Source organism: Streptomyces sp. NPDC059866 (genome assembly GCF_042731325.1).
Lineage (GTDB): Bacteria > Actinomycetota > Actinomycetes > Streptomycetales > Streptomycetaceae > Streptomyces > Streptomyces flavusporus.
Window position 1 is genome coordinate 1 of record NZ_JBHWJT010000031.1, and the last position, 90,305, is coordinate 90,305.

At 69.0% G+C, this 90,305-nt stretch carries 77 protein-coding genes and 10 pseudogenes; 46 read left to right on the top strand and 41 right to left on the bottom strand.

Translation table 11 applies throughout. The annotated features are described in order from the left end of the window. Positions 1-477: 477 nt before the first annotated feature. The 4 genes and pseudogenes from ACFV7R_RS36040 to ACFV7R_RS36055 all read right to left on the bottom strand — a co-directional run bounded on the left by ACFV7R_RS36040 (position 478) and on the right by ACFV7R_RS36055 (position 4,659). On the bottom strand, positions 478-657 hold the full coding sequence (locus tag ACFV7R_RS36040) for a hypothetical protein (RefSeq protein WP_385271409.1): 180 nt from the start codon (positions 655-657) through the stop codon (positions 478-480). Between the two features lie 43 nt (positions 658-700). Then, positions 701-2,023, bottom strand: coding sequence for a Na+/H+ antiporter NhaA (gene nhaA / locus ACFV7R_RS36045; protein ID WP_385271412.1), 1,323 nt, complete (start codon positions 2,021-2,023; stop codon positions 701-703). A 733-nt stretch (positions 2,024-2,756) separates the two neighbouring features. Then, a pseudogene (locus ACFV7R_RS36050) lies at positions 2,757-2,942 on the bottom strand (CorA family divalent cation transporter); the annotation flags it as partial. Positions 2,943-3,258: 316 nt separating this feature from the next. Further along, entirely contained in the window at positions 3,259-4,659 is a 1,401-nt protein-coding gene (locus ACFV7R_RS36055) for a hypothetical protein (RefSeq protein WP_385271415.1), read from the bottom strand. A gap of 313 nt (positions 4,660-4,972) precedes the next feature. Here ACFV7R_RS36055 and ACFV7R_RS36060 point away from each other — a divergent pair, with 313 nt between their 5' ends. Continuing rightward, entirely contained in the window at positions 4,973-6,832 is a 1,860-nt protein-coding gene (locus ACFV7R_RS36060; RefSeq protein ID WP_385271418.1) for a TerD family protein, read from the top strand. Between the two features lie 338 nt (positions 6,833-7,170). On the opposite strand, the pseudogene ACFV7R_RS36065 reads toward ACFV7R_RS36060, so the two are convergent. Then, positions 7,171-7,299 (bottom strand): annotated as a pseudogene (locus tag ACFV7R_RS36065) (serine hydrolase); the annotation flags it as partial. 40 nt (positions 7,300-7,339) lie between these two features. Further along, entirely contained in the window at positions 7,340-7,711 is a 372-nt protein-coding gene (locus ACFV7R_RS36070) for a winged helix-turn-helix transcriptional regulator (RefSeq protein WP_385271421.1), read from the bottom strand. A 91-nt stretch (positions 7,712-7,802) separates the two neighbouring features. Between ACFV7R_RS36070 and ACFV7R_RS36075 the strand changes: the two genes are divergently transcribed. Beyond that, entirely contained in the window at positions 7,803-8,642 is an 840-nt protein-coding gene (locus ACFV7R_RS36075; RefSeq protein ID WP_385271424.1) for an SDR family oxidoreductase, read from the top strand. A 153-nt stretch (positions 8,643-8,795) separates the two neighbouring features. Here ACFV7R_RS36075 and ACFV7R_RS36080 read toward each other — a convergent pair whose 3' ends face one another. The 9 genes and pseudogenes from ACFV7R_RS36080 to ACFV7R_RS36120 all read right to left on the bottom strand — a co-directional run. Then, positions 8,796-9,293, bottom strand: a complete 498-nt coding sequence (locus ACFV7R_RS36080) for an IclR family transcriptional regulator C-terminal domain-containing protein (protein WP_385271427.1) — start codon at positions 9,291-9,293, stop codon at positions 8,796-8,798. After that, the gene (locus ACFV7R_RS36085) at positions 9,230-9,772 is read right to left on the bottom strand and encodes a class I SAM-dependent methyltransferase (protein ID WP_385271430.1); all 543 of its coding nucleotides are present in this window, start codon (positions 9,770-9,772) and stop codon (positions 9,230-9,232) included. Before ACFV7R_RS36085 ends, ACFV7R_RS36080 begins: the two co-directional genes overlap by 64 nt. Before the next feature lie 75 nt (positions 9,773-9,847). Continuing rightward, the gene (locus ACFV7R_RS36090; RefSeq protein ID WP_385271433.1) at positions 9,848-10,738 is read right to left on the bottom strand and encodes an anchored repeat-type ABC transporter permease subunit; all 891 of its coding nucleotides are present in this window, start codon (positions 10,736-10,738) and stop codon (positions 9,848-9,850) included. Next, positions 10,735-11,481 (bottom strand): anchored repeat-type ABC transporter ATP-binding subunit, encoded by a 747-nt coding sequence (locus ACFV7R_RS36095; protein WP_385271436.1) that lies wholly within the window; start codon positions 11,479-11,481, stop codon positions 10,735-10,737. The genes ACFV7R_RS36090 and ACFV7R_RS36095 overlap by 4 nt, the downstream gene beginning before the upstream one ends. Further along, entirely contained in the window at positions 11,478-13,028 is a 1,551-nt protein-coding gene (locus tag ACFV7R_RS36100; protein WP_385271438.1) for a TIGR03773 family transporter-associated surface protein, read from the bottom strand. The genes ACFV7R_RS36095 and ACFV7R_RS36100 overlap by 4 nt, the downstream gene beginning before the upstream one ends. Further along, positions 13,028-14,572 carry an anchored repeat ABC transporter, substrate-binding protein gene (locus ACFV7R_RS36105; protein WP_385271441.1) on the bottom strand — a complete coding sequence of 515 codons (1,545 nt, stop codon included), beginning with the start codon at positions 14,570-14,572 and terminating at the stop codon, positions 13,028-13,030. The genes ACFV7R_RS36100 and ACFV7R_RS36105 overlap by 1 nt, the downstream gene beginning before the upstream one ends. Positions 14,573-14,658: 86 nt before the next feature. Further along, positions 14,659-16,338: a choice-of-anchor M domain-containing protein gene (locus ACFV7R_RS36110; protein ID WP_385271633.1), complete on the bottom strand. Its 1,680-nt coding sequence runs from the start codon at positions 16,336-16,338 to the stop codon at positions 14,659-14,661. After that, complete coding sequence (locus ACFV7R_RS36115; protein ID WP_385271444.1) at positions 16,338-16,985, bottom strand: choice-of-anchor M domain-containing protein; 648 nt, start codon at positions 16,983-16,985, stop codon at positions 16,338-16,340. The genes ACFV7R_RS36110 and ACFV7R_RS36115 overlap by 1 nt, the downstream gene beginning before the upstream one ends. Positions 16,986-17,123: 138 nt before the next feature. Next, positions 17,124-17,441 (bottom strand): annotated as a pseudogene (locus ACFV7R_RS36120) (ArsR/SmtB family transcription factor); the annotation flags it as partial. Positions 17,442-18,093: 652 nt separating this feature from the next. Here ACFV7R_RS36120 and ACFV7R_RS36125 point away from each other — a divergent pair. From ACFV7R_RS36125 to ACFV7R_RS36150, 6 genes are all read left to right on the top strand, one after another. Next, complete coding sequence (locus ACFV7R_RS36125; protein WP_385271447.1) at positions 18,094-19,074, top strand: PstS family phosphate ABC transporter substrate-binding protein; 981 nt, start codon at positions 18,094-18,096, stop codon at positions 19,072-19,074. Beyond that, on the top strand, positions 19,071-20,018 hold the full coding sequence (pstC, locus tag ACFV7R_RS36130) for a phosphate ABC transporter permease subunit PstC (RefSeq protein ID WP_385271450.1): 948 nt from the start codon (positions 19,071-19,073) through the stop codon (positions 20,016-20,018). The genes ACFV7R_RS36125 and pstC overlap by 4 nt, the downstream gene beginning before the upstream one ends. Further along, entirely contained in the window at positions 20,015-20,920 is a 906-nt protein-coding gene (pstA, locus tag ACFV7R_RS36135) for a phosphate ABC transporter permease PstA (protein ID WP_385271453.1), read from the top strand. Before pstC ends, pstA begins: the two co-directional genes overlap by 4 nt. 5 nt (positions 20,921-20,925) lie before the next feature. After that, positions 20,926-21,831 carry a phosphate ABC transporter ATP-binding protein PstB gene (pstB, locus tag ACFV7R_RS36140; protein WP_385271456.1) on the top strand — a complete coding sequence of 302 codons (906 nt, stop codon included), beginning with the start codon at positions 20,926-20,928 and terminating at the stop codon, positions 21,829-21,831. Between the two features lie 58 nt (positions 21,832-21,889). Then, positions 21,890-22,681, top strand: a complete 792-nt coding sequence (locus ACFV7R_RS36145; RefSeq protein ID WP_385271459.1) for a winged-helix domain-containing protein — start codon at positions 21,890-21,892, stop codon at positions 22,679-22,681. A 132-nt stretch (positions 22,682-22,813) separates the two neighbouring features. Beyond that, positions 22,814-23,005 (top strand): hypothetical protein, encoded by a 192-nt coding sequence (locus ACFV7R_RS36150; protein WP_385271462.1) that lies wholly within the window; start codon positions 22,814-22,816, stop codon positions 23,003-23,005. A 30-nt stretch (positions 23,006-23,035) separates the two neighbouring features. Here the strand turns inward: ACFV7R_RS36150 and ACFV7R_RS36155 are convergent, their stop codons facing one another. Then, entirely contained in the window at positions 23,036-23,719 is a 684-nt protein-coding gene (locus ACFV7R_RS36155) for a low molecular weight phosphatase family protein (protein ID WP_385271464.1), read from the bottom strand. A 166-nt stretch (positions 23,720-23,885) separates the two neighbouring features. On the opposite strand from ACFV7R_RS36155, the gene ACFV7R_RS36160 reads away from it, so the two are divergent. Continuing rightward, positions 23,886-24,269: an ArsR/SmtB family transcription factor gene (locus tag ACFV7R_RS36160; RefSeq protein ID WP_385271467.1), complete on the top strand. Its 384-nt coding sequence runs from the start codon at positions 23,886-23,888 to the stop codon at positions 24,267-24,269. A gap of 18 nt (positions 24,270-24,287) precedes the next feature. Here ACFV7R_RS36160 and ACFV7R_RS36165 read toward each other — a convergent pair whose 3' ends face one another. The 4 genes from ACFV7R_RS36165 to ACFV7R_RS36180 form a co-directional block, all read right to left on the bottom strand. Continuing rightward, positions 24,288-25,721, bottom strand: coding sequence for an FAD-dependent oxidoreductase (locus ACFV7R_RS36165; protein ID WP_385271470.1), 1,434 nt, complete (start codon positions 25,719-25,721; stop codon positions 24,288-24,290). Positions 25,722-25,791: 70 nt separating this feature from the next. Further along, positions 25,792-26,118 (bottom strand): thioredoxin, encoded by a 327-nt coding sequence (gene trxA, locus ACFV7R_RS36170; RefSeq protein WP_385271473.1) that lies wholly within the window; start codon positions 26,116-26,118, stop codon positions 25,792-25,794. 23 nt (positions 26,119-26,141) lie between these two features. Further along, the gene (gene trxB / locus ACFV7R_RS36175; RefSeq protein ID WP_385271476.1) at positions 26,142-27,128 is read right to left on the bottom strand and encodes a thioredoxin-disulfide reductase; all 987 of its coding nucleotides are present in this window, start codon (positions 27,126-27,128) and stop codon (positions 26,142-26,144) included. Then, positions 27,125-27,547 (bottom strand): arsenate reductase ArsC, encoded by a 423-nt coding sequence (locus tag ACFV7R_RS36180; RefSeq protein WP_385271479.1) that lies wholly within the window; start codon positions 27,545-27,547, stop codon positions 27,125-27,127. Before ACFV7R_RS36180 ends, trxB begins: the two co-directional genes overlap by 4 nt. A gap of 116 nt (positions 27,548-27,663) precedes the next feature. Between ACFV7R_RS36180 and ACFV7R_RS36185 the strand changes: the two genes are divergently transcribed. The 3 genes from ACFV7R_RS36185 to ACFV7R_RS36195 are packed head-to-tail and all read left to right on the top strand — an operon-like array spanning position 27,664 to position 29,836. Beyond that, the gene (locus ACFV7R_RS36185; protein WP_385271482.1) at positions 27,664-27,972 is read left to right on the top strand and encodes an ArsR/SmtB family transcription factor; all 309 of its coding nucleotides are present in this window, start codon (positions 27,664-27,666) and stop codon (positions 27,970-27,972) included. Further along, entirely contained in the window at positions 27,969-28,772 is an 804-nt protein-coding gene (locus ACFV7R_RS36190) for an aquaporin (protein ID WP_385271485.1), read from the top strand. The genes ACFV7R_RS36185 and ACFV7R_RS36190 overlap by 4 nt, the downstream gene beginning before the upstream one ends. Then, complete coding sequence (locus tag ACFV7R_RS36195) at positions 28,769-29,836, top strand: ArsO family NAD(P)H-dependent flavin-containing monooxygenase (RefSeq protein WP_385271488.1); 1,068 nt, start codon at positions 28,769-28,771, stop codon at positions 29,834-29,836. The genes ACFV7R_RS36190 and ACFV7R_RS36195 overlap by 4 nt, the downstream gene beginning before the upstream one ends. A 17-nt stretch (positions 29,837-29,853) precedes the next feature. On the opposite strand, the gene pstS is transcribed toward ACFV7R_RS36195, so the two are convergent. Then, positions 29,854-30,915 carry a phosphate ABC transporter substrate-binding protein PstS gene (gene pstS / locus ACFV7R_RS36200; RefSeq protein WP_385271492.1) on the bottom strand — a complete coding sequence of 354 codons (1,062 nt, stop codon included), beginning with the start codon at positions 30,913-30,915 and terminating at the stop codon, positions 29,854-29,856. A 663-nt stretch (positions 30,916-31,578) separates the two neighbouring features. Between pstS and ACFV7R_RS36205 the strand changes: the two genes are divergently transcribed. Together ACFV7R_RS36205 and ACFV7R_RS36210 are read left to right on the top strand one after the other, a co-directional pair. Further along, positions 31,579-32,424 (top strand): hypothetical protein, encoded by an 846-nt coding sequence (locus ACFV7R_RS36205; protein ID WP_385271495.1) that lies wholly within the window; start codon positions 31,579-31,581, stop codon positions 32,422-32,424. A gap of 193 nt (positions 32,425-32,617) precedes the next feature. Next, a pseudogene (locus ACFV7R_RS36210) lies at positions 32,618-32,710 on the top strand (IS5/IS1182 family transposase); the annotation flags it as partial. Positions 32,711-33,272: 562 nt separating this feature from the next. Here the strand turns inward: ACFV7R_RS36210 and ACFV7R_RS36215 are convergent. The 3 genes and pseudogenes from ACFV7R_RS36215 to ACFV7R_RS36225 form a co-directional block, all read right to left on the bottom strand. Then, entirely contained in the window at positions 33,273-33,827 is a 555-nt protein-coding gene (locus tag ACFV7R_RS36215) for a transposase (RefSeq protein ID WP_385271498.1), read from the bottom strand. Next, the gene (locus ACFV7R_RS36220) at positions 33,797-34,288 is read right to left on the bottom strand and encodes a helix-turn-helix domain-containing protein (protein WP_385271501.1); all 492 of its coding nucleotides are present in this window, start codon (positions 34,286-34,288) and stop codon (positions 33,797-33,799) included. Before ACFV7R_RS36220 ends, ACFV7R_RS36215 begins: the two co-directional genes overlap by 31 nt. Before the next feature lie 278 nt (positions 34,289-34,566). Continuing rightward, a pseudogene (locus ACFV7R_RS36225) lies at positions 34,567-34,716 on the bottom strand (IS701 family transposase); the annotation flags it as partial. A gap of 185 nt (positions 34,717-34,901) precedes the next feature. On the opposite strand from ACFV7R_RS36225, the gene ACFV7R_RS36230 reads away from it, so the two are divergent. Both ACFV7R_RS36230 and ACFV7R_RS36235 read left to right on the top strand, forming a co-directional pair. Next, a complete protein-coding gene (locus ACFV7R_RS36230) occupies positions 34,902-35,765 on the top strand; it encodes an IS3 family transposase (protein WP_385271504.1) in 864 nt (287 codons plus the stop codon). A 262-nt stretch (positions 35,766-36,027) separates the two neighbouring features. Then, positions 36,028-36,369 carry a hypothetical protein gene (locus ACFV7R_RS36235; protein WP_385271507.1) on the top strand — a complete coding sequence of 114 codons (342 nt, stop codon included), beginning with the start codon at positions 36,028-36,030 and terminating at the stop codon, positions 36,367-36,369. A gap of 12 nt (positions 36,370-36,381) precedes the next feature. On the opposite strand, the gene ACFV7R_RS36240 is transcribed toward ACFV7R_RS36235, so the two are convergent. Then, entirely contained in the window at positions 36,382-36,903 is a 522-nt protein-coding gene (locus ACFV7R_RS36240; RefSeq protein ID WP_385271510.1) for a hypothetical protein, read from the bottom strand. A gap of 127 nt (positions 36,904-37,030) precedes the next feature. Here ACFV7R_RS36240 and cutA point away from each other — a divergent pair, with 127 nt between their 5' ends. Further along, positions 37,031-37,357, top strand: a complete 327-nt coding sequence (cutA, locus tag ACFV7R_RS36245; RefSeq protein WP_385271513.1) for a divalent-cation tolerance protein CutA — start codon at positions 37,031-37,033, stop codon at positions 37,355-37,357. A 67-nt stretch (positions 37,358-37,424) separates the two neighbouring features. Here the strand turns inward: cutA and ACFV7R_RS36250 are convergent, their stop codons facing one another. After that, on the bottom strand, positions 37,425-38,666 hold the full coding sequence (locus tag ACFV7R_RS36250; RefSeq protein WP_385271516.1) for a helix-turn-helix transcriptional regulator: 1,242 nt from the start codon (positions 38,664-38,666) through the stop codon (positions 37,425-37,427). Between the two features lie 246 nt (positions 38,667-38,912). Then, on the bottom strand, positions 38,913-39,746 hold the full coding sequence (locus ACFV7R_RS36255) for a GNAT family N-acetyltransferase (RefSeq protein WP_385271519.1): 834 nt from the start codon (positions 39,744-39,746) through the stop codon (positions 38,913-38,915). A 281-nt stretch (positions 39,747-40,027) separates the two neighbouring features. Between ACFV7R_RS36255 and ACFV7R_RS36260 the strand changes: the two genes are divergently transcribed. The 15 genes and pseudogenes from ACFV7R_RS36260 (at position 40,028) to ACFV7R_RS36330 (ending at position 58,827) form a co-directional block, all read left to right on the top strand. Beyond that, entirely contained in the window at positions 40,028-40,462 is a 435-nt protein-coding gene (locus tag ACFV7R_RS36260) for an ATP-binding protein (RefSeq protein ID WP_385271522.1), read from the top strand. Next, positions 40,462-40,860, top strand: coding sequence for a DUF6415 family natural product biosynthesis protein (locus ACFV7R_RS36265; protein ID WP_385271525.1), 399 nt, complete (start codon positions 40,462-40,464; stop codon positions 40,858-40,860). The genes ACFV7R_RS36260 and ACFV7R_RS36265 overlap by 1 nt, the downstream gene beginning before the upstream one ends. Positions 40,861-40,885: 25 nt before the next feature. Continuing rightward, positions 40,886-41,479, top strand: a complete 594-nt coding sequence (locus tag ACFV7R_RS36270) for a DUF6624 domain-containing protein (RefSeq protein WP_385271529.1) — start codon at positions 40,886-40,888, stop codon at positions 41,477-41,479. Further along, a complete protein-coding gene (locus ACFV7R_RS36275) occupies positions 41,436-42,053 on the top strand; it encodes a class I SAM-dependent methyltransferase (RefSeq protein ID WP_385271532.1) in 618 nt (205 codons plus the stop codon). The genes ACFV7R_RS36270 and ACFV7R_RS36275 overlap by 44 nt, the downstream gene beginning before the upstream one ends. Before the next feature lie 212 nt (positions 42,054-42,265). Further along, a complete protein-coding gene (fxlM, locus tag ACFV7R_RS36280) occupies positions 42,266-43,471 on the top strand; it encodes a methyltransferase, FxLD system (protein WP_385271535.1) in 1,206 nt (401 codons plus the stop codon). Between the two features lie 64 nt (positions 43,472-43,535). Then, positions 43,536-43,718, top strand: coding sequence for an FxLD family lanthipeptide (locus tag ACFV7R_RS36285; RefSeq protein ID WP_385271538.1), 183 nt, complete (start codon positions 43,536-43,538; stop codon positions 43,716-43,718). An 83-nt stretch (positions 43,719-43,801) separates the two neighbouring features. Beyond that, positions 43,802-46,705, top strand: a complete 2,904-nt coding sequence (locus tag ACFV7R_RS36290) for a lantibiotic dehydratase (RefSeq protein ID WP_385271541.1) — start codon at positions 43,802-43,804, stop codon at positions 46,703-46,705. Further along, entirely contained in the window at positions 46,702-47,946 is a 1,245-nt protein-coding gene (locus ACFV7R_RS36295; RefSeq protein WP_385271544.1) for a lanthionine synthetase C family protein, read from the top strand. Before ACFV7R_RS36290 ends, ACFV7R_RS36295 begins: the two co-directional genes overlap by 4 nt. A 19-nt stretch (positions 47,947-47,965) precedes the next feature. Then, on the top strand, positions 47,966-48,850 hold the full coding sequence (locus tag ACFV7R_RS36300) for a thiopeptide-type bacteriocin biosynthesis protein (RefSeq protein ID WP_385271547.1): 885 nt from the start codon (positions 47,966-47,968) through the stop codon (positions 48,848-48,850). Between the two features lie 27 nt (positions 48,851-48,877). Continuing rightward, positions 48,878-50,200, top strand: a pseudogene (gene fxlM, locus ACFV7R_RS36305) (methyltransferase, FxLD system); the annotation flags it as partial. Position 50,201: 1 nt separating this feature from the next. Beyond that, entirely contained in the window at positions 50,202-51,302 is a 1,101-nt protein-coding gene (locus ACFV7R_RS36310) for a hypothetical protein (protein ID WP_385271549.1), read from the top strand. Positions 51,303-52,437: 1,135 nt separating this feature from the next. Then, a complete protein-coding gene (locus ACFV7R_RS36315) occupies positions 52,438-52,635 on the top strand; it encodes a helix-turn-helix transcriptional regulator (protein ID WP_385271551.1) in 198 nt (65 codons plus the stop codon). 868 nt (positions 52,636-53,503) lie between these two features. Continuing rightward, positions 53,504-54,019 (top strand): hypothetical protein, encoded by a 516-nt coding sequence (locus ACFV7R_RS36320; protein WP_385271554.1) that lies wholly within the window; start codon positions 53,504-53,506, stop codon positions 54,017-54,019. Positions 54,020-55,095: 1,076 nt separating this feature from the next. After that, complete coding sequence (locus ACFV7R_RS36325; RefSeq protein WP_385271557.1) at positions 55,096-56,406, top strand: DEAD/DEAH box helicase; 1,311 nt, start codon at positions 55,096-55,098, stop codon at positions 56,404-56,406. Further along, positions 56,407-58,827, top strand: a complete 2,421-nt coding sequence (locus ACFV7R_RS36330; protein ID WP_385271560.1) for a helicase C-terminal domain-containing protein — start codon at positions 56,407-56,409, stop codon at positions 58,825-58,827. It begins immediately after the preceding gene. 141 nt (positions 58,828-58,968) lie between these two features. Here ACFV7R_RS36330 and ACFV7R_RS36335 read toward each other — a convergent pair whose 3' ends face one another. The 5 genes from ACFV7R_RS36335 to ACFV7R_RS36355 form a co-directional block, all read right to left on the bottom strand. Then, a complete protein-coding gene (locus tag ACFV7R_RS36335; protein ID WP_385271563.1) occupies positions 58,969-60,645 on the bottom strand; it encodes a hypothetical protein in 1,677 nt (558 codons plus the stop codon). A gap of 74 nt (positions 60,646-60,719) precedes the next feature. Next, positions 60,720-61,739, bottom strand: coding sequence for an MBL fold metallo-hydrolase (locus ACFV7R_RS36340; protein WP_385271566.1), 1,020 nt, complete (start codon positions 61,737-61,739; stop codon positions 60,720-60,722). A gap of 141 nt (positions 61,740-61,880) precedes the next feature. Next, complete coding sequence (locus ACFV7R_RS36345; RefSeq protein ID WP_385271569.1) at positions 61,881-62,876, bottom strand: ABC transporter permease; 996 nt, start codon at positions 62,874-62,876, stop codon at positions 61,881-61,883. Then, on the bottom strand, positions 62,873-63,799 hold the full coding sequence (locus tag ACFV7R_RS36350) for an ABC transporter ATP-binding protein (RefSeq protein ID WP_385271572.1): 927 nt from the start codon (positions 63,797-63,799) through the stop codon (positions 62,873-62,875). Before ACFV7R_RS36350 ends, ACFV7R_RS36345 begins: the two co-directional genes overlap by 4 nt. Beyond that, on the bottom strand, positions 63,796-64,005 hold the full coding sequence (locus tag ACFV7R_RS36355) for a hypothetical protein (protein ID WP_385271575.1): 210 nt from the start codon (positions 64,003-64,005) through the stop codon (positions 63,796-63,798). The genes ACFV7R_RS36350 and ACFV7R_RS36355 overlap by 4 nt, the downstream gene beginning before the upstream one ends. Before the next feature lie 159 nt (positions 64,006-64,164). On the opposite strand from ACFV7R_RS36355, the gene ACFV7R_RS36360 reads away from it, so the two are divergent. The 3 genes from ACFV7R_RS36360 (at position 64,165) to ACFV7R_RS36370 (ending at position 66,294) form a co-directional block, all read left to right on the top strand. After that, complete coding sequence (locus ACFV7R_RS36360) at positions 64,165-65,346, top strand: sensor histidine kinase (RefSeq protein WP_385271578.1); 1,182 nt, start codon at positions 64,165-64,167, stop codon at positions 65,344-65,346. Beyond that, positions 65,343-66,023, top strand: coding sequence for a response regulator (locus ACFV7R_RS36365; RefSeq protein ID WP_385271581.1), 681 nt, complete (start codon positions 65,343-65,345; stop codon positions 66,021-66,023). Before ACFV7R_RS36360 ends, ACFV7R_RS36365 begins: the two co-directional genes overlap by 4 nt. A 70-nt stretch (positions 66,024-66,093) precedes the next feature. Beyond that, positions 66,094-66,294: a hypothetical protein gene (locus ACFV7R_RS36370; protein WP_385271584.1), complete on the top strand. Its 201-nt coding sequence runs from the start codon at positions 66,094-66,096 to the stop codon at positions 66,292-66,294. An 860-nt stretch (positions 66,295-67,154) separates the two neighbouring features. Here ACFV7R_RS36370 and ACFV7R_RS36375 read toward each other — a convergent pair. Next, the gene (locus tag ACFV7R_RS36375; RefSeq protein WP_385271586.1) at positions 67,155-67,955 is read right to left on the bottom strand and encodes an IS5 family transposase; all 801 of its coding nucleotides are present in this window, start codon (positions 67,953-67,955) and stop codon (positions 67,155-67,157) included. 361 nt (positions 67,956-68,316) lie between these two features. Here ACFV7R_RS36375 and ACFV7R_RS36380 point away from each other — a divergent pair, with 361 nt between their 5' ends. Continuing rightward, complete coding sequence (locus tag ACFV7R_RS36380; RefSeq protein ID WP_385271589.1) at positions 68,317-69,933, top strand: IS4 family transposase; 1,617 nt, start codon at positions 68,317-68,319, stop codon at positions 69,931-69,933. Here the strand turns inward: ACFV7R_RS36380 and ACFV7R_RS36385 are convergent. Next, positions 69,893-71,107 (bottom strand): IS110 family transposase, encoded by a 1,215-nt coding sequence (locus ACFV7R_RS36385; RefSeq protein WP_385271592.1) that lies wholly within the window; start codon positions 71,105-71,107, stop codon positions 69,893-69,895. The genes ACFV7R_RS36380 and ACFV7R_RS36385 overlap by 41 nt on opposite strands. Before the next feature lie 823 nt (positions 71,108-71,930). On the opposite strand from ACFV7R_RS36385, the gene ACFV7R_RS36390 reads away from it, so the two are divergent. Beyond that, a complete protein-coding gene (locus ACFV7R_RS36390) occupies positions 71,931-73,577 on the top strand; it encodes an IS1182 family transposase (protein ID WP_385271594.1) in 1,647 nt (548 codons plus the stop codon). A gap of 33 nt (positions 73,578-73,610) precedes the next feature. On the opposite strand, the gene ACFV7R_RS36395 is transcribed toward ACFV7R_RS36390, so the two are convergent. The 4 genes from ACFV7R_RS36395 to ACFV7R_RS36410 form a co-directional block, all read right to left on the bottom strand. Then, the gene (locus tag ACFV7R_RS36395; protein ID WP_385271597.1) at positions 73,611-74,825 is read right to left on the bottom strand and encodes an acyl-CoA dehydrogenase family protein; all 1,215 of its coding nucleotides are present in this window, start codon (positions 74,823-74,825) and stop codon (positions 73,611-73,613) included. 459 nt (positions 74,826-75,284) lie between these two features. Continuing rightward, a complete protein-coding gene (locus ACFV7R_RS36400) occupies positions 75,285-76,385 on the bottom strand; it encodes a Gfo/Idh/MocA family protein (RefSeq protein ID WP_385271600.1) in 1,101 nt (366 codons plus the stop codon). A gap of 58 nt (positions 76,386-76,443) precedes the next feature. Continuing rightward, positions 76,444-77,055, bottom strand: coding sequence for a nuclear transport factor 2 family protein (locus ACFV7R_RS36405; protein ID WP_385271603.1), 612 nt, complete (start codon positions 77,053-77,055; stop codon positions 76,444-76,446). A gap of 368 nt (positions 77,056-77,423) precedes the next feature. Next, on the bottom strand, positions 77,424-78,479 hold the full coding sequence (locus ACFV7R_RS36410) for an MFS transporter (protein ID WP_385271606.1): 1,056 nt from the start codon (positions 78,477-78,479) through the stop codon (positions 77,424-77,426). 241 nt (positions 78,480-78,720) lie between these two features. On the opposite strand from ACFV7R_RS36410, the pseudogene ACFV7R_RS36415 reads away from it, so the two are divergent. Next, positions 78,721-79,107, top strand: a pseudogene (locus ACFV7R_RS36415) (acetyl-CoA C-acyltransferase); the annotation flags it as partial. 736 nt (positions 79,108-79,843) lie between these two features. Continuing rightward, a complete protein-coding gene (locus ACFV7R_RS36420) occupies positions 79,844-80,473 on the top strand; it encodes a cysteine hydrolase family protein (protein WP_385271609.1) in 630 nt (209 codons plus the stop codon). 131 nt (positions 80,474-80,604) lie between these two features. Here ACFV7R_RS36420 and ACFV7R_RS36425 read toward each other — a convergent pair whose 3' ends face one another. Beyond that, positions 80,605-81,597 (bottom strand): alpha/beta hydrolase, encoded by a 993-nt coding sequence (locus ACFV7R_RS36425; RefSeq protein WP_385271612.1) that lies wholly within the window; start codon positions 81,595-81,597, stop codon positions 80,605-80,607. Between the two features lie 231 nt (positions 81,598-81,828). Between ACFV7R_RS36425 and ACFV7R_RS36430 the strand changes: the two are divergent. The 3 genes and pseudogenes from ACFV7R_RS36430 to ACFV7R_RS36440 all read left to right on the top strand — a co-directional run. Beyond that, positions 81,829-81,909, top strand: a pseudogene (locus ACFV7R_RS36430) (hypothetical protein); the annotation flags it as partial. A gap of 169 nt (positions 81,910-82,078) precedes the next feature. After that, a complete protein-coding gene (locus tag ACFV7R_RS36435) occupies positions 82,079-82,894 on the top strand; it encodes an MFS transporter (protein WP_385271615.1) in 816 nt (271 codons plus the stop codon). Continuing rightward, on the top strand, positions 82,891-83,754 hold the full coding sequence (locus ACFV7R_RS36440; protein ID WP_385271618.1) for an MBL fold metallo-hydrolase: 864 nt from the start codon (positions 82,891-82,893) through the stop codon (positions 83,752-83,754). Before ACFV7R_RS36435 ends, ACFV7R_RS36440 begins: the two co-directional genes overlap by 4 nt. 472 nt (positions 83,755-84,226) lie before the next feature. Here ACFV7R_RS36440 and ACFV7R_RS36445 read toward each other — a convergent pair whose 3' ends face one another. Beyond that, on the bottom strand, positions 84,227-85,186 hold the full coding sequence (locus ACFV7R_RS36445; protein WP_385271621.1) for an NADP-dependent oxidoreductase: 960 nt from the start codon (positions 85,184-85,186) through the stop codon (positions 84,227-84,229). Positions 85,187-85,982: 796 nt separating this feature from the next. On the opposite strand from ACFV7R_RS36445, the pseudogene ACFV7R_RS36450 reads away from it, so the two are divergent. Further along, positions 85,983-87,097, top strand: a pseudogene (locus ACFV7R_RS36450) (LLM class flavin-dependent oxidoreductase). A 9-nt stretch (positions 87,098-87,106) separates the two neighbouring features. Beyond that, positions 87,107-87,433: pseudogene (locus ACFV7R_RS36455) on the top strand (NADP-dependent phosphogluconate dehydrogenase); the annotation flags it as partial. Here the strand turns inward: ACFV7R_RS36455 and ACFV7R_RS36460 are convergent. After that, positions 87,361-87,618 carry a hypothetical protein gene (locus tag ACFV7R_RS36460; protein WP_385271624.1) on the bottom strand — a complete coding sequence of 86 codons (258 nt, stop codon included), beginning with the start codon at positions 87,616-87,618 and terminating at the stop codon, positions 87,361-87,363. The pseudogene ACFV7R_RS36455 and the gene ACFV7R_RS36460 overlap by 73 nt on opposite strands. Positions 87,619-88,297: 679 nt before the next feature. On the opposite strand from ACFV7R_RS36460, the gene ACFV7R_RS36465 reads away from it, so the two are divergent. Beyond that, entirely contained in the window at positions 88,298-88,882 is a 585-nt protein-coding gene (locus ACFV7R_RS36465) for a TetR/AcrR family transcriptional regulator (protein ID WP_385271627.1), read from the top strand. Positions 88,883-88,986: 104 nt separating this feature from the next. Further along, entirely contained in the window at positions 88,987-90,006 is a 1,020-nt protein-coding gene (locus ACFV7R_RS36470; RefSeq protein ID WP_385271630.1) for a zinc-dependent alcohol dehydrogenase family protein, read from the top strand. The last annotated feature ends 299 nt before the right edge of the window (positions 90,007-90,305 follow it).

Consider the following 90,305-nt stretch of genomic DNA (forward strand, 5'->3'; position numbering starts at 1 on the left):
ACCTCCACCCGGCCCGCCGGCCACCTGGCCGACCACAGGGGATCGACGACCGCCAGAAAGTCGTCAGGCAGCAAGGGCGTGGTCAGCCGCCCGGCTTCCTGCCACACGGGTCGCGCCAGTTGCCGCAGCGCACCGACCATTTCGCATCCCCCTTCCTTGTCACTCTCTGATCACCTACGCTCACGCAGCCGTGGCCGGCCGGCAACCCGGGCTGCTCCATCCCTGACGGGCATCACGGTGGCGCTCCCCGCGGCTCCGGCGGCCGATCCCCGGCATGGCGTCGTTGTGGCGCAGGTCCGCGGGCCGTTCCTCACTGCGAGTGTGAGCCGGCGGATCAGGGCGGTTCCGGCTCAGTGCGGCCGGGCCGCGGTCATGGCGGGGATCGCTGCCATGGTGAGCCATCTCCGTGGCCCTCGACCCCTCTGGGGCCGAGGGCAAGGGCCATCGCGCTCAGTGGTGGGAGTGCGGCGGTGGTGCTCAGGCCCCGCCGTCCGTCTCCCACGCGTTCTCCGTGCTTCGGGCGTCGGTGACGTCGCCGGTCGCCTCCTCGTCGGTCATCAGCCGGTCGGCCGTGCGCGCGTCGCCGACGGTCGCCGCGGCGGACATCAGTCGCGCGGCGGGGGCCGCACGCCGGTGGCGGTGTGCGCCTACGGTCACCGGGTGTGGCCGTCTCCTGCGGCGGGCTGCCGGTCCTCAGCCGTCACCGGCGGCGCTGGGCACGCCTCGGGCAGCCCGTACCGCGCTGGTAGATGTCGGGGATGCCGTCGGCGTCCTCGTCGAGGTGCTCCGCCTCCCACAGCCTGCGGTAGATGCTGTTACGGCGTTTGACCAGCAGCGCGGCCATGCCGGCGGCGAGCAGTGAGCCGAGCAGTACGGCGGCCTTGATCCGCTCGGTGTAGGCCGGGTCAGCGAAGGAGACCTCGCCGATGAGCAGGGCGACCGTGAACCCGATTCCGGCGAGAACCGCGAGGGCGAAGACGTCGGCCCAGGCCAGGTCGGGGTTGAGCCGGGCCCGGGCGTACCGGGCGGCGAGGTAGGTTCCCGCGAAGATCCCCACGGCCTTGCCGACGACCAGGCCAAGCACCACGCCCAGCGGCTCGGGACGGGTGAACACCTGGCCCAGCACGGGAACGGAGATGCTCACCCCGGCGGCGAACAGGGCGAACAGGGGGACGGCGACACCGGCTGATACCGGACGCAGCAGGTGCTCGGTGCGCTCCCCGGGCGAGGCGTCCTCCCCCGTACCCTGGTCGCGGGCGCAGCGAAGGATCAGTCCCATCGCCACCCCGGCCACGGTGGCGTGCACCCCGCCGTTGTACATCAGCGCCCAGATGACCACAGCCAAGGGCACGTACCACCACCATCCGCGCACCCTGAACCGTTGCAGAAGGTAGAAGACGACCAGCCCGCCGACAGCCCCTCCGAGGGCTGCCGGGTTCAGGCGGTTGGTGAAGAACAACGCGATGACCAGGATCGCGCCCAGGTCGTCGACGACCGCCAGGGTGAGCAGGAAGGCCCGCAATGCGGTCGGCATGTGGGTGCTGAGCATGGCGAGGACCGCGAGTGCGAAGGCGATGTCGGTCGCCATCGGCACCGCCCAGCCGTCGGCACGGCCGCCACCGGCAGCGGCCGTGGCCAGGTAGATCGCCGCGGGCACCACCATGCCGCACACCGCGGCGACCATGGGCAGGACCGCGGTGGCTGGGGTGCGCAGCTGGCCGGCCACGAGTTCGCGTTTGAGCTCGATCCCCGCGACCAGGAAGAAGACGGTGAGCAGTCCGTCGGAGGTCCAGTGCTGCACCGACAGATCCAGCCCGAGTGCCGCTACCCCGAAGTGGACGTCGCGCAGCGCCTCGTAGCTCCCGCGCCACGGGGTGTTCGCCCACACCAGCGCCACCAGGGCGGCGATCAGCAGCACCAGGCCGCCGACCGTCTCCGTTCGCAGGGCCCGGGCCACCTGTACGCGTTCCGGCCAGGGCAGCAGTCCGAGGAAGACCGAAGGCTCGCGCGGGGCAGCAGGCATCGGGAGGACCTCCGGGCCGCGGGCAACGGGCTAGGCACGAGCCCTCCGGTGCCGACCGGACGCCCCGGTGCGATCGTGCCCTCGTGGCTCATTCGTCACATCTCATCCACCGTAGCCCGCCCACAGCCGCCCGTGGTGCGGGACCATCAGGGGACTGCGCGAGGCGGCACCGGGGCTGTCGTCGGCGCGTCCGCACCCGGGTCATCCCGAGACGCACCTTGTTGACCGTGGTTGTCCGCTCTTACGGGCACGGATTGGGCACGGCCTCGACAGCTACCCCTCGGCAGTGCCGTCAGGCCCTTGAAGCACCGCGTCGTACGCGGATTAGTTGAGCCGCGTACGAACGGTGTTGCGTGTGCAACTCATCGGCGCAACCGACACCTGGGGAAAGACGTGATCCGCGACATGTGTGGGGTGAGGGACGATGAAGCGCGTCGGCGTTCGGGATGGCGGTTCCTGTTCTGGGCACTCGCCGGACGGTGACGGCGCCATCATGGCGGGGTGGAATACAACCTCAACGCCCAGAACCCCAGGGACTTCGAGCACCTGTCGGAGGCCCTGGCCCAAGCGGTATTGGGGCCGGGAGTCTCTGCCTTTGGCGACGGAAAGGACGGTGGCCGCGAACGGAGCGCGGCTCATTCTCCCCAGATTCTCCCCAGCGGCCTCAGGCCGTCGGCCACGCCTGCGATGCCAGTCGCACGTGCTCAGGAGGGCAGCCCTCCGCGATGATTACTCAGAGCCAATCCCGCCGCTTGAATATGACATACAAACTGGTGTAAACGACCCCCATCAGGGCGATCGCGAAGGGATATCCGAGCACCCAGTGCAACTCCGGCATGTGCTTAAAGTTCATCCCGTAGATCGTCCCGACCAGCGTCGGAGCAAACAAAATGGCCGCCCAGGAGGAGATCTTCTTGAAGTTGTCTACCGGGCGGCCCTGACCTGCGGCAACGCGGCGGATCGGTCTTTTCATCTGCGTAGATCCTTCTTTCGTGGCCTTTCAGGTTCGTGCCTGGTTGCGCAGTCGATTCTCCCCACGCGCTCCCCAGAGACGCCCATACTCCCCAGATTCTCCCCAGAGGAGCGGCTCGTCCGGCCCTAGTGTTCGGCGGCTTTGCGTTTACTCAACGTCGACGAAGGCTTGGTAAGGGAACGGGCCGTGCTGCCTGTGATCCCCGGTTTGGCCAACCGGGGATCGTGCGCCACTTGGGGGCAGCGGGATTGCCGGAGGCTGGTTACAGTGGGCGCCTTCTGCGGATCGGCAGGATGCTCAGGGCCATGACGGTTCCGTCCTCGTGGAAAGAGATCGGGCCATTCCAGTGCCTGGCTGCATCCGCGCCCTGCCGGTTGGAGCGGAGCTTGTAGGCCGCACGTCGGTAGTCTTCGACGTGCCCCTCGCTGATCAAGTCGTACAGCTCCTCGACCATGCCGGAGAATGCCTCGATTCGCACGGTCTCCATGCGGAAGACGTGATCCGTGCCGACGAACTTGGTGCCGCCGATCACGATGTGTGCGTCGTGGACGCTGGATGTGGCTGCGAAAGTGGGCACGTCGTAGTGCTGTCGTCCCTGGCCCTTGGTCAGGTACTGGGCGGTCCTGGGGCCTCCGCCGGCGAACGCGGTCAGGCTGGCGCTCCCGGTTCGGGCCAGGAGCTGGCCGAACCAGGCTAGATCCTCCTCGGACACCTGGAAGCCGTCGACGGTCCGCGCCCGCTTCCCCTCGCGTGCGGGTATGTGGATCGCGTTCGGGTAAGGGATACCGCTCCTTTCCTCAGCCTCAAGATCGGCGCTTCGCGGCGCACCGGGTATGCGCTCGGGCAGGAGCGCTTCACCGGGGGATTGCAGGACGTTGACCACGACTCCGCCCTGTCCCATGAGTTCAGTGGAGAGCAGGAGGCACTGCGCTGTGTTCCACGGGCCGATCTGCATGCCCTCGGCGAGCTCTGAGGCCCTGACCAGCTGTCGGACTGTGGTGTTGCGGGATCGGCTGCTTCGCTTGCTGGGCTTCTGGTGGTTTCCTCTGCACACCACGAAGGTGACCTTCGACGGCTCGCCGGGTTTCCATACCTCGATGAGGTAGTCCGGCCGGGGCCGTGAGCCCTTCGATCGTTCCGAGCCGCCCAGGGCCCAGCCAGCTCGCAGGACCGTGCTCGTGTCCACGACCGATACCACGTGGTCCGGGTACTGCCGTTTCGCGATGTGCTCCGCCACGGCGAGTCCGAAGCCGATGCTCAACTCCTGGGATTGCATGGCTTTGTATCTGCGTTCGGCAGTTCGGCCTTTGTCCGTGAGCTCCATGGCTCCGGCCCGGTCGCCGTGCACCGCCTCGCAGTACTTCAGGCTCTGCCAGTGTTCCGCCAGCCCTCGTGCCATTCCTTGGCCTGCCAGCACGTAGCCCCGCGCCACGGCATGCAGCACCTGCCACGGCGTCAGCTCTATGGTCCGGCCGCAGTCGGCTCGTGCAACGGGTTGTAGGTCGGGCTTTCTGCGCCCTGGTTCTTGGCCCTTCTCGCGTCGTTGCGTGTCGATGGCCACCGATGCTCTGCCCGTGTGCTCCAGCAGGTCCGGTGTTGAACGGACGTGGACGGTCGTCGAGAGGTTGAGTTCCTTGAGGATCTGTCGCGCGGTTCTTGTCATGCGTCCCCCTGCGGTGTCCGCGTGCTCCGGCCGGCCGAGCACCGTAGGTCGGAGCATTGGGGCGCACACAAGTGCGCAAGGTGCGTTGGGGCAGAGAACTGGCCGCATCGGAGGCAGGCGGTGAGAGGCCCATGACCTGAGCTGAGCACTGGCCGCAGGGACGGCGCATGGTGATTGCCGTCCCGGAGGTGTGCGGCTGGCCCTCCGTGACGGATCCACCACGAACAGCGTCTCTCACGTGCGAAAATCCCCCAGTTGGCCGTCGCCGCGGAGAGGCGGGGCGTCGCTGCCGCGCTCGGGAGGGGAGCCCCATATGGCCTTGCTGTCTTCGAACTCGAAGTGGCCCACCTTGCCCGGCTACTTTCACGACTGGGCGCTGGTGGACGTGGAGACCTCCGGGCTGAGGCCGGGCCGGGACCGTGTCCTGTCCCTCGCGGTGCTCACGCTGGACGCACACGGCCGGCAGACAGGAGAGTTCTCCACTCTCCTCAACCCGGGCTGCGACCCCGGCCCCGTGCACATCCACGGTCTCACCCCCGCCCGCCTCGCGGGCGCACCCACCTTCGAGGAGATAGTGCCGCAGGTGGGCGCACTGCTCAGCAGTCGCGTTCTGGTCGCCCACAATGCGCAGTTCGACTATGACTTCCTGGCCCACGAGTTCGCCCGCGTCCGTTCCTGGGTCCCGGTCAGCAGACGCCTGTGCACTCTGGCCCTCAACCGCCTGGTCGGGCCCGCGACGCCCGATCTCAAGCTGGGCACCCTGGCCGCGCACTACGGCGTGCGCCAGGAGCAGGCCCACGACGCGCAGGACGACGTACGGGTACTCTCCGGCATCCTGCGCGGCTCGCTGGAGGCCGCCGAGCAACTGGGACTGCCCCTGCCGCTCCTGGACTGCCCGCCCCGCCAGGACTACAGGCCCTATGTTCCCAAGACGCCCTGCGCCTACCGCAATCCGGGCCGCCTGGAGCCCGGTGGACCACTGGTGCAGGGCATGAAGGTCGCTGTCACCGGGGACACCCAGGTCTCCCGCGAGGAACTGGTGGCCCGCTCGGTGGCGGCCGGGCTGAACATGATGACCTCGGTCAGTGGGCAGACCAGCGTCGTCGTCACCAACGATCCCAGCGCCGCGTCTGGCAAACTGCGTCGCGCCGCGGACGAGGGAGTCCCCCTCGTGGACGAGCCGACCTACCTACGACTGCTGGAGAACGTCCAGCCCGGCCAGGCCAAAGGCACCGCCCGCGCCGGCACCGACAGGCAGCCCCGCGCGGCCGAGACACCCGGGGATGCGACGATCGCACAGCCCGCGCCCGCGCCGAGTGTCCCGGCACAGCGCACGGCCGCGCCGACCGCACCTGTTGCCGGGGAAGGCCAGTCGCTGGCCGGGCGTCGAGTCCTGGTCCTGGGCGGTACACATGAGGAGGCCGCGGCGGGACGGGCTCGCGCCGTCGCTCTTGGTGCCTCCGCGGCGGTCAACCTCTCGGCCAGCGTGACCGACATTGTGGTGCTGGCCGGCGGCGAAGCGGACCGGCGCATGGGTCGTATCGCCGCTCTCGGTCTGCGCGTGCACGACGCCGACTGGCTCCTCGCAGGGACCCCTGCGTCGACGCCCGAGACGGCACAGAGCGTGGCTGGGAGCCAGCCGGACACGGCAGAGGTACTGGTCCAAGGCGCCGTCATCGACCTGCCCGACACCGACGCAGCCTGGACGGTGACCGCCACTTGGGCTCAGCACACCGCCTGCGACGTCGACGTCGTCGCCTTCGCGCTCGACGTGAATGAACAAGTGCCAGGCGACGAGGACTTCGTCTTCTACGGCGCACCTGAGCATCCGGACGGCACCGTACGGCTTGCCATGGACGGCCCGACTGAGCAGGCCATCACCGCCGATCTGGAGCGTCTGCCCCTGGAAATCCGCCGGGTCGTCATTGCCGCTGCGATCGACGGCGCCGCGACATTCTCCGACGTCGGCGCCGTCGAGATCACCGCCACTTGCGGGATCGGCGCGGCCTCGACCGCCCGGGCCACGCTCGACGCCGCAACCACCGAGCGCACCATGATTCTCGCCGAGATCTACCGCCGAGGCGACGGCTGGCGGCTGCGTGCCGTCGGGCAGGGCTACGACCACGGCCTGGCCGACCTGGCCCGAGGCTACGGCGTCGACGTCACGGAATGACCCCCACGGACTGGACAGCGGCGCTGGGCTGGTCGGTGAGCGTACGAGGTGGACCTGACGTGAAGGACCGTCCGGATGCTCGTGGCGCTGGTCTGCGAGCTGGTTGCTGATCTCGCGTGGAGACCGGCTCGCGTGCGGGGGCTGCTGGGGATGCCGGACAGCCGCCCCGTGCTCAGACTCGTCTGACGAGCTGGGCGCGGGGCGAGGCCGGTTCACGTTGGTCAGGCTGCCTTTGGTTGGGAATCGGCGAGTTCATTCAGGAGGCGCTCGACGTCGGCGCCGATCCAGCCTGCGTCGTGGCAGGTCTTGATCAGCGCGTCCAGGTGCACGTTGTCCGGCCCCAGGGGCTGGCAGACCCGGCTGGCGGCGAGTGCGTCGAGGCTCTGCCCGGAGAGGTGTTCGGCGAGGTAACCGAGGATGAGGGCGGCGCGGTCGGTGTACTCCACGGCTTGGCCGGGTGGGCGGTGGGCGGTGGCTGGATGCGCTTTCATGGTCGGCCGCTACCACCTATCCCGCGTTGCGCGGCGACAGCCGTCGTGTAATCCGGTCGAACAACTCCGTCAGCGGCTCGCCGACATCCCGACCGAACTCGGTCAGCCCGTAGGTGACCTGGGGCGGCGTCGTCGGTTCGACCTCCCGCCAGACCAAGCCGTCTTGAACCAGCGCGCGCAGGGTCTGAGCGAGCATCTTCTCGCTGATGCCCTGGATACTCTCGCGCAGCTCGTAGAACCGGAGGTCGTTGCTCCGCAAGGAGATCAACACCCAGACGCCCCACCTGCTGGTCACGTGGCCGACCACATCGCGCGCGGGGCAGTCAGTGTGAAACACCTCATACCGCTCCCCGGCCTCGGCCTGTATGTGCTGCGCGCCTCCCGCCACGTGATGAGCTTACCTCAGGGTATGTCCTTACCAAAAGTTAGCCCGGCTCCTAACGTGAAGGCCACAGAGGACATCGGACAAGGAGCTGATCATGATCGTGGTGACCGGGGCTACCGGGAATGTGGGTCGGCCGTTGACGCGAGCGCTGGCCGAGGCGGGCCAGCAGGTGACCGCGGTGTCACGGCACGCGGCGGCGGTGCCGGACGGCGTCCGCCACGTGGCGGCCGACCTGGCCGAGCCGGCCGGCCTTGAGCCCGCCCTGGCCGGGGCGAAGGCGCTATTCCTGCTGCTGTCCGGCGACATGCACGCCGCCGGGGCCAGCCCGGCCAACGTCATCGACCAAGCCGCGGCCAGCGGGGTCCGCCGGGTCGTCCTGCTCTCCACGCAGGGCGTGGCGACCAGGCCCTTCGGCCCCACGCGAATCGCGATGCGCGCGCTGGAGGACGTTCTGCGGGAGTCCGGCCTGGACTGGTCCATCCTGCGGCCGGGCGGCTTCGCCTCCAACGCCCTGTGGTGGGCCGAGTCCATCCGCGCGCGGCGGGTCGTCGCCGCACCCTTCGGCGACGTCGGGGTGCCGATCATCGACCCGGCGGACATCGCCGAGACCGCGGCGGTCTGCCTGCTGGATGAACGGCACTCCGGCGGCGTGTACGAGCTGACCGGCCCGGAGGTAATCACGCCGCGCCAGCAGGCGGAGGCCATCGCCGCCGCGCTGGGCTCGCCCGTGCGATTTCACGACCTCACCCGCGACGAGGCCAAGGCCGCCATGGCCGAGAGCATGCCGGCGGAGCTCGCCGAGGACACCCTGGACATCCTCGGTTCCCCGAGCCCGGCCGAGTTGCGCGTCAGCCCGGACGTCCAGCGGGTCCTCGGCCGCGCCCCGCGCACGTTCGCCGACTGGGCCGCCCGCAATGTCGCCGCGTTCCGCTGAGACTGGTCAGCGCCGCTGGAACTGCTCGGCGTGCTCACCGATCCACTGCTGACAGTCGAGGAACCTGATCCGAAGTTGACGTTGGCGCTATGCCCGGGACTGACACTCCAGATCACTGACTTCGTGCGCTTCAGGGCCCTGGCAGTAGAGGGGTTACCTGAGGCGGCGGGCCCCCTGATGCGGCGGCGCCGCAGTACGCGACGGCCCGCCAACGGTTTCGGTGTTCATGGCGCGGGTGATGGCGCGGGCCATGGCGACCACGGCGGGGATGTGCGCGGAGGGTTGGCTCTGCTCGGAGGGGGTGATGACCGAGATGGCGGCAATGACGGTCTGGTGCCGGTCACGGATGGGGGCGGAGACGCCGGTCATGAAGGTGTCCCACTGGAGGCGTGAGTACACCGCGAATCTGTCGCGGCGGATGGCCGCGAGCCGGGACCGCAGCTCCTCGGCCGTTCCCATCAACTCGTCCTCGTCGACCGACCGGTCAGCGGCAAGGAAGTCCTCTTGCACCTGGGCGGGCGCGAAGGCCAGCAGGACGAGCCCGGGAGCGGTGGCATGCAGCGGCATCCGGCCGCCGACCCGGTACATCACACGCGGGGCATCGAGCGCGGAGATCCGCTCGACCAGGACGCACTCCAGGCCCTCGCGCACGACCAGTTGCACGTGCCGGCGGCGAAGAAGTACGGGCCGTCGGTCTGGGAGACCGCGGCGGTCCATGCCTCGTCCGTCACCGAGCCGGTCACCATCGTCCTGCGCGGGGCGTCGCTGAAGAAGGTCTGGCGCAGGTCGATGACGTCGGGCAGGTCGAGGTCGAACCAGCGCGCCCGGCCGTTGTCGACGCGTTCGAAGCGGGTGTTGAGGCCCGTGCCGATCTCCACCACCGTTCCAGTGGGGTGGGCGGTGAGGAAGTCCGCGATCCAGTGGTCGAACAGGCTGGTGCGCAGTACCGAGCCGAACAGGCTGGGCTGGTTGTCGAAGCGGCTGAAGTCGTAGTCGATCGACGCGACGATCTCCTCGGCCCGGGGGTCGCGCAGGGCGGGTTCCGGCTTGCGGTTTTCCACCGCCCGGCCGTACAGGGGGATCAGGAGTGTTTCCTGGACGGTGCCCAGGTGCACGGCGCGTTCCGCCATGGTTGCCCTCCTTGGTGGGTGGGCCCCACACGACGCTACATGAAAATGGGATCCATTAGTAAGAGTCCTGAGTCGTCACGCCGAGGCCGGCTGCTCGGCGGCCGGTCGCCATGGCTCCCGGTTGCGCTGCCGGGCCCGCGCCAGCAGGCCGTGCCGGGGCGCCAGGCACCATACCGCCACGAACAGCGCGGTCAGGACGCAGACGATGGAGCCGCCCGCCGCGAGGTCGTAGACGTAGGAGACGTACAGTCCGGCGAGCGCGCCCGTGCCGCCGATCAGTGACGCGAGCAGGGTCATGGCCCACAGGCGCTCAGTGAGCATGCGGGCCGCGGCGGCGGGGGTGATGAGGAGGGAGAGGACGAGGACGTTGCCGACCGCCTCCAGGGACATCACGATGGTGGCGGTCACGACGGTGTAGAGGATCAGGTCGAGTCGCATGACCGGCAGCCCGGCCGCCCGTGCGGTCTCGCGGTCGAGGCTGACGGCCACCAGTTCCTTGCTCAGCAGCAGGACGACCGCCACCAGGACCGCGCCGACGCCGGCAGCCGTCCATACGTCCTCCGGGCCGACCGCGAGCACCTGCCCGAACAGGAACGACGACAGGTCCGTTGACCAGCTGTCCTGCGTCGAGACGAGGACGATTCCGAGGCCGAACGCGCAGGAGAAGAAGACCCCGATGACGGTGTCCTCCTTCAGCCGGCGGTTCTGCGACACCAGCGCAATCAGCAGCGAGGTGGTCAGCCCGGCGAGCGCCCCGCCAAGCAGCAGGTTGCCCTGGAAGGCATAGGCGAGCGCCACGCCAGGGAACGCGGAGTGTGAGACGGCCTCGCCGATGAACGCCATCCCGCGCAGCACGACGTACACCCCCACGACCCCGCACACCAGCCCGGTGATGACCGCGACGGCGAACGCCCGCTGCATGAACGGCAGTTGCCACGGATCTGTGAGGAACTCCAGCACGCTCACGCCGCCGCTCCGATCGCCGTGTCCAGACCGAACGCCCGCAGCATCTGCTCCGGGTCGGCCAGCAACTCGGGGCCGCCCTCGGCGACGACCGTGCGGTTGAGTAGAGCCACGCGCGTGCAGGTGCGGGCGGCGGCCGCCAGATCGTGGGTCGTCATCAGCAGGGCCCTGCCGTCGGCGGCCAGTCGGCCGAAGAGGTCGTTCAGCAGTTCCTGGGTGGGGACGTCCACACCGGTGAACGGCTCGTCCAGGAGCAGCAGTCGGGGTTCGGTCGCCAGGGCGCGGGCCACCAGGACCCGCTGCCGCTGCCCGCCCGACAGCTCCCCGATGGGGCGCCGACGCAGCTCGGCGAGGCCGACCAGTTCCAGCGCCTCGTCGACTGCGGCCCGGTCGGTCGGCCGGGGCCGGCGCAGCCAGCCCATGGAACGGGTGCGTCCGGACAGCACGGCCCCTGTGATGTCGATGGGAAAGTCCCAGGCGAATTCGTGGCGTTGTGGCACGTATCCGATGAGGTGGCGGGCCCGGGCCGGTGGCAGCCCGTCGATCAGCACGTCGCCGCCGGCGAGCGGGACCAGGCCGAGTACCGCGCGCAGCAGGGTGGTCTTGCCCGCGCCGTTCGGACCGAGGAGGCCCAGCAGTTCCCCGCAATTCAGCGACAGTTGGGCGCGCTCGACGGCGGGGCGGCCGCCGAGCGCCACGTCCACCTCCTGGACTTGGAGCAGTGGCGACTGCTCGGCGCGGTTCACGCGGGGTTCCTTCCTGCGGTACGGCCGAGGCGCAGGCGCGTGGCGACGACGAAGCCCGTACCGAGTGCGGCGAGTGCGGCTGCGGCCCCGCTCAGCAGTGCCGTGTTCCCGGCGCCGGTGGAGGCCATGGAGCCGTCGGCGTCCGAGGCGCCGCCGTCCGTGGACGAGTCGCCCCCGGAGCCGGAGCCGGAGCCGGATCCCGAACCGGAGTCGGATGGGTTGTCGCCCGATCCGGACGAGGACCCGCGGCCGGACCCGCCGTCACCGGGCTTCACACCGGACGGATCCCCGTCGCCGACCACGAACGCCACGGTCTCCGTATCGCTGACCGTCGTCCCGTCGGCGAGCTTGCCACTCATCTTGAACGTCAGCCGGTAGGTGCCCTCCTTGGTGAAGGCCCACCCGCCGTGCGCGTGCGTGTTCGCGGCCACGTCGAAGGAGTCCGGTACCCCGTCCTTGCTGTTGAACAGCACGTTCGCGCCGGACATGGCGTCGTAGGTGTAGAGCGCGTACGCACCGGGCCCTTCCGCCTTGGTCAGCGAGAACGTCACCCCGCCCTTGGTGGCCCCGGCCTTGATGTTGTCCGTCGACCATCCGGGCCACAGCAGGCCCTCCTGCTGCACCTGGTCGAGCAGCCACACCGGGTCGCCGGCCTCGCCGAGGAACGCGAAGTCATCGCCGTCCGGGAGGGTGTTCTTGGCCGCGGGCTTGACGTGCAGGACGACAGAGGAGGGTTCGCGCCAGGTGGTCTTGCCGGAGACCGTGCCGTCCTTGATGTGGATCTGGAGCTTGTTGTCGACGACACGCGCGGCGAAGTCGACGTGGCCCTCGTCGAGGACCTTCGTCGTCGAGACGACGTCGGAGGCCGTGACGGCGGAGACGGTCCTGCGGGCCTGCTCCACGGGTGCGATGAGAGTCCGCGCCGGGGCAGCGGCCTCCGCCGACGGAACCTCCTCGACCGCGGGGGGCTCCTGGGCGGGTACTTCCTCGTCCTGCGCCGCTTGGGCGATCGCCTCGTCCCCGACCAGCACCGTGTACACGGTCCCGGCGGACAGCTTCCGCCCATCGAGGCTGGTGGCCTCGGCGGAGAAGATGACCTGGTACGACCCTTCGGCGCTGAACTCCCAGCGGGTGCCGCCCTGTTCGCCCACCGGCACCTCGTACTGATCGGGCAGGGCGTCCGCGCTGTCGAACAGCAGTGCGTCCTCGGCGTCGTCGGCCTCCGCGTACACCTTGACCTCGCCCGGCCCGTCGACCCCGGTCAGTGACCATCGCACGCTGTCCCCGGCAAGGGCGCCCTCCGCGATTCCCGTGGTGTCCCACCCGGGTGCTGGAGCCTCGAAGGCCGGCCGGGCGTCGTTGATCGCGATCACGTGGGTGTCCGCGGCGTCCTCCACCGTGTCGAGGCTCAGCACTCCGTCGGCGTAGGCGATCTGCCCGAGCCCGGGCCGCGCCTCGCCGTCTTCCGCGAGGGCGGTGCCACCCCCGGACAGCGTCGCCGCGAGCGCCACGGCGACAGCGATCCGTACCTTCCGTGTGCCCGTCATCAGGCCTCCTCCCCAAGGCACTTCGTGAGTTCGTTCGCGTTGTGCCGCATCATCGATACGTAGTCGTGGACCTGGTCGTCGAACGAGTCGCCGTAGATCGTGCAGACCCCGACCCCCTGGTCCTGGGCGACCCGGCGCAGCACGTCCGAGCGGGCCGCGAGGTTCGGCTCCAGGAACACGGACGGGACCTTCTTCTCGCGGATGGTGTTGCCGAGTTCCTCGATCTGGGCGGCGCTCGGCTCCCGGTTGGGCACGGGCACGACGAAGCCGGCCACCTCCATGCCGTACGCCTTGGCGAGGTAGCCGAAGGCGTCGTGCGTGGTGATCAGCTTGCGGTTGTGCTCCGGGACGGTCGCCAGCTTCTTCGCGACCTCCTGGTCCAGCGCCCCGAGCGTCTCGAGATATGCCTTGGCGTTCTTCTCGTACGTCGCCTTGCCGTCCGGGTCGGCCTTGATCAGCTCGGCCTCGATGCGGCGGACGTACGCTTCGGCGTTGGCTACGTCCGCCCAGGCGTGCGGGTCCATGTCGCCGTGTACGTGCTTGCCGATGACAGCCTGGGGGAGCACCCACAGGTCGTCGCCCGCCTCGCCGAGGAAGCCGTACGCCTCTTCCTTCGGCACGGACTCCTTTGCCCGGTCGGGCACGTTGAGCACGACGTCCTCGGGCGCGAGGTTTGTCCGTGTGCCGCTGCCCTCTTCGTCGGCTCGTACGTACACCTTGCCGGTCTCGGCGTTGAGTGCGACGTCCGCGTGCCCGCCGTCGAGCACGGTGGCACCCTCGGGTGCCTCGGCCGCGTCGCCGACGGTGAAGGTGAAGGTACCGCTGCCGATCTCCTCGGATGTCCCGTCGAGGGGCTCGGTGCGCCCCTCGACGGTGAGCTTGTACGTGCCGGGCTTGCTGAACGCCCAGTTGACGTGGGTATGCGCCTCCGGTGGCAGGGCGAAGGAGTCGGATTCGTCGAAGCCGTCGGCCGAGTCGAGGTACACCTTGGGCTTGCCGAGGGTGTCGGTGAGGTACACCCGCAGCTCGCCCGGTCCCTCCAGCTTCGTGGCGGTGGTACGGACTTGGGAGCCGTCGCCGTCGACCTCGCCCTCGACGGCCCAGCCGAGCCAGAGGACGTCGAGGCCGAGGTCCTCCTCCAGCTTCGTGACCGTGCCGCCGTACTGCTCCAGCTTCTCGGCGATCCCGATCTTCGGCGCGGACTTGGGAGCGTTGGTGTGGACCATCTTCATGATCCCGGGCTCTTCGAGCAGCAGCCCGTTGCTGAACACGATGTCGGCCCGGGCGACCTTGGCCGCGTCGCCGGGGCTCGGCTCGTAGGAGTGCGGGTCGCCGTGGTGCGGCACGATCGACGTGACGTCCACGCGGTCGCCGCCGACCTGTTCGACCAGGTCGGCGATGATCGCGGTGGTCGCCGACACCGTCAACTCGGCGTCGGACGCGCCCGACTGGAGCCCACTGCACCCGGTGGCCCCGGCTCCCGTGAGCAGCGCGCAGGCCGCAGCGAACGCGGCGGTGACGGTGCGTCTGGGGTGGCCCCACATGGGGCTCCTCCTTCTCTGGAACATGACTTGAGCCGCGTACGGAGGACCGGGCGCTGCCAGGCACCGGTCCTTCGCACGCGGAGCTTTCACTGGGCGCTGCGGCGCCGCCGTACGGCGAACACCGCGCCGCCGCCCAGGAGCAGGGCGGCCGCGGCGATCCCCGCGATCACCGCCGCGCCCGTGCCGGTGGCGGCGAGCCCGCCGGTGGGGACGGTGCCGCCACCGGTCGATGAGCCGCCGCTCGTGCCCGTGGAGCCGGTGGAGCCCGTGGAGTCGGCCCCGGGGCCACCGGCCGTAGGGGTCACCGACGCGGACGTGGACGGGGCCGCGGTTGCCGATACCGACGCGGACGGGGTGTCCGAGGGCGAAGCAGTGGCCGTAGGTGTCGTGGTCGGCTCGTCGCCGGGCCCCGGCGTCACGGTCGACGGATCCGTGTCGTCGCCGACCACCCAGGCGATCGTCTCGGTGTCACTGACCTTCGTGCCGTCGGTGAGCGTGGCGCCGACGGTGAAGGTGGTGCGGTAGACGCCTTCTTCGGTGAACGTCCAGTTGAAGTGGCTGTGCCGGTTCGGGGTGAGCGGGTAGCTGTCCGGCAGACCATCGCCGCTGTTGAAGGTGATGTCCGCCGACCCCAGCGAGCCTGAGTGGAACATGGCGACCGATCCCGGGCCGCGAACCGCGTCGAGCCGGTAGGCGATCTGCCCGTCGACGTCGGACGCGCTGTACTGCTCGGTGCTCCAGCCCGGCCACACGAGACCGTCGACCTGCTGGATGGGCAGCCACCACACCGCGTCGCCGACCGTCCCGAGGAACTCGTACCCTGCCGTGATCTTCCGCATGGCCGCGGTCTTCACGTGCAGCACGACCTCGCCGGGCTCGTACCACTTGTACGCCTGTGCTGTGCCCTCCTTGATCTGGAACTGCAGCTTGCCGTCCACCGGCCGGGCGGCCAGGTCGATGTGACCGTTGTCGATGACGTGCGCCGTGGGCGCAGAGGCGGTCGGCGTCGTACTGCCCGAGGGCGTGACCGAGTCCGACGGTCCGCTCGGGGACGGGAGCGTACCGTCGCCCGGCAGGACCTCGGACGGGTCGGCGTCGTCGCCGACGACCACGGCGAGGGTCTCGGTGTCGGTGGAGCCGCCCGCGGTCACGGTGAAGGTGAGGCGGTAGACGCCCTCGGCCGTGAACATCCAGATGGGCAGCAGGCGTTGCTGCTCACCGGCGAGTGTGAAGCCGCGGGGCGCGGAGGCGGTGTTCCCGAGGTGGATCTCCGGCGAGCCGTCCGACCAGTCCATCTCCTGCGTGTACGTGGCCATGCCGAAGTCACCGGGGCCCTCGTACCCGGACAGGGCCACCTCGGTGTCGCCGCCCGCCTCGGTGCCGTTCCAGCCGGGCTCGGGCGCGAAGAGGTTCTCCGCCTCCCATCCGTTCAGCTGCCAGGTGTCCTGGTCGGTGGTGCCGAGGGCGACGGCGATGGGATTCGGCGTGTACTGGAGCGTCGCCTGCGGCACGTGCAGCACCACCTCGGACGGCTCGCGTGCGACCGCCGTGCCCCCGCCGCGGTCGTCGATCTGCAACTGCAGCTTCCCATCGACGAGTCGGGGTGTGAAGTCCAGCTCGCCTTCGTCGAGGACGACGGCACCGCCGGCGGCGCGGGCCGACCCGCTGCCGCCGGCGACCAGCCCTGCCGCGCCCACGAGCACTGCGGTCGCCGCGGTCAGGACCGCGGCGGTGAAGGCGCGTCTGTCGCGCGTCAGGGCTCTCATCACGAGCTGACGACGACGGTGTACGTCTCGGTGGCGGACTCGGTGACGCCGCCGACCGTGCCCTGGACGCGGAAGGTCAGCTGGTAGGTGCCGGCCTCCTCGAAGGCCCAGTTGGCATGGTTGTGGGTGGCGACGCCGAAGGAGCGGGACTTGAAGGTGATGATGGCGGTGTTGCTGTCGAACCAGCGGCTGCCGTTGCCCGCGTAGATGCTGAAGTCCTCGGTGGCGGCACCGTTGCGGGTGGCGGAGACGAGGCGGTAGGTCACCGAGTTGTTGGCGAAGACGCCGGTGGTGAGGTGCTCGGTGGAGATGCCCGGGAACAGGACCCCGGCCGCGTCCGCCTCGGTCTCCGTGTCCGGCAGCAGCCAGATCTGGCTGCCCGAACCGAGGAAGCCGTAGCCGGGGTTGGCGACTCTGGCAGAGGCCGGCACGGACAGGGTCACGTCGGCCGGCTCGTACTCGGTGCCGGACTCCTCGTCGTGGACGTGCAGGTGCAGGTCGGCGCCGTCCCACTCGGCGTCGAGCACGTCCACATGCCCGCTGCTGAGCGTCGTCGCGGCGACGGCCGGGGTGGCGGCGAGACCCGCCAGGGCGAGTGCGGCGGCGAGCGAGCCGGAGACGGTCAGAGCGCGCGTGAAGGTACGCAAGATGGATCCCCCCAGGATCAGAAGGCGCACGCGCTTGAACGTGCGCGAACAAGCCACACGATAATCATTTTCATCAAGGGCTGCAATGAGTTGGGCGTGATCCGTGTGAAACCTGAGGGGGACTGGTGGCCGTGGCGGTCAGTGACCGTCGCGAATGCCGAGCCGGAGGTGCTCGATGTGGTGGACCGCCTGGTCGAGGAGTTGGGCGACGTGGTCGTCGAACAGGCGGTAGATGATCCGGCGGCCGTCCCGTTGCCCGGTGGCCAGCCCCAATGCGCGCAGCAGCCGCAGCTGGTGGGAGACGGAGGGCTGCTCCATGCCGACGGTGGCGGCGAGTTCGGTCACCGAGTACGGGGTTCGTCGCAGCGTGGTGAGGATCAGCAGGCGTGAGGGCGTGGCGAGCGCCTGGAGCGTGGCGGCGACGGAGGCCGCGGTGGCCGCGTCGAGGCGGGCGGACGAACTGCAGCTCCAGCGCGGCCGGCGGCGCTGTACGACGTCGCCGAAGTACGGATTGAGCGTGCGGTTGGGTGCGTCGTGGGAACACGCATCGCCGCAGCGGTAGCGGCAAGTCAGCGCCGAACGGGCGGTGTTGGGATGAGGGCTGGGGAGGACGGGCAGGTCGGCGGTCCGGGTGATGCTATCGCTGGTCTGTTCGGGCATGGCTGCCTCCACGCAATCGGGGAATCGGGGCCCAGGCCGCCCGGATATAGGCGGTCGTCGATGCGTGACGCCAGGCGCGGCACACCACGAGGGATGTGGCTGAGCGGTGAACTCCGGCCGAAGACTGCCATCGTGGGGCGTCCAACGCGATCCGGCCACCCCGTTGGCGCCGACTGGCGCACACGCCCCACCTATGCACGCCCTGTTCACATTTCACCGCGTGGCACGGACGAACTCATTCTGGACTCGGTTGGGTCACGACCCCCTTTCATCTCATAGAACCAAGATCGATCTATATAGATGAACGGCTATGGTTCATCGTTCGTCGGTCATCTGTACGCCGGAAGTTCACATAGACTGGATTCGATCCAAGTGTCCCCACGGCGCGCGCTGCGCACCTCATCCACACGGCCGGGAAGCCCCGGCGGACACGAGGATCGAGAGTCACGTGAACATTCCCTTTACCTTGCGCCGGGCCAAGGCCCCCTTGGCCCTGACGGCGGCTGTGATGCTGGCTGTGAGCGCGTGCGGCGGTTCCGACGCGGGCTCGAACGGTGACGGCGGTGATGGCGGGCAATTGTCGGGTTCGGTCAAGGTGGACGGCTCCAGCACGGTCGCCCCGCTGACCACTGCCGCGGCCGAGATCTTCGCCGAGGAGCAGTCCAAGGTCCAGGTCACGGTGGGTACTTCGGGAACCGGCGGCGGCTTCGAGAAGTTCTGCAACGGCGAGACCGACATCTCCGACGCCTCCCGTCCGATCAAGGACGAGGAGAAGGCGGCCTGCGAGAAGAAGGGCATCACCTACGAGGAGTTCCAGGTCGCCAATGACGCCCTGACCGTCGTGGTGAACAAGGACGCCGACTGGGTCGACTGCCTGACCACCGAGCAGTTGAAGAAGATCTGGGAACCCGACTCCAAGGTGAACAACTGGAACCAGGTCGACTCGAAGTTCCCGGACGAGCCGCTGAAGCTGTTCGGCGCGGGCACCGACTCCGGCACCTTCGACTACTTCACCGACGCGATCAACGGCGAGGAGGGCGCCTCGCGCACCGACTACTCGCCGACCGAGGACGACAACGTCACCGTGCAGGGCGTCGCGGGTTCCAAGGGCGGGCTGGGCTACTTCGGTTACTCGTACTTCGAGGAGAACACCGACAAGCTGAAGGCGCTGCAGATCGACGGCGGCGAGGGGTGCGTGGCGCCGGGCGTCGAGACCGCGCAGACCGGCGAGTACACACCGCTGTCGCGGCCGCTGTTCATCTACCCCAGCGCCAAGGCGCTCCAGCGGGACGAGGTGCTCGCGTTCGTCGAGTACTACGTCGAGAACCACAAGGTCATCGCCGAGGACGCGAAGTTCATCCCGCTCAACTCCGAGCAGGAGACCGAGCTCAAGGCCGACCTCGACAAGCTGAAGGAATCGGCGCAGTGACCTCGCCGACTCATCTGGCCCCCGCAGGGACCGGGCCACGGTCCCTGCGGCGGGCCCGCCCGCGTTATGGCGAACGGGCCATCCAGGGGCTGCTGCTGACGGCCGCCCTGGTGTCCGTCGCCACGACGGTCGGCATCGTGGTGTCGCTGATCCCGCCCACCGTCGAGTTCTTCGAGCGGGTGAGCTTCGCCGACTTCCTCGGCGGCACCGAGTGGACGGCGCTGTTCAGCTCGCCCCAGTACGGCGTGCTGCCACTGCTGAGCGCCACCATGCTGATCACCGTGATCGCGCTGGTCGTGGCCGTCCCGGTCGGCCTCGGGGCCGCGATCTACCTGAGCGAGTACGCGAACCGGCGCGTCCGTGCGGCGCTGAAGCCCATGCTGGAGGTGCTGGCGGGTGTGCCGACGGTCGTCTACGGCTTCTTCGCGCTCAGCTTCGTCACCCCGCGGCTGCGGGAGTGGTGGCCGGGCGGGACGGGCCCGGACTTCCAGAACGCGCTGGCGGCGGGCCTGGTGATGGGTGTCATGATCATCCCGACGATCGCCTCGCTGTCGGAGGACGCGATGTCCGCCGTACCGGACGCGCTGCGGGATGGGGCGTACGCGCTCGGCTCGGGCCGGCGCACCGTGTCGGTCCGCGTCGTCGTCCCCGCCGCCTTGTCCGGCATCGTCGCCGCCTGCGTGCTGGGCATCTCCCGGGCCGTCGGCGAGACGATGATCGTGGCGATCGCGTCCGGCAACCAGGCCGTGCTCAGCTGGAATCCGCTGGCGGCGATGCAGACCATGACGGGCTTCATCGCCCAGGCCGGGTCGGGCGACGTCCCGGTGGCGTCCTTCGAGTACAAGACCATCTTCGCCGTCGGCGCCCTGCTGTTCGTCATCACCTTCGTGATGAACGTGATCAGTATCCGTCTGGTGCGCAAGTACCGGGAGGTGTATGAATGACCGTCATCCGGGTCACCGAACCACCCGCCCCGGCGGCGCCCCGCAAGCTCGCCGGACCGCGCTTCCGGCCAGGGGAGACCGCCTTCCGTGCCCTGCTGTTGTGCTGCCTGGGCGTCGGGATCGTCTTCCTCGGCGTGCTCATCACCTACGTGCTCGTCGAGGCGTGGCCGCGGCTGGACTCCCGCCTGTGGCAGAACTTCCCCTCCATCCGCCGCCCCGAGAACGCAGGCGCCCAGTCCGCGATCTTCGGCACGATCTGGGTGATTTCCTTTACCGCGCTGTTCTGCCTGCCCACCGGCATCATGGCGGCGATCTACCTGGAGGAGTACGCGGATCCGAACCGCTGGTACAACCGGCTGATCGAGCTGAACATCCAGAACCTGGCCGCGGTGCCCTCGATCATCTACGGCATCCTCGGCCTCGGCCTCCTCGCACGCCAACTCGCCCTCGGCACCACGGTGCTGACGGCCTCACTGACACTGTCGCTGCTCGTTCTGCCGGTCGTCATCATCGCCTCGCGCGAGGCGATCCGGGCCGTACCGCAGTCGATCCGCCAGGCATCGCTGGCACTCGGCGCGACCCGGTGGCAGACCGTCTGGCGGCAGGTCCTGCCCGCGGCCATACCCGGCATCGCCACCGGCTCGATCCTCGCCCTGTCCCGGGCGATCGGCGAAGCCGCGCCGCTGCTGCTGCTCGGTGCCGTGACGTACGTGGCGTTCAACCCGGAGGGTCTGCAGAGCGCGTACACCGTGCTGCCGATCCAGATCTTCGGCTGGATCAGCCAGTCCCGCGAGGAGTTCCACCACCTCGCCGCGGCCGGGATCGTCATCCTCCTGGCCATTCTCCTGATCATGAACGCGGCCGCGATCTGGCTGCGCAACCGCTTCAGCAAGCGTTGGTGACCGCCATGACTGACAACCCCGTTCCCGAGCAGCCGGCCAAGATCCGCGACTCCGTACAGGACCAGGAGCCGGAGGGGCACGCGCTGTCCCTCGCGATCGGCGACCGCCGCCGCGGACATCGCGAACCCTCCCTGGACGACCCGGTGTTCCACATCTCCGACCTGGACGTCTGGTACGGCGACCACCAGGCCGTACGGGATGTGACGATGACCATCGGGCGCCGGCAGATCACCGCGATGATCGGCCCGTCCGGGTGTGGCAAGTCCACCGTGATCCGCTGTTTCAACCGCATGAACGACCTGATCCCCGGAGCTCGCGTCACCGGCAAGGTCGCCTACCACGGGGAGAACCTCTACGACCCCGAGGTCGACCCCATCGAGGTGCGCCGCCGTATCGGGATGGTCTTCCAGAAGCCGAACCCGTTCCCCAAGTCGATCTACGACAACATTGCCTACGGGCCGCGGGTGAACGGGATGAAGGGCAACATGGACGACCTCGTCGAGGAGGCGCTGACCGGTGCCGCGCTGTGGGACGAGGTGAAGGACAAGCTCAAGTCCAGTGCGCTGGCGCTCTCCGGCGGGCAGCAGCAGCGGCTGTGCATCGCCCGCGCGATCGCGGTGCGGCCCGAGGTGATCCTGATGGACGAGCCGTGCTCGGCGCTCGACCCGATCGCCACCGGCCGCATCGAGGACCTGATGGCCGAACTGGCGTACGACTTCACCATCGTCATCGTCACGCACAACATGCAGCAGGCCGCCCGTATCTCCGACTACACCGCGTTCTTCACGGCGGACGTCGACGACAAGGGCGTACGGCACGGGCGTCTCGTCGAGTACGACACCACCGAGAAGATCTTCGAGAACCCCGCGGACCAGCGCACCGAGGACTACATCACCGGCCGCTTCGGCTGACCGATGCCGTATCCGATGTCCGCCCCCTTTGCGCGCTACACGTAAAGGAGTACTACGGGTGACACCCGACGCACACCGGCAACCGGAGACCGCGACCGACAGCGGTCCCGGCGGCCTCCACGACGGCAAAGCCCCCGACCTGCTGCTGGCCGAGGCCGACCCGCAGATCGCAAACAGAGCCCTGGCCCGCTTCACGGCGTCAGGCATACGGACCCTGATCTGCCACGACGGTGCCGAGGCCCTGCTCCAGGTCGGCGCCCGCGGCCCCAAGGCGGTCCTGCTCGGCGCCCCGCTTCCAGTGGTGGGGGCTGTGCAGGTCACCGAGCTGATCGCGAAGCTCCACCCGGTTCCGGTCATCGTCGGCGCCGGACCAGAAGGCGCGGCGGAGGCGACTGCGGCCCTGGAGGCCGGTGCCGTGGCCTTCGTGGCCCGCCCCTACCGCGCCGAAGAGATCGTCCCGCTGCTCAAGGGCAGCCGTCCTACGGCCGATGCGGCGCAGACACTCGTGGTCGGCGACATCGAGCTCGACATCCCCGGCTTCCACGTCCACGTACGGGGCCGGTCGCTCCAGCTGCCGGTCCGTGAATTCCTGCTGCTGCGCTACCTCATGGAGCGCCCCAACAGGGTCATCAGCCGCCGGGAGTTGACCCAGGCCCTGTGGGGCACGGACGCGCTGGACAGCAACACGCTGACTGTGCACGTCCGGCGGGTCCGCAACAAGCTGCGCGACGAGGTGGGCAGCTGCTGCACCATCGACGCCATCCGCGGCATGGGCTACCGGCTGGAGTGTGGGCCCGGAGACTGCGCCGGAACATCGGTGGTGACGGCCCGGCAGGCGCCGACGACGTAGCGATCGACGACGAAGAGACCGGGGAGACCGTCCCGTGTCGGACATGCGGAGGACGAGTCCTACATCGACGTGCCCGTCCGGCCGGTCTTCGGCCTGCGCTGGGCTTCCGTCCGCGGACGGCATCACCTCCCCATGATCGGCACGCTGGTCCACCGCAAGAGGTGGTACTCGTCGAAGGTCCAGGTCCGGTTCTTGCCCACCGGGCAGACGGACTGGCTCGTCTTCACCACCGACTGGACGACCACGGTGGAGATCATCAACGCGGCCACCCTGGCCGAAGCGCGGACTCTCGTCTCGTTCTGCCTGCCGGACGCGGACAAGTAGCGGACAGGTAATCGCCAGGCGGCTGCGCCGTCACTGCTCGGTGGCGGAGGCCGATGGACGGGTACCCATCAGTTCGCGCACCAGCTGCCCGATGCGAGCGTCAAGCGCGTCGCGTACGGAACGGGCGCTCTCAAGGTCCAGGCCGGACAGCTCGGGCAGATCCCAGTCGAGATAGCGGCGGCCGGGCAGCACCGGGCAGGCATCCCCGCAGCCGAGCGTCACCACCACATCGGCCGCATCCACCACCTCGGCGGTCAGCGGCTTGGGGAACTCCTCACCGAGGTCCAGACCCTGCTCGGTCAGCAACCCCCTGACGACTGGGGCGATCTGGTGGCCGGGATCGGATCCTGCGGTCATCACTTCGACCGCGGTGCCCGCCCGGCGGCGCATCAGGGCGGCGGCCAGCTGCGAGCGTCCCGCGTTCTCGGTGCACACGAACAGCACATGCGGGACGGGATGCGGGCACATGCCCGACGCCTTGGCCAGCGCGCGCAGGCGCTGGTCCGCGAAATGCTCCACAAGCACCGGGAGATAGAGGGTGGTGTGAGCCTGCCGGCCCAGCAGCTCCGCGGACTTCTCGACGTACGCCGTGATGGTCTCGCGGGAGAACGAGCGGCCATGGTGCGTGGCCAGCCGCCGCACGATGCGCTCCAGGACCGCGCCGTTGTCCCGCAGGGGCGGAGTGGCAGGACCGAACCGGCTTTGCTCGTCCATGGGGGCCACCTCTTCCTGTTTGCGGCGGAGAACCCTCCCGTCCTCGAATCATAGGCGTCTGTCTATGTCTTGAATAGCGAGATGCGGAAGTGAACCCTGAGTGAACAAGTCATTGGTGGGGGCATCGATCGCCGGGGAACGTGTGAGCGATGCTTAGGATTCATAGATGGCTATCTCTACGTATGGCGAAAGGTCGGAGGCGGTGGCTGACGAAGCGGGGAGCTGCACCCCATCCCTGGCCTGTCTGCTGATCGACCGCGACGAGGCCGAGCGGCTCGCCGTCATGCTCAAAGCCATCGCCGACCCCACCCGCCTGCAGCTGTTCCGCCTCATAGAGCGCGCCCCGAGCGGGGAAGCCTGCGTATGTGACCTGACCGAGTGCCTCGGTCTGCGCCAGCCCACCGTGAGCCACCACCTGAAGGTCATGACCGAAGCCGGACTGCTGGACCGCGAGCGCCGGGGGACCTGGGTCTGGTACTCCGTCAACCAGGACGGGCTGCGCCGCGTGCGCAACATACTGGAACCGGCCCCCGCGGCCGCCACAGCCTGAGCGCGAGGCACGCACGGGTCAGAAGGGGCTCAGCATCCGCCGCTGTACGTCGAGATGGTGCTCGCTCATCCACGCCTGCGCCGCGATCTGGACCGCGTCCCACGGGGAGCTGAGCGGCGGGGTGTAGGACAGGTCGAGGTCGCTGACGCCGTCCACCGGCATGCCGTGGAAGAGGGCGGTGGCGTACGTGTCCACGCGCTTGGCGACCTCGGCGGCGCGCCGTCCGACGAGCTGGGCGCCGAGCAGCAGCCCGCTGTCGGTGTCCCCGGTGACGCGGATGGAGACAGGGGTGGCGCCGGGGAAGTACGCCTTGTGGTCGTCGGGGCGGCTGGCGGTGGTCGCCGGGGCCCAGCCGCGACCGGCCGCCCGGGCCTCGTGCTCGCGCAGGCCCGTACGGGCGGCGACGAGGTCGAAGACCTTGACCACCTGCGTGCCCAGGCTTCCGGCGAACCAGCGGCGGCCGCCGAGTGCGTTCTCCCCGGCGATCCGGCCCTGCTTGTGCGCTGTGGTGCCCAGCGGCAGCCAGGTCTTGCCGAGCAGGCGGTGATGAGTTTCGACGCAGTCCCCGGCGGCGTACACATCGGGCAGCGAGGTGCGCATGTACTCGTCCACCTCGATCGCGCCCTTCATGCCCAGGCGGGCCCCGGCTGTGGCCGCGAGTGTGGTGTCGGGGCGTACGCCGACGACGACCAGGACGAGATCGGCGCTGCGTGTGAAGGTCCTGCCGTCTGGTCCGGTGGCCTGGACGCGGAGCAGGTTGTCTGTCCGCTCGCGGGTGACGGCCGAGACGGTGGTGCCCGTGAGCACGTCCACGCCATGAGCGGTGAGTTCGGTGTGGATGAGGGTGCCGAGTTCCGAGTCGACGGTCGGCAGGACCTCGGGAAGTGCCTCGATCTGGGTGACGTGGAGGCCGCGGGTGGTCAGGGCTTCGGCCATCTCCAGGCCGATGTAGCCGGCGCCGATCACGACGGCGGACTTGGGGCGGCGCTCGGTGAGGGTTCGCATGACCTCGAAGGCGTCGCCCATGCTGTGCAGCAGATGGACGCCGTCGTCCGGGCCGAGGGCCTCGGGACCGGTCAGACCGTCGATGGGCGGGCGCACGCTCACGGCTCCGGTGCCGACGATCAGGGCGTCGTACGGCAGCTCGTCCGCGCGTCCGTCCGCGTCGCGTACGGCGAGTCTCTTGGCGGCGACGTCGATCCCGGTGGCCAGCGTGTCCGTGTGGACCTGCATGCCGGTGGCCTTGAGGTCGGCGAGCGTGCGGTGGGCCAGGTCGCTCCAGTGGCCGACCTCGCCGGAGACGTAATACGGGATGCCGCATATGGAGAAGTTCGGGTACGCGTCGGCGACGACGACGGTGACCTGGCTGTCGGGGTCGAGTTCACGGGCGCGCAGGGCGGCGCTGATGCCGGCGTCGCTGCCGCCGACGGCGACGATGCGCTTGCTGACCAACGGGACCTCCGTCAGAGACCTCTGGGGGCAATGGATCGGCGGGAGCGCCTGAGACGCCCCCCGGGGAGTGTCAGCTGATGTGGTCGGCGAGTTCGCGTTCCAGTGCCGCCTTGGGCTTGGCGCCCACGATGGTCTGGACGACCTCGCCGCCCTTGTAGACGTGCATGGTCGGGACGGACATCACGCCGTACTTCACTGCGGTGTCCGGGTTCTCGTCGATGTTGAGCTTGACGATCTCGATCTTGTCGCCGTGCTCGGCGGCGATCGCCTGCAGGGCGGGCGCGAGTTGACGGCACGGGCCGCACCAGGCCGCCCAGAAGTCGACCAGGACCGGCTTGTCGCTGCTCAGGACGTCCTGCTTGAAGGAGTCGTCCGTCACGCTCTTCAGAGCTGCCATGGTGGCCTCCTCGTGATGGGGGTTCAGACCGTGGCCGGGGTCTTTTCCGGCTCCGTGGGCGTCTCGTGGGCGAGCGCGGCGAGATACCGCTCGGCGTCCAGGGCGGCCTGGCAGCCGCTGGCAGCTGCGGTGATGGCCTGCCGGTAGGTGTGGTCGACGACGTCGCCCGCGCCGAACACGCCCGGGATGTTCGTACGGGTCGACGGGGCGTCCACCTTCAGGTAGCCGCTGTCGTCCAACTCCAGTCGGCCTTTGACCAGTTCGGTGCGGGGATCATGGCCGATGGCGATGAACAGGCCGGTCACGTCGAGGTCGCGGGTGGCGCCGGTGAAGACGTCGCGGAGCACGACGCCGGAGAGCATGCCGTTTGCTTCCTTGATCTCGGCGATCTCGCTGTCGAAGGCGAAGGCGATCTTGTCGTCGGCGAAGGCGCGGTTCTGCATCACTTGGGAGGCGCGCAGGGTGGAGCGGCGGTGCACGACGGTCACCGAGCGGGCGAAGCGGGTGAGGAAGGTGGCCTCTTCCATCGCGGTGTCGCCGCCGCCGACCACGACGATGTCGCGGTCGCGGAAGAAGAACCCGTCGCACGTCGCGCACCAGGAGACGCCCCGACCGGACAGCTCGTCCTCCTTCGGCAGGCCGAGCTTGCGGTAGCCAGAGCCGGTCGCCACGATCACGGCACGCGCCCGGTACACGGTCCCGGCCGTGTCGGTGACGGTCTTGATGTCGCCGGTCAGGTCGACTTCGACGATGTCGTCGTCGATCATCTCGGCGCCGAATTTCGCGGCCTGGGCCCGCATGTTCTCCATCAGCACCGGCCCGTCGATGCCTTCGGGAAAGCCGGGGAAGTTCTCGACCTCGGTGGTCGTGGTCAGTGCCCCGCCCACGAAGATCGTGCCACCGAAGACCAGCGGCCGAAGCTGGGCGCGGGCGGTGTAGAGGGCGGCGGTGTATCCGGCGGGGCCGGAACCGATGACGATGACGTTCCGGATCCCACTGGTTGCGCTCATGCCGTCTTCTCCGGCGCGATCTCCTCGATCAGACCCTCGATCAGCTTCTTGATCTCGTCGCGGATCGGGCGAACGGCCTCGACGCCCTGACCGGCCGGGTCGTCCAGCTTCCAGTCCAGGTATCGCTTGCCGGGGAAGACCGGGCAGGTGTCGCCGCAGCCCATGGTGATGCAGACGTCGGACTCCTTGACCGCGTCCACGGTCAGGATCTTCGGCGTCTCGGCGGAGATGTCGATGCCGACCTCGCGCATGGCCTCGATCGCGGCCGGGTTGACCTGGTCGGCCGGAGCGGAGCCCGCGGAGCGGACCTCGACGCGGTCCCCGGCCAGGTGGCTCAGCCACGCGGCGGCCATCTGCGAACGGCCGGCATTGTGGACGCAGACGAAAAGCACGGACGGCTTGCCGGAAGTCTCGGCCATGAGGGTCTCTCTTGTCTCGCAAGGGAAAACGGGCACGAATCCCGCTGGAAAAAGCGGGCACGCCTCACATCAGTACCCGATGGTGTCATCCACCGCTGATGTGACAGTATCAGCCCATGATGACGTCAGTCGACACTGACCTGATCCGGGTGCTGGCCGACCCGATCAGGCTCCAGATCGTGACCCTGCTCGCCAAAGAGACGCTGTGCACCAGCCACCTGGTGGAGGAGACCGGCGCCAAGCAGACCAACCTCTCCAACCACCTGAGAGTCCTTCGCGAGGCCGGGGTCGTCGAGACCGAGCCGTGCGGCCGCTTCACGTACTACAAGCTCCGCGCGGACGTCATCGCCTCTCTCGCCGGTCGGTTCGCCGGCCTGGCCGAGTCCGCCCGTACCGCCGCCGAAAACAAGAGAGCCTGCCCGTGAGCCACGCCGAAGCCCCCGCGACCGCGGAGTCCGCCATCGCCGTACCCGCCGCCGAGCCGGAGTCCGCGCCGCGGGCAGCCGTACCGGGCGCCGCTGCGTCCCGGGCTCCGCTGCTCGCCCGCACTGCCGCCGAACTGGTGGGCACGGCGGCCCTGGTGACCGTCGTGGTCGGCTCCGGCATCCAGGCCACCGAGCTGACCCGGGACGTCGGCGTACAACTGCTGGCCAACTCCCTGGCCACGGTCTTCGGGCTGGGCGTGCTGATCGCCGTGCTTGGTCCGGTCTCCGGGGCGCATTTCAACCCGGTGGTCACGCTGGCCGAGTGGTGGACCGCCAGGCGTGACGGCGGGCTGTTGCTGCGCGAGGTGTCCGCGTACATCCCCGCCCAGGTCGTCGGCGCCATCGCGGGTGCCGTCCTGGCAGACGCCATGTTCGGCGAACCGCTGGTCGAGTGGTCAACCCACGACCGCTCCGCCGGGCATCTCCTGCTCGGTGAGGTCGTCGCCACGGCCGGCCTGGTCCTGGTGATCTTCGGCCTCGCCAGGACCGACCGGCTGCGCTTCGCGCCGGTCGCGGTCGCCTCCTACATCGGTGCCGCGTACTGGTTCACCTCGTCCACGTCCTTCGCGAATCCGGCGGTGACCATCGGGCGCGCCTTCAGTGACACGTTCGCGGGGATCGCGCCGGGTTCGGTCCCCGCGTTCATCGGGGTGCAACTCGTCGGTGCGGTGGTCGGCCTGGCGCTGGTGGGGCTCATCTTCCTGCCCGGCCGAGCCGAAGCCGACGAGTGGACGGCATGACGGAGACGACGACCCAGGTCGTGGTGATCGGCGGCGGCCAGGCAGGGCTCGCCGCCGGATACCACCTGCGCCGCCTCGGCCTGGAATTCGTCATCCTCGACGCTCAGGCCGAGCCGGGCGGCGCCTGGCCGTATGCGTGGGACTCGCTGCGGCTGTTCTCCCCAGCCGTGTACTCCTCGCTCCCGGGCCGGCTCATGCCGCCGCAAGTCGACGAGGAGTATCCGGACGCCGGGCACGTGGTGACGTACCTGCGCGACTACGAGAAGCGGTACGAACTCCCCGTGCAGCGGCCGGTGCACGTGACCGGTGTACACCGCGAAGGCCCACTCCTGCGCGTGGAGACCCGCACGGGAGCGTGGCGCGCCCGGGCGGTGATCAGCGCAACCGGCACCTGGTGGCGCTCCTTCATCCCCGCCATCGCCGGACGCGGCACTTTCCGAGGCATCCAGTTGCACACTGTCGACTACCGCAGGGCCCGGGAGTTCGCGGGACACCGGGCGATCGTGGTCGGCGGCGGCAACTCCGGCGCGCAGATAGCCGCCGACCTTGCGCACGAGGCGGAGCTGACCTGGGTCACGCGGCGCCGGCCGCGCTTCCTCGCCGACGACATCGACGGCCGAGCCCTCTTCGACACCGCCACCGCCCGCCGTCGCGCCCTCGACGAGGGGCGCACCGACACCGGCGGCGTGGCCTCTCTGGGCGACATCGTCGCCGTACCGCCCGTACGGGAAGTCCGGGACCGCGGCCTGCTCAAAGCCGCACCGATGTTCACGCGCCTCACTCCGGATGGCGTCGAATGGGCCGACGGCGCCCGCGCCCAGGCCGACGCGATCATCTGGTGCACCGGCTTCCGCCCCGCTCTCTCCCACCTCGCGCCGCTCCAACTCCGCGGCTCCCGCGGCCACATCGCCACCACCGGCACCCGGGCGATGGGCGAACCGCGCCTGCACCTGCTCGGCTACGGCGACTGGACCGGCCCCGCCTCCGCCACCCTCATCGGCGTCGGCCGCCCCGCCCGCGACGCGGCCCGCGATATCGCCGAACTCGTTGCGGAAAAAGGGTGATTGCCCCCCTAGGGTCGTCAGCGCAGCGTGTTGATGACCTTGCGCACTTCTGTGGCGACGGATTCCGGCAGTGGTGCGTAGTGGATCCGGGACAGCGGCTCCTGACCCTCCTCGCTGGCCGTGTAGGTCAGGAACGATTTCAGGGCGGGCAGTGTCGCGGGCAGGTTGCCCTCTTCGCACACGATCTCGTAGCTGATCAGGACGATCGGGTACGTCCCCGGCGCCGACGTCTGGTAGTCGAGGCGCAGGATCATGTTCTTGCCGCGGCCGATGACATCGGCGGTGGCGATGCCGGCGGACGCGGTGGTCGTGGACGCTGCCACCGGCTGGGCCGCTCCCGTGTCGATGCGGACGGTGCTCATGCCGAGCTCGCGCGCGTAGGACAGCTCGAAGTAACCGATCGAACCGACCGTGTAGTTCACCGCCGAGGCGACCGCTTCAGATCCGTCCTCCGCGCTGCCACCTCTTCCATGCCACGCCTTCTCCGCAGGGTGCTGCCAGACGTCGGGTGCGGCGCCGGCGAGATACGCCTGGAAGTTCTGGGTGGTGCCCGAGCCGTCGGACCGGTGCACCGGGTTGATGGCCAGCGGCGGCAGTTCGGCGCCGGGGTTCAGCTTCTGGATGGCGGGGTCGTTCCACCTGGTGATCCGCGAGTCGAAGATCCGCGCCAGGGTCTCCGCATCCAGCACCAGCTCGTCCACGTCCGGCAAGTTGTAGCCCATCGCGATCGGGCCGCCGACCAGGGGCAGGTTGATGATCCTGCCGCCCGCGCACTGCGCGCCCAGCCCCACGGCGTCCCGCCCCTCGACCGGGGTGTCGGTGCCCCCGAAGGATGTTGCCCCGCGCCGGAACTGGGCGATGCCGCCACCAGAGCCGATGGGGTTGTACCTGAGCAGCACCATCGGGCAGGCCAGCTGGTACTCCTTGATCCAGTACTCCATCGCGTTCGCCTGAGCGGTCGACCCCGAGCCGGGGACCCTGCCGCTCTTGGCACAGTCGATGTCGGCCACCGGCCCCGCGGACGCTCGGTCCTCGCTCCCGCCCGCACTGCCGTCGCCGCAGCCTGCCAGCAGCAGCATCCCGGCCAGCCCGGCCGCGGCAGTCCGACGGCTTGTCCGGCTTCTGTGTTCCCCGCGTCTGCAACGCACCGTTGCCCCCTCACGTCACCGCGAACAGGGCATAGATGCTCGCCTATGCAACCCCGCGTTCGGGTCACGCACAGACGAACACCGGCTGAAGCGCTGCCGTATCCCCGATGACGCCTGGACAGGTCACGGTCCTTGGTGGGCAAGCTTCCCCGCCCATCAACGGCGTGCCCTCAACATTTCGACGTAAAGGAAGCGCCTTGTGAGTACACACCGCCCACCGTGAAAAGCCGCCCGCCCCGCCCTGGCCGCGGTGCTGGCCGTCCTCGTCGTGCCTGTCCGCAGGAGCGCGCCCGGATGGCCTGCCGACGGGGACCACCATCAGTGAGGCCACCGCCTCTACGAAGGCCGACTGCAACGCCGACGCGGACGAGACCTGGCGATCTGCCGCAACACCGCCGACCCCGACCGCAGCCCCGTCCTGGCCACCGTCAAGAAGGCACCCTGCGCGCGTTGTGCTCGCCATCCGATATCCAGCGAGGGGACGCCCCGCTTTGCCGCTCGCCGCATGATCGCAGTGGATGCCCGCAACACCTCCCGCACGTCGTCGAGTCCGACCTGGTCGTCGCGGACGTCAGCGGCGGCAACCCCAACGTGATGTACGAGCTGGGGCTGCGGCACATCACCGGCAAGCCGACGATCCACATCGGAGAGGCCGGGCAGCTGCCCTTCGACATCGCGTCGATCAGGACGATCCGCTATCAGCGGACGCGCAGCCATCTGGCCGGAGCGCGCAAGGAGATCGAGAGCGCCCTGGAGGCCGGGCTCCGGGACGGCTTCGAACTCCTCACGCTGGCACGGGTGTTGCGCGGACTCCAGACCGGTGACGGAACGGCCTCCGGCCCGGAGGTCGGCGATGGCGGGAAGGGGGAGGACGAGGACTCGCCCGGTCTGCTCGACGACTTCGCCGTGATAGAGGACGGGCTGGACGAGACGGCCGCCGACATGGAGGCGATCACGAAGACGATCGAGACGATTGGAGCGCTGACCGAGCAGTCCGGCACCGAGATGCTCGATCTGACCCAGGCGAACGCGCCCATGAGCGCACGGCTCGCCGCCGTCGCCCGGTATGCGGAGACGATCAGCGCACCGGCGGGCGAACTGAACACCGTCGCCGCCGCGTTCGCGGAGCGGATGGCGACCCTGGACAGCGGGGTGCGGGCCGCGCTGGGGCTCATCGAGATGACGCCGCCCGACGAGCGCGGCGAGGGAGCGGAGGAGTTCCTGGAGCAGCTGATGTCCCTGGACGAGGCCGCGCAGGAGGGTCTGGTGCAGATCGGCTCCTTCGGTACCTCGGCGGGCGCCATGGTCCGGGTGAGCCAGCACCTCCGCAAGCCGGTGAAGAAGATCTCCGCCGCGGTGAAGCAACTGACCTCCGCCATCACGAGGATGGGGGAGTGGGCGGCCAAGGCCCGTGCGCTGGCGCACAGTGCCACCGCGTGACACTGCTCTCGCAGGGACCCGGACCTCCTCAGAGGCCCGGGTCCTGTGCCGTCACGCCTGCTGCTTGCACCCTCACGGGCGGCCGACTGATTGACCTGCGGGTCATTCGCCCTACGGCGGTGGAGGGGCGCAAGCTCCTGCCACGGCAGGAGGTGTGGTTGAAGACGGTGCCGACGCCCCTGTTCTCGGCAGAGTCTCTGCCGCAAACCTCCACGACAGCCAGGCCATCATCCTGCTCGTCCGCGGCGTTCCGCCCATCCGTTCCCGACCCGGCCGCCGCCGGCAGGCAAAGCGGATATGAGGTGCACGTTGACCACAGAGAGTAGCGGCCCCGTGGGATTGCCGATGCCTCCAGGCAACCGACTTCAGGCTTCAGAAGAACCCAAGCTTCTTCGGGCTGTAGGAACAAAGAATGTTCTTCGTCTACTGGTGGCACATCCTGGATGGCGGCGTGACCAGGGAAAATGAGCGTTGGTTTCACGGTAAGCGGAGAGTTGGCCCGAGTGTGGTCCGGATCTTGCTTGACGGGGCAGGCGCGAGCCCGGAGGGTGCTCGCACCGGGGCAGTCGCCCGCTGGCGTGACACTCGGTGCTGCAGTACGGCAGGTAGAGGTGAGCTGCCCCCGAGTTTCGTAGAGTCTGCGGCCTGCCCGGGATCTGCCGAAGATGCGCCAGGACTTCAGTCGTGCGATGCCGCGCTCGGCCGGTGCCCGTGCCGTGGACAGCGCGCGGTCCGCTGCGTCGGTGTGAGCTCGCGGCCCGGTGGGCGTCTGAGGGGTCTCTTCACTCACGAGCTGGCCCCCACGTAAGCCCGCTCGGCGAGGATCGGGACGCCTAGTGCTGGATTCCTCAAACGATGTACGTGTAGCGGCGTCTGAGGGTTCGGGCGGGTGGTACGGGTTTGCCCCAGATCCAGGGTCTGGCGCGGGTGTTGAGCTGGTCGGTGGCGACGCGGGTGGCGTGGGCGATGTGGTCGCGATCGCCGAAGGAGCGGCCGGCCAGAGCGGTCTTGCGGAAGATGCGCCACCAGCCCTCTTGAAGGTTGAGCCAGCAGGCGCCGACCGGGATGAACACGTGCCTGATGCGGGGATGGTCCTCCAGCCAGGTCCGGGTGGACACGCTGTTGTGGGAGGACAGATTGTCGGTGATCACGTAGATGTCCCCGTGCGGGTTGGCGTCCTCGACCAGCTGGAGGAACCGCTGGTAGAAGACACTGTTACGGGAGGTGGCGGTCATCGTGACCTCGTGGCCGTCGCGGACACGTAAGGCGCCGTAGACCCAGGTCTTCTCCGGTCCGCGGGAGTAGTCGATCTCGTTCTTGATGCGGTGTCCGTCCGGTGACCAGCCCGGTGCCGGCGGGAATGCGCGTGGGATCACCGGGCCGAGCTCGTCGGCGCAGACCACCGTCGCGCCGTCGGGCGGGCTGGTGTAGAGCGCGACGATCCGCGTCCTTTTCCCTCGAAGTCCGGATCTTTCGAGCGGGTCCACGAGCGCGTGCGCCGCCAGCGCACTCCCTCGGCCAGCAAGATCCGGCGCACCTGGGAGCGGCTGACCTCGATGCCCAGGTCCCGGGCCGCGGCGGCCAGCGTGTCCAGGGTCCACTCCGAGGGTCCCGACTCGTCCGCGGCCCACATCTCGTTCGACGGCTGCACCTCCAGCCGCCCGGGCGGGGTCAGCTTGACCAGGCCGACGATCCTCGAGCGCTCGGCCTCGGTGATCCTTCGCTTGCGGCCTTGCCCGCCCAGATCCTCCAGTCCCTCCAAGCGATTGAAGCGGTGCAGCCAGCGGCGCACCGTCTTCTGACTGCACCGCAGCTCATCGGCGATCTGCGGGACCAGCCACCCGTCCCAACTCAGCTCCACCACAACCTTCGGCGCCTTTCTGGCCGACGTCAGACGGTGAACCACCGCTTGCTCGCCCTCGTCACGGCCCGGCCGTGCCCGTAACACCATGACCCAGCACCCGCCCCCGAGCACCCGCAACCACCCCGCTACCAGCAGCTATACCCACTGAAAGCGGAATCCAGCAGTAGTAGTGCTTGGTCAGGTTCTTATGGGTGTGGGTATGTCGCGGTGGCAGGTGGGGCAGACAGCGGTCCGGGTGGCAAGGAGGGTCTGCAGCTCGCAGATGGCCTGATAGGGACTCAGTCCCGCGCTGCGTCTTTTGGGTCTCGTGCCAGCCGTCGCAGGGCGCAGAATGCGTGGGCGGCGGAGACGAGGGTGACGTGGTGGTGCCAGCCGCCCCAGGTGCGGCCCTCGAAGTGGGCCAGTCCCAGGGCTTGTTTCATCTCCCGTGAGGGGCCCCGAAGTTTCCGGACAGGGACCCAATAAGGTTGTCCTGAACAGGAAACGAGGATGAAGTGGCGCCACCCAGTAAGTACTCGCCGGAGTTCCGCGAGGAAGCCGTCCAGATCGCGTTGAGGTCGAGCAAGACGATCTCCTAAGTCGCCGGGAACTTGAGCTGAACCCCATCGACGAGATGCGGCTCGACACCGAGGAGTACGCATACAGCGTCGAGTTCATGTGCGGCCGACTCGGCGTATCCAGATCCGGCTACTACGACTGGCGATCCCGCCCGGAATCCGCGACGGCCCAACGGCGTGACGAACTGAAGCTGCTCATCACGAAAGCCTTCGACATGTCCGATGACACCTACGGGCACCGGCGCATCCAGGCCCAGCTGGACCGTTGGGGCGTCGCCGCGGGCCCGGAGCTGGTCCGCCGTCTCATGCGTGAACTGGGCTTGGTGCCGTGCCAGCCCCGGCCGAGGAGGTTTGGCCTCACGCAGGCCGCGGCCAGCCAGGTGCCGGACCTCGTCGGCCGCGACTTCACGGCGGATGCGCCCGGCAAAAAGCTCGTCCGCGACATCACCTACATCGCGACCGGGGAAGGCTGGCTGTACCTCGCGATGGTCATCGACTGCTGCACGAAGGATGTGATCGGTTACGCGATGGACGACCACTACCAAACCTCTCTGATATCCGGGGCCATACGTAACGCGGCCCGGAACAGAAGGCTCGCCAAGGAGGCGATATTCCATTCGGACCGCGGAAGTAATTACATGTCCGCCGAGTTCGCGGAGACACTTGACCGGCTCGGGCTTCGCAGGTCTGCCGGGCGTACCGGGATCTGCTTCGACAACGCCATGGCCGAATCGTTCTTCGGATCCCTGAAGAACGAGCGTGTATCACGCGTGACTTACCTGACCCGCGAAGCAGCCCGGCAGGGCATCACCCGGTACATCGATTTCTGGTACGATCGCAAACGCCTTCACTCGGCAGTGGGTTACCGACCTCCGCGCGAAGTCCACGCCGAGTACGAGAAGTTGCGAATCGCCGCGTGAAATGAAAGGTCAGACACCTGTCCGGAAAACGCGAGGCCCCTCATCCAGCAGTTCCCAGCGGGCATCGGATAGATCGCTGGGATACGGGCGGTGTCGCGTCATGTTTTGGTACTACCGCCGGGCGCGGTGCGTCCACAGGGCGCAAACGGCGCCAACCAGCTGCGTCGCGACGGGGACGCTCGTCATCTGCGTAATACGCTCACGCGTACGGCCCAAAGCTGGTTCCCCGTCCGGATCCGGGCCGTACCTCGTAATGAGGGATGTGAACCTGGTTGACGAGTTCCAGCGGTCGTGGCTGCTCGCGCAGCTCGGCCCGGATACCGACCTGGCCGATCTGGAACGCCGCTTCTTCCGCCTGCGGTGGGTGCGCGCCGTCGCGCTTGAGGTACTGGGCGAGCGCCACGCCAAGCTCCTCGCCGACCCGCTGAAGGTCACCGTGGACGGCGTAGCGACCATGGACCTTCAGGAGAACCTGCGCGGCATCGAGCGGCAGATCGATCAAGTTCGCCAAGCCCCGGCCCCGGACGACCGGGGTGAGGAAGACGAGGAAGCGGAGTGGGTGATGGCGGTGACGTGGCTGACGCCTGCGCGCCGCTACCGGTAGACCGCACGCGGGTTACTCCGGCTTCTCCATCGTCTTGAACCGCTCGCGACGCTGTTCCAAGGGAAGGCGCAGCTCCTCTTCCGAGATTTCGTTGCGGCTGCCTCCGCCCCATTCAGTCAGGTACGTCCCCATGCCCCCGGGGATGTCGTCGATTCGAGTCACGATCAGGCAGTCCCCAGCCCACTCTCCGAACTCGAGGCCCAGGCGCTCGCCTTCTCGCTCGGCGCGTCCGGAGGCCAGTCTCTTGCCGTCCTCGTCGTATATGACGGTCTCTTCTTCGGAGGCGGCCGTGCGGACGCAGCTGTCTGGTGTCGAGCCCGGAACGGTGTGCTCCTCGTCCTGTACCCCTACCGTGTAGGCGGTGAACGGGCTGCGGTCGACCCACGGAGCCCACACCCAAAGTGCGACGCCAGCGGTGACAGCCACGACGCCGCCGACAGCAGCCCACATCGGTATGCGTCGCCAGCCCTTCTTCGGGGTCTTTGTGAGCGACACCGGCGCTGGTTCGGTTGCGGCTTCCCCACCCTCAGTCATGCAGCGAATCATGCCAGCCCAGGCTCTGCCTGAGGTGCTGGGCCCCACACCTGAAACGACGGGGAACGGGCGAGTACCACAGGCGGCTGGGTAGGGTCGCGGTACACCGAGCGGGAGAGGTAGTTGCATGGCCAACGAAGTTGTGATCGCGCAGACGACCATCGATGAAGAGGACCAGGCAAGGGCGCTGGCACGGGGTGCGGTCGAGAGCAAGTTGGCAGCCGGCGTTCATATCGACGCGCCGATTACCGCCGTCTACTGGTGGAAGAACAAGGTCGAAACGGCGCGTGAGTGGCGTATCTCGTATATGACGACGACAGACCGTCTTCCGCAGCTGGAGGCGTGGCTGTCCGAGAAGCACCCGTACGAGGTTCCCCAGTGGATCACGCTGCCTGTGACCGGCGGGTCAGAGGCGTACCTGTCCTGGGTTGTTGAGGAGACGACGCGGGACTGACGAGCGACGTGCCGCGTGACGGCGTTCGTGTCCTGGGCTTGCCCGTGTACCGAATGAGGGGATCGGCTCAGGACGCGAACTGCCGTAAGTGAAGGGCGAGTTCCCTCTCACTATCAGGGAGCCACACGGCGATTGTCGCGGCGCGTTCTTTGCCCATCGTGTTGGGCTTGGCTTGTGACGCGGCCGTGAACTGGCGTGATACGTAGACGCCTTGTTCGATGTCGCCTCCGCGCAGCAAGGCCGAGGCAAGATCACCGAGTACGACGACGCCGCCGTCCGGTAGTTCGTCCCCGAGGCGTTGGACCGCGGTGTCGGCCGTGGCGGTGAGTTCGGATCGCCCCAACTGCCCGTACACGGACAGAGCCAAGGAATCCATCCGGTACGGCGTCACGAACCGAACCCACGCCTGCTCGCTGGTGTGATCCGCGAAGTCGTAAGCGAAGCATGCTCGATCCAGCGCACGCAGTGCCTCTGCCTCGTCGCCGAGCGCGGCAGCTTCCTCTGCCTGTCTGCCGAGGACCCACGCTGCGGCGGTCGCGTTGCCGTGGCCGCGCACATCCAGGACAGCTTGGGACAGGAGTTCCAGTTTCTTCTTCGGCGTGGGGGCCCCGTAGCTGGCGTAGGTGAGGGCCAAGGCTCGGAGGGGAGGATGCCCAGCCTTCGCCGCGCACTCAGACGTGACGTCGTAGTAGGCGCCGGCCTTGTCGTGCTCGCCCCGGTCCCAGGCTACCCATCCGGCAAGGGCGGCGGTTTCTCCGGCGGCGATGGTAAGAGCCCGTTCGTGTTCGCCGGCGTGAGGCAGAGCCGCAGTGATCGCGTCAAGGTGCGACTCGACAGTGCTTTGCAGGCGGCGAGCACTGAGGTTGAGTTCCTGGACGTGCAGTTCAGCAGCTCGGTTGATGAGCGCGACCGCAGAGGGCGTATCGATCTTGGAGCCCTTGCTGAGGGCGAAGGCGAGCCGCCCCCAGGGCTCGGCAGCTGCGCTCAAGCCGATGACGGCGCTGCCCAGCAGCTCGCGGCGCTTCACGTCGTCCTGGTCCTCCACTTCACGGACGTGCCCCTTCCTCCGTCGGGCGCGGGCGGCCTTGGCCTCCCGCAGTAGTTCCTCGAAGGGGACGCCGCAGGCCACCGCGATGTGGGCGAGTGTGTGGTTGGTAGGGACGTTCTCAAACTTCTCATAGCGGCTGACCTCCCGGCGGGTCATGGTGTCCCGGCCGGAGACAGCGTTGATCGCGTCTGCCTGCTGCTCTTGCGTCCGGCCTGCTTCCTTCCGGAGCCGGAGGAGTAGTTCGGCGAACGGATCTGGCATAAGTGTGACCTCTGTCGTGGGCGGAATCCAATCATGGCCTCAATTCCCCTCTGGATTTCCCCCCTTGACAGATTTTTCCCCCGCTGGATTCCCCTGGTAGGCGGCTTCGCAGCGCGGTGCGATGGGTGCATGACCAGGCTCCAAGAGGCGACCCCGCCGGGCGGGGGCACGGACAGCTTTGCGGCCGCAGCACTCGCGTCAGGCGCGCTGCGCCCTGCCGTTAGTCGTGCCTACTATCGCGGACCGTCACTCGTTGGTCTTGGGTGCTCGGCTCCTCCACTCGTGCTCGAGGATCGAGTGGACGATGGAGTCACGCCACTTCGCACCCTTCTCGATGTGCTCGCGGATGCGGCCCTCCTCAACCATGCCGGCCTTTTGCATCGTTCGCGCCGACGCCTCGTTGAGCGGCGAGCGGGCACTCCAGACCCTGTGGAGATTCAGGTCCTCGAAGCCGAGGCCAAGCAGGAGTTCGATGGTCTCGATGCCGTAGCCCATCCCCCAAGCGTTGGGGCGCAGCGCGAAGCCGAAGGTGGCCGCGCGCTGCTGGTGAGGGTCCATGGCCAGGCGGCCGAACCCGATCACTTCGTTGCTCATCCGCTCGGCGATCGCGACCGCGTACTCGGTCCGCGGTGTGGCTGTGGCCGAAGCAATGGATCGTGCGACGGTCTGCTCCACGTCTGCACGAGACCGCGGTTCAGCGAAGTCCATTGCGCGCCGGGCGGCCATTGCGCCCGTCCTTCTCATCTCGTGCAGATCCATACCGACTTCGGTACGGCCTTGGGTCTGTGGCGTGCCGAACAGTGGGACGGGAGCCGGGGTGGTTCCCTCAAGGACCTCGCTCCAGAGCTGCTCGATGCTGTAGCCGAACATGCGAACCAGCACTCTGCGAGCGTCACGCTGTGGCTGGCGCTTTCCGTAGTACCAAGCCTCGAAGGTGGCTTTTGCGGGAGCGAGGGTGGCCAACGACGGCTTCCCCTCAAAGTCCGCCAGCTCACGGGCGGCCTGCTTGAAATACGGCAGGAAGGCGTCGTGGTCACGCCACTCCCGCTGGTCGAGCAGGTACCGGAGCAGCGTGCGCATGGCGCCCCCCTCATCCCGTACGTTCAGCACGTCACTACGTCTGACGGTAGAACCGTTACCCCATCAACTTGCCCGCTGCAGGCGGTAGTCAGTGAAACCGAGGTGATTCCGAGGAAGAGCCGAGGGACGCCGTCCACTTCCGGCGTGGATCCGAGATCGCAACGGGGGTCGATCTGGAACACGGCCGTTGCGAGGCTCGTACAGCCCCTTGCTGAGAGTGCTGGCCTGAACACGCCCGCGGACTCAATGGCGGCCCCGGCCCTCGACTCTGGAGAACGCCGATGACCCCCACCACGGCCCTCGCCTCGGTCGCCTCAGCCCCAGATCACATCGCCGCGAGTGGCTTCGAGGTCGACTTCCTTCCGGCCGAGTCCCGCGTTGGGCAGATGAGACGGATCACGGCAGCCCACCTGCGTCACTGGCACCTGACCGTGCTGACCGACGACGTTGAGCTCGTCGTCTCCGAGCTGGTTACCAACGCCATCCAGCACGCTGAGGGAAATTCGGTTGGCCTGAGGATGCGGCGCGCCGCCCACGAACTTCGCATCGAAGTCACCGACGGATCGCCGACCCCGGCCCGTCTGCGTTGCGCGGGCGAGGCGGACGAGAGTGGCCGGGGGCTGTTACTCGTCGCCGCCATCGCGAAGGAGTGGGGCACTAGTCCCGACGGGACGATGACGTGGTGCTCCCTCGCGATCCCCGAAAGGAGATCGTGATGGTTGCAGTGACGGCCGGCGTGGCCGCGCAGTTGCTGACCCGGCCAGCCTCCAACGATCACGAGACGCTGGGCACGCTCCTCTACTCCCTGCGCCGCTCCCTCGCCAGCGAGGCGATTGACGAGCAGCTGTACGACGACCTGGACGCTGTACTAGACGAGTACGCGCGCCCCGCGCCACACGAGATCACGACCATCGTGGAGCGGTTCCGGAAGACGACCACCAAGATCGTAGAGGTCGTTCCGTATCTCGTGCGGCCGTATCCGGTGGAGGCGATGCGGCGACTGATCTACCTGAGCGCCGAGCATCCCCACCCCCATGACGCGCTGGGCCACCTCCGACGGTTCGCCCTCGCCATCCTCGCGATCCTCGACCTGATGGGAGAGACCGCCTCATGAACGCCGTCCAGTTCGGAGTCTGACCATGCCCACGCAACCGCAGCGGCCCGACATCGCCCGTGATCTGATCAGCCGTGCCGAAAGAGCACGGGATTACCACTCCAGGCTCGCCCGCGGGCTCTTGAGCCAGTCCGAAATCGACATGGGACGCCACCACGACCACGCCAACGCTCAGGTCCTCCGGCGGATCGTCGGCGAACACGGATGGCCGGGCAGGAGCCTGGTCGGCGAGGACGGGGCTGAGGCCGCGTGGCAGCTCGCCCTGCAAGCAGATCACCTCGCGGACTTCCAGCGGCTCGCGCTTCGCATGCTGGCCACCGCCGTGGAACGCGGGGAGGCACCCATCCAGCAGTGGGCGCACCTTCACGACCGGTGTGCCGTCAACGCGGGGCAGCCCCAGCTGTACGGCACACAACACCGCCGCGGGCCCACCGGCGTGGACACGCTGCTGACTCAGGACCCGGAGCACCTGGATGCGCGACGGGCCAGCGTCGGCCTGCCTCCGCACGCCTCCGCCCACGAAGCCCTGCGGCACCGCCACGGCCGCGAGCCAGAGACCGAGCAGTCCGGTCGCGATGACGACCCGGCGCAGCTCGCCCTTCTGGAGGGCGCGGCATGACGACGCCGTTCACCAGCCCGGCCCGCACGACGTGGAACGCTGGGCGATGGAGGGCCGCAGTTACCACATGCTGACCGACGTGGAGTTGGAGCACTTCACCCGGCGCCTGGGCGTACGGCGCGGTCACGTGGCCGTGGACGTCGGTTGCGGCAGCGGCGTCTTCAGCCGTCAGCTCTACCGCTTCGGTTACGACGTCACCGGACTCGACTACGCCGAGGCCGCCCTTGCTGCGGCCCGCCGCACACCTTTGCCTGGCGTTCGCTACCTGTACCACGACCTTAACGAGGGCGATCCGCCCGGCCTGCCGCCGCACGGCATCGACCTCGTGGTGTGCCGCCTCGTCCTGCCCTTCCTCGACAAGCCGTACGAGTGGGTTCGCCGCGTCAGGGAGTACTGGCTGCGGCCGGGGGGATTGCTGTACCTCGTGGTCCCCGTCGTGGGTGAACGCGCGGAACAACCTGGCGGCATGACGGAATACGAGATCGCCGAGCTCTTGCACGGGTGGGGGCAGGTTGTCCGCTACGAGCTGGGCGGCTCTCTCGCCTGCCTCGCGCTGCGCTCGACCGCCACATAGTTGGCCGCTCGGTGGCTCGGAGGCACCGGCCCGAGCCATCGAGCGGCAAGGCGGTGCCTCTGGTCAGCGCCGAGACGGCGAGGGCGCCGTTTCGGTCATCTCTGATCATGCCCGTGCTCTCGGCGCGCTGCCGAGAAGGATGGAAGGCAATCACTAGCCTGCACACTCCGTAACCGATGCACTACTAACTCCCGTACAGAGAGAGTGATCGAATGACTGCTACCGACAACTCGACCGTGCGCGATGCCGACGCGCTTCGCGCGGATATGGTCCGCGCACTCCATGACCAGGACGCGATCACGTCTGAGCCTGTCGCTGCTGCCTTCGCCGTGGTGCCCCGGCACCGGTTCGCCCCCGAAGCACCGCTCGACCTTGCCTACGACCTTCACAGCACCGTGCCCGTCAAGAAGGACGAAAATGGCCTGAACCTCAGCGTCATGTCTGCCGCACACCTCCAGGCCGTGATGTTGGAGCAGGCCGACATCAAGCCCGGCATGAAGGTCCTGGAGATCGGCTCCGGCGGCTACAACGCCGCACTCATCCAGGAACTCGTGGGCAATGATGGCGTGGTCACCACCGTCGACATCGACCGTGACGTCGTCGACCGCGCCCGTCGCTGCCTGGACGATGCCGGATACGGACAGGTGAAAACGGTCCTCGCCGATGCCGAGGCCGGTGTTCCTGACGACGCGCCGTACGACCGGATCATCGTCACCGCGGCCGCGTGGGACATCCCCCCGTCGTGGATCAAGGAGCTGACGGGGAACGGCAGGCTCGTCGTCCCGCTGACCGTGCGCGGCACGACCCGTTCGATCGCGTTCGACCGCGACGGCGAGGGTCTGATCAGCCGCTCCTACCGTCTGGCGCGCTTCGTGCCCATGCAGGGCGAGGGAGCCGCCAAGGAACGCAAGGCGCTGCTGCGCGACGGCGTCGTGGTCCAGACCGACGACGAGCGGGTTCCCCTCAACACGAAGGCACTGAATCAGGCCCTTGACACTCCCAGGCGGGAGTTCTGGTCGGGGGCTGCCTACGACCTGCCCGACGAGCTGGAGCTGTACCTCACGCTTCATCTGTCGAGCGCGGCCCGGCTGCACGCGTCCAAAGAGATCGTCGACAGCGGGTTCGTGGAAACATCGGCGCTGCTCGGGGTGCCGGCGCTGGTCAGCGAGGACAGCATCGCGTATCGCACCCGCCGCGAGAACGAGGACACCGGCGGGTTCGAGAGCGGCGTGGTCGCTCACGGTCCGCAGGCCGAGGCTCTTGCGGACGAGTACCTGAAACTGCTGCGGCGCTGGGCCGAGAACCACCGCTGCCGGGGAGCGGCAACGATCAGGTTCCTGCCGGGTCCCGCCCCGTCGACTCTGCCCGAGAACAGCGTGCTGAAGCGGCACGGCATCGTGGCGGTGTCCTGGCACTAAGACTCCGGGGCCCGATCCCGGGCCCCGGCTCCTTGCACCATCACTCACTGCCAAGGAGGCATGTATGACCGTTCAGATGGAGCGCCCGGTTGCTCAGCCGGTCGCCGAACAGGGGGCGTCCGGACAGGACGACTTCGAGCTGGACATCACGATCGTCGAGGGCGGCCCCGCCGCGGATCAGCTCATCCGTCTGACGAACGATGGCTGCGGCTCGACGTGCCAGTCGGCGTGTACGAGCTGCCCGTAACAGCACAGACCGCGTGATCGCGGTGTCCGACCGCGCCTGACCCATGGGTGTGGCCGGGCACCGCTCGACCACTGGAGGGGTGTGTGTATCGCTACGTTGATGCAGCAGTGGTACGGGCAGCCGTGTGGGACTCCGACCGCAAGGTGGTCTGGCCCGAGCTGGTAGGCCCGGGCGCGAACACGGCGTCGTGGCGGGCGTGGTTGCAACAGACCTGGCAGACAGCCGACTTCGCGACCGCCGTCAAAGCCGCAAGCCCGGATCTCGCCAGTCGGGTTGGCCAGGTCTGCGCCGGTCAGCCGTTGCCGGACGCCGCCGTACGCCGCACGGTGCTCTCCGTGCTGCGCTACCTGCTGCGGGCCCGCACGCGCGCCACCCCCTTCGGTCTGTTCGCTGGGGTCACGACCGCGCGAATAGGCGACGCCCCTGCGCTGCGCGTGGGCACCGGACACCAGGTATCCGCCAGACCCGACGCGGCATGGCTCGCTGCCCTCATCGACCGGTTCGAGGAGCACAGTGGCCTGCGACCCCACCTGACGCTGGTCACGTCCAGCCTCGTCGTCGAGCGAGACGGGTGCGTGGTGATCGAGCACCGCCCACGGAGCACCCGCGACGGCGCTTCCGAACACGTGCAGATACGCGTGACCGGACCGGTCCGCAAAGCCTTGGACGGCGCGCGAACTCCGATCCTGTGGAGCGACCTCACGGCGAGGCTCTCCGCCAGTTTCCCAACCGCGCCGCTCGCCGCGCTTGAGAAGCTGGTCGAGGGGCTGGTCAGGCATCGATTCCTGATCACCAGCCTCCGCCCGGCGATGACGGCCACCGACCCGCTTGCCACCCTCTGCGCCCACACCCGATACCTTGCGCCCGCTGAGACAGCAGAGTTGTGCGAGTCCCCCAGGACCGCGCTCGACCTGCGGGTGGACTGGGACCTGGTCGTCCCGGAGAAGGTGGCCCAGGAGGCGGCAGCGGCGGCCAAAGCACTCACCCGCCTCGCGCCCCGTGCGGCGTTGACCGGATGGGCTGAGTGGCACGGCCGGTTCCTTGAGCGGTACGGGCCACGGTCAGTCGTCCCCGTCGTGGACGCCGTCGACGCGCTCGGATTTCCGTCCGGCTACCTGGGATCCGCCACCGCACCGACGCCGTTTCCCCTGCCCGACCGCGACAGCCGGCTCATCAAGCTTGCTCACGCCGCCGGGATGCAGCGCCGCCTGGAAGTCGAGATTGACGATGCCGTACTTGAAGAGCTGGCCACCACGGATCCCGGCCACCCCGTCCAGCCGAGCACCGAGGTGACCGTCCGCATCGACGCCGCGAGCCTTCCGGCACTGCACCAGGGCGACTTCACTCTGCATGTCGTCGGGGTGGCACGCTCGGCAGGAACGACCACCGGCCGCTTCCTGGCTTTGCTGAACGACGAGGACCGCCGCCGCATGACCGAGGTGTACGCCGGATTGCCCGGAGTGCACCGGGGCGCGCTCCTCGCGCAGATCAGCTCCACCCCGTTGTCCGCACCGGCTGAGAACGTCGCGCGTGCCCCACAGGTAACCGATCTGGTGATCTCCCTCGGCGACTACCACGGCTCGGATACCAGGCCTATTCCCCTCGCGGACCTTGCGGTGGCCGCCGACGCCGAACGGCTGCACCTGGTCTCGCTCTCCCGCCGGCGCCCGGTGCACACGCTGCTGCTGAACGCCGTAGACCTGGGCTATCACACCCATCCGCTGGCCCGGTTCCTGGCCGAGGCACCCGTCGCGCTGGCCGTCCCGTGCACCGGATTCATGTGGGGTACGGCCGCGTCCAACCTGCCGTTCCTGCCCGCGCTGCGCTACGGACGCACGATTCTGTCCCCGGCCCGCTGGCACCTCGTCTATGACGACCTCCCGGCCGCGCCGGCGCCGTCGTCAGAGTGGGACGAGGCCCTGACCCAATGGCGCCGCGACGTGCATATGCCCGAGCGGGTGTACCTGAGCGAGGCCGACCAGTGCATGGCCTTGGACCTGACGGAGCCCTCGCACCGGGCCTTGCTGCGCACGCACCTCGACCGCGACGGCACGGTGACGCTGCGCCCCGCACCGGGACCCCAGGATCTGGGCTGGACCGGCGGCCGCGCCCACGAAGTCGTCATCCTCCTGACCGCAGAACAGAACGTCACCCCCGTCCAGTCAGCGGGCCACGTCGTCAGCCGTGAGCACGGCCATCTGCCCGGCTGCGACAACCGCATCTACCTCCAGCTCCACGGACACCGCGACCGGCAGAACTCAATCCTGACCCGGCACCTGCCAGCCCTGCTGGAAGACCTGGGCGACCCCCGATGGTGGTTCGTCCGCTACCCCGACCCCGAGCACCACCTCCGTGTCCGGTTGACCTGTGCTCACGGCACCCTCGGCTCTGCCATCGAGCGCATCGGTGAGTGGACCCAGCAGCTCCGGCACAGCGGTCTCATCACGCACGCCAGCGTGGAGACGTACCACCCGGAGACCGCGCGGTTCGGCGGCCTCGCAGCGATCGACGCGGCCGAGCAGTACTTCGCCGCCGACTCCGCCGCCGCCCTGGCCCAACTCTGCGCCCAGGCCAGGAAGAACGCCCTGGATGCCCGCGCGATGACGGCCGCGAGCATGGTGGACATCGTCACCGGCCTGCTCGGCGAGGACGCTGCGGCGATGCGCTGGCTCATCAAGCGCACCCGCACCGACCAGGCTACTCCGCCCCGTGCCGTCTACCGGCAAGCCGTCGACCTGGTCAACTCCGACCCCTCGGGCCTGGACGAGCGCGTCACCACGGCCTGGTCCGCGCGTCGTGTGGCACTGGCTGCGTACCGCCGCGCGCTCGAGGGCACGGCCACGCACCCCCACGATGTGCTACCGGACCTGCTGCACCTCCACCACGTCCGGATGTGCGGGCCGGGCCTGCCCGAGGAGCGCACGCACCTGCACCTGGCCAGAGCTGCCGCCCTGAGCTGGACGGCCCGAGCAAGGAGGACATCGTGATCACGGCAGCCCCTGCCCTCGCCGCGCTGTCCACCGCTGACCATCTGGCCCGTGCACTGGCCGATCCGAGCACCGTATGGCTCGGCGGCCGACCCGACGGCGCTCGCGCCTGGCCGCAGTCCCTCGCCGGAGGAGCCTCGGGCATCGCCCTGCTGCACATCGAGCGCGCCCGGGCCGGCCTTGGCGGCTGGGACACCGCGCACACCTGGCTGGCCACGGCCGTGTACGGCGAAGTGAGCGCAGCGGCCAACGCGAATCTGTACTTCGGCGCTCCCGCCCTCGCGTTCATCACGCACTGCGCGGCCAGCGCATCGAGCCGGTACCTGCGCGTCCTGGAACGTCTGGACACGGCGACCTTCACCGCCACCCGGAAGCGTCTGGCCGAGGCCCATCAGCGCATCAACCGCGCCGAGCGGCCACCCATGGAGGAATTCGACCTGATCCAGGGCCTGTCAGGGCTGGGGGCATACCACCTGAGCCGCCATCCCGACCACGAGGTCACCCGGGACGTCCTGGCCTACCTGGTGCGCCTGACCGAGCCCCTGCCCGATCCGGCCGGACTGCCGCCGTGGTGGATGAACGTCGCGCCCACTGGCTCACCCCACATCGACTACCCCGGCGGACACGGGAACTTCGGGCTCTCCCACGGCATCGGGTCCGCCCTCTCCGTGTTGTCCCTGGCCCTGCTGCGCGATCTGGCCGTGCCCGGCATGGTCGATGCGGTCGAGCGGATCTGTGCCTGGACCGACCAATGGCGTCAAGACGACGACACCTCCCCGTGGTGGCCGGGCTATATCTCGATGCAGCAGGCGACCGACCACCACGTCCATGCCGCCCTTCGCCCCCGCCCCTCCTGGTGCTACGGAGTCAGCGGCACCGCCCGCGCCCAGCAGTTGGCCGGACTCGCCCTCCGAGACCCAGCCCGCGTGCAGACCGCCGAGAACGCGATCCTCGCGACCCTGCGCGACCCGCTTCAGCTGGACAAGCTCCCCGAGATCGGCCTGTGCCACGGCATGGCCGGACTCCTGCACGCCGCGTGGCGGATGGCCACCGAGACGGACAACACCGAGATCGCTGGGGAGCTGCCGCGCCTGGCCGACCGTCTGATCACCGCGCTCGACCAGGACGACCGCGACCCGGAACTCCTCGACGGAGCGGCCGGCGCGGCCCTCGCCCTACACACCTTCGGCACGGACAGCGCGCCCGCACCGCACTGGGACACCTTCCTCGCCCTAGCGTGAACACCTCGGAGATCCCCTCATGACCTCACCAACCTGGTGCCAGGCCAACGTCGCGTTTCCGGACTGGGAGCGCGCCGAGAGCGTCGCACTGGCCCGACTCACCCCTCTCCTACGCGCCGCAGAGGACGACGGCGCACTCACCGCGTGGTTCATCATGCGAAAGCACCCTTGCTGGCGCGTGCGCTACCTGCCCGCTGCCGACGGGCAGGACCGCATCAGCCAGGGCCTCGACTTCCTGATCACCGAGGGTTCCATCACAGCCTGGACGGAGAACATCTACGAACCCGAGAGTCGCGCCTTCGGCGGCGACGAAGCGATGGCATCCGCCCACCGCCTCTTCCACCGCGACAGCCGAAGCCTCATCGACTTCCTCCAGAGCGACGCCGGGAGACACCGCCGCGAGACATCCCTCATGCTGTGCAGCCTCATGATGCGCTCGGCCGGACTGGACTGGTACGAGCAGGGCGACGTCTGGGCGCGCGTCGGCGCGCACCGCGCGCTGCCGCCCCGCACCGAACAGGGCAACAGCGACCGACTGCTTTCCGCCGTTCACCGATTCCTCTCGGTGAACGGAGAGGAAATGATGCGCGCGGGTGGACCACTGGCCCACGCTGCGGAATGGGCCAGCGCCTACGCCGACGCCGGAAGCGAGCTGGCCCGACTCGCAGACTCCGGACAGCTCCGCCGCGGGCTGCGTGACGTTCTGGCTCATCACGTGCTCTTCGCCTGGAACCGGATCGGCCTGCCCTACAGCACACAGGCCGTCCTCGCAGCCACCGCTGCGATCGCCATATTCGGCCCCCGACCCCACGACAGACCGAGAAAGGAAGACCGCACACCGTGCGGAAGCCCAGTGACGCCCGGCACCACCGTGGTGCGGCTTCCACTAAATGGCCCGGTCTGACCTGCCCGGTGCCGTTCCCGATCGGTTAGAGAGGCAGTAATGGGATCGAGTGACAACACCGCGTCCGCCCCAACCACGACATCACTGACCACTACGGTCAGCGGCGTGAACAGCGACACCATCGAAGCCAGCGCAGCCGACCGCCTGCGTACTCAGCTCATCGACCAGCTCGTCGCAGAGGGCTCGGTTCGCACACCCCGCGTGGAGGAGGCGATGCGGACGGTACCCCGTCACGTCTTTGTCCCCGACGCCCCACCGGAGGTGGCATACAGCAACGCGCCCGTCAACATCAAGTTCGACGACAGCGGCGCGTCCATCAGCTGCGCATCCCAGCCCGACATCGTGGGGATCATGCTCGAACAGCTGGAAGTCGAGCCGGGGCACACGGTGCTGGAACTGGGCGCCGGCACCGGCTTCAACGCGGGGCTCCTCGGCTACCTGGTCGGCGAGAAGGGCCACGTCACCACGATCGATGTGGACGACGACCTGGTGGAAGGCGCCCGCGCAGGTCTCGCTGCCGTGGGCATCGACAACGTCGAGGTGATCCTCGGCGACGGGGCGCTCGGCTACGCCGCCAACGCTCCCTACGATCACATTGTCGCCACGGTCGGCGCCCACGGCGTGCCGCACGCCTGGCTCGACCAGCTCGCCCCCGGAGGACGACTCCTTACCCCGCTTCGCCTCCGCGGCAGCGTCTCGCGTTCGATCGCCTTCGAGCGGGCCGGGGACGGAACCTGGCGCAGCGTCGGCTCCGAGATGAACACCTTCATGCCGCTGCGACGCGGCATCGCGGACGACCCGCGCCGCTTTGTGAAGCTGACGGACGACGGCTCTGTGACCCTCGTGACCAACGGCGACCAGACCGTCAACGCCGAGGCACTGACCGGAGTCCTGAGCCAGACCCGCACCGAGGTGTGGACCGGCGTGAACTTCCGGGGACCGGAGTCGGCCGAATGGCTGGAGCTGTGGCTGACCTGCGCAATGCCGAACGGCCTGAGCCGAATGCCCGCAACGCGAGAGGCCATCGACCGCGGTGTGGTCACGGCCCCCTACGCGAGTTCGACCGCCGTATTTGAAGGCGGCACGCTGACGTACCTCACCCGCCGTACGGCGGGTGAGAAGGCCCCGGACGGCGCCACCCTGTACGAGTTCGGCGTCATCGGCCACGGGCCCGAGGCGCAGTCCCTCGCCAATCGGGTCGCCGAACAGATCCGCGCCTGGGACCGCGACCACCGCAACCGCGAGGTTCGGTTCGAGATCCAACCCCTCGACGCCGCTCCGCTCGCACCGAAGCCTGGTCGCTTCGCGCTCGACAACGCGCTCAACCGCATGATCATCGAGTGGCAGTGAGATGGACGCCAGCCGGATAGCACAGCGGTTCCCGCTGGTCGCACGTCCGCGCCCCGCGTGCCTGCCGCTCTCCGAGCGGGTCAAGGAGATCAGCACCCTGGCTGAGGCCGCGGACCAAGACGGCGGCCTCAGCCAGGCTGCCACCGCATTGAACAAGTCGGCCTTGATCGCCAGTGACTGCGGTCTGCCGACCCTGGCACGCGAACTGTGCTGGCGCCACGCGGAGATTTACCTGCGCGCCCGGCCGTTGGGTGCGCAGGAGGCGCGGTATGCCTTGGAACCCCTCGTCAACCTTGCCCGCCTGCGCATCCGAGACGGTGCAGGCGAACGTGCCTACCGACTGCTCGACATACTGAACCGAGCAGTACGGAACCGGACGGATCTGACCCTTGAGGGTCACCCCGTATCGTTCCGCGACCTCACAGCCACAGCAGATGACCACCGGCCCGTGTGCCAGTGGCTGTGGACCGTGCTGCTGGGCGATGGCACCCGCGCTCTCGCTTCGGCCGGACAATGGGACGACGCACGGGAACATGCTGCACAGCACAAGGGAATTGGCCGTCGCCTCTTCGACGGCCGCCAGGTGGACATCGTGACGCGCTGCCTCGGGGGAGACCCGGACTCGGCACGACGGATCCTGGACGAGAGCACGCTAACGGAAGCCTGGGAACACCCCGTTGCAGCATGTCTCACCGTTCTCTGCCTCATCGCCGACGGCAGAGCAGCGGAAGGTGCGGCAGAGAAGATGGCAGTGGAGTACCTGAATCTCCAGGCTGGAGCAGAAATGGCCGTCTTCCGTACCCGTGTTGGGCTGACTGTCCTCGATCTCTCCCCGCGTTCGAGTCAAGCCGAGGTCGCCCGTCGCCTCGTGAATGATGCGGTGCACCTCGCCGACGGATACGTTGCACGGGACATCATCGCGCATCGAGCGTGCTCAAGAGAGATGACCGCAGGAGAACACTCCAGACTGACCGAGACGGTAGCCTCCGCTGGCCTGGGGCGCGGAGCCATACCGCACCAGCTGGAATGTGACCTTCTGGACGCCGTGGAGCTGAGCGTGACAGCAGCTGAGCGGCATCTCGCTGTCCGACACTCGTCCTAGCGTCGGTTGGTCGCCCGGCTTGCCGTGGCGCTGGAACGCTCTCTTCCGTACAAAACGGAACTGCTGCCGAGCATCACTGAACGCCCCGTCCACCAGGTGGCCGCCCTGGTGGACAGCCTCGAAAAGGCCGCGGCCAACACCCTGTCCAACAAGGTACTCAGGGCGGTCGCCGCTGACTGGGGCATGGCCGCGCAGGCACGGCTCGTCAGTGCGTTGGAGGAGTACTCACAGAACGGCTGCGCACGGTACCTGGAGGAACAGGCCTCTCGTACCGGAGGCTCCCTCGGCCCGGCATTCGCCCACGGCAGACGAGAAAGAGCCCCGAAGGACTGGAACCTGCTCCGAGACCATGTCAACGTACAACGTCCCGGGAAACACCAGGTCAGTGAGTGGATTCAGGCTTCATGGCCGACCTGCGGACAGGTCGGCCATGACGGCGGCCGGTACCTCATGCTGCTCGGCCTCCTCGCAGAGGCCCCGACCCAAGGAGCACCACCTGTCGAATACGGCTCTCCGATCCACTCGCTTCACCGCCCCCATCCTCTTGGTACTTCGCGCCTGAACGCATGGACCGCACAGGGCCGAGAGGACTACGGCGCCCCTCCATGGTGCTGTGTCTCTGTGTCCGTGCGGCCGGGTTGTTCGGCGAGGACTTGCTGCACCGTAGCTACCGCCGGGACCAAGTGGTCCTCGCGCACATCGCGACACACCCTGGAGCCAGAAAGGTCGCCCGAGCCGTCGGCGCTCACGAGCGCGTCGTTGCACGCAATCTCGACCGGCTCACCGACGACGGGCTCATGGTGCTCGTGACGGACGGAGCGAGCCCCGGTTTCCGGTCGCGCCGGCTGGCCCCATGAGCTTCGTCCGTTAGCAATGGTCCGTGAACTTCCCTGCGTTGGGCGCCCAACATAGATCACGATCGCCGGTTAGCCAAACCGGCGATCGTGATGACCATTGAGGGAGTTCGCGGCGGCTGTGCTTGGCGGTGGAGCCGTTCGGACGCCACGGCCCTTCGTGCCGGCGCCCTGCAGCCCCGCAATTGACAGCGCCTGTCCATCAGCCATGACGGAGTGGGTGCAAGTTGCGCGCTGCCGTTTGGGCGGCCGACAAATCCGGAATCCCTGAGGAAACATCAATGGCTCGTCCACCTGCGCTCAAGCTCGCCGAGGTCCTAGCGGAGATCCGGATGAGCCCATCGGCCTTCTACCGTCTACGCGCTCGCGGTCTGGCACCCCGAATGATCAAGCTGCCCAATGGTGAATTGCGCTGCCGCCGTGCCGATCTGGATGCGTGGTGGGAAGCGTGTGAAAGGGATACGCCTGGATGGCGATGAGTTATAACGTCCGCTTCTGGGACATACGCGAGCGCCCCGACCGGCGCAAGCCTTTCCAGGTTCGGTGGACGGTCAGCGGGCGCGAGAAGTCCGTGTCCTTCATGACAGGCGCGCTTGCTGAAAGCAGGCGCGCGAAGCTGATGACAGCTGCGCGTGAAGGGGAGCCGTTTGATGAGCAGACTGGTCTGCCGGCGTCCGAGTTGCGGGCCATCAAGCAGCGGACCACATGGTATGACCTGGCACACGACTACATCGAGCAAAGGTGGGAGCGCACGCCTGGGAATACCCGCCGTACCCGGGCTGATGCCTTCGCCACCATCACGCCCGCCCTGGTGCACCCTGGCGCAACGTATTCCGAACCGCGGGTACTGAGGCGTGCCCTGTACTCGTGGGCGTTCAACAAGAACGCTTGGCAGCGTGAGCCCGTCGAGGAGTGGCGCCAAGCCTTGGACTGGATGAAGCGGAATTCTCTGCCGGTCAGCACTCTCGCGGAAGCCGACGTTCTCCGGCGAGCTCTCGATGCCATGTGCCGCAAACTGGACGGCAAGGCGGCTGCGGCCAAGACAGCACGTCGCAAAAGAGCTGCGTTCAACGAAGCTCTCAACACCGCCGTTGAGAAGGGATACTTCACGGAGAATCCCCTCAACGGGCTCCGGTGGAATGCGCCAGCCGTCAATGAGGAGGTGGATCCAGCCGCTGTTCCCAATCCGGACCAGGTGCTTCGGCTACTCGCAGCTGTTGCCGGCCAGCGGGGGAGGGGTCCTCATCTCGAGGCTTTCTTCGGCTGCATTTATTACGCGGCTATGCGGCCTGCAGAAGTTATCCACCTCCGTATCGAGCAATGCCACTTGCCGAGGACCGGGTGGGGATGCTCAACCTCTCGGGCGGGGTCGTCACGTCTGGCAAGGAGTGGACTGACGACGGGAAGGTGCACGAGGTGCATTCGCTCAAGCGCCGTGCGGCAACCGCGACGCGTCCTGTCCCGATCCCGCCGCAGTTCGTACGCATGTTGCGGGCTCATCTTGACCGCTTCGGCGTGGCACCTGACGGCCGAGTGTTCCGTAACGAAGCTGGCAACTACGTGGACGCTGCGGCGTACGGTACGACGTGGGCGCGGGCGCGGGAACACGCTCTGACTCGGACGGAGCGCACATCGGGCCTGGCCAAACGGCCGTACGACCTCCGGCATGCCGGGATCTCGTTCTGGCTCTACTCCGGTGTGGATCCAGCCGAATGCGCTCGCCGCGCCGACCAGAGCATCGAGGTTCTCTTCCGTCACTACGCCAAGTTCCTCGACGGGGTGCGAGAACAGGCGAACCGCCTCATCGAGCAGTCCATGCAGGAGTGGGGGCGCGTCAGCCAGGGCGCGGCATCTGAGGGCTGATTCAAGGATTCTGGTCCGTGACTGGTCCGGAAGCACTGGTCAGGGACGGTACAGCCGTGGGAGGAATTGGGAGTTAGTGCGCAAACCGAGCCCAGCCGTGAATCGGCGGGGCGACAGGCGCCTGACGGGTAAAAGGCCAGGTCAGGCGCCTTTTTTCGTGCGTCTAGAAGAAGCCCAGCTTCTTCGGCGAGTACGACACCAGCAGATTCTTCGTCTGCTGGTGGTACATCCCTAGTGTGCTGCTGACCAGCAGAAACAGCGCCCAGTGCGGCATGAGGCGGATCGCTGGCCCGGGAATGGTCCGGATCTTGGCCCGAGGCCCGACGTGGTGACGTCAGGCGTCTACCCGGGAAAAGTGACTGAGCACGACTGCGCTGTGGTGGGAATGGAGGCCTGGGACCGGAGACGTTCGAGGAACTCGATGCGATGGCGGGCCGCTTGCGCCCGTGGACCAGCCGGCCAACGTCGAAGTCCTGATGGTCGGCACCGCCAGCGGCGTCCCCACCTGGCTCGAGGATGGTTGGACCGAACGGGATCGCCTGCAAGACGGCCTCGCCCCCGCTCGTCGCCTCGACCCGTCCTGCGGCTGGTCCAGATCCGTGCGGGTTCCAGGAACGAGACACCGCACTGGTTGGGGAAAGCTCGAAGGTCAAGCGAATGGCATCAAGCAGGGCTGGCAGGCGCCGGAGGACACCGCTGGGGACGCCCATGTCATGGGGGAGGCGGCATCCGAACCATGTCGGGAAGGATCGGCGAATCACTAGTCGACAGGGCACAAATGTGATCGACTTAACTCTCGGGCAAGGCTAGGGGGACGCCGGGTGTCGGACGCGTTGGTTCACCGGTTGGCCGAGCTGCTGCGAGATCGCGGTGCTATGGACTCGGACGCCCTGTTGCGGGCTGCCCGCGAGTGCTGGCCAGGGGCGAGCCGCCAGCGTCTGGCTCAGTTGGTCCGCAGGGCCGAGAGCATGGGAGCCGTGAGGACGCGTCACGGGGTAGTTGAGGCATGTGCGGCGGTTCACAACGCGGACTCGGAAGACGGGGACAGGCGCAGGCCTGGGGCGTTACGAGCGGTGGTGCTGGATGTCGAGGCTGCGGTCCGGGCCAGTGCCCAGCATCCCGGTGGGGAGCGGCGGATCTACCAGGTCGGTGCGGTGCGGCTGTCCGCCGATGCCGGATGGGTGGACGAGGCACCGGAGTTCGAGGCCTGGCTGCGGCTGCCGGATCCGCAGTGGGAGGCTCTGATCCGCGGCGAGGAGGCCTCAGCCCGGTACCGGCGAGAAGCCCGGGCCGCCGAGGATGGGTTGGGCGACTTCCGGGAGTGGCTCGGGGACGCGGACGCGCTGGTAGCGTTTAACGGCTCAGTCGCGGACTTCACATGGCTCGACGCGGAGTGCTTGCGGGCGGGGCTTCCCGCTGTCGACGGTGTGCTGCGGGTGGACGCGTTGTACGTGGCGCAGGCGGTGTGGCCGTGGCTGGACTCCTACCGGCTCGGAGACGTGGCCGCATCCGGGGGCGTGGCGACGCAGGCCGGGCAGCTGCATGACGCTCTGGTGGACGCCCGGGTGACCGCACTGGTGGTGAGGGCGGCGGTGGAGGAAGCGGTCGGCTGGTCTGATCCGTGGTGGCGACTGGTGACGTCCGCCGGAGCGGGATCCGCCGCGTGGGAGCTGGTGGCGTCGTTGACGGACCGGAGGCCGGGCGGGGCCGTGGACGACGAGAGCGTCGCCGAGTTGCTGGCGGAGGCACTGCGTGAATGGGGCGAGCCCGTCCGTTCGCCGGGCCGAGGGAGTCCGGGCCTGGCCGCTCTCACACTTCCGGCTCAACTCCTGGTCCCTGACGGGCGGGTGGACCCGCATCGGCTCGCGGTGGCCGTCGCGGCGGGCAGGGAGGTGGAGTGGCGGTCGGTGCAACAGGAGATGGCACGGTGGCTCGGCGCGCAGGTCGACGCCGGACGGGACGGGTTGTGCGAGGCGCCGACGGGGACGGGAAAGAGTCTGGCCGTGCTGGCGGTGGCCTTGGACTGGCTGGCGGCCGACCCTGGCCGACGGGTGGTGATCTCGACATTCACCCGCCAACTGCAGGGGCAGCTGGCGGGGGATGTGGTGGCGCTGGCTCGGGTGATGCCGGGTCTGGAGTCGCTCACCGATGTGGTGAAGGGCCAGCGCAACCGGGTGTCGTTACGGGCCCTGGTGGCCGCGCTGGTGGATGCGGCCGAGGTGGCCGGCGGGCATCGGGCCAGCCGGATCCGCTTCGTCGGCGACGTGGTCTTCCGTGAGGTGCTGGTGTGGTTCGTACGCCGTTTGGCGACGGCGCGGGGGCGGGCGCAGGTGTGGTCGGCGCGCAGCGTGGACGTACAGGACCTGCCGGCGTTCCTGGTGGAGTAAGTGCAGGCCTCGTCCGGCGGGGTGCTGTCGCTGTGGCTGGCGAGCGTGAGCCAGGAGGCGGAGGACTACCGGCCTGGTTCGGGTTCGCCGCTCGCGCCGTGGACAGACTCGGTGGGCGAGGCCGTGGCGGGTCATCGACTTGTGATCGCGAACCATGCGTTGCTCCAAGTACATGCCGGTGCCTTCGACCGTTCGACCCTGCTGGTGGCCGACGAGGCACACGCGTTGGAGCAGGCGGTGACCGTGGCGTCGACGGCGCAGGTCGACATCCGCGCGGTGGAGAACCTGTTCGCGGACACGGAACGGTGGGTCCGGGAGTTCCGGCGCGCCGACGCCTCGGAGTTCTCGAGGCTGCTGCGCGAGGGGCAGCGGCTGCTGGAGACCGAGGCGATGCCGCGTGCGGCGCAGGCGGTGTTCGATGCGGTGGGAGGCGAACCGGGACGCCGGGTCGCGACCTTGGCGAGTCCGTACGGGGGACTGATCGCGGTGGCCGGGGCCCGTCAGCTGCTGGGGCGCCTCGAGCGGCTGGGGGGCTGGGCTCAGGCGGCGGGCCGGGAGTTGGCACGGCTGACGCGCCTGCCGGAGGTCCAGCAGGCGCCGTGGTGGGAACGCGAACATGCCGCACTGCTCATCGCGCGTGTGGGTCTGCTGGCGCAGGAGGCCGCGACGGTGGTGGCCGACGCTCGCGATGTGCTGGGGACGTCCCCGGATCCGGTGGACACGACGGGCGAGGCGGCTGCGGATGACGGCGACGAGGAACCGGAGTGGGACGAGGAGCCCCCGGAGAGCGCGCAGGACCTGGTGGACGAGCCGCTGCAACAGGCATTGCCGGGGCTGACGGCGAGAACAGGCTTGGCGAATCGAGTGGTGTTCGCGAGCGAGGGCGGCGAGGTGACCGCCGCGGTGGCGGCGCGTCGCTACCCCTTCTCGGTCTCCTCCGCGCCGATCGAGCTGAGCGCGGATCCGCAGTGGCGCCGGGTCCGTAGCGGCTTCCGCCGGATTCTCTATGTGTCGGCGACCCTCAGGGTCGCGGGGTCCTGGGCCTTCGTTCGGCAGCGTCTTGGGTTGGGCGGAGAGGTGGACGTGTGCGCGCTACCGAGTCCGTTCGACGCCTCCAGGCAGGCCCGGCTGCTGTGTTTCGCGGATTTCCCCAGCTGGGCCGAGCATCCGCAGGCCGCCCACCGTACGGTTGCACACCAGCTGGCGGGCTACGCGCGTGAGGTCGTCAGTGAACGGCACGGGGCTTTCGAGCACGGTGCGCTGGTGCTGACGACGTCCACTGCGGCGGCAGAGGCGGTTTCGGAGCGGTTGTTGGAACGGCTCGCTGTGGACGGGGCTTCACTGCCGGTGGCGGTGGCGCCGCTGCTGGGCAATGCGCGAGCAGCGAGGGAGTTCCATGAGCTGGGCGGCTTCTGTGTCGCCACGCGCGGCATGTGGCAGGGAGTTGACTTCCCGGCACGGCGGCTGGGCTTGGTGTGGATCAACAAACTCCCGTTCGCACCTTTCGCGGACCCGGTCATCGCCGCCCGGCGCGCGGCGGCCGCGGAGCGGGCGAGAGTGGCGGGGGCGGCCGACCCCGAGGCGGCCGCGACGGGTGAGTACTACCTGCCGCTCGCGGCGATGGAATTGCGCCAGGCGGTGGGACGGCTACTGCGTTCGGTGGACCACCGGGGCGTCGTGGTGATCAGTGACCGCAAACTCGCCGGGACGACCGCGTTGCGCCGCGCCTACCGTCAGGTCTTTCTGGAGTCGCTGGATCCAGGACTGCTCACAGCCGATCCGCTCACGGGTGAGGCGGCGGGCGGGAACATCGTGACGATGGCACAGGGATGGGAGATCATCTGGCGCTTTCTGGACGAGCAGGGCCGCCTGGGCGCGTCGCGCGCACAGGAGTTGTGCACACCGCAGGCGTTGGAGGAGCACACGTTGCTGCCCGCCACGCGCCGGATCCGCCAAGCCGGGCTCAGCGCCCAGGAGGTCGCGCGTGCCCGCGTGGACGGGACGCTCCCTTCCCTGCTGGCCGAGCGCTGCGAGGCGGTCGCTGGACACCTGCGCTTCCAGGACGGCCCGATGGCGTTGAAGCCCGAGCAGCATGCCGTGGTCCGCGCGGTGGGGGAGAACCGGGACGTGCTGGCGCTGCTGCCCACGGGGTTCGGGAAGTCGTACACTTTCCAGCTGCCGGCGCTGGTGCTCCCGGGCGTGACCGTGGTGGTCTCGCCGTTGGTGGCGCTGATGGCCGACCAGGCGCTGGAGCTGTCGTCGGCGGTCGGGGGCGCGGTGCGGGCGCTGGTCGGTCCCATGGCGGAGTCGAACAGCCGTGGAGGGAAGACCGAGGTCGCTGAAGAGCTCCGGGGGACTCGTCGGCACGGCATCAAGCTGGTGTACGTGTCACCTGAACGACTTGCGGACCGGCGTTTCTAGGCCTTCTTCAGCTCGGCGCCGATCTTCTGTCGGGCCGGTCCTTTGATGTGGACGCGGATTCCCAGTATGCGGGCCTCCTTCAGGCTCGTGAGCGGTTGCGGCTGGCGCCGCGGTGGGCCGGGCGCGGCGTGCGGCGGCGACTCACCGGCGGGCGGCGGCGTCGACGTCGCCGGCGTTGACCAGCGCTGTCCTCAGCTCTTGCACCTCGCGGGGGCGTTCGCCGGGGGGTAGGGCGGTGGCGGCGTCCAGCAGGGCGCGGGCGTGCTGTCGTACGGCCGTCTCCCGCCATGTCCCGGGCGCGTGGGTGACGAGCAGTGCGGCCAGCAGCAGGGCGTCAGGGCGGTCGGGGTGGGCGGCGGCGCGTTCGGCGACGAGGTCGGCGTCGGTCAGGGCCGGGGTGTGCTCGGCGCTCGCCCGCGTCAGCTCCAGCCAGGCCGTCTCCTGGACGGCCGCGTCCGCGAAGGTGCCCGCACCGGTGAGCGCTCCCTGCGGCAGGCCGGCCGCGAGCGCGGCCCGCCACAGGGCCACAGCCGCGGCCACCTGTGCCTGCCCGGCCGGCGGGAGCGGGCTGTTGGAGCCGGTGCGCGGCGTGCGGGCGGCGATCGCCTCCAGCAGGCGGGAGACCGCGGCAACGCCGTCGCCGGTGCCGGCCGCCAAATCGGTCCACCAGGCGGCGGGATCGTCCAGGAGGGCGGGGTCGTCCAGGAGGGCGTGCGCGAGGTGTTCGGCGGCGCCGGGCACGGCGGCGCGCAGCGCGGCGAGGAGCTCGGCGCGGTCCAGGGCGGCAAGCAGCTGCCTGTCGGGGCCGCCCCAGCGCAGCCAGGAGGCGGCCGGCGAGGGGCGGCCGGGCACGAGACCGTACAGGGCGGTGCGGTGGGCGGCGGCGAACGCGGGCGCATGGTGGTGCAGGGCCCGCAGGTGCGCCCCGATCGCGGTGGCCACCGCTTCCTGGCCGGCGTGTGCGGCGAGGACGCCGGCGACCGTGTCCAGGACCTCCTCGGGCATCTCGCCGGTGGTACGGGCCCGGTGGACGGCGTACTCGAGCAGGCAGCCCAGCGCCCGGACTTCCGGGTCCGAGCCGATCAGCGCCGGCGTCGTCCCCTCCTCCGCGGTCCCCGCGGCAGCGGCGGCCGGGGCGGGGGCGGCGGAGGCGGAGGCGGCGTCCTTGGTCTCCGCGGCGGTGGCGGTGTTCCCGGCGGGGCGGGCGAGCTGGGTCTGCAGGTACGCCAGGGCGTCCTTCTCCTGCTCCCCGTCGGGGGCGTCGGCACGCCAGGCGGCGGTGAGCAGGTCGAACAGCGCCTGGTCGGCGAAGGCTGCCCCAGCGGGCCGGCGGCGTACGCCGTCGAAGCCGACGGTGGGGGCGCTCTCGCCGAGGCCGCGGCGCACCTCGAGCGCCGCGGTGACGGCCGCCGGCAGCGCACCGTCCGGGAAGGCGCCGGGCCGGCCGGCGTGGGCGGCGGCCGCGGCGAGGTAGAACGCGGCGAGCTCCGGCCGGCCCAGGGCGGTCAGGACGGCGGGCACGTCACTCGTCCAGGCGGCCGGGTCGGCGGCGACGAGGCGGTGCAGCACCATCGCGTACCCGTCGTCGCCGGCATCCGAGGCTGCGGCCAGCGCGGCGGCGGCTGCCACCGGCCCTTGCCCGGCCGCGAGTTCCGCCAGGTCCTCGGCCTGAACGGCGGTGGTGGTCTTGCTCGGTTCCAGCACGGCCTGGGTGCGCGGGTCGGACGGGCCAGCAGGCTGCAGGCGGCACAGCGCCTGCAGCAGTGGCTCCCAGCCCTGAAGGACCGTGGAGGTCAGGACGGGCGACCAGTCCCACACCCGCAGCCAGGTGTGATGACGACGCGATCACTCTACCGGCCCGTAGAACAGGGCCTGAGAGCAGCCTGTGAGCTTCACGCGGCCACGTACGCCACCGGATCGCTCCCCGCCACCGCCTCCGCTCGGCCCAGCTTCACCAGTCGGCGCAGATGGGCCTCGGCCTCGGAGACCGCGATGTGCCGTGAACCGTACGGGATCTGGTCCCAGGGGCGGTTCCACTCCATGCGCTCGGCGAGCTGCCAGGGGGTGAGCGGGGTGGTCAGCAGGGCCAGGAGCCCGGTCAGCCGGACCTCGTGGTGCGCCAGCAGTTCCCGTACGCGGGCCGGTGCGTCGGCGAACGCGTGCTGGTGGGCGGGGAGTACTTCGGCGGGTGCGAGGCGGCCGACGCGTTCCAGGGAGTCGAGGTAGTCGCCCAGGGGGTCGGTGACAGTGGCGTCCTCCGGGTCCTCGTACAGGCCGATGTGCGGAGTGATCTCCGGCAGCAGGTGGTCGCCGGAGAACAGGCGGCCGTGGCCCGGGAGTCCGGCCGGATGCTCCTCCTCCAAGTGGAGGCAGACGTGGCCCGGCGTGTGCCCCGGGGTCCAGATCGCGCGCAGGCGGCGGCCGGGGAGGGGCAGGAGTTCGCCGGGGACTATCTCGCGGTCGGGGAGCGCGGGGGAGAAGCCCGGCAGGCTGCGGCCGCCGCGGGCGGCGCGCAGCGGAGCCAGGTGCTCCTCGGGGGCGCCGGCCGCGGCCAGCTTGGCGGTCATGTAGGTGAACCAGCGCTGGGGACCGGTCCCCCGGGTCCGCCGTACCACCGCGGTGTCCGCCGCGTGCATCGCGACCCACGCGCCCGAGGCCTCGCGGACCCTGCCGGACAGGCCGTGGTGGTCGGGATGGTGGTGGGTGATGACGACCCCGTGGATCTCGGCGGCCGACGTGCCGCACGCCGCCAGTCCCTCGGCGAGCGTGTCCCAGGAGTCCGGGTCGTCCCAGCCCGTGTCGACCAGCACCGGACCGCGGTCGGCGTCGACGACGTACACCAGCGTGTGGCCGAGGGGGTTGTCCGGGATGGGGACCTCGATGGACCGGACGCCGCCGCCGTGGTCGTGCACCTACGCCATGGGCTCCCCAATCGCCGCGTTCCGCTCACTATAACTAGAACGCGTTTCGATGGGAGCCCGAGTCACCCGTCAGCTCATCCGTCGGCTCACCCGTCAGCAACTCCCCGAGACTCCCGACCTGTTCCGGACCGGTCAGGTCAGCCGATGCCGTACCCGCCAGATGCACAGGGCAGCGAGCGCGCCCGCGAGCAGCAGACACAAGCCGGTCTCCGCCCACTGGAGTGGCCACAGGTGGGATGTGGGGTGGAACTCGGCCCAGTGGCCGGTCCGCCCGTGGTCGGTCAAGCAGGTCCTGACGTCGGAAGTCGAGTAGCAGCTGTTCACGTCCGAGACCCGGGCATCCGAGGGCGAGAGCGGACCGTCGGCCATGAGCCAGGCACCGTCGGGTGCGGGCGGCTCGGTGGTGTGCTGTGCGTTCACCGTGACGGTCGGCAGCAGGTGGCCGCGCAGCCAGTCGAGTCCGACCAGCACGCCCGCGCCGACGGCCAGGGTGGCGCCCATCGCCGCCACGGTCCGCCGCAGCAGCAGTCCGAGGGTCACGCCGATCAGAAGCAGCAGCAAGGACTGGCCCACGACCACCGGGCCGATGCCGTTGAACGGGTACCACTCGTACCAGGGGAACTGCCCGCCCATCACGTCGGCGACGGGATGCCACCACCAGGTCATCGCCAGAGCCAGGGTTCCGCTGACCACGACGGTCATCGCGACGGGCACGGCGAGCTTCGCTGCGAACCAGCGCACCCGGGGGACCGACTGGGCGCAGACCATCCGGTAGGTGCCGGACTCCAGTTCCTGCGCGAGCTGCGGGCCGCCGAGGAACAGGCCGTAGACCAGCGGGAGGAAGGCCATCACCTGCAACGGGCGACGCATCGGGAACTGGTACTCGGTACCGAAGCTCACGATCTTCTTCAAGCACTCCCCGGATGCCTTGGCCTTGCCTCGGCACTCGTCGAGGTGCTGCTCGTCGATGGCCGCGACGACCTGCTGGTGCCGGACAGCGGCGTACACGGCAACCACCAGGGCGACCGCGAGGCCGATCCAGAACGCGGCGCGGTTCTGCCGCCACACCAGCCAGGTGAGTCCGCGCAGCCGGAAGGCGCGCGGGCGCGGGAGTACGGAGGCGGTCACGCGGTCACCTCCGACAGGTGCGTACCGGCGGCGTCGACGCTCGCGCTCGGCGTGATCAGTGCCGGGGCGTCGGTGGTGCGCAGATGGGCCAGAAGCAGGTCCTCCAGGGTGGGCGCGCTGATCTCCCAGCTGCTCGGCAGGGGCCCCTGGGGACGGACGAGGGCGGTCAACCGGTTGCCGGTCGTGCTCTGCTCGACGACGACGTGTCCGGCCAGTTCCGCCTGTCGGCCCTGATCGGCGTCGGGTGCGGACAGCAGCCGATGGGCGTCGCTGATCGCGTCGATCTCGCCGGCCAGTTGGATGGTTCCGTTGTTGATGAGCACGAGGTAGTCGCAGGCTCCTTCCAGCTCGGCGACCATATGCGAGGACATCACCACGGTGGTGCCGTGCCGGGCGGCGTCGATCATCAACGTGTCGGTCATCTGGCGGCGGACCAGTGGGTCGAGGTCGGCCATCGGCTCGTCGAGCAGCAGCAGGCGTGGCCGCTTGCCGAGGGCGAGGGCGAAGGCGACACGGGTGCGCTGTCCGCCGGACAGCGTGCTGATCCTGGCGTTCATCGGCACGTTGCCCTCGGCGACGATGCCTTCGGCCCGCGCCTGGTCCCAGCTGGGGTTGAGTTCGCGCCCCATGCGCAGGATCTCGTCGACACGGAAGTTCTTGTAGAGGGCCTTGTCCTGGCTGAGGAAGGCCGTGTACTGGTGGGCGGTGAGGCTTCCGGGAGCGTGGCCGAACAGGCGGATCGTCCCGGCGCTCGGTTCGAGCAGATCGGCGGCGAGCGACAGCAGTGTGGTCTTGCCCGCGCCGTTCGGGCCGACCAGGGCACACATCCGTCCGGCCGGCAGCCGGAAGGAGCAGTCCTGAAGCGCCCAGCCGCGGTGGTACCGCCGGCCCAGGCCCACGGCCTCAAGGGCGTGTTCGGTCATCGCGTACGCCTCCGGCAGGCGATCACGACCGCGGTGACGCCGAGCACGGCGAGAACTGCCTGGCTGAGATGCGGACCGTACATGGGGACGCCGAAGCCCCAGTAGGTGAAGTGGGCATACGACCGCTCGGCCAGCGGCACACCGCCGACAAGCGCGAGCAGTGCGCCGACGAGCATCAGGGCGCGGCTCTTGGTGAACGTGTTCATGGTCCGAAACGCTAAGAAGCCGGGCCACGGCAGCGCTTCGGCCGAAGGTCGGCTGCCGGGGATCCCCGATCCGACGGAAGTCGGTACCTCTCAAGCGCGGGGTATACCAAAGTATGCGGTCGCTCCGGGGCGACCCGGCGGCGCGTAGGTTGGCCGACTGTGAGTCGTACGTACCGCGAGAGAACCCTCGACCTCGGCATTGTCGTGCTGACCGCGGCCCTGTCCGTCGGCGTCGCCCGCATACAGGGCAGGGGACCGTCGCTCTACCCCCAGGTGTCCAGTGGCGCAGGGCCGCTCGGCGTGTTCGACCGCGCCCTGCCCTGGCCGATCGCCGGTACGACCGGAGGTCTGACCGCGGCCCTCGTCGCCTGTGCCCTGCTGTGGTGGCGACGCCGGTGGCCAGTCGCGGTGGCTGCCACCGCGGTGGCAGTGGGTACGTTCTCCCCGGCCGTCGTCTCCTTGGTCGTGGCGCTGTTCACCGTCGCCGTCCTTAGGCCGACGCGCACGGCACTGTGGGTGACCGCGTGGGCCCTTGTTCCCCTGCCCGTCGCGCTGGTGCTGCGTCCCGACGTACGACTGTCCTGGTTCTCCTCGGCGCTGATCGGCGGCACGCTCGTCGCCGGAGCCGTTGGATGGGGCCTGTTCGTACGGGCCCTGCACGAGCGGACCGACCGTGCCGAGACGGAGGCCGTGCTCCATGCCGAAAGGGCGCAGCAACGGGCGCGCGAGGAGATCGCGCGAGAGATGCACGACGTTCTCGCCCACCGGTTGTCGTTGCTGAGCGTGCACGCCGGTGCACTGGAGTTCAATCCCGGCGCCCCGGCCGCGGAGGTCGGCCAGGCCGCCGCGGTGATCCGTGAGAGCGCCCACCAGGCGCTGGAGGATCTCCAAGTGGTCCTGCGGGTATTGCGCGCGCCGGTGGGCGGCCCGGCCTCGGAGGCGCCCCAGCCGACTCTCGGGGACGTACGACGACTGGTGGCAGAGTCACGCGCGGCGGGTATGCGGATCGAACTGGACGAGCGGGTCGAGGCCCTCGACACCGTGCCGGCGCTGACCGGCCGCACCGTCTACCGCATCGTGCAGGAAGCCCTGACCAACGCCCGCAAGCACGCACCCGGCGCTCTAGTCCGGATCGCCGTCCGGGGAGAGCCGGGCGACGGTCTGACGGTGGACGTGCGCAACCGCACACCACCGCACAGTGCGCCCGCGACGGGCATCCCGGGCACCGGACAGGGCCTGATCGGTCTGGCCGAACGCGCCGCGCTGACCGGCGGGCGCCTCAGCCACGAGCGGGACGGAGACGAACACCACCTGCACGCCTGGCTACCCTGGCGGGCATGATCCGCGTACTGCTCGCCGACGACGACCCACTGGTCCGCTCCGCGCTGCGCCTGATGCTCGCGGGCGCCGACGGCGTCGAGGTCGTCGCGGAGGCGGCCGACGGTGCGGAGGTCCTGTCGCTCGTCGACGCACACAAGCCCGATCTAGTGCTGATGGACATCCGCATGCCGACGGTGGACGGCATCGAGGCGACGCGACTGCTGCGCGGCCGTCCCCGGGCTCCGCAGATCGTCGTACTGACGACCTTTCAGACGGACGAGTACGTGGTAAGCGCCCTGCGAGCCGGAGCCGCGGGCTTTCTGCTGAAGCACACCCCGCCTGCCGAGATCGTCGCCGCCCTGCGCAGGGCGGCGGCCGGAGAGCCGGTGCTGTCGCCCTCGGTGACGCAACGCCTCATCGCCCAGGTGATCGCCGACGAGGACGACAGGGGCGGTACGGCAAGCGGCGACTCGTCGGCGGGTGCGCGAGCCCGTGCGCAACTCGACAAGCTCGGCGACCGTGAGCGGGAGGTGGCCGTCGCCGTCGGCGAGGGGAAGACGAACGCGGAGATCGCTGCCGAGCTCTATATGAGCGTGCCCACGGTGAAGGCCCATGTGTCCCACATCCTCGCCAAGTTGGACCTGACCAACCGGGTGCAGATCGCACTGACCGTGTACGACGCGAGCCGATCTCTGTGAGCTGCCTCACCGGCGGTGGTGTGCGGTCCGTGGACTCCTTCGAGTGGAACTGGTATCAGTTCTCTATCTGATGGATCGTCAGAGAACTGTAGGCCGTACTCCCGACACCGCCAAATACGCGGACATGGTCGCCGCCGACCGGGATCTCAAGCTCAGGGGGTACGAGGTCTTCCGCTTCGGCCACGACGAACTGAAACGGCCCGAGGACGCCAAGAAACTCCTCCTCCAGTTCATCCCGGACTTGTTCAGCCGCTTCAAAGCCAGACTCTGACGCCACATTGACGCCTGTTCGCAGAGTCGCCGCGGTGGCCGTATGGGCGCAGCAGCCGGGACCGCGGGCCTGCGACCCGTGCCAGCCTGGCTTGCCTGCGGGACACCATTGCCGAACGCGGCTGGCCGCCCCTGATCTGGACCCGCCCGGATGGCTACAAGTTCTGCTCGGATCCGGCCGAGCTCCAGGCATACGAGGTCGCGATCATCCGAGAGAAGCTCACTGAGAAGCCGTTGTCTTTCCGGATGTGGCTGGCGAGTCTCCGCTGGTCAGGCATGGTTCCGGCGTCGTTGCGGGAGAGATCGGGCGATCAGTTCGTTCTCGGCGATGCGGAGATGACCGGTGGCATCAGTGATGGGGTTGCTGGAGGCCAGGGAGGCGGCTGCCCGGGTGCGGGCAGAGGAGCTTCGTGCACAAGCGGAGCGGATTCTTGCTGAACTCGGCGAGGCGGAGGCGGTGTTGGAACGCCGGGTGATCGCTCGGGTGGAGCTCGCGGAGGCCCTGGCCGCTCCGGCCGAGGCCGGGGATGCGCCGGTTGCCGGCCCGCATGAGGCGGCGGCCCCGGTCCAGAGGCTGGCGGGGGTGGAGAAGGCTCCGGTCGCGGGGTCACTCGTGCCACGGTGGCGACAGGGGGCGACGGCGGAGGGCACTCGCGTCGGACTACCGGCGGATCATGGATGCCCTTCAGGGCGAACCGGCGGCCGGTGCGGAAGGGATGTCGGCGAAGGAGCTGGCGGCCCGGCTGGGGCTGGAGTTGGTGCCGGCGAAGATCGAGGGGGTGCGGTGCAAGGCGAAACGCCTGGTCGAGCGGGGCTGGCTGGCCCCGTCGCTGTCGGGCCGGTTTATGCCGCGGCAGCCCATCAGGAGTGCTCCTGCCGCATCTGGGGCTGCCGGGCGAGGCGGCGGGTCATGAGCATGGACGCCGACCACCAGATGAACGCTTCGCTGCTGTCGGGCCGCGTCTCGTAGTCGCGGGCCAGGCGCCGTGAGCGCATCAGCCATCCCAGGCTGCGTTCCACCACCCACCGTCTCGGCAGCACCACGAACCCCTTCATGCCGTCGCTCCGCTTGACGATCTGCAGGGTGAGCAGGAATTTCTCCTTCACCCAGTCGACGAGGCAGCCGGTGTAGCCGCCGTCGGCCCACACCAGAGAGACTTTCCGGAACTGCTCGCGCAGCCGGGGCAGCAGAGCGCGGGCAGCCTGGCGGTCGGTGACGTCGGCGGCGGTCACCGACACCATCAGCAGCAGGCCGAGACAGTCCACGATCACGTGCCGCTTCCGTCCGTTGATCTTCTTGCCGCCGTCATACCCGCGTGAGGCAGAGGGCACCGACGCGGCGGCCTTCACCGACTGCGAATCGATGATGCCCGCGGTCGGTTCCGCCTCCCGCCCCTCCGCGATGCGGACCCCTCCGCGCAGCCGGTCGTGGAACTCCTTGACCAGGCCCTGGTCGCGCCACCGGCGGAAGAACGCGTAGACCCGGTCCCAGGCAGGGAAATCGACGGGCATGCACCGCCACTTGATGCCGTTGTCGACGACGTAGCGGACCGCGTCGATCATCTGACGGTGGCAATAGCCCTCCGGCTGCCCGCCCCGGCCCTCCAGCCAGGCCGGCACCGGCAACGACTCACGCACCACCGCCCACTCCGCGTCCGTCATGTCCGAGGGATAGGCCCTCTCCCGGCCGGGCCGGTCAGCCGCGTTCCCGAACCGGTGAGCGAGACAATCGCACACCGAAAGCACCGAGTTGAACTCGAAGGGCGACACCACGTACAACTGCGACAACAGACACCTCACGCGGCTAAGTGTCAAGCCGCGGCGGCAAGTTGGACTGGGAACGCGGTCTGTTCGTCGAACAGTTCGTGTTTCTGGAGGCAGTGGTAGAGCTGGCCGATCATGCGGTTGAAGCAATGCCGCGAAGTTAAGGTCCCGTTGGCGGTGTCAATGGTGGACGCGATGCGGGAGGGGCCTCTGCTATCCAGGGGATCGACCAAGATCTTCCTGAGAAAGCAGAGGCCCCGTGGCTCAGTCTGTCACGGGCGGAACCGACGTGTTCGCGCCCGGTCATATCGGTGAGTTGACGCAGGTCATCCCGCCCGAGCTGGTGGATGCGGTGCTGGACGAGACCGGGGCTCGCGAGCGACGCCTGCGAAGCCTCCCCTCGCGCGTCGGGGTGTACTTCGTGCTCGCGCTCGGACTGTTCGGGCACCTGGGAACCGGGCTGGTGTGGGGCAAGCTCGTGGCCGGACTGAACGTCATGGTGCCGCGGCCGTCGGAGAAGGCACTTCGCGATCTGCGTCGGCGGGTCGGCGTGGCCCCGCTCAAGCGGCTGTTTGACGTGCTGGCCGGCCCGCTGGCCCAGCCGTCCACGCCCGGAGTGCGATACCGCCGCTGGCGCACGGTCGCCTTCGACGGCTGCGGGAGCCTGAACGTCCCCGACCACGAGCGCAACCGGTCCTGGCTCGGCCGCACCGAGCGCCGCCACGGTCCGGCAGGCTACCCCCGGCTGATGCTCATGACCCTGTGCGAAACCGGCACCCGCGGCCTGATCGCAGCTGTCTTCGGTCCCGCCACCAAGGGCGAGACCGACTACGCCCACGACCTGGTCAGCCATCTGACCTCGGACATGCTCCTCCTGGCGGACCGCGCCTTCGACAGCAACGAACTGCTTGCAGACATCGCAGCTCAAGGGGCCCAGTTCCTGATACGCGCCACCAGCACCCGACGCCCGCCGGTACTGGCGCTGCTGCCCGACGGCTCCTACATGACTCGGATCGGGGGCCTCGGGCTGCGGGTGATCGAGGCCGAGATTCACTCCCGCACCGCCGACGGCGGCGACTTCGGCGGAACCTACCGTCTGCTGACCACGCTCAGCGACCACCGCAGCGATCCCGTGGACCACCTGGTGCGTCTCTACCACGAACGATGGGAGATCGAGATCACCTACCTGGCGCTACGTCACACCCTGCTCAAGGGCCGAGTTCTACGTTCGAAGGACCCGATGGGCCTCAACCAGGAGATGTGGGGACTACTCACTCTCTACCAGGCCCTGCGCTCGGTCATGGTTACCGCGGTGGAGGCAGTACCCGGCTGCGATCCCGACCGGGCCGGCTTCACCGTCGCTCTGGAGGCCGCCCGTGACACGGTCGTCAGCCTCGTCGGAACGACCGCAACCTCAGGCCAGAGCAGCCGCTCCGACCTGGTGGAACACATAGGAAGCCGCGTTCTGCATGCGCTCCTTCCCGGGCGCCGGATGCGGCTGTCCGCCCGCATCGTCAAGTGCGGAACCTCCCGCTACAACATCTGGAACCGCGACGGTCGTCCCCGCGACAACACACCGGTCATCGCCATCGAGATCACCGTGCACCCACCGGTCCTGCCCAGCACGCAGGACCGGAGCCGGGCCCTCTCCGGCCGCTGGGGCCGGGTCTGCCAAATCCTGGCCGCGAACTCCAACCAGGCGATGCACGCCCGCGACATCGCACAGCACCTCGGCCTCGCCACCTCGGGACTCCCCCTCAGCCGCCTCAATGCGCAACTCTGCTACTGGGCCCGCAACGGCCGAATCATCCGCACGGCGCCGAGCACCTACAAGATCACCTTCCCCGACGCCTTGACACCGCCAACGGGCCCTTAACTTCGTGGCATTGGCGGTTGAAGAGGTTGCGCTGGGCGGCTGCGTGCCAGTCTCCGTGGTCGTCACGACGCCGCCGGTAGTGCGCTTTGGCGCCGGGTGAGGCGGTGATGGCGGAGAACGCCCAGGGGTAGCCGACGTGGTTGAGCCGGTCGTTCTTGACCCATCGACGGGTGATGCTCGACTTCTTGCCGGAGGCCCGGGTGATGGGCGAGGAGCCCGCATACGCCTTGAGGCCGCGGGCGTCGGCGAATCGTGTGGGGTCGTCCCCGATCTCGGCGAGGACCCGGGCGCCGAGCTGGGTGCCGAGCCCGGGGAAGCTCAGGATCACGTCAGCGTCCGGGTGCTGAGGAAAAGTCTCCGCCACCGCCTTGGCGAGGTCGTCGGTGGCGGTGCAGGCGGCCTCCAGCTGGCCCAGGAGGGCGAGCATTTGCTGGCCGAGCGCGTCCTCCAGCAGGGGCGGCTGGTGGGCGAAGTCGCCGCGGAAGGCTTCACGGATCCGCTCGGCCTCGGCCTCGATGCCGCGTTTGCGTCCGGCCCGCCTGAGTGCGCCGGCGATCTGCGTACGGGTCAGTTTCGCGGCCTTGACCGGGGTCGGTGCGGCCTTGAGGAGTTCGCGGGCTTCGGGCCGGCACAGGCCGTTCTGCCAGGCCGCGAAGGCATCCAGGGCAGCGGGGTAGTACTCGCGCAGCAGGGAGCGGAGCTGGTTGGCCATCTGCTGGCGGTTCCAGGTGGCGTCCTGTTGGGCGCGGGCCAGGACGGCGATCGCGCGGGCGAGGTCGGTGTCGTTCGGTAGCGGCCGGTGGGCGTGCATGTCGGTGCGCAAGATGTTCGCCAGGACCAAGGCGTCGCCGGGGTCTGACTTCTTGCGCGAGACGCTGTGCCGGTCGCGGTAGCGTGCGGCGGCCAGGGGGTTGATCGCGAACACCTGGCGTTTGCCCTGCCGCAGCACCGCGACCAGCAGGCCGCGGGAGGTCTCGATGGCGACCGGGATCGGAATCTCTTCCGTGTCGCCGTGCTCGGCGAGCACGTCCAGCAGGAGCTTGTATCCGGCCGCGTCGTCGGTGATGTGGCGCTTGGCCAGTAACTCGCCGCTGTCGTTGACCATGGCGAGGTCGTGCGTCTTCTCGGCCCAGTCAATTCCGCAGTAGATCAAGATGTTCCCTCCCCATGGCACGGGTATCTGTGCTGGTCACGAGCGCATGCGGGCCACGCAGCGACCTAATTCCAGGACTCGGCCTACTGGGCCGGTCCGCCACCTCACTAGCCGTTCGTGGCACCAGCGCACCACGCGGGCCTCGGTCTATGCGGGAGCTCAGACGGCTCGGGCGTATCGAGAGGTCGCCGTGTAGTGGGCTCGCACCACCAGCACCAACGAGTGATCAAGCAAGCAGTGTTGACGATGGTGGAGGCCGCGAGGACGCCGAACGCCGCCGCTCTGTTGTGAGACGTCGACGCCAGGGCCTCCTGAGGCGTCCGTCCGGCGCCCACGCGACCACCACCATGAGCATTGGGGCCCGCACCGCTCTCCCGCGAGGGCTCGCAGCCAGGAAGACGTAAGGCGTCGTGCTCCAGATGCTCACGAGTACGGTCGCGCGCCGCTCTCAGTGGAGGCCTCATCGGCCAGGGTCCAGAAAGGCGTCGCGGTCCCGCACTCGAACAGTCCGGCGCGGGCGGTCCCCGCTGCTGGAGCTGTTAACAAGGAATTAGGGCCTCCTGGACCGCTCCTGGCTTCGACAACCCCGAGCTACTCAGGAGGCCCTGCTTTCATGCGCCCTGCCTGCCCAGACCACCCGACCAGGCACCCCGTTCGATCAGACCGCCCTCATGATCGATAGAAATACGGCTTCTCAGCTTGACTCTGTCGGGGATCTTGAGGATCCCCGGTGGAGCAGCATGATCAGCAGGCAGGCTCGTGGCTGTGGTGCAGGCCGACCCAGTTGACGAGGTGCGCGTTGTCCGTTCGTCCCCGTTCCGGTGAGCAAGTTCCCCCTCTGACCGTGCAGGTTGCACGGGCGAGCAATCCGAGGGGGACGACGGCGATGTGGGTGCGGGACCGGTTGGAGGGACTGTGGCACGACGAGGACTTCGTCGGCTGGTACCCGCGTGACGGCCGTCCCGGTCTCTCGCCCGCCCAGCTGGCCACCGTCTGCGTGCTGCAGTTCCTGCTCGGTCTGTCGGACCGTCAGGCGGCGGAAGCGGTCCGCTGCCGCATCGATTTCAAATACGCGCTGGCCATGGAGTTAGGGGATCCCGGCTTTCACCACAGTGTGCTGGCCGACTTCCGTGAGCGCCTCGTCCAGGGCGACCGTGCCGACCGTCTCCTCGACTTGGCGCTCGCTCGCTTGAAGGAGGCCGGACTCGTACGCGAGCGCACCACGCAACGCACTGACTCCACCCATGTCCTGGCCGCGGTGCGCGACCTGACCCGGCTGGAACTGGTCACCGAGGCCGTCCGAGCCACGCTGGAGGAAGCGGCCCGCACGGCCGGGCATCTGCTGATCGGCCTGGTCGACGAGGACTGGGGGCGCCGCTACGGCCGTCCGGTGCGCCTGGGCAAGAACCCCACCCGGCCCAGGATCCTCGCCGCCGGCGACGACGCCTGCCGCTTGCTGGAGCGCCTCCACCGGCACGGATCCGGCTACCGTTCCGGCCCTCGGGCCGAGGCCCTGCGGCAGATCGTCGTGCAGAACTACTACCGCGACACGGCAGGCCGCCTACGCTGGCGCACTGCTGACGACGGCGGACTGCCGCCCTCGTCCTCGGCGATCGTCTCCCCCTACGACATCACCGCCCGCTACGTCCGCCATGGGCACATCATCAGCTGGAAGGGGTTCGCCGCACATGTCACCGAGACGTGTGCCTCCGACAGCGTCAACGTGATCACGGACGTGGCCACCACCTCGGCCGCCACGAACGACGCCCAGGCCCTGCCCGGCATCCACGCCCGCCTGGCCCGTCGTGGACTGTTGCCGGCCGAGCACCTGGGCGACGGCGGCTACACCTCCCTGGTGCACCTGGAACGAGCCGAGCGCGAACACCAGGTCACCATCGGCGGGCCGCTGCCGGGCAACCCCACCCGCCAGCACCGCAGGAACGAAGGATTCGACCGGGACGACTTCCATATCGACTTCGACCGCCGGCAGGTCACCTGCCCCCGGGGCCAGGTCGGCAAGGGCTGGCACGGCCCCTACCCGACCTCCTCGGCCACCGCGGCACCCCTGATCGTGGCACGGTTCACCAAGGGCCAGTGCCAGCCGTGTCCGGACCGGCCCCGCTGCACCAGCTCCCGCGAGAATGCCCGGAACGTGGGCTTTCCGCCGCGAGAACTCCGCGACCTGCAAGTCCGCGTCCGCACCGAGCAGCAGACGCCCGACTGGAAGGCCCGCTATGCGGTCCGTTCCGGAGTGGAAGGCACCATCAACGAGTTCGCCCACGGACACGGCATGCGCCACTGCCGCTACCGAGGACAGCCGAAAGCCCACCTGCAACACGTACTCACGGCCATCGCCGTGAACATCGAGCGCTTCAGCGGCCGGCCAGTGACCGAGGAAACCTCTTCACGGAGACCGCCGACCGCCTTCCAGACGTTCCTGGACCAGCAGGGGATTCCCCGGTCGAAGCCCTGGCGAACCCTCGGCAGCTGACCTCGACCATCAAGATCCCCGACAGAGTCAAGCTCAGACCATGAGGCTCACTCGCTCGTTCACATCCAGCAGTGTCTTGCCGTAGACCTCCAGGCCGACGGCAGGGATCAGGCCGGCGTGGCGGGCTGCGGTGTTCGCATCACGCCAAATGCGCTCCAGGGTGTTTGCCTCGGCGAAGGCAGAGGCGCCGTGCGCGTCCAGCAGGATGCCGATGGCCTCGAGGATCTGGCGGGCCGCGTAGCCCGCCTGGGCCCTGATGTGGGCGCGCGCGGCATAGTCCAGCGGACCGGCGGCGGCCGCCTGGTCGACCTGCGAGGTCGCGCGGTGGGCATGAAGCCGGGCCGTCTCGATCTTCAGCGCGGCCTCGGCCACCTGCATCTGGATCCCCACCGAGTTCGCCTGCCGGCCGTGAACGGTGAACGACAGCGGCTTGGATGCCGCAGCACGTACCACCACGTCCAGAGCCGCCTTGCCCAGCCCGAGCAGCGGACCGAGCAGGCAGAGCAGCAACATCGGGCCGAACGAAGCGCCGTACAGCTCCTCCTCGCGGGACGAGCGCGGGTAGACCCCCTCCGCCGCCGCCGGGACCGACAGGACCCGGTGCGCGGGAACGAACACATCCTGTGCGACGAGGGTGTTGCTGGCGGTACCCCGCATCCCGGCAGTGTGCCAGGTGTCCTCGATGGCCACTTCCGAGGCAGGGATCAGCACCAGAGCCTGATCCATGACCGCACCGCCCTCGTCCTTGAGGAGTACGCCGACCGCCACCCATGTTGCGTACGGCGCACCGGAGTTGTACGACCAGCGGCCGCTGACCCGCCAGCCTCCCGGCACCCGCACCCCCATGCCTGTCGGTGCCGCCACACCGGTCACGCGTGCATCAGGGTCGGCCCCGAACACCTCCTCCTGCGCCTGATCCGGAAACAAGCACGCCAGCCAGTTCGTCACAGAGATGATCATCCCGACCCAGGCCGCCGAGCCGTCGGCTTCGCCGAGCGCCTCCGAGACGTCGGTCAGGGTGCGCAGGTCCGCCTCCTGGCCGCCGTACCGCTTCGGCGTCAGCAGCCGGAAGACGCCGGCCTCGGACAGCGCCCGCACGACCTCGGCCGGTACGACGCGGTCCCTGTCACCGCGAGCGGCGTGCTCCCGCAGCAGCGGCTGCAACGCGGCCGCCGCTGCGACCGGCTCGGCCCTGGGACAGGCATCGACCGGCCCGCCGGGCACTCCGTGGGACGTGGTGCTGTGCATACGTGTTTTCTCCGTCGTTGTCATTGAATGTGCTGCTCGAGAAGTGACGCCGCCGGTGGAGACAGCCGGTGTGCCGCCCCGCCTCGGCGCTGGCACGAGAACCTGCCGGCGCCTTGACCCGAGGGGCGGCTCAACCGAGTGAGACAGGACGTCCAAAGCCGGTAATGCCGTCAACGCTGCCGACACCGTCTTCGTCCGTCAACTGGGTGATAAGTGGCTAATCCCCGGTTAGTGACGTTCGGTTCTCGCATGCCATGGCAGCCCGTGTCGCTCCTGCCGGGCTGTGTCAGCCGGGGCGAGGTGCATCGGCGCCAGCACAGGGCGCAACCCGCCCCGGACGCTTGGCGCCCAACCTCATGATGGCGAGAGGTGACCCCCGGTCCAATAGCGTGCGTTCGTTAAATATTAGCGGCAAAGTTACCCGCAGCCCAAGTCAGGGAATCGGCCTACCGCGCGAGGTCAGCCGAGGAACTGCGCGGTCTGCTGACGGGACGAGTTCACGATGGCGTTCATCAGCTGGTGGCGTGTGTGGGCGTAGGTGAAGTCGGGGGCTGTGCGGGTGCCTTCGCGGAGGTCGCGTCCCAGGTGGGTGTAGAGCGCGGCGACGTTCCTGGCGGGGCCGACGAGGCCGTCGGGGATGCCGGCGGAGTACTCGGCGGGTACTTCGAGCTTGGACACGGTGGCGTCCTCGCCGAAGCCGGCCTGGAGGGTGAGGTCGGTGACCTGGATGTTGCCCCAGGGGGCGGTGAGGACGATGTCGCCGTCGGTGCCGTTGATCTCCCAGCGGAAGTTGTCTCCGCGGGAGGCGCCGCCGCGGTAGAAGACCGAGGCCGCGGCGCCGTTCTGGAGGGTGCCGATGACCGAGATCTGGTCCGGGGCGGTCACCGGGACGATGGTGTTGCCGTCGTCGGTGACGGTCACCTCCCTGCGGCCGCGTACGAGGTTGGCCGACAGGTGGCCGAATTCGCCGAGGGTGACATTGAGTGCGTCGATGGCGTGCAGGGCGGCGCCGGACAGGGGGGTGGCGCCCTGTGTCTCGTCGTACCAGTAGGTGTGGGCCTTGGTGGTCTGCCCGTTCCAGACCATGCCGGAGGCGACGAGGGAGGTGCCGATGACCCGGCCGATCCTGCCGTCCTGGATCAGGTCGCGCACGTAGCGCAGTTCGGGGTGGTAGCGGCCCTGCAGGCCGATGGCGGTGCGCACCCCGGCGGCGTCGGCACGCTGGGTGAGCTCGGTGGCGTCCGCCAGGTTCAGGGCCAGCGGCCATTCGCTGTAGACGGTCTTGCCGGCGTCGATCGCGGCGGAGATGAGCTCCCGGTGGTGGGGAACCTTGACCGCCACCACGACGATGTCGATCCCCGGGTGGGCCAGCAGTGCGGCGTGGTTGTCGAACGCCGCCTCCACCCCGAACTCCCGCACGGCCGCCTCTGCCGACTCACGGCGGGAGGTGCTGACGGCGCGCAGTGTGAAGTCCGGCAGGGCCATGAGAGCGGGGATGTGGCTGATGGAGGCCCAGCCGCCCGGGCTGCCGCCGATGATGCCGACACCGATGGTGCTCATGTTGTTACTCCTCGGGGTGATACGGGCCCTGTCCGGGCCGAGGGGGTAGTGGTTGCTGTTACTTCTTCGGTGCGGTGGGCGGCGTCCAGTTGGGAACGGTGTCCACCCGGAACCGGGACAGCACGGTGCTGGAGATGTACCAGTGGCCGTGGATCCGCTGATAGGTGTCGCGGTACTCGCCGTAGCCGTGGAAGCCGTTCTTGTAGCTGGATCCGGCCGGGAAGCTCACGTAGTCCTCCATTGCCCAGATCGCCGTGGCGCGGTTTCCGTGCACCTGGATCTCGGGCAGGAAGCCCTGGTGAGCGGTGGGCGCGTCACCCAGGAGCGCTGCCGTCTTCTCGGCGAGCTCCTTGCCGCTGCTGTACTTCGCGCCCACGTCGATGGTGGGGTGGGCGGTGAAGAGGGCGGCCAGCTTGGACCACTGCTTGCTGTCGAGGTAGCGGAAGTAGCGCGCCTTCACCTGGCGGATGTCCTCGATGTCGGCCAGCCGCTGCACCGTGGCCGCGTTGTGCGCCGCAGCGGACTGCGCCGGGTGGTGCGCGGCGGACGCGGGCTGGGAGGCCCATGCTGCCGCGCCCGCGCTCCCGCCGGCCAGCAGTGCGGCCACGGCGGCGGCGCCGACCACACGCGAACGCCATGCGGAGGGGGTGCGGGATTCCTGCTTGCTCATGCTGTGTCCTTTCGGCGCCGCATCGGTGCGCGGACGATGGTCCTTGAGTGCCGGGCCTGTGGGCTACCGGCGTGGCGCTCACCGGGGAAGCGCCGCACTACCGGTCGGTTGCGACCCGGTCACGTCAGCTAGTGAACCTTATGTGGAACGTTCCGTCAAAAAATCGAGGAACTCTCCCCCTCAATCGAGGGGGAATATGTAGCGATCGTTCGAGATGAGGGCAAGGCTCTACGAGGCCGTCGGCGACAGCGCCGACGACCCTGTCGCACTCGACGCGTCCGCGCGGGTCGCTCACACAGCCAGTCCACCGCCCACCAGGCCGGCCGGCGACCGACAGGGGTCCGGACGTCCGGTCGACCCTCGCAGACCTACGCGGGTGTCGTGTCGCCGGCCGTGACGGTACCCGCGGGGCTCTCCCCGGGTGCACGCCCGTCGGTCTGCCCGATGCGGGGAATCAGGAGGGAGACTGCGGAGGCGGCGAGAGCGGCGAGTGCGAGTGTGGCGAACGCCCAGATGTAGCCGCTTTCCGCAGGCAGCCCGCCGGGGAGTGTGTGCGCGGTGATGATGTTGCCCACAATGGCGGTGCCGAAAGCCCCGCCGATGGTCCTGATGTTGGCGTTCATGCCGGTGGCGGCCCCGGTCTGGTGCGAGGGGACGGCGTTGCTGATCACTGAGGTCATCGTGGCGAACGCCAGGCCGAAGCCGAAGCCGATGACGGCCATGGCGACGAGGACCACCGCGTATCCGCTGTGGGTGAACGCCAGGAGTGCGAAGCCGGCCGTACTGATCAAGGTGCTGCCGAGGAGCAATCGCCGGGCGCTCAGCCGCGCCGACACTTTCGCACTGATCAGCCCGGCGACGAACATGGCGATGGTCATGGGCAGGTTCGTCAGGTCGGCCTGTGTCTGGCTGACGCCGAACCCGTACCCGGCGCTCGAAGGCGTCTGCACGAAGTAGGGCAGGGACGCGAGCAGGGCGTACATCCCCAGGCCGAACAGCAGGGCGATCGCATTGGTCGGCCACACCGCCGGGAGGCGCATCATCCGCATGCCGATCAACGGGCTCGCCGAGCGGCTCTCCACCCTGATCCATGCGACGAGGAGGACAGCCGAGGCGATCAGCGGTGCGATGACTCGCGCAGTGCTCCAGCCCCAGGTGGATCCCTGAGCCAGAGGGACGAGGAGGGCGACCAGCCAGGCGGACAGCAGGAAGGCCGCACCCCAGTTGACAGGGCCGGGCTGACGGTGGGGCGAAGCCGGGATCAGGCGGTGTGCTCCGGCGGCGGCCACCAGGGTGACAAGACCCGGGATCCAGAACAGGGCACGGTAGCCCAGGGCGCTGGAGACCGGATCGGAGAGCACGGCCGCAAGGCCGCCACTGACGGCGTACAGCGCGGAGAGCAGGGGGGGCGACGGGTTGAGCACGGAAACTCTGGTTCACGCCTTGGCGGCGTAGAGCGGTGATGTATCGCACGCCGGGACGGGTGTGCGCGCTGTGTGGGACGGCGAGGGAGCTTGCGACTGGAGCCGGTCCGAGCGGTCGTGACCGAGGGTGGGACGGGAGGGAGGAGGCCGTCGCCCACGGGTTTGTCGTAGGGTTTCCAGGCGCCGCCGAGCCGCCGGAGGGGCTCCTCAGCGTCGATCGGCGGCAGCGTTCGATCCTGTGCTGGGCCTGGAGTGGATCGCCGAGATCGGCGCCCACGGCAACGTGGCGGGCCCGGACAACTCGCTGCAGTCGCAGCCGTCCAACGCCATCGCGCACGCCCTGAAGAAGGACGGGCTGTCCGTGGGCGACCTGGACCTCATCGAGACCAACGAGGCCTTCGCCGCGGTGTCCGTGCAGTCCATGAAGGACCTGGGCGTGACACCTGGAAAGGTGAACGTCAACGGCGGTGCCATCGCCCTCGGTCACCCGATCGGCATGTCCGGCGCCCGCATCGTCCTGCACCTGGCCCTGGAGCTCAAGCGCCGCGGCGGCGGCGTGGGCGCGGCCGCCCTCTGCGGTGGCGGCGGCCAGGGCGACGCCCTGATCATCCGCGTACCCGGCAACTGACACGACCCATGGGCGAGTGAGCCGAAGGGGCACGGCACCCGCCGGCAAGGACTGGCAGGTTTTTCCGGGCGGCAGCAGCTCACGTCGACGTCCGCGCCGTCTTCGCGCACCGGAAAAGGGGCAAACGGGCCGGGGTGCTGACAAGAATGCCCACACGTCGCCCCCACGCGCCGGCCTCGACGCGGGCGCGGCACCTTGTGGCCATGGGGCGGGGGGAGTGGAGTGGCTCGCCTGCAGACCGGTGTCCGGCCCGTCGGCAGGACAAGGAGGCACCCGATGCGCGCACTGGTTCCGGAAGAGGTCGGCACTCCGCTGGTTCAAGGTCAAGTCCAGCGGAGTCGATCCGCTGGATCTCAAGACCCGCGAGGGAAAGGCGGCTCCTTCCCGGCGTGAACTGCCCGGCGGCGTGGGCGACCTGCAGGGCTCGCTGGCCGAGTATGGGGGGCGGCGCCCGTCTGCTGGCCCGCAAGCCCGCGTCGCTCGATAGGCAACAGGCCGCAGCGCTGTCCTTGGTTCATCCCCGCCTGGGAAGAGCTGGTCGACCGTGCCCAGGTCAGCTTGTGACAGAAGGTCCTTATCCACGGTGGGGTCGGCGGCGTCGGCCAGACTATCCACCGAAGGCAGGATCGTCATCGACGTCGAGCACTGAGCTGGAGTCCCGGTCCGGCGACGAGGGGCGGGAAGCAACCAGCGGGCGTAGCCTCGAATGCAGGGGGGACCGGCGGTAGGAGGCTCTGTGACCACGACGTCGTACGAACCCGGACGCATCGGCCTGCTCCTGATCGACACCGTCAACGAGGTGTTCTCCGAGAAGGGCAAGGGCTACCCGGGGTTCAAGGAAGAGTTCGACAGGATCGGCACGTTCGAGAACCTCAAACGACTTCTCGCAGGTGCCCGCGAGCAAGGGCTGCCGGTCTTCTTCGCGCCGATGTCCTATACCGAGGAGGACTACACATCCTGGAAGCACCTCTCTGGCATCCACCACGAGATGTTCGACAACCGCATGTTCGAAGCGGGGAGCTGGGGTGCTGACTTCCACCCTGAGCTCTCACCCGGCGACGGCGACGTTGTCATCGCGCCGCACAAGAACATCGATGTCCTGGCCAACACAGACCTTGAGGTCCAACTGCGCCAGCACAACGTCGAGTACATCGCCATCGCCGGCATGATAGGCACGCTGTGCGTGGAGTCGACCGCCCGCAGCTGCATGGAACACGGCTACCACGTGACCACCTTCACCGACGCCACTGCGGCGGCCGGCGGACGGGCCGCGTACGACGCGATGGTGCTGCGCTACCCGGCGATCTCCCACGCCACCCTCACAGTCGACGAATTCCTCGCCGCCACGAGCAGGGCGAAAGCCTGACACGAGGGCGCCTCACGGGACCGGCCGACCTTGCACGGCTCCGATAAGCTCCGGGTCCCGCGGCATGGGTGGGCACAGGACCGTGCCCTGCGGCGCCCGTCCATGGTCGGCATGGGCGGGCGCCGCAGGCTCTACAGTCCCGCGGGGAGGTGTGACGGCCCGGCGATCCTGCGTCGGCGGACCGCCGTAACGAGACCTGCCCCCAGCGATGTGGCGCCCGCGGTCAGGCCGACCAGCAGCCAGGTGCGGCCGCCGGTGGCCGCGAGGCTCGGGGCGGTCACCGAGGGCAGGTGGGCCGCATGCTCGATGAGCCGGGTCATGGCCTCGGGGTGGGAGACAGGTGCGGCGTGCGAGGACGGCACTTCAAACGAGACGGCGTTGGCTCGCTTGGCCATCCAGCGCTGTGCCGCGGCCGGGATGTTCTTGTCGTTGCTCGCGATCAGGTCGAACGACGGGATGTTCCTCCAGGCCTCACCGCTCGCCTTGTCCTCAAGGGCCTGAGCGGCCACGGGGCGTTGGGTGACAGCCATGACCGTGGCCTGTGCGGACGGGACGTCGGCGGCGAACTGTTTGTGGAACAGCTCCTGCTTGATGTACAGATCAGTCCCGGCACCCCCGCCGGGAAGCGGGAAGGGCACCTGCGTCAGGGTCTGGCCCAATGTGCTGCCGGGGTACTTGGCCGCGAGTTCGCTTGCGCTCTCGCCCTTCGCCGGAAGGAAACCGGCCGCGAACACCAGAGCCTTCACGTGGGGGCTGCTGAGAGCTGCCTCGTTGATGACCGAGCCGCCATAGGAGTGACCGACGAGGACTACCGGGCCCTTGATACTGCGCAGCACGCTCGCGGTGTAGGCACCGTCGTACTGCAGACCTCTGAGTGGGTTTGCAGGAGCCATGACCGGATACCCGGCGGCGCGCAGCCGCTCGACCACCCCGGTCCAGGCCGAGGCGTCGGCGAACGCGCCGTGCATGAGGACGACGGTGGGCTTGCCGGTGGTCTCGCCGGGCTGGGGTGCGCCGTCGGCGAACGCCGGCGACACCGTCGCACCACATGTCGCGGTGAGGGCCGCGAGCAAGCCCATGCCGCGTGCGAGACCGGCGGATATCGAGGAGATGTCTGCGCTCATGAGCGGCCTTCCGTGGGCAGGTCCGGCTTCTGATCGTCGGATTGCCACGGCTGGAAGGCATGCGGGGAGGTACATCCGGGTGACAAGACGAGCCGCCGGCCAGGCGGGGTTGGCGGCGTCGGCTGCGTACGCTGGCACGCCGAGTGAGCACGGCATGCCTCTGCGCCGCATGGGAACGAGCATGCGCCGGGAGTGCTGCGATACCGGCGACTCCGAAGGGGCCTGGCACCGATGACCATCGCGGTCGCCAGCGACACCTTCTCCGGCGATCCCGATCGGCGAAAGCGCGTCGTCGCGATCCTCTCGATCGTCAACGCGGCGGGTGTCGGGCTCGGTTACCCCCTCACCGGGGTTCTCGCCCAGGGTGCGGGCATTTCCGGCGCCTACTGGTTCGGTGCCGCGGTCGCCGTGGCAGCCCTGCTCACCGCGCTGGCCGTCGTCCCCACCCCCCCCCCGCAACCGCCCCGCGTCAGCGATCGACGTGCCTGGCACCGTCCTGTTCGCCCTACCGGTCACAGCTTTGATCCTGGCCACCTCCGAAGGCGGGAACTGGGGCTGGGCGTCGTCGGCCACCCTGACAGCCGGTGGTACGGCGCTGCTCGTGGGCGCGGCCTGGGCCTGGTACGAGACGCGTACGGAACACCCGCTGGTCGACCTCCGGCAGCTGCGGGTACGTCCGGTGCTCAGCGCCCATGTCACCGTGCTGTTGGCCGGGATCGGCATGTACCTGCTGCTGTCCGTGAGCACCCGCATGATTCAGGCACCGTCGACGACCGGAGGGCTCGACAAGTCCGCCGTGGTCGCCGGTCTTCTCATGCTTCCGCAGGCGCTGGGAAGTCTTGCCTCCGGATGGATCACCCGCCGACTGGGCAGGTGGCTCCCGGCACGCTGGACGCTGCCGCTGGCCGGCGTCGTGATGATGTTCGCGATGGCGTTGTTCGCCCTCTGGCGGCACAGCCTGCCGGGCCTGGTGGCCGCGATGCTCGTGGCGGGCATCGGAATCGGCATCATCTTCTCCACCGCACCGGGGCTCATCGTGGAGAACACCGGCAGGGATCAACGCGGCAGCGCACTCGGCTTCAACCAGGTCTTCCGCTATGTCGGCTACGGCTTCGGCAGCGTGCTGACCGCCGTCGTCCTGGAATCCCGCACACCGCATGGATCGCCCTACCCCGATGACAGCGGCTATGTCGTGGCGGCTCTCGCCGGAGTGATCATCTGGCTGCTCGTCGCCGTGGTGAGCGGCGTGACCGGTCGTCGGCGCCCCGTACAAGCCTCTTCAGGAGAAAAAACATGAGCGCGACACCCGCACCCGGCGAAGCCGTGCGTCTGGGGGACCTGAAGGTCCGCTACCTTCCCGACGGCATCATTCGCGCCCATCCTCTGCAGGCCTACCCGGAACATGTGCACCTCGCGCGGGATTCCGAGCTGAAGCTGCTCGACGAGGACGGCATGCTGCTGCTCAGTGTCGGCGCGCTTCTCGTCGAGACACCTGCCGCACGCATACTCATCGACACCGGAATCGGGCCGCGTGTCATCCCCATACCGTCCCCGGACCCCGCCCTGGCCGCGGGCGTGATGGCGGGCGGGCAACTATTGGACAGTCTCGCGGAGGCGAACCTGCGGCCGGACGACATCGACGCGGTCCTCCTGTCCCACCTCCACGCCGACCACGTCGGCTGGATCACCTCCGACGACGTCTCCACCGAACCCACGTTCCCCAATGCCGAGTATTTCGTCGGCGTCGGCGAATTCGACTTTTGGGGTCAGCCCGCCAACATGGCACGTCTGACCGCACCGACTTCGCGGCAGTACAGCGTCATCGGCTCACGCCGCCACGACCTGCGCACCGACGACCAGCCGTACCAGGGAATCGAGGCCCTTCTCACACCCGGGCACACCCCGGGACATGTGAGCTTCGTTCTGTCCGGGGAGGGCACTCAACGCGCGATCGTCGTTGGCGACGCCATGCACACGGCGGCCGAGGTCCTGCACCCGGACATGTGCTGGACCGGCGACCTCGACCCCCAGGCCGCGGTCGCCTCCCGGCACGCGCTCGTCGGGGAACTCTCCCGGCCTGGCACCGTGACCATCGGCCCTCACTTCACCGGAACGGTGTTCCCCACCCGCGCCTGGTGGCCGGGAAGTGACACCTGATCCGCACCGGGCGGGTTCTGCCTCCGCAGCCGGAAACTCAGCGCGGCGCGTTCCACGCGTCGCGCTGAGCGGGTCCGTCCCCGGAACGGGCGGTTCGCGACGCGAGGGGCCAAGGATCCGGTGCCGCGGCCGGCCGCCTCCGCGGTGAGTCCAGCCCCAGGGGGCCAACGGGGTGAACAGCGCGCGCTCCGCCGGCGAGGCGGGCACGCAGCGATTCCCCCGCAGGGGTTTCGCACATCCCTGCCCCGACGACATCGGCCGGAGCCCTCGTGATCCGTTTGCTGCCTCCCCGGGCACCGGATCCCCGAGCAGTCGCCTGACCTTCGGCTCCAAGAGTCGTCACCCACGCCCGTCGTCCGGGACAGGAGGACGCGGGCGTAGGCGGCACAGAGGATCCAGCGCGGGCCCGTCGCAAGGTGACACACACGCCTTGGTTCCCCTGCGCCGCCGCCGCGAACGCAGACGGGGCGGTTCAGAACTCCAGGACGAGGCGACCGCGTACGCCGCCGGCCTCCAACAGACGGTGGGCCTCGGAGGCATGTTCGGGAGCGAAGGTGCGAGCCACACGCAGGGTCAGCTTCCCAGCTTCGGTCTGTTCACGCAGGTCGTCGAGCCGGCTGCGGTCGCCCAGGTAGTCCGGGACGAAGGCCATGCGCACACGCAGAGACCGCTGCCGCATCTCGTTGGGGCTGAGGGCGCGGGTTCCTTCGCCGAGGACGGTGACGATGACGCCGCCGTCATGGACCGCCGGGGCCACCGCCGCCGAACCGATGACCGCCGCGTCGATCAGCCCTGCCACTCCCGCCGGCACGGCCCGCAGGATGTGCTGCGCAACATCGGCACCCCGGGGTACGACGACGTCGGCACCGAACGAGCGCACGAGCTCCTCATCGGCCGGCGAGGCGTCCGCGACGACGGTGAGTCCGTCCGCTTTGGCCATCTGGGTCACGTAGCCGCCGACGGCTCCCGCTGCGCCGGTGACCGCGAGCGTCTGCCCCGGTGAGAGCCCGGTCAGGTCGATAGCCAGCCGCGCGGTCAGCCCGTTCATGGGCAGGGTTGCCGCCTCGGCATGGGTCGTGCCCCGCGGCGCGCGGGCGACCTGCTCCGCGGGCAGGACGACGTACTGCGCGTAGGCGCCGCCCAGGGCACTGGTCGGGTCGGCCATCGCCATCACCCGGTCCCCCAGGCGCAGATCGGTCTCCGTGCTGGTGCCGATCTCGTCCAGCACCCCGGCTGCTTCCATGCCGGGGACATACGGGGGTGCGGGGGATGTGGGGCCCAGCGCCCCGATACGCAGGTAGCGGTCACCGGGGTTCACCGTGGCGGCGTGAACCCGGATGCGTACCTGCCCGGGACCGGCATGAGGCTCGGGCACCTCGAAAACGCGCAGGGCTTCCGGCCCTCCGAATTCGGATACTCCCACTGTTTTCATCTTTTTCCTCTTCATGCGGGCCGAAGTTGCGTATGTGTGGAGCGGGGTGGTGTCGTGCCCGGCCGGGACGTCCGGCCGGGTCAGCCGAAGATGCGTACTGCCCGTTCGGCCGAGGGGCTCTCGATGGGGTTCATCAGGCGGTGGCGTGTGTGGGCGTGGGTGAAGTCGGGGGAGTGGGAATGGTGCTTCGTCCAGGCCGAGCCGGATCCATTCGGCGCCGACGATCAGACAGGACTGCCCGTGGCGGTCGCGTAGGGTCTCGTCCACCGTCGTTGCGCGGAGCAACTCACGTCCAGGGTTCCGTCCAGCAGGTGCCTCCATGAGCGGCAGAGCGTCTTGCTCCCGGTATCGGTCCTGTCCGCGATGCGCAGGTCTTCCGGAAGGCGTTCATGGCCATACGCATGACTCCTCCGTGTCGATGTCTCTGACGCATCCCATGGGTGGAGCATACGTCCTGTTTGAACGAACGATACAGATTATACTTGGGCGAACGACACAGATTCCCGTGATGGGAGGTGTCCGACTTCCCTGCGGTCCAGCCCGCGGTGGGCCTACGCGTTCGCGAGCGATCTGCCCGGCGAACGGACCCGCGGTGTCCATGATCGTTCAGCCCTGACCTTTCATGGCGCGCAGTGCCGCAACCCCCCGCTTCTTGAACGCACTCTCCGGAATCCGACACCCACCCGAACAGCTCACATCGCCGCCCGGTCGGCATCGACGCAGACGACCCAATACGGCAGGCACATCCACCAGGACCCACCATCCGGGCGAGTCCCGCCCCGACCCAAGGCGCACCATGAACGACTCATCCTTCTCCGCACCTCCTACGGGAACGGCACCTGTTCCCCTGTCCGTCCTCGAGCTCGCCACAGTGGGACAGGGCACGTCGGCCACTCAGGCCCTGCACACCAGCGTGCTCCTGGCCCAACAGGCGGAAGCCCGCGGTTGCCATCGATTCTGGGTGGCCGAGCACCACTCGCTTCCAGAGGTCGCCAGCTCCTCACCGGCAGTCCTCCTGTCGCACATCGCGGCCTGCACCCGCACCATCCGCCTGGGTTCCGGCGGCGTCATGTTGCCCAATCACGCTCCACTCATCGTGGCGGAGCAGTTCGGCATGCTCGACGCCCTGGCTCCTGGCCGCATCGACCTCGGCATCGGGCGCGCGCCCGGAACCGATTACGCTGCGGCAGCGGCTCTGAGGCGTACCGACAGTCCTCACCGGGGCGCGGACAGCTTCCCGGAGCAATTGAACGACCTCGCGGGTTTCTTGCACGACGAGCATCCCCCGGGCACCTGTACACCGACGTGCACGCCATCCCCGGCCCTGCGCAGGGAAGCCTGCCGGGTGGAGTTCCTTCGACCACCCGCCCGACGATGTGGCTGCTGGGCTCCAGCGGCTTCAGTGCCCGACTGGCTGCGCATCTCGGCTTGCCGTTCGCCTTCGCGCACCACTTCGCCTCACAGCACACCGATGCCGCCCTGCGCCTGTACCGCGAGGAATTCCGGCCCTCGACGGTCCTGGACCGGCCCTACGCCATGGTGACCGTGCAGGCGCTGGCTGCCGAGGACGAGAGCGAGGCCTACGCTCAGGTCCTCACCGGTGTCATATCCATGATGCGTACCCAGCGAGGCCACAAGGCCCTCATGCCCACTCCGCAGGAAGCACGGAAGCACGTTTTCAGTCCCTCGGAAAAGGAATTCGTGAGGAACTGGACGGCAACCGTGGAGTACGGCACCCCGGACGTCGTACGGGAGGGCCTCGACCGGCTGGCGGAACGCACGCAGGCCGACGAACTGCTCATCACCAGCTACGTCCACGGATTGCAGACGCGCCTGCGGTCATTCGGCCTTATCGCGGACGCATACGGCATGACCGCCGCCGAACCCGACAGCCGGAACTCAACCATGTGACGTCTGGACTTCATCGACATCATCGCCGACGCTGCCGAGCAGAAGGGCACCGGCCGCTGGACCGTCCAGACCGCGCTGGACCTCGGGGTGCCCGTGTCCGGGATCGGCGAGGCTGTCTTCGCCCGTTCCACCTCCGGCCACACCGCTCTGCGGAAGGCCGGCAGCGCTCTCCCCGGTCCCGCCCCCACCCTTCTCGGCGAGCGCGACGCGGCCCGCTTCACCGAGCAGGTCGAGCAGGCCCTGTACGCATCCAAGGTCATCTCCTACGCCCAGGGCCTCCACCAGATACAGGCGATGTGGAACAGCCCCGTGGCAGGACCGGCGAGCGCCTGGAAGATGTCGGTGTCCGCGGTGACGGGGGCGGGCTTCTCCCGCTTCACGATCGGCCGGACCGGCTCGGCCTGATCGGGGTTCTCCAGGTCGGCCATGTTGGCCAGCGCGATCCGGTGGTGCTCATCGTCATAGGTGATGAAGGCCGAAGCCGGGTCCTCGTGCATGACCTTGCCGTCGAGCACGGTCACCTACCATTCCCGCATTTCCTTCAGGTGCTGCGTCCGCAGGACCACATGTGCGAGCTTGGCAGGAGACGCCATCGTCTTTCCTCCTTGTGTTGGGACGGCCATTGGGCCGGACCGACGTTGACTGCATGCTTGGGCGCGGCCGCGCCCGGGATGAAACTGCCGCCAAGGGCCACGATCGGACCCTGTCAGCGAAGACCGGCACCCCGGCGGTGCCGCGCGGCAGAAGTGCGGTGGGCACGTGAGATGGCTTGCGCAGACCGAGCCGTCACCGCGGCCTGGATGCGTTCGCCGTCGGCCCGTCCCCCGCCGTCATGCGGACCCCGCCACGGTGACCAGCCGTTGCGTCAGCGACGGCGGACGGGCTGTCGGCCGGTGAGGGCTGGATGTGCTCGGTCATGCGTCTCATGGTGCGGCCGTCGCCTATGGTGGCCAAGAGGAACATTAGTGACTAATGAAAAGTAAGTAACGGCGGGCGGACGCGCAGTCCGCAGGCGCCACTCGGGTGCCCCAGCAGGGCGCGATCGTGTCGCGGACACCACCTTGTCCTCCTCGAGGGACGGCGGAGGCCTCAGGTCGGCCGTCGGGGTTGTGACCAGGATCTCGTCCGCATCGGACAGACTTGTCTGTTAGTTTGCTGCTGCGGGGCCGCCGGCCCCAGGTGAGGATCGAGGTGAGCGGCATGCCCGCGACGGTGAAGCGCCCTCCGGCGCGCGAGCGCATACTCATGACGGCCGAGGCGCTGTTCGCCGCGCACGGCCTGCGCGGCGTAGGCGTCGACCGGATCATCGCCGAGTCGGGCGTGGCCAAGTCCACGCTCTACGTCCACTTCCCCTCCAAGGACGGACTGGCCGCCGCGTATCTGCGCCGGGTCGACGACTCCTGGCGGGGCAAGCTGCGCGCCGCCGCCCTGGCGGCCGGTGACGATCCCCGCGAGCAACTGATGGGCTTGTTCGATGCCGTCTCCGCCTCCTATGAGCGCCATGGCTTCCATGGTTGCGCCTTCATCAACGCCGCCGCGGAGAGCGAGCCGGGCAGCCTGCCGCACGAGGTGACCGTCGAGCACAAGCGGACCGTGCGGGCCTGGGTGCGCGAGCTGGCCGAGGCGGCCGGCGCCGCGGACCCCGATGGGCTGGCACTTCAACTGACCCTGCTCATCGACGGCACCCTCGCCGCGGGCAGGCTTGAGCAGAACCCGGCGATACCCGCCGCCGCCAAGGAGGCGGCGCGTGCCGCGGTCGAGCGGGCCTGCCCGCCTGCCGCCTGATCCTCACAGCCGATTCATCCGCTCCGTCTGCGGTGTTCGCGCGCTGTGGACGGGGAGCTCGATGGCCCCGCAAAGACAGACCTGTCCGTTCGAAAGGAACTATCATGACATCCTCCCGTCTGCCGGTCGGAGCCACGATGCGCGCCGTGGTGCTCGAAGAGTTCGGCGGCCCCTTGACCCTGAGCGAGATCGCCAAGCCGACGCCCGGTCCGGGCCAGGTGCTGGTACGGATCGCGGCCAGCGGTGTGAACCCCCTGGACACCAAGATTCGCGCAGGAAAGGCGGGCCACGCCCGCAGCGTGCTTCCCGCCGTGCTCGGCCTGGACCTCGCCGGCGTGGTCGAGGAGGTCGGTGCGGATGTCACGGGCTTCACGCCGGGCGACGAGGTCTTCGGGATGACCGGTGGGGTCGGCGACCTGCAGGGCTCCCTCGCCGAGTACGCGGCGGTGGACGCCCGTCTGCTGGCCCGTAAGCCTCCAGCACTGACGATGCGTCAGGCTGCGGCACTTCCCCTGGTGTTCATCACCGCCTGGGAGGGCCTGGTGGACCGGGCTGGGGTGCACGCGGGGCAGAAGGTACTCGTGCACGGCGGCGCCGGCGGCATCGGGCACGTGGCCGTCCAACTGGCCCAGGCCCGGGGCGCCCAGGTCTTCGCCACCGGCTCGCCGCGAAGCCTGGAGACCATCGCACGCCTGGGCGCGACGCCGATCGACTACACGTCCACGTCGGCCGAGGCGTACGTCGCCGAGCACACCGGCGGGCAGGGCTTCGACATCGTCTACGACACCGTCGGCGGAGAAACGCTCGACACGTCCTTCACCGCCGCGCGCACCTACACCGGGCACGTGGTGAGCGCCCTCGGCTGGGGCACCCACGCCCTCGCCCCGCTGTCGTTCCGAGGGGCCACCTACTCCGGAGTCTTCACACTGCTGCCTATGCTTACCGGCCGCGGGCGTGAGCACCACGGCGAGATCATGCGGCAGGCCGCCGCCCTCGCCGAGGCAGGCGCGCTGGAGCCCCGCGTTGACACGCGCCACTTCACGCTGGCGACGGTCGCCGCGGCGCACGAGCTGGTCGAGCGCGGGGAGGCCGACGGCAAGGTTGTCGTGGACGTCGCCGAGTGACACACGCGCTCCGGTCCGGCCGTCACAGCGGCCGGACCGGAGCGCGTGTGTCAAGGGGTGGTTGCGGGCGAGCGGCTGAAGCCCTTCCCTGCAGCAAGTGTTCGGCCTCGGAGTATTTTCCAACAGCTGGTGTGTGCCGCCCACGGCCGCAGCGATCAGGTCCCGCTCGCCCACCTGGGCCACTTGACGTGCTCCCTGGCCTAGAGTCCAGGGATTCCGGCCTGGGTCGTCTGACCCTTCCGGGGGCTTCCTGCTTCACCGCGCTGTGCGGGCACGGGTGCCCGTCTTACCGGCGCTCC

Excerpts from the sequence above, each read along its gene's own strand:
- ACFV7R_RS36310 (WP_385271549.1), top strand. The coding sequence starts at position 50,202 with ATGGACGCCAGCCGGATAGCACAGCGGTTCCCGCTGGTCGCACGTCCG.
- ACFV7R_RS36300 (WP_385271547.1), top strand. The coding sequence starts at position 47,966 with ATGACCTCACCAACCTGGTGCCAGGCCAACGTCGCGTTTCCGGACTGG.
- ACFV7R_RS36405 (WP_385271603.1), bottom strand. The coding sequence starts at position 77,055 with ATGAGCAAGCAGGAATCCCGCACCCCCTCCGCATGGCGTTCGCGTGTG.
- ACFV7R_RS36105 (WP_385271441.1), bottom strand. The coding sequence starts at position 14,572 with ATGTGGGGCCACCCCAGACGCACCGTCACCGCCGCGTTCGCTGCGGCC.
- ACFV7R_RS36260 (WP_385271522.1), top strand. The coding sequence starts at position 40,028 with ATGACCCCCACCACGGCCCTCGCCTCGGTCGCCTCAGCCCCAGATCAC.
- ACFV7R_RS36255 (WP_385271519.1), bottom strand. The coding sequence starts at position 39,746 with ATGCGCACGCTGCTCCGGTACCTGCTCGACCAGCGGGAGTGGCGTGAC.
- ACFV7R_RS36230 (WP_385271504.1), top strand. The coding sequence starts at position 34,902 with ATGCGGCTCGACACCGAGGAGTACGCATACAGCGTCGAGTTCATGTGC.
- ACFV7R_RS36440 (WP_385271618.1), top strand. The coding sequence starts at position 82,891 with ATGAGCGCGACACCCGCACCCGGCGAAGCCGTGCGTCTGGGGGACCTG.
- ACFV7R_RS36285 (WP_385271538.1), top strand. The coding sequence starts at position 43,536 with ATGACCGTTCAGATGGAGCGCCCGGTTGCTCAGCCGGTCGCCGAACAG.
- ACFV7R_RS36395 (WP_385271597.1), bottom strand. The coding sequence starts at position 74,825 with ATGCACAGCACCACGTCCCACGGAGTGCCCGGCGGGCCGGTCGATGCC.
- ACFV7R_RS36060 (WP_385271418.1), top strand. The coding sequence starts at position 4,973 with ATGGCCTTGCTGTCTTCGAACTCGAAGTGGCCCACCTTGCCCGGCTAC.
- pstS (WP_385271492.1), bottom strand. The coding sequence starts at position 30,915 with ATGCTGCTGCTGGCAGGCTGCGGCGACGGCAGTGCGGGCGGGAGCGAG.
- ACFV7R_RS36240 (WP_385271510.1), bottom strand. The coding sequence starts at position 36,903 with ATGACTGAGGGTGGGGAAGCCGCAACCGAACCAGCGCCGGTGTCGCTC.
- ACFV7R_RS36375 (WP_385271586.1), bottom strand. The coding sequence starts at position 67,955 with ATGACGGACGCGGAGTGGGCGGTGGTGCGTGAGTCGTTGCCGGTGCCG.
- pstB (WP_385271456.1), top strand. The coding sequence starts at position 20,926 with ATGACTGACAACCCCGTTCCCGAGCAGCCGGCCAAGATCCGCGACTCC.
- ACFV7R_RS36180 (WP_385271479.1), bottom strand. The coding sequence starts at position 27,547 with ATGGCCGAGACTTCCGGCAAGCCGTCCGTGCTTTTCGTCTGCGTCCAC.
- ACFV7R_RS36055 (WP_385271415.1), bottom strand. The coding sequence starts at position 4,659 with ATGACAAGAACCGCGCGACAGATCCTCAAGGAACTCAACCTCTCGACG.
- ACFV7R_RS36465 (WP_385271627.1), top strand. The coding sequence starts at position 88,298 with ATGCCCGCGACGGTGAAGCGCCCTCCGGCGCGCGAGCGCATACTCATG.
- trxB (WP_385271476.1), bottom strand. The coding sequence starts at position 27,128 with ATGAGCGCAACCAGTGGGATCCGGAACGTCATCGTCATCGGTTCCGGC.
- ACFV7R_RS36195 (WP_385271488.1), top strand. The coding sequence starts at position 28,769 with ATGACGGAGACGACGACCCAGGTCGTGGTGATCGGCGGCGGCCAGGCA.
- ACFV7R_RS36355 (WP_385271575.1), bottom strand. The coding sequence starts at position 64,005 with ATGAACACGTTCACCAAGAGCCGCGCCCTGATGCTCGTCGGCGCACTG.
- ACFV7R_RS36160 (WP_385271467.1), top strand. The coding sequence starts at position 23,886 with ATGGCTATCTCTACGTATGGCGAAAGGTCGGAGGCGGTGGCTGACGAA.
- trxA (WP_385271473.1), bottom strand. The coding sequence starts at position 26,118 with ATGGCAGCTCTGAAGAGCGTGACGGACGACTCCTTCAAGCAGGACGTC.
- ACFV7R_RS36365 (WP_385271581.1), top strand. The coding sequence starts at position 65,343 with ATGATCCGCGTACTGCTCGCCGACGACGACCCACTGGTCCGCTCCGCG.
- ACFV7R_RS36100 (WP_385271438.1), bottom strand. The coding sequence starts at position 13,028 with ATGACGGGCACACGGAAGGTACGGATCGCTGTCGCCGTGGCGCTCGCG.
- cutA (WP_385271513.1), top strand. The coding sequence starts at position 37,031 with ATGGCCAACGAAGTTGTGATCGCGCAGACGACCATCGATGAAGAGGAC.
- ACFV7R_RS36155 (WP_385271464.1), bottom strand. The coding sequence starts at position 23,719 with ATGGACGAGCAAAGCCGGTTCGGTCCTGCCACTCCGCCCCTGCGGGAC.
- ACFV7R_RS36185 (WP_385271482.1), top strand. The coding sequence starts at position 27,664 with ATGATGACGTCAGTCGACACTGACCTGATCCGGGTGCTGGCCGACCCG.
- ACFV7R_RS36315 (WP_385271551.1), top strand. The coding sequence starts at position 52,438 with ATGGCTCGTCCACCTGCGCTCAAGCTCGCCGAGGTCCTAGCGGAGATC.
- ACFV7R_RS36370 (WP_385271584.1), top strand. The coding sequence starts at position 66,094 with ATGGATCGTCAGAGAACTGTAGGCCGTACTCCCGACACCGCCAAATAC.
- ACFV7R_RS36205 (WP_385271495.1), top strand. The coding sequence starts at position 31,579 with ATGTACGAGCTGGGGCTGCGGCACATCACCGGCAAGCCGACGATCCAC.
- ACFV7R_RS36075 (WP_385271424.1), top strand. The coding sequence starts at position 7,803 with ATGATCGTGGTGACCGGGGCTACCGGGAATGTGGGTCGGCCGTTGACG.
- ACFV7R_RS36320 (WP_385271554.1), top strand. The coding sequence starts at position 53,504 with ATGCTCAACCTCTCGGGCGGGGTCGTCACGTCTGGCAAGGAGTGGACT.
- nhaA (WP_385271412.1), bottom strand. The coding sequence starts at position 2,023 with ATGCCTGCTGCCCCGCGCGAGCCTTCGGTCTTCCTCGGACTGCTGCCC.
- ACFV7R_RS36470 (WP_385271630.1), top strand. The coding sequence starts at position 88,987 with ATGACATCCTCCCGTCTGCCGGTCGGAGCCACGATGCGCGCCGTGGTG.
- ACFV7R_RS36150 (WP_385271462.1), top strand. The coding sequence starts at position 22,814 with ATGATCGGCACGCTGGTCCACCGCAAGAGGTGGTACTCGTCGAAGGTC.
- pstA (WP_385271453.1), top strand. The coding sequence starts at position 20,015 with ATGACCGTCATCCGGGTCACCGAACCACCCGCCCCGGCGGCGCCCCGC.
- fxlM (WP_385271535.1), top strand. The coding sequence starts at position 42,266 with ATGACTGCTACCGACAACTCGACCGTGCGCGATGCCGACGCGCTTCGC.
- ACFV7R_RS36275 (WP_385271532.1), top strand. The coding sequence starts at position 41,436 with ATGACGACCCGGCGCAGCTCGCCCTTCTGGAGGGCGCGGCATGACGAC.
- ACFV7R_RS36265 (WP_385271525.1), top strand. The coding sequence starts at position 40,462 with ATGGTTGCAGTGACGGCCGGCGTGGCCGCGCAGTTGCTGACCCGGCCA.
- ACFV7R_RS36425 (WP_385271612.1), bottom strand. The coding sequence starts at position 81,597 with ATGAGCGCAGACATCTCCTCGATATCCGCCGGTCTCGCACGCGGCATG.
- ACFV7R_RS36445 (WP_385271621.1), bottom strand. The coding sequence starts at position 85,186 with ATGAAAACAGTGGGAGTATCCGAATTCGGAGGGCCGGAAGCCCTGCGC.
- ACFV7R_RS36250 (WP_385271516.1), bottom strand. The coding sequence starts at position 38,666 with ATGCCAGATCCGTTCGCCGAACTACTCCTCCGGCTCCGGAAGGAAGCA.
- ACFV7R_RS36270 (WP_385271529.1), top strand. The coding sequence starts at position 40,886 with ATGCCCACGCAACCGCAGCGGCCCGACATCGCCCGTGATCTGATCAGC.
- ACFV7R_RS36350 (WP_385271572.1), bottom strand. The coding sequence starts at position 63,799 with ATGACCGAACACGCCCTTGAGGCCGTGGGCCTGGGCCGGCGGTACCAC.
- ACFV7R_RS36400 (WP_385271600.1), bottom strand. The coding sequence starts at position 76,385 with ATGAGCACCATCGGTGTCGGCATCATCGGCGGCAGCCCGGGCGGCTGG.
- ACFV7R_RS36085 (WP_385271430.1), bottom strand. The coding sequence starts at position 9,772 with ATGGCGGAACGCGCCGTGCACCTGGGCACCGTCCAGGAAACACTCCTG.
- ACFV7R_RS36110 (WP_385271633.1), bottom strand. The coding sequence starts at position 16,338 with ATGAGAGCCCTGACGCGCGACAGACGCGCCTTCACCGCCGCGGTCCTG.